121 protein-coding genes, 1 other RNA gene, 1 pseudogene and 1 riboswitch (1 of these 124 running past the window's edge) are annotated in these 115,343 nt (G+C 40.1%); of the genes and pseudogenes, 99 read left to right on the top strand and 24 right to left on the bottom strand.

Annotated features, from left to right (window positions below):
• The 6 genes from BN1609_RS05660 to BN1609_RS05635 form a co-directional block, all read left to right on the top strand.
• Nucleotides 1-920 carry the 3' portion of an inorganic phosphate transporter gene (locus BN1609_RS05660; protein WP_088810191.1) on the top strand. The gene continues 85 nt to the left of window position 1, outside the view, so the window shows 920 of its 1,005 coding nt (coding positions 86-1,005); its start codon lies beyond the left edge, outside the window; its stop codon occupies nucleotides 918-920.
• 44 nt (nucleotides 921-964) lie between these two features.
• On the top strand, nucleotides 965-2,164 hold the full coding sequence (locus tag BN1609_RS05655; RefSeq protein WP_088840619.1) for a multidrug effflux MFS transporter: 1,200 nt from the start codon (nucleotides 965-967) through the stop codon (nucleotides 2,162-2,164).
• Nucleotides 2,154-2,534 carry a VOC family protein gene (locus BN1609_RS05650; protein ID WP_088815716.1) on the top strand — a complete coding sequence of 127 codons (381 nt, stop codon included), beginning with the start codon at nucleotides 2,154-2,156 and terminating at the stop codon, nucleotides 2,532-2,534. Before BN1609_RS05655 ends, BN1609_RS05650 begins: the two co-directional genes overlap by 11 nt.
• A 17-nt stretch (nucleotides 2,535-2,551) precedes the next feature.
• Nucleotides 2,552-2,935 (top strand): DUF1149 family protein, encoded by a 384-nt coding sequence (locus tag BN1609_RS05645; protein WP_088840618.1) that lies wholly within the window; start codon nucleotides 2,552-2,554, stop codon nucleotides 2,933-2,935.
• Nucleotides 2,936-3,028: 93 nt separating this feature from the next.
• Nucleotides 3,029-3,256, top strand: coding sequence for a hypothetical protein (locus BN1609_RS05640; RefSeq protein ID WP_088810195.1), 228 nt, complete (start codon nucleotides 3,029-3,031; stop codon nucleotides 3,254-3,256).
• Between the two features lie 63 nt (nucleotides 3,257-3,319).
• Nucleotides 3,320-4,129 (top strand): ZIP family metal transporter, encoded by an 810-nt coding sequence (locus tag BN1609_RS05635; protein WP_088810196.1) that lies wholly within the window; start codon nucleotides 3,320-3,322, stop codon nucleotides 4,127-4,129.
• A 146-nt stretch (nucleotides 4,130-4,275) separates the two neighbouring features.
• Here BN1609_RS05635 and BN1609_RS05630 read toward each other — a convergent pair whose 3' ends face one another.
• On the bottom strand, nucleotides 4,276-5,526 hold the full coding sequence (locus BN1609_RS05630; RefSeq protein WP_088840617.1) for a condensation domain-containing protein: 1,251 nt from the start codon (nucleotides 5,524-5,526) through the stop codon (nucleotides 4,276-4,278).
• A 131-nt stretch (nucleotides 5,527-5,657) separates the two neighbouring features.
• Here BN1609_RS05630 and BN1609_RS05625 point away from each other — a divergent pair, with 131 nt between their 5' ends.
• From BN1609_RS05625 to BN1609_RS05610, 4 genes are all read left to right on the top strand, one after another.
• Nucleotides 5,658-6,020 carry a PadR family transcriptional regulator gene (locus BN1609_RS05625; RefSeq protein WP_088810198.1) on the top strand — a complete coding sequence of 121 codons (363 nt, stop codon included), beginning with the start codon at nucleotides 5,658-5,660 and terminating at the stop codon, nucleotides 6,018-6,020.
• Nucleotides 6,017-6,427 (top strand): permease prefix domain 1-containing protein, encoded by a 411-nt coding sequence (locus BN1609_RS05620; RefSeq protein ID WP_088810199.1) that lies wholly within the window; start codon nucleotides 6,017-6,019, stop codon nucleotides 6,425-6,427. The genes BN1609_RS05625 and BN1609_RS05620 overlap by 4 nt, the downstream gene beginning before the upstream one ends.
• On the top strand, nucleotides 6,427-7,215 hold the full coding sequence (locus tag BN1609_RS05615; protein WP_088840616.1) for a hypothetical protein: 789 nt from the start codon (nucleotides 6,427-6,429) through the stop codon (nucleotides 7,213-7,215). The genes BN1609_RS05620 and BN1609_RS05615 overlap by 1 nt, the downstream gene beginning before the upstream one ends.
• A gap of 138 nt (nucleotides 7,216-7,353) precedes the next feature.
• Nucleotides 7,354-7,878, top strand: coding sequence for a VanZ family protein (locus BN1609_RS05610; RefSeq protein ID WP_088840615.1), 525 nt, complete (start codon nucleotides 7,354-7,356; stop codon nucleotides 7,876-7,878).
• A gap of 200 nt (nucleotides 7,879-8,078) precedes the next feature.
• Here the strand turns inward: BN1609_RS05610 and BN1609_RS05605 are convergent, their stop codons facing one another.
• Nucleotides 8,079-10,091 carry a penicillin-binding transpeptidase domain-containing protein gene (locus BN1609_RS05605; protein ID WP_088825329.1) on the bottom strand — a complete coding sequence of 671 codons (2,013 nt, stop codon included), beginning with the start codon at nucleotides 10,089-10,091 and terminating at the stop codon, nucleotides 8,079-8,081.
• Nucleotides 10,092-10,198: 107 nt separating this feature from the next.
• Between BN1609_RS05605 and BN1609_RS05600 the strand changes: the two genes are divergently transcribed.
• The 7 genes from BN1609_RS05600 (at nucleotide 10,199) to mscL (ending at nucleotide 15,179) form a co-directional block, all read left to right on the top strand.
• Complete coding sequence (locus BN1609_RS05600; protein WP_088810203.1) at nucleotides 10,199-10,513, top strand: hypothetical protein; 315 nt, start codon at nucleotides 10,199-10,201, stop codon at nucleotides 10,511-10,513.
• A 150-nt stretch (nucleotides 10,514-10,663) separates the two neighbouring features.
• On the top strand, nucleotides 10,664-11,590 hold the full coding sequence (locus BN1609_RS05595) for an LCP family protein (protein WP_088840614.1): 927 nt from the start codon (nucleotides 10,664-10,666) through the stop codon (nucleotides 11,588-11,590).
• A gap of 9 nt (nucleotides 11,591-11,599) precedes the next feature.
• On the top strand, nucleotides 11,600-12,082 hold the full coding sequence (locus BN1609_RS05590) for an ATPase (RefSeq protein ID WP_088840613.1): 483 nt from the start codon (nucleotides 11,600-11,602) through the stop codon (nucleotides 12,080-12,082).
• 137 nt (nucleotides 12,083-12,219) lie between these two features.
• Nucleotides 12,220-12,924: a hypothetical protein gene (locus BN1609_RS05585; protein ID WP_244169936.1), complete on the top strand. Its 705-nt coding sequence runs from the start codon at nucleotides 12,220-12,222 to the stop codon at nucleotides 12,922-12,924.
• A 152-nt stretch (nucleotides 12,925-13,076) separates the two neighbouring features.
• The gene (locus BN1609_RS05580; RefSeq protein ID WP_088810210.1) at nucleotides 13,077-14,072 is read left to right on the top strand and encodes an NADP-dependent oxidoreductase; all 996 of its coding nucleotides are present in this window, start codon (nucleotides 13,077-13,079) and stop codon (nucleotides 14,070-14,072) included.
• A 32-nt stretch (nucleotides 14,073-14,104) separates the two neighbouring features.
• Entirely contained in the window at nucleotides 14,105-14,716 is a 612-nt protein-coding gene (locus BN1609_RS05575; protein ID WP_088840612.1) for a cyclase family protein, read from the top strand.
• A 67-nt stretch (nucleotides 14,717-14,783) separates the two neighbouring features.
• On the top strand, nucleotides 14,784-15,179 hold the full coding sequence (gene mscL, locus BN1609_RS05570; RefSeq protein ID WP_088810213.1) for a large-conductance mechanosensitive channel protein MscL: 396 nt from the start codon (nucleotides 14,784-14,786) through the stop codon (nucleotides 15,177-15,179).
• Between the two features lie 23 nt (nucleotides 15,180-15,202).
• Here mscL and BN1609_RS05565 read toward each other — a convergent pair whose 3' ends face one another.
• Genes BN1609_RS05565 through BN1609_RS05555 form a run of 3 tightly spaced genes read right to left on the bottom strand, consistent with a single transcriptional unit; the run spans nucleotide 15,203 to nucleotide 19,429 of the window.
• Nucleotides 15,203-17,353, bottom strand: coding sequence for a transglutaminase domain-containing protein (locus BN1609_RS05565; RefSeq protein WP_088840611.1), 2,151 nt, complete (start codon nucleotides 17,351-17,353; stop codon nucleotides 15,203-15,205).
• Nucleotides 17,353-18,480: a DUF58 domain-containing protein gene (locus BN1609_RS05560; RefSeq protein ID WP_088810216.1), complete on the bottom strand. Its 1,128-nt coding sequence runs from the start codon at nucleotides 18,478-18,480 to the stop codon at nucleotides 17,353-17,355. The genes BN1609_RS05565 and BN1609_RS05560 overlap by 1 nt, the downstream gene beginning before the upstream one ends.
• Nucleotides 18,473-19,429: a MoxR family ATPase gene (locus BN1609_RS05555; RefSeq protein ID WP_088810218.1), complete on the bottom strand. Its 957-nt coding sequence runs from the start codon at nucleotides 19,427-19,429 to the stop codon at nucleotides 18,473-18,475. Before BN1609_RS05555 ends, BN1609_RS05560 begins: the two co-directional genes overlap by 8 nt.
• A 178-nt stretch (nucleotides 19,430-19,607) precedes the next feature.
• On the opposite strand from BN1609_RS05555, the gene rlmN reads away from it, so the two are divergent.
• The 19 genes from rlmN to ssrA all read left to right on the top strand — a co-directional run bounded on the left by rlmN (nucleotide 19,608) and on the right by ssrA (nucleotide 35,905).
• Nucleotides 19,608-20,711 carry a 23S rRNA (adenine(2503)-C(2))-methyltransferase RlmN gene (rlmN, locus tag BN1609_RS05550; RefSeq protein WP_088810220.1) on the top strand — a complete coding sequence of 368 codons (1,104 nt, stop codon included), beginning with the start codon at nucleotides 19,608-19,610 and terminating at the stop codon, nucleotides 20,709-20,711.
• Nucleotides 20,712-21,073: 362 nt separating this feature from the next.
• Nucleotides 21,074-21,493, top strand: a complete 420-nt coding sequence (gene imm48 / locus BN1609_RS05545) for an Imm48 family immunity protein (RefSeq protein ID WP_088810222.1) — start codon at nucleotides 21,074-21,076, stop codon at nucleotides 21,491-21,493.
• A 41-nt stretch (nucleotides 21,494-21,534) separates the two neighbouring features.
• Nucleotides 21,535-21,891 carry a DUF488 domain-containing protein gene (locus tag BN1609_RS05540; RefSeq protein ID WP_088840610.1) on the top strand — a complete coding sequence of 119 codons (357 nt, stop codon included), beginning with the start codon at nucleotides 21,535-21,537 and terminating at the stop codon, nucleotides 21,889-21,891.
• Nucleotides 21,892-21,957: 66 nt separating this feature from the next.
• The gene (gene isdG, locus BN1609_RS05535) at nucleotides 21,958-22,323 is read left to right on the top strand and encodes a heme oxygenase IsdG (RefSeq protein ID WP_088840609.1); all 366 of its coding nucleotides are present in this window, start codon (nucleotides 21,958-21,960) and stop codon (nucleotides 22,321-22,323) included.
• Nucleotides 22,324-22,334: 11 nt separating this feature from the next.
• Nucleotides 22,335-22,889, top strand: a complete 555-nt coding sequence (locus BN1609_RS05530) for a nitroreductase (protein WP_088840608.1) — start codon at nucleotides 22,335-22,337, stop codon at nucleotides 22,887-22,889.
• Between the two features lie 17 nt (nucleotides 22,890-22,906).
• On the top strand, nucleotides 22,907-23,071 hold the full coding sequence (rpmF, locus tag BN1609_RS05525) for a 50S ribosomal protein L32 (RefSeq protein WP_088810228.1): 165 nt from the start codon (nucleotides 22,907-22,909) through the stop codon (nucleotides 23,069-23,071).
• Nucleotides 23,072-23,196: 125 nt separating this feature from the next.
• Complete coding sequence (locus BN1609_RS05520) at nucleotides 23,197-23,916, top strand: NUDIX hydrolase (protein WP_088810230.1); 720 nt, start codon at nucleotides 23,197-23,199, stop codon at nucleotides 23,914-23,916.
• 12 nt (nucleotides 23,917-23,928) lie between these two features.
• On the top strand, nucleotides 23,929-24,708 hold the full coding sequence (gene aroD, locus BN1609_RS05515) for a type I 3-dehydroquinate dehydratase (protein ID WP_088810232.1): 780 nt from the start codon (nucleotides 23,929-23,931) through the stop codon (nucleotides 24,706-24,708).
• A gap of 91 nt (nucleotides 24,709-24,799) precedes the next feature.
• Nucleotides 24,800-25,033, top strand: coding sequence for a preprotein translocase subunit SecG (gene secG, locus BN1609_RS05510; protein ID WP_088810233.1), 234 nt, complete (start codon nucleotides 24,800-24,802; stop codon nucleotides 25,031-25,033).
• A gap of 229 nt (nucleotides 25,034-25,262) precedes the next feature.
• The gene (locus tag BN1609_RS05505; RefSeq protein ID WP_088840607.1) at nucleotides 25,263-26,009 is read left to right on the top strand and encodes a carboxylesterase; all 747 of its coding nucleotides are present in this window, start codon (nucleotides 25,263-25,265) and stop codon (nucleotides 26,007-26,009) included.
• 20 nt (nucleotides 26,010-26,029) lie between these two features.
• Nucleotides 26,030-28,399, top strand: a complete 2,370-nt coding sequence (rnr, locus tag BN1609_RS05500; protein ID WP_088825338.1) for a ribonuclease R — start codon at nucleotides 26,030-26,032, stop codon at nucleotides 28,397-28,399.
• A gap of 15 nt (nucleotides 28,400-28,414) precedes the next feature.
• On the top strand, nucleotides 28,415-28,882 hold the full coding sequence (gene smpB / locus BN1609_RS05495) for an SsrA-binding protein SmpB (protein ID WP_088840606.1): 468 nt from the start codon (nucleotides 28,415-28,417) through the stop codon (nucleotides 28,880-28,882).
• 217 nt (nucleotides 28,883-29,099) lie between these two features.
• Entirely contained in the window at nucleotides 29,100-29,519 is a 420-nt protein-coding gene (locus tag BN1609_RS05490) for a PTS sugar transporter subunit IIA (RefSeq protein WP_088810239.1), read from the top strand.
• Entirely contained in the window at nucleotides 29,512-29,982 is a 471-nt protein-coding gene (locus BN1609_RS05485) for a PTS sugar transporter subunit IIB (RefSeq protein ID WP_088810241.1), read from the top strand. Before BN1609_RS05490 ends, BN1609_RS05485 begins: the two co-directional genes overlap by 8 nt.
• A gap of 21 nt (nucleotides 29,983-30,003) precedes the next feature.
• Nucleotides 30,004-30,756, top strand: a complete 753-nt coding sequence (locus BN1609_RS05480; protein ID WP_088810243.1) for a PTS sugar transporter subunit IIC — start codon at nucleotides 30,004-30,006, stop codon at nucleotides 30,754-30,756.
• 17 nt (nucleotides 30,757-30,773) lie between these two features.
• Nucleotides 30,774-31,595 carry a PTS system mannose/fructose/sorbose family transporter subunit IID gene (locus tag BN1609_RS05475; RefSeq protein ID WP_088810245.1) on the top strand — a complete coding sequence of 274 codons (822 nt, stop codon included), beginning with the start codon at nucleotides 30,774-30,776 and terminating at the stop codon, nucleotides 31,593-31,595.
• A 17-nt stretch (nucleotides 31,596-31,612) separates the two neighbouring features.
• Nucleotides 31,613-32,581 carry an SIS domain-containing protein gene (locus BN1609_RS05470; protein WP_088840605.1) on the top strand — a complete coding sequence of 323 codons (969 nt, stop codon included), beginning with the start codon at nucleotides 31,613-31,615 and terminating at the stop codon, nucleotides 32,579-32,581.
• Between the two features lie 179 nt (nucleotides 32,582-32,760).
• Nucleotides 32,761-35,469, top strand: a complete 2,709-nt coding sequence (locus BN1609_RS05465; RefSeq protein WP_088840604.1) for a sigma 54-interacting transcriptional regulator — start codon at nucleotides 32,761-32,763, stop codon at nucleotides 35,467-35,469.
• A gap of 70 nt (nucleotides 35,470-35,539) precedes the next feature.
• Nucleotides 35,540-35,905, top strand: a transfer-messenger RNA (tmRNA) gene (gene ssrA / locus BN1609_RS05460).
• Nucleotides 35,906-36,096: 191 nt separating this feature from the next.
• Here the strand turns inward: ssrA and BN1609_RS05455 are convergent.
• The 7 genes from BN1609_RS05455 to BN1609_RS13920 form a co-directional block, all read right to left on the bottom strand.
• Nucleotides 36,097-36,828 (bottom strand): hypothetical protein, encoded by a 732-nt coding sequence (locus tag BN1609_RS05455; RefSeq protein ID WP_088810250.1) that lies wholly within the window; start codon nucleotides 36,826-36,828, stop codon nucleotides 36,097-36,099.
• Nucleotides 36,829-37,444: 616 nt separating this feature from the next.
• Nucleotides 37,445-38,770: an APC family permease gene (locus tag BN1609_RS05450; protein WP_088810252.1), complete on the bottom strand. Its 1,326-nt coding sequence runs from the start codon at nucleotides 38,768-38,770 to the stop codon at nucleotides 37,445-37,447.
• A gap of 87 nt (nucleotides 38,771-38,857) precedes the next feature.
• On the bottom strand, nucleotides 38,858-39,823 hold the full coding sequence (locus tag BN1609_RS05445; RefSeq protein ID WP_088810254.1) for an L-threonine 3-dehydrogenase: 966 nt from the start codon (nucleotides 39,821-39,823) through the stop codon (nucleotides 38,858-38,860).
• Between the two features lie 147 nt (nucleotides 39,824-39,970).
• The gene (locus tag BN1609_RS05440; RefSeq protein WP_088840603.1) at nucleotides 39,971-41,161 is read right to left on the bottom strand and encodes a glycine C-acetyltransferase; all 1,191 of its coding nucleotides are present in this window, start codon (nucleotides 41,159-41,161) and stop codon (nucleotides 39,971-39,973) included.
• An 84-nt stretch (nucleotides 41,162-41,245) separates the two neighbouring features.
• On the bottom strand, nucleotides 41,246-43,354 hold the full coding sequence (locus tag BN1609_RS05435; protein WP_088840602.1) for a transcription antiterminator: 2,109 nt from the start codon (nucleotides 43,352-43,354) through the stop codon (nucleotides 41,246-41,248).
• A gap of 659 nt (nucleotides 43,355-44,013) precedes the next feature.
• Complete coding sequence (locus tag BN1609_RS05430; RefSeq protein ID WP_088810258.1) at nucleotides 44,014-44,418, bottom strand: VOC family protein; 405 nt, start codon at nucleotides 44,416-44,418, stop codon at nucleotides 44,014-44,016.
• Between the two features lie 58 nt (nucleotides 44,419-44,476).
• Complete coding sequence (locus BN1609_RS13920; protein ID WP_159457892.1) at nucleotides 44,477-44,644, bottom strand: hypothetical protein; 168 nt, start codon at nucleotides 44,642-44,644, stop codon at nucleotides 44,477-44,479.
• Nucleotides 44,645-44,944: 300 nt separating this feature from the next.
• On the opposite strand from BN1609_RS13920, the gene licT reads away from it, so the two are divergent.
• Nucleotides 44,945-45,787: a BglG family transcription antiterminator LicT gene (licT, locus tag BN1609_RS05425; RefSeq protein ID WP_088810260.1), complete on the top strand. Its 843-nt coding sequence runs from the start codon at nucleotides 44,945-44,947 to the stop codon at nucleotides 45,785-45,787.
• Between the two features lie 63 nt (nucleotides 45,788-45,850).
• Here the strand turns inward: licT and BN1609_RS05420 are convergent, their stop codons facing one another.
• On the bottom strand, nucleotides 45,851-46,174 hold the full coding sequence (locus tag BN1609_RS05420) for a DUF3116 family protein (protein ID WP_159457891.1): 324 nt from the start codon (nucleotides 46,172-46,174) through the stop codon (nucleotides 45,851-45,853).
• Nucleotides 46,175-46,524: 350 nt separating this feature from the next.
• Between BN1609_RS05420 and BN1609_RS05415 the strand changes: the two genes are divergently transcribed.
• From BN1609_RS05415 to BN1609_RS05330, 18 genes are all read left to right on the top strand, one after another.
• Nucleotides 46,525-53,121: a DNRLRE domain-containing protein gene (locus BN1609_RS05415; protein WP_088840601.1), complete on the top strand. Its 6,597-nt coding sequence runs from the start codon at nucleotides 46,525-46,527 to the stop codon at nucleotides 53,119-53,121.
• Between the two features lie 1,020 nt (nucleotides 53,122-54,141).
• The gene (locus tag BN1609_RS05405) at nucleotides 54,142-54,462 is read left to right on the top strand and encodes a hypothetical protein (RefSeq protein ID WP_088840599.1); all 321 of its coding nucleotides are present in this window, start codon (nucleotides 54,142-54,144) and stop codon (nucleotides 54,460-54,462) included.
• A 135-nt stretch (nucleotides 54,463-54,597) separates the two neighbouring features.
• Complete coding sequence (locus BN1609_RS05400; protein ID WP_088840598.1) at nucleotides 54,598-55,155, top strand: hypothetical protein; 558 nt, start codon at nucleotides 54,598-54,600, stop codon at nucleotides 55,153-55,155.
• Nucleotides 55,152-55,493 carry a hypothetical protein gene (locus BN1609_RS05395; protein ID WP_088840597.1) on the top strand — a complete coding sequence of 114 codons (342 nt, stop codon included), beginning with the start codon at nucleotides 55,152-55,154 and terminating at the stop codon, nucleotides 55,491-55,493. Before BN1609_RS05400 ends, BN1609_RS05395 begins: the two co-directional genes overlap by 4 nt.
• 189 nt (nucleotides 55,494-55,682) lie before the next feature.
• A complete protein-coding gene (locus BN1609_RS05390) occupies nucleotides 55,683-56,165 on the top strand; it encodes a hypothetical protein (protein WP_088840596.1) in 483 nt (160 codons plus the stop codon).
• Nucleotides 56,158-57,165, top strand: coding sequence for a hypothetical protein (locus BN1609_RS05385; RefSeq protein WP_088840595.1), 1,008 nt, complete (start codon nucleotides 56,158-56,160; stop codon nucleotides 57,163-57,165). The genes BN1609_RS05390 and BN1609_RS05385 overlap by 8 nt, the downstream gene beginning before the upstream one ends.
• Nucleotides 57,166-57,311: 146 nt before the next feature.
• The gene (locus BN1609_RS05380) at nucleotides 57,312-58,088 is read left to right on the top strand and encodes a Crp/Fnr family transcriptional regulator (RefSeq protein ID WP_244169934.1); all 777 of its coding nucleotides are present in this window, start codon (nucleotides 57,312-57,314) and stop codon (nucleotides 58,086-58,088) included.
• 77 nt (nucleotides 58,089-58,165) lie between these two features.
• Nucleotides 58,166-60,946, top strand: a complete 2,781-nt coding sequence (locus tag BN1609_RS05375) for an immunoglobulin-like domain-containing protein (RefSeq protein WP_159458325.1) — start codon at nucleotides 58,166-58,168, stop codon at nucleotides 60,944-60,946.
• A gap of 611 nt (nucleotides 60,947-61,557) precedes the next feature.
• Complete coding sequence (locus BN1609_RS05370) at nucleotides 61,558-62,280, top strand: Crp/Fnr family transcriptional regulator (protein ID WP_179946385.1); 723 nt, start codon at nucleotides 61,558-61,560, stop codon at nucleotides 62,278-62,280.
• 205 nt (nucleotides 62,281-62,485) lie between these two features.
• Nucleotides 62,486-62,983, top strand: coding sequence for a DUF4352 domain-containing protein (locus BN1609_RS05365; protein ID WP_088815624.1), 498 nt, complete (start codon nucleotides 62,486-62,488; stop codon nucleotides 62,981-62,983).
• 26 nt (nucleotides 62,984-63,009) lie between these two features.
• Nucleotides 63,010-64,296, top strand: a complete 1,287-nt coding sequence (locus tag BN1609_RS05360; RefSeq protein WP_088815623.1) for a nucleotide sugar dehydrogenase — start codon at nucleotides 63,010-63,012, stop codon at nucleotides 64,294-64,296.
• A gap of 15 nt (nucleotides 64,297-64,311) precedes the next feature.
• Nucleotides 64,312-64,629, top strand: a complete 318-nt coding sequence (locus BN1609_RS14075) for a YveK family protein (RefSeq protein WP_255377321.1) — start codon at nucleotides 64,312-64,314, stop codon at nucleotides 64,627-64,629.
• Nucleotides 64,617-65,039, top strand: coding sequence for a YveK family protein (locus tag BN1609_RS14070; protein ID WP_255377320.1), 423 nt, complete (start codon nucleotides 64,617-64,619; stop codon nucleotides 65,037-65,039). Before BN1609_RS14075 ends, BN1609_RS14070 begins: the two co-directional genes overlap by 13 nt.
• Before the next feature lie 6 nt (nucleotides 65,040-65,045).
• The gene (locus tag BN1609_RS05350) at nucleotides 65,046-65,723 is read left to right on the top strand and encodes a CpsD/CapB family tyrosine-protein kinase (RefSeq protein WP_088810290.1); all 678 of its coding nucleotides are present in this window, start codon (nucleotides 65,046-65,048) and stop codon (nucleotides 65,721-65,723) included.
• Between the two features lie 14 nt (nucleotides 65,724-65,737).
• Complete coding sequence (locus tag BN1609_RS05345) at nucleotides 65,738-66,391, top strand: sugar transferase (RefSeq protein ID WP_088810292.1); 654 nt, start codon at nucleotides 65,738-65,740, stop codon at nucleotides 66,389-66,391.
• 23 nt (nucleotides 66,392-66,414) lie between these two features.
• Nucleotides 66,415-67,149 carry a WecB/TagA/CpsF family glycosyltransferase gene (locus BN1609_RS05340; protein WP_088810294.1) on the top strand — a complete coding sequence of 245 codons (735 nt, stop codon included), beginning with the start codon at nucleotides 66,415-66,417 and terminating at the stop codon, nucleotides 67,147-67,149.
• Complete coding sequence (locus tag BN1609_RS05335; RefSeq protein ID WP_088815621.1) at nucleotides 67,149-67,658, top strand: DapH/DapD/GlmU-related protein; 510 nt, start codon at nucleotides 67,149-67,151, stop codon at nucleotides 67,656-67,658. The genes BN1609_RS05340 and BN1609_RS05335 overlap by 1 nt, the downstream gene beginning before the upstream one ends.
• Nucleotides 67,659-67,789: 131 nt before the next feature.
• The gene (locus tag BN1609_RS05330) at nucleotides 67,790-68,866 is read left to right on the top strand and encodes a glycosyltransferase (protein ID WP_088810297.1); all 1,077 of its coding nucleotides are present in this window, start codon (nucleotides 67,790-67,792) and stop codon (nucleotides 68,864-68,866) included.
• An 84-nt stretch (nucleotides 68,867-68,950) separates the two neighbouring features.
• Here BN1609_RS05330 and BN1609_RS05325 read toward each other — a convergent pair whose 3' ends face one another.
• From BN1609_RS05325 to BN1609_RS05315, 3 genes are all read right to left on the bottom strand, one after another.
• A complete protein-coding gene (locus BN1609_RS05325) occupies nucleotides 68,951-69,169 on the bottom strand; it encodes a helix-turn-helix transcriptional regulator (protein ID WP_088810299.1) in 219 nt (72 codons plus the stop codon).
• A gap of 9 nt (nucleotides 69,170-69,178) precedes the next feature.
• A complete protein-coding gene (locus BN1609_RS05320; protein WP_088810301.1) occupies nucleotides 69,179-69,658 on the bottom strand; it encodes a DUF2975 domain-containing protein in 480 nt (159 codons plus the stop codon).
• 69 nt (nucleotides 69,659-69,727) lie between these two features.
• On the bottom strand, nucleotides 69,728-70,039 hold the full coding sequence (locus BN1609_RS05315; protein ID WP_088825359.1) for an SdpI family protein: 312 nt from the start codon (nucleotides 70,037-70,039) through the stop codon (nucleotides 69,728-69,730).
• 101 nt (nucleotides 70,040-70,140) lie between these two features.
• On the opposite strand from BN1609_RS05315, the gene BN1609_RS05310 reads away from it, so the two are divergent.
• The 22 genes from BN1609_RS05310 to BN1609_RS05210 all read left to right on the top strand — a co-directional run bounded on the left by BN1609_RS05310 (nucleotide 70,141) and on the right by BN1609_RS05210 (nucleotide 88,085).
• Complete coding sequence (locus BN1609_RS05310; protein ID WP_088840593.1) at nucleotides 70,141-71,109, top strand: ABC transporter substrate-binding protein; 969 nt, start codon at nucleotides 70,141-70,143, stop codon at nucleotides 71,107-71,109.
• Entirely contained in the window at nucleotides 71,106-72,110 is a 1,005-nt protein-coding gene (locus BN1609_RS05305) for an iron ABC transporter permease (RefSeq protein WP_088840592.1), read from the top strand. Before BN1609_RS05310 ends, BN1609_RS05305 begins: the two co-directional genes overlap by 4 nt.
• Complete coding sequence (locus BN1609_RS05300; protein WP_088810308.1) at nucleotides 72,107-72,895, top strand: ABC transporter ATP-binding protein; 789 nt, start codon at nucleotides 72,107-72,109, stop codon at nucleotides 72,893-72,895. Before BN1609_RS05305 ends, BN1609_RS05300 begins: the two co-directional genes overlap by 4 nt.
• Before the next feature lie 160 nt (nucleotides 72,896-73,055).
• Nucleotides 73,056-74,228, top strand: a complete 1,173-nt coding sequence (rodA, locus tag BN1609_RS05295) for a rod shape-determining protein RodA (RefSeq protein ID WP_088810310.1) — start codon at nucleotides 73,056-73,058, stop codon at nucleotides 74,226-74,228.
• 60 nt (nucleotides 74,229-74,288) lie between these two features.
• The gene (locus BN1609_RS05290; protein ID WP_088840591.1) at nucleotides 74,289-74,687 is read left to right on the top strand and encodes a GFA family protein; all 399 of its coding nucleotides are present in this window, start codon (nucleotides 74,289-74,291) and stop codon (nucleotides 74,685-74,687) included.
• A 136-nt stretch (nucleotides 74,688-74,823) separates the two neighbouring features.
• Nucleotides 74,824-75,177 (top strand): arsenate reductase family protein, encoded by a 354-nt coding sequence (locus BN1609_RS05285; protein ID WP_088810388.1) that lies wholly within the window; start codon nucleotides 74,824-74,826, stop codon nucleotides 75,175-75,177.
• 36 nt (nucleotides 75,178-75,213) lie between these two features.
• Nucleotides 75,214-75,594: a glycine cleavage system protein GcvH gene (gcvH, locus tag BN1609_RS05280; RefSeq protein ID WP_088810314.1), complete on the top strand. Its 381-nt coding sequence runs from the start codon at nucleotides 75,214-75,216 to the stop codon at nucleotides 75,592-75,594.
• Between the two features lie 46 nt (nucleotides 75,595-75,640).
• Nucleotides 75,641-75,949 (top strand): thioredoxin family protein, encoded by a 309-nt coding sequence (locus tag BN1609_RS05275; protein WP_088825364.1) that lies wholly within the window; start codon nucleotides 75,641-75,643, stop codon nucleotides 75,947-75,949.
• Between the two features lie 121 nt (nucleotides 75,950-76,070).
• Nucleotides 76,071-76,949: a cation diffusion facilitator family transporter gene (locus BN1609_RS05270; protein ID WP_088810317.1), complete on the top strand. Its 879-nt coding sequence runs from the start codon at nucleotides 76,071-76,073 to the stop codon at nucleotides 76,947-76,949.
• A gap of 78 nt (nucleotides 76,950-77,027) precedes the next feature.
• Entirely contained in the window at nucleotides 77,028-77,720 is a 693-nt protein-coding gene (locus tag BN1609_RS05265) for a response regulator transcription factor (RefSeq protein WP_088810319.1), read from the top strand.
• Nucleotides 77,704-78,846, top strand: coding sequence for a cell wall metabolism sensor histidine kinase WalK (locus tag BN1609_RS05260; RefSeq protein ID WP_240310311.1), 1,143 nt, complete (start codon nucleotides 77,704-77,706; stop codon nucleotides 78,844-78,846). Before BN1609_RS05265 ends, BN1609_RS05260 begins: the two co-directional genes overlap by 17 nt.
• Nucleotides 78,847-78,952: 106 nt before the next feature.
• Entirely contained in the window at nucleotides 78,953-79,087 is a 135-nt protein-coding gene (locus BN1609_RS14065) for a hypothetical protein (protein ID WP_255377318.1), read from the top strand.
• Between the two features lie 67 nt (nucleotides 79,088-79,154).
• Nucleotides 79,155-79,260: riboswitch (SAM riboswitch) on the top strand.
• A 79-nt stretch (nucleotides 79,261-79,339) separates the two neighbouring features.
• Nucleotides 79,340-80,362 carry a methionine ABC transporter ATP-binding protein gene (locus tag BN1609_RS05255; RefSeq protein WP_088810323.1) on the top strand — a complete coding sequence of 341 codons (1,023 nt, stop codon included), beginning with the start codon at nucleotides 79,340-79,342 and terminating at the stop codon, nucleotides 80,360-80,362.
• Entirely contained in the window at nucleotides 80,359-81,024 is a 666-nt protein-coding gene (locus BN1609_RS05250; protein WP_088810325.1) for a methionine ABC transporter permease, read from the top strand. Before BN1609_RS05255 ends, BN1609_RS05250 begins: the two co-directional genes overlap by 4 nt.
• 17 nt (nucleotides 81,025-81,041) lie before the next feature.
• Nucleotides 81,042-81,875 carry a MetQ/NlpA family ABC transporter substrate-binding protein gene (locus tag BN1609_RS05245; protein ID WP_088810326.1) on the top strand — a complete coding sequence of 278 codons (834 nt, stop codon included), beginning with the start codon at nucleotides 81,042-81,044 and terminating at the stop codon, nucleotides 81,873-81,875.
• A gap of 208 nt (nucleotides 81,876-82,083) precedes the next feature.
• Complete coding sequence (locus BN1609_RS05240; RefSeq protein ID WP_088840590.1) at nucleotides 82,084-82,794, top strand: N-acetylmannosamine-6-phosphate 2-epimerase; 711 nt, start codon at nucleotides 82,084-82,086, stop codon at nucleotides 82,792-82,794.
• Between the two features lies 1 nt (nucleotide 82,795).
• Nucleotides 82,796-83,797 (top strand): Gfo/Idh/MocA family protein, encoded by a 1,002-nt coding sequence (locus BN1609_RS05235; RefSeq protein ID WP_088810330.1) that lies wholly within the window; start codon nucleotides 82,796-82,798, stop codon nucleotides 83,795-83,797.
• 29 nt (nucleotides 83,798-83,826) lie between these two features.
• Nucleotides 83,827-85,233 (top strand): PTS mannitol transporter subunit IICB, encoded by a 1,407-nt coding sequence (locus BN1609_RS05230; RefSeq protein WP_088810332.1) that lies wholly within the window; start codon nucleotides 83,827-83,829, stop codon nucleotides 85,231-85,233.
• A 60-nt stretch (nucleotides 85,234-85,293) separates the two neighbouring features.
• A complete protein-coding gene (locus tag BN1609_RS05225; RefSeq protein WP_088840589.1) occupies nucleotides 85,294-85,962 on the top strand; it encodes an HAD family phosphatase in 669 nt (222 codons plus the stop codon).
• Nucleotides 85,949-86,392, top strand: a complete 444-nt coding sequence (locus tag BN1609_RS05220; RefSeq protein ID WP_088810335.1) for a PTS sugar transporter subunit IIA — start codon at nucleotides 85,949-85,951, stop codon at nucleotides 86,390-86,392. Before BN1609_RS05225 ends, BN1609_RS05220 begins: the two co-directional genes overlap by 14 nt.
• A 5-nt stretch (nucleotides 86,393-86,397) precedes the next feature.
• On the top strand, nucleotides 86,398-87,279 hold the full coding sequence (locus BN1609_RS05215; RefSeq protein ID WP_088840645.1) for an ROK family protein: 882 nt from the start codon (nucleotides 86,398-86,400) through the stop codon (nucleotides 87,277-87,279).
• A complete protein-coding gene (locus BN1609_RS05210) occupies nucleotides 87,279-88,085 on the top strand; it encodes a MurR/RpiR family transcriptional regulator (protein ID WP_088810336.1) in 807 nt (268 codons plus the stop codon). Before BN1609_RS05215 ends, BN1609_RS05210 begins: the two co-directional genes overlap by 1 nt.
• 42 nt (nucleotides 88,086-88,127) lie before the next feature.
• Here the strand turns inward: BN1609_RS05210 and BN1609_RS05205 are convergent, their stop codons facing one another.
• The gene (locus tag BN1609_RS05205; RefSeq protein WP_088815608.1) at nucleotides 88,128-89,186 is read right to left on the bottom strand and encodes a hypothetical protein; all 1,059 of its coding nucleotides are present in this window, start codon (nucleotides 89,184-89,186) and stop codon (nucleotides 88,128-88,130) included.
• Between the two features lie 349 nt (nucleotides 89,187-89,535).
• Here BN1609_RS05205 and sufC point away from each other — a divergent pair, with 349 nt between their 5' ends.
• The 11 genes from sufC to BN1609_RS05150 all read left to right on the top strand — a co-directional run bounded on the left by sufC (nucleotide 89,536) and on the right by BN1609_RS05150 (nucleotide 102,286).
• On the top strand, nucleotides 89,536-90,321 hold the full coding sequence (gene sufC, locus BN1609_RS05200; RefSeq protein ID WP_088810338.1) for a Fe-S cluster assembly ATPase SufC: 786 nt from the start codon (nucleotides 89,536-89,538) through the stop codon (nucleotides 90,319-90,321).
• A 19-nt stretch (nucleotides 90,322-90,340) separates the two neighbouring features.
• Nucleotides 90,341-91,642: a Fe-S cluster assembly protein SufD gene (gene sufD, locus BN1609_RS05195; protein WP_088810339.1), complete on the top strand. Its 1,302-nt coding sequence runs from the start codon at nucleotides 90,341-90,343 to the stop codon at nucleotides 91,640-91,642.
• Nucleotides 91,643-92,869: a cysteine desulfurase gene (locus BN1609_RS05190; protein WP_088825366.1), complete on the top strand. Its 1,227-nt coding sequence runs from the start codon at nucleotides 91,643-91,645 to the stop codon at nucleotides 92,867-92,869.
• Entirely contained in the window at nucleotides 92,866-93,306 is a 441-nt protein-coding gene (gene sufU / locus BN1609_RS05185) for a Fe-S cluster assembly sulfur transfer protein SufU (RefSeq protein WP_088810341.1), read from the top strand. The genes BN1609_RS05190 and sufU overlap by 4 nt, the downstream gene beginning before the upstream one ends.
• 14 nt (nucleotides 93,307-93,320) lie before the next feature.
• On the top strand, nucleotides 93,321-94,715 hold the full coding sequence (gene sufB / locus BN1609_RS05180) for a Fe-S cluster assembly protein SufB (RefSeq protein ID WP_088810342.1): 1,395 nt from the start codon (nucleotides 93,321-93,323) through the stop codon (nucleotides 94,713-94,715).
• Nucleotides 94,716-94,881: 166 nt separating this feature from the next.
• A complete protein-coding gene (locus BN1609_RS05175; RefSeq protein WP_088840588.1) occupies nucleotides 94,882-96,993 on the top strand; it encodes a DUF262 domain-containing protein in 2,112 nt (703 codons plus the stop codon).
• A gap of 142 nt (nucleotides 96,994-97,135) precedes the next feature.
• The gene (locus BN1609_RS05170; RefSeq protein WP_088840587.1) at nucleotides 97,136-99,058 is read left to right on the top strand and encodes a glycosyl hydrolase family 28-related protein; all 1,923 of its coding nucleotides are present in this window, start codon (nucleotides 97,136-97,138) and stop codon (nucleotides 99,056-99,058) included.
• A gap of 114 nt (nucleotides 99,059-99,172) precedes the next feature.
• Nucleotides 99,173-99,931, top strand: coding sequence for a polysaccharide deacetylase family protein (locus BN1609_RS05165; RefSeq protein WP_088840586.1), 759 nt, complete (start codon nucleotides 99,173-99,175; stop codon nucleotides 99,929-99,931).
• The gene (locus tag BN1609_RS05160; RefSeq protein WP_088840585.1) at nucleotides 99,928-100,881 is read left to right on the top strand and encodes an ABC transporter substrate-binding protein; all 954 of its coding nucleotides are present in this window, start codon (nucleotides 99,928-99,930) and stop codon (nucleotides 100,879-100,881) included. The genes BN1609_RS05165 and BN1609_RS05160 overlap by 4 nt, the downstream gene beginning before the upstream one ends.
• A gap of 79 nt (nucleotides 100,882-100,960) precedes the next feature.
• Nucleotides 100,961-101,770 carry a Cof-type HAD-IIB family hydrolase gene (locus BN1609_RS05155; protein WP_088840584.1) on the top strand — a complete coding sequence of 270 codons (810 nt, stop codon included), beginning with the start codon at nucleotides 100,961-100,963 and terminating at the stop codon, nucleotides 101,768-101,770.
• Nucleotides 101,771-101,782: 12 nt separating this feature from the next.
• Nucleotides 101,783-102,286 (top strand): hypothetical protein, encoded by a 504-nt coding sequence (locus BN1609_RS05150; protein ID WP_088840583.1) that lies wholly within the window; start codon nucleotides 101,783-101,785, stop codon nucleotides 102,284-102,286.
• Nucleotides 102,287-102,293: 7 nt separating this feature from the next.
• On the opposite strand, the gene BN1609_RS05145 is transcribed toward BN1609_RS05150, so the two are convergent.
• The 3 genes from BN1609_RS05145 to BN1609_RS05135 form a co-directional block, all read right to left on the bottom strand.
• On the bottom strand, nucleotides 102,294-103,019 hold the full coding sequence (locus BN1609_RS05145; RefSeq protein WP_088840582.1) for an ABC transporter permease: 726 nt from the start codon (nucleotides 103,017-103,019) through the stop codon (nucleotides 102,294-102,296).
• Nucleotides 103,016-103,756 carry an ABC transporter ATP-binding protein gene (locus BN1609_RS05140; RefSeq protein WP_088815601.1) on the bottom strand — a complete coding sequence of 247 codons (741 nt, stop codon included), beginning with the start codon at nucleotides 103,754-103,756 and terminating at the stop codon, nucleotides 103,016-103,018. The genes BN1609_RS05145 and BN1609_RS05140 overlap by 4 nt, the downstream gene beginning before the upstream one ends.
• Nucleotides 103,757-103,840: 84 nt before the next feature.
• Complete coding sequence (locus tag BN1609_RS05135; protein ID WP_088810351.1) at nucleotides 103,841-104,479, bottom strand: lytic polysaccharide monooxygenase; 639 nt, start codon at nucleotides 104,477-104,479, stop codon at nucleotides 103,841-103,843.
• Between the two features lie 313 nt (nucleotides 104,480-104,792).
• On the opposite strand from BN1609_RS05135, the gene BN1609_RS05130 reads away from it, so the two are divergent.
• A complete protein-coding gene (locus tag BN1609_RS05130) occupies nucleotides 104,793-105,344 on the top strand; it encodes a bifunctional transcriptional activator/DNA repair enzyme AdaA (protein WP_088815600.1) in 552 nt (183 codons plus the stop codon).
• Nucleotides 105,341-105,823: a methylated-DNA--[protein]-cysteine S-methyltransferase gene (locus tag BN1609_RS05125; RefSeq protein WP_088810353.1), complete on the top strand. Its 483-nt coding sequence runs from the start codon at nucleotides 105,341-105,343 to the stop codon at nucleotides 105,821-105,823. Before BN1609_RS05130 ends, BN1609_RS05125 begins: the two co-directional genes overlap by 4 nt.
• Nucleotides 105,824-105,853: 30 nt before the next feature.
• Here BN1609_RS05125 and BN1609_RS05120 read toward each other — a convergent pair whose 3' ends face one another.
• Nucleotides 105,854-107,335 carry a lectin like domain-containing protein gene (locus BN1609_RS05120; protein WP_088840581.1) on the bottom strand — a complete coding sequence of 494 codons (1,482 nt, stop codon included), beginning with the start codon at nucleotides 107,333-107,335 and terminating at the stop codon, nucleotides 105,854-105,856.
• Between the two features lie 255 nt (nucleotides 107,336-107,590).
• Between BN1609_RS05120 and BN1609_RS05115 the strand changes: the two genes are divergently transcribed.
• Nucleotides 107,591-107,971, top strand: coding sequence for a VOC family protein (locus BN1609_RS05115; protein WP_088810355.1), 381 nt, complete (start codon nucleotides 107,591-107,593; stop codon nucleotides 107,969-107,971).
• Between the two features lie 37 nt (nucleotides 107,972-108,008).
• Here BN1609_RS05115 and BN1609_RS05110 read toward each other — a convergent pair whose 3' ends face one another.
• On the bottom strand, nucleotides 108,009-108,368 hold the full coding sequence (locus BN1609_RS05110) for a Lin0512 family protein (protein ID WP_088810356.1): 360 nt from the start codon (nucleotides 108,366-108,368) through the stop codon (nucleotides 108,009-108,011).
• 10 nt (nucleotides 108,369-108,378) lie between these two features.
• On the bottom strand, nucleotides 108,379-108,831 hold the full coding sequence (locus BN1609_RS05105) for a MarR family winged helix-turn-helix transcriptional regulator (protein ID WP_088810357.1): 453 nt from the start codon (nucleotides 108,829-108,831) through the stop codon (nucleotides 108,379-108,381).
• A gap of 148 nt (nucleotides 108,832-108,979) precedes the next feature.
• On the opposite strand from BN1609_RS05105, the gene BN1609_RS05100 reads away from it, so the two are divergent.
• Both BN1609_RS05100 and pgmB read left to right on the top strand, forming a co-directional pair.
• The gene (locus tag BN1609_RS05100) at nucleotides 108,980-109,411 is read left to right on the top strand and encodes a universal stress protein (protein WP_088810358.1); all 432 of its coding nucleotides are present in this window, start codon (nucleotides 108,980-108,982) and stop codon (nucleotides 109,409-109,411) included.
• Nucleotides 109,412-109,644: 233 nt separating this feature from the next.
• On the top strand, nucleotides 109,645-110,286 hold the full coding sequence (gene pgmB / locus BN1609_RS05095) for a beta-phosphoglucomutase (RefSeq protein WP_088815599.1): 642 nt from the start codon (nucleotides 109,645-109,647) through the stop codon (nucleotides 110,284-110,286).
• A 40-nt stretch (nucleotides 110,287-110,326) separates the two neighbouring features.
• On the opposite strand, the gene BN1609_RS05090 is transcribed toward pgmB, so the two are convergent.
• Nucleotides 110,327-111,643 (bottom strand): 6-phospho-beta-glucosidase, encoded by a 1,317-nt coding sequence (locus BN1609_RS05090; RefSeq protein ID WP_088810360.1) that lies wholly within the window; start codon nucleotides 111,641-111,643, stop codon nucleotides 110,327-110,329.
• 190 nt (nucleotides 111,644-111,833) lie between these two features.
• On the opposite strand from BN1609_RS05090, the gene BN1609_RS05085 reads away from it, so the two are divergent.
• From BN1609_RS05085 to BN1609_RS05060, 6 genes and pseudogenes are all read left to right on the top strand, one after another.
• Nucleotides 111,834-112,592, top strand: coding sequence for a MurR/RpiR family transcriptional regulator (locus tag BN1609_RS05085; protein WP_088840580.1), 759 nt, complete (start codon nucleotides 111,834-111,836; stop codon nucleotides 112,590-112,592).
• A gap of 159 nt (nucleotides 112,593-112,751) precedes the next feature.
• Nucleotides 112,752-113,147: a chorismate synthase gene (locus BN1609_RS05080; RefSeq protein WP_088815598.1), complete on the top strand. Its 396-nt coding sequence runs from the start codon at nucleotides 112,752-112,754 to the stop codon at nucleotides 113,145-113,147.
• Nucleotides 113,140-113,439, top strand: coding sequence for a WXG100 family type VII secretion target (locus tag BN1609_RS05075; RefSeq protein ID WP_088815597.1), 300 nt, complete (start codon nucleotides 113,140-113,142; stop codon nucleotides 113,437-113,439). Before BN1609_RS05080 ends, BN1609_RS05075 begins: the two co-directional genes overlap by 8 nt.
• A complete protein-coding gene (locus BN1609_RS05070; RefSeq protein WP_088840579.1) occupies nucleotides 113,436-114,128 on the top strand; it encodes a DUF5081 family protein in 693 nt (230 codons plus the stop codon). Before BN1609_RS05075 ends, BN1609_RS05070 begins: the two co-directional genes overlap by 4 nt.
• The gene (locus BN1609_RS05065; RefSeq protein WP_088840578.1) at nucleotides 114,129-114,476 is read left to right on the top strand and encodes a hypothetical protein; all 348 of its coding nucleotides are present in this window, start codon (nucleotides 114,129-114,131) and stop codon (nucleotides 114,474-114,476) included.
• Nucleotides 114,473-115,343 (top strand): annotated as a pseudogene (locus tag BN1609_RS05060) (hypothetical protein); the annotation flags it as partial. The gene BN1609_RS05065 and the pseudogene BN1609_RS05060, both read left to right, overlap by 4 nt.

Below are 115,343 nucleotides of genomic sequence, written 5' to 3'. Positions count from 1 at the left end.
ACGCTGTTGCGACGTGTATTTCAACGCGAGCTTTGAAGCCGCGCGTCGCGATTTCAATGGCCGCTGTGATGAATTTTTTAGGGGCAATTTCTTTTACAGGTGTGGCAGAAAGTTTGACGAAAAGTATTGTGGATCCTTTCGCATTGCAGCACGGGGAATTTGTTGTTTTGTGCGGGTTAATTGCGGCCGTCATTTGGAATTTGCTTACTTGGCTAATTGGTATGCCGAGCAGTTCCTCTCACGCACTAATTGGGGCGATTGCGGGCGCTTCAATTGCATCGGCAGGATTTAGCGTTATTAATTTTGGCGGTTTTACGACAATTATTATTGCGCTCATCATTTCGCCAATTATTGGTTTTTCGGTCGGCTATTTGATTTATTCGGCGTTTAAATGGATTTTCAGAAACCGGAAGCGCGCGAAAACAAATCAGCGTTTTAAAGTCGCGCAAATTTTTACAGCGGCCATTCAGGCGTATGCCCACGGGACGAATGATGCGCAAAAAACGATGGGAGTCATTACACTTGCTCTTATTGCAGGAGGGCTCCTAAAAGAAACGGCGGGCGTTCCGTTTTGGGTTCAACTGTCCTGTGCGCTAGCGATGGCGATTGGCTCGTCAGTTGGTGGTTTTCGGATTATCAAAACCGTCGGCACGAAAATCATGCGTATTGAGCCTGTGACAGGCGTGGCAGCCGATATAAGCTCGCTTTCCGTTATCATGACAGCAACGCTCACGCACCTTCCCGTTAGCACGACGCAAGTTATCGATAGCTCGATTATGGGCGTCGGCACCGCGAATCACAAGAAAGAAGTGAACTGGCGGACGGGCAAAAACATGCTTGTTACATGGGTGATTACGCTTCCTATTGCAGGGGTACTCGCAGCGCTCGTTTACTGGGTGGCGGCTTTTCTTTTCTTATAAAAGGGAGTGTCTGCCATATTTTTGATGGACTTAAAGGAGATTCTATGCAGAAAAAAGACAAAATTGTTTTTTCATTAGTGATTATTTTAGGCTTGCTTTCCGCGTTTGGCCCGCTGTCGCTCGACATGTACTTGCCAGCGCTACCAGACATTGCAAACGACATGGGGATTGCAGCATCTATGGCACAGCTTAGCTTGACGGCCTGCATGATTGGACTTGCAACCGGCCAGCTCGTCATCGGCGCGCTTAGTGATGCTGTCGGTCGCCGAAAACCACTTCTCATTGGCGTATTTACATACTTTATCATTTCCTTTCTTTGTATTTTTACAGGCAATATCATTTTATTTATCCTACTCCGTTTTATCCAAGGATTTGCTGGTGGGGCTGGAAGTGTGCTGTCCCGGGCAATTGCGCGCGACTATTACGAAGGGAAAAATTTAACGCGGTTTTTCAGCTTTTTAATGTTAATTAATGGGCTTGGCCCGATTTTAGCACCGATAATTGGGAGCGGCATGCTGCTTGTGACAGACTGGCATGGGATTTTTATATTATTAACTGTAATCGGACTTGTCCTTTTCGTGTTATCGTTTTTCATGATTAAGGAATCGCTACCGCAAGCAGAACGCGAACAGGGCGGGCTAAAAGGAACGTTAGTGACGTTTGGCAAATTAATTCGCAGCGCTGATTTCATGCAGTTTGCCTTACCACAAGGCCTTTTAACGGGCATGATGTTTGCCTATATTGCGGCCTCGCCATTCGTTTTACAAAGTATTTATGGTTTATCGCCGCAAATGTTCAGCTTATGCTTCGCTTTAAACGGATTAGGTCTTGTTATCGCTTCCCAATTAGCGGGAATGTTCAGCATGCGGTATACTGAAGTTAGCGTTTACAAATTCGGCATCACACTCGCTGTTTTGGCTAGTCTAGCCTTGCTATTTTTACTCGCTTTTTTAGCCCCCGTAATGGTTGTTATTGTCGTGTTGTTCCTTGCAATCTCAAGCGTTGGGATCATTAACACGGTCGGAACCTCGCTCGCAATGCAAAGCCAAACAAAAAATGCAGGGAGTGCATCCGCGCTAATCGGTCTAATGGGTTTCCTTTTCGGCGGGATTGTTTCACCACTTGTAGGGCTTGGTAGTGGGAAAACAGGCCTTCCAATGGGACTTGTTATGCTAGGTTGCGCGCTCGCAGCCGTCTTCGTTTTCCTATTTTATCAGAAGGGACGAATCAAACATGAAAATTGAACACGTTGCAATTTGGGTGAAAGATTTAGAAGTTATGCGCCAATTTTATGAAAAATACTTCGAGGCCACTTCATCTGAAAAATACGTCAATGAAACGAAAGGCTTCGCATCTTATTTTCTGACAATGGCGTCTGATTGCCGAATCGAACTGATGACCCGTCGCGATATTGTTTCAGAAAAAGAAGGGGAACAATTTGGCTACGCGCATCTAGCCATCTCACTAGGCAGCAAGGAAAAGGTCGATCAATTTACCGAGATTTTTCAAAACGACGGATTTAAAATTGCAGGCCTGGCCCGAACAACAGGAGATGGTTACTATGAAAGTGTGATTTTGGATCCAGAAGGAAATACGATTGAATTAACGATATAAATTTCGAGGTGAAGAAAATGGAAATTAAAACAAATCCAATTGTTGTTGAAAAGTATAATTTTGAAACGAACGTGACAGAACAGACTAGCGGAGAAAACCAAATTAATGTGCAGCTAAATGAAGTTGAACCAGTTGGCGATGATAAATCGATTTTAGAAGCAGGTAAGATGTTTAAAATTGATGTGCCCTTTATATTAACACTCGACCGCTTCAAAATTGATGGACATATTAGCCGGATTATTCAAATTGTCGACTTTTTTGGTGCGGCAGAAGAGCTTGAAAAGCATTTAATGGCGGAACTTTCTGCGCCTTTAGTTGACTACATTAAACGCTTAACGTATGAAGTGACTGAAATCGCCTTTGATGAACCAGGCTTCCAACTTAATTTTGAATCGAACTGAGCCCGAGCAGGGGTTCAGTTTTTTTAGGAATTGGACTTGAATGTTAAACGTATTTTCGCTATGATGAAGGAAAGACAAGAACGGAGGGATAGTATGACAGAGAACGAAGAGCAAAAATTGTTTGATAAAGAAAAAGTCAAAGAAATTTCTGAAAAAGTCGGAGGAGCAGCAACAGATGCTGCTGGAAAAGCTGGCGAAGTTCTTGGAGATGCTGCCAAAATCGCAGTTTACGGGTCGCTTGAAGCGGCAAAAGTAATCGGTAAAACAAGTGGTTCCTTTCTAAAAGGCGTGAAACGTGGTTTTCAGAAAGATAAAGAATAAACAAGTCATTGTGAGGTTTGGGAAATCCTAAACCTCATCGATTTTATTTAGGGAGTTTTTTGTGTGATAGCTTATTTTTCAAGTTTAAATCCTGTCTTATTAGCTCTTTTAGCAGGTTTATTTACATGGGGGTGTACGGCGCTCGGAGCCGCACTCGTTTTTTTCTTTAAAGATCTTAATCAAAAAATGACAAATGTTATGCTCGGTTTTGCTGCTGGTGTCATGCTTGCTGCAAGTTTTTGGTCACTTTTAAGCCCTGCGATTGAACAAAGTGCGGATATGGGACGGTTTTCATTTGTTCCAGCGCTTGTCGGTTTTGTTTTAGGTGGCGTATTTTTAAGATTAGTTGACCGCATCATTCCGCATCTCCATCTAGGCTTTCCAGAAACGAGTAAAGAGGGTCCGAAAACAAAACTGCGTAAAAGCATTTTGCTCGTTTTATCGATAACGATACACAATATTCCAGAAGGAGCGGCAGTGGGAGTCGCTTTTGGAGCCGTTTTAGTCGGTGACACAGAAACTTTTGTTACGGCTGTTGTATTAGCTTTAGGAATAGGAATTCAAAATTTCCCAGAAGGAGCAGCTGTGTCTATTCCACTGCGCGGTGAAGGTTTAAGTCGCGCTAAAAGTTTCTGGTATGGACAACTTTCTGCTGTAGTGGAACCAATTTTCGCTGTTATCGGCGCATTGTTAGTCGTTTTTGTGACGCCAATTTTGCCATACGCGTTAGCTTTCGCTGCTGGAGCAATGATTTTTGTTGTGATTGAAGAATTAATTCCAGAGTCGCAAGTGGAAGGTTCAACGGATTTAGCCACTGCAGCAACAATGGCTGGCTTTGCGGTGATGATGGTTTTAGACGTTGCACTCGGATAAAAAAGTTTAAATTAATACTTTTAAAGAAAAATATGGTATACTTAATGATAGTGAACTTGTTCACAAACTATATAGATAGTTTTTTTGGAAACTTTGCTTTCCAATAACTATAAAAACACGAAAAAGCTCCCACTTTTCGTGTTTTTTTATTTGTGTGGCAAAACTGCCTTTAGCTCCTCTAAAATGGCCAATTGGAAACGATAATCTTCTTCAGTGCCGTGCAAGTTTGTCGAAAGTGACAGTTCACCGCGAAAAGTTGTAACCGCAACTTGGAAATAAGGCGCAAATTTGAGTGAACCCGAAATAAAAACGTCAGAAACCGTGATACCCCCAAAATCAAGCAATTTATCATCTATAATTCCCATATTGGTTAAACTCGTTTGTGGAATATTGTACCGCTTTTGCACTTGTTTTTTAAACACACGGTAGGGGAGAAACTTATAAATAAGTTCGAGTAGGTAAAATTTATGGAGTGGTTGCAAATCGCTTTTTTTCGCTTTGAAAATTTCTTTTTTCTTGAGTAAAGTAGTTTCCAAGCTTTCAAAATCGCTACCGCGAAATGAAAAAGTTAAATTGGCCGTTAAATTTGTGATGTCAGGCGTTTTTTTGGTAAACTTTCGCAAATCAATTGGGCAGTCGATGTCAAGTTCTGCGGTGTGCAACTTGTTGTGCAAGGCGATGCTAAACGCGGTGACTAGACAGTCGTTTATTGTCACCCCGTGGTTTTTGGCGTAGGCTTTTAACCAAGAAAATGATTCGTTTGAAACTTTAACGCGTAAAATATATGGGTGCGAATCGTCACCTTTTAGCGGGTAATTTGGATTTTTTGAAGGGCTTGGAGTGATTTTATCTGTTAAAAAATGCCATTTTTGAGCAAGCGAGAAGTTTTGAAAAACTTGATTCAAACTTCTGGACGGGGCTTCTTTTTTTATGGTGAAATCTGGATTTTGAACTAGTTTTGTGTAAAATTCGGCGAGTAAATATAAAAGCTGTTTAAAGCCGGCGCCGTCAGCGAGCATATGATTTAAAATGATGACAAGATTATCTTTTTGTGAAGTACGAATGACCGTCACCCGAATTTGTGGGCCCGTTAAAATATTTAATTTTTTAGTTAGTGCCTGTTGAATGACGGGGTTAGAGTCTTCTGTTTCGATAAGCGAAATGAAATTTTGGGCAGAGAAATCAGCTTCCACCCACTTGGCGCTAGTTTTAGTCTGTTGAAACTTACAAAATAAATGTGGCAATTTATTCCCCAATAAGCGGATTGTTTTTTCAAGAAGCATCAAATCTAGGTGCCCCTCCACTTCTAAATAAGCATGTAAATGATGATCATTTTTATGGTTTTCGCTTGAAATAAGATGTTTAATATCGGAACTTTCCGCTTTGTAATGTGGCATAAATGATTCCCCCTTGTTTGCCAATTTTCCCATTATAGCAAGGCTTTAAACGTTTTTTATAAAATTACTTTGACACATAGAGTAATTCATGTTAAACTAAGTTTATCAAATTAACTCTATGTGATAGAGTAATGCGTGGTAGAGTAATTTTGGAGGTGTTCAAAATACGAAGCGACATTTTGCGTGGCCACGTGGATTCGATTATTTTACGTATATTAATGGATGGTGATTCTTACGGTTATGAAATCTCAAAAGAAATTAGTGACCGAACGCGTGAGAAATTTCAAATTAAAGAAGCCACTTTATACGCAGTTTTTCAAAGGCTGGAGAAAAAGGGGTTCATCAAAAGTTATTATGGCGATCGAAGCCACGGCGGAAAAAGAAAGTATTACACAATTACAGCTCGTGGAAAAATGTATTTAGACGAAATGATAGTGGAATGGAAAGAAATCAAGGAAATTATGGCAGTATTTTTGGAGGAGAGTGCAAATTGAGAAGAATTTATGAGTTTGTAGACAAGATTTTTGATGACGTACCGAACAGCGACCGAGCTTTACAAGTAAAAGAAGAGATTTTACTAGACATGGAAGAAAAAGTATATGATTTAATGGAGCAAGGAAAATCGCAAGAAGATGCCATCAACAAAGTATTAGTGGATTTTGGCGATATTGATGAAATCAAAGCAGAACTTAAAATCGGCGGCAGTAAAAAGCTAGCTTATGCAAGACTGAACTTAGATTTCGCCATTTGGGGAAGCATTTTATTCATCGCATTATTTATCTTTATTAACGTTTACTATACGCCAAACACAATTTGGTTTGTATACCCGACATTTGGCATTTTATGGTGGCCGCTATCGATGTTTTATTACTGGCACCGTAAGAAGGAGGAATTAAAATAATGGACAAAAGCACAAGAGGCTTCTTATTTATAAGTTGCTGCTTTATCATCGGTTTTCTGATTTTGCTAAATTTTCTAGTATTTCCGGGAGAAAACTGGTCAATTTATACAGCCGTTTTACTACTTTCACCAGCATATTTCTTTTTAGCAGACGGAAGCAAGCATTTGAGAAGCTATTCGCTCGTCACGAGTGTACTCATCATTGCCGTTTTAGCACTAACAAACTACTTTGAATCACCCGAATATGCTTGGATTTTATTCGCGATTCCTGCGATTCTCGCGTGGCCAATCATTATTTTTGGAGGAAAATATAGCGCCAAATTTGGTTACTCCTTCCTAATGAGTACGCTACTCGTCTTATGTTACATTGGCTTAAACATTTATTTCGAGCCGCGGTTCCCGTTTAGCATCTTCACCACTTTCGCGATTTACTGGTGGCCGCTATCTGTCGCACTCGCAAGATTCCCGCGTGCCTTTTCAGTTATTGGAACGATTTGGCTAACATTATTTTTTATCGTAACCAATTTTGTGACAACCGATGTGATTTGGTGTGTCTATCCTGTTTTCGCCGTATTATTTTGGCCACTATCGATGTTTTTCGCGCGCCACATCTTTACCTATTCCATTTTATGCACGATGTTAGTTAGCGCGTTCTTCATTGTTGTGAATTGGCTAACTACGCCAGAAATAATTTGGGCTATTTATCCCATTTTTGCAGTCATCTGGTGGCCGCTATCGATATACTTCTTTGTATATCGGCGCCGAAATGTGAAACAGAAATTTTCATAAGCTACCTAAGAACCGTCCTTTTGGATGGTTTTTATTTTGAAATATCGTGATAAATGAAAAAAACGTTTTTTTTTCATTTTCTTCTAATCTTTGAGTGATATACTCAAACGGTAACTATCATGAGAAAGTGAGAAAATTATGTTTAAAAATAAAAAAATTTGGATTGGGATTAGTTTTTTATGTGCGCTCTTTATTATGGCTATTTTATTTAAATCATCATCTGAAACTTACGAACAACAAACGCTTATTCCTTTTTTAGATCAGATTCTAGCAGGGCGACCGTTTGAAAATATTTTATCGCATATTTCATTTACATATGCGGGATCAGAAGTAAGTATTGCTGTAAAAGGCTACAGTGGATTCATTGAGTTTTTCCTTCGAAAAGGGGCTCACTTCTTTACTTATTTTATTATGGGAGGGGCTTTATTTCTCGGCGTGCGCGGCGTGACAAAGCAAAACAAATGGGCTTTTCCAGCTGGTCTCATTATTCCGCTCATTTTTGCCTCAACTGATGAGTACCATCAATATTTAACAGGCGGGCGAACACCGCTTTTGCAAGATGTAATGCTTGATTTTGTAGGGGCAACAATTGGAGTTGTGACCACCTTTTTTGTATTAAAACAATTGGAACATAAACGAAATTTAAAGAAAGAGGCCAACTAAGTTGACCTCACAAACTCTAAATTTAAGTAAAACAAAACGCAATCACACCATACCTGGACTGAGGACAAATGGTAAGATTTTAGGCAAAGCCGAGTACCGCACCGGAGCGTATTTGTATACGTGAGGAGTGGAACGCAGGTTTTAACGACGAAGATTGCCGTTTGTCCTCAGTCCAGAGGCCAACTAAGTTGGCCTCTTTTTTAATACATAGATTCGATGACAGGTTTTAATTTATCGATGACCAAACTGCTGCCACCACGACCTTTAACATCTTCTATCATGCCCAGGATTAAATAGTTGGGATTTTCTGCGTCGAAGGCATATAAAAAGCCGTTTTCAAGGCCATCTTCGCCTTGTTTTTGTTTTAATTCGGCTGTGCCCGTTTTAGCAGCAATTTTATGACTGGAATTTAATTTGTGGGCGGTGCCATTTGGATCCGATACTGTTTTAATAAGCGCATCTTTTACAAGATTTGCCGATTCTGCTTTGATGGCTTGTTTAGATTCAGCTTGTTTTGCATCGCTGGCTAATTTTGGATAGACCATTTTACCGCCATTCGCAATGGCCGTGTAGGCGACCGCTTGTTGAACAGGACTCATGAGCAATTCGCCTTGCCCGTATGAGGTGTCGGCTAATAAAATGTCGGAGTTTAATCCATCATTTGAAATTTGTGCGGGCTCCATTGAAAACGGTAAATCGAATTCTTGGTCAAAATCAAACTTTTTGAGACCAGTCGTCAAGCGATCCTTGCCAATTTCAAGGCCTTCTTGCGCAAAATAAATGTTGTCCGAATAGACGAGGGCGTCTGTCATGTTGACCGATGGCTTTTCATGAACGCGTGTCACAAAATAATTGCCCCATGAAGCGTCTTTTTGCCACTTAAGGCCATCAATTTGGCGTGTTTTATCTGGTGTTGTGACACCTAAGTCTAAGCCGATTCCCGCCGTAATCGTTTTAAACGTAGAACCGGGAGCGTAACGTGTCGCATAGCGCGCTAAAAACGGCGTGCGCTTGTCTTCGCTATATTTTTTGTAGTCGCTAGCGGAAATTCCAGCTGCCATTTTGTTTGCATCATATGAAGGTGTGCTAACGAGCGCTAATAAATCGCCACTTTGAGGGTTAATCATCGTGACCGCGCCAGCTTCATTTCCAAGGCTATCAAACGCTTTTTTCTGAATATCAGCGTCGATTGTTAGGTGAACGGGTTCACCGTCTTTACGTGCTACTTTTTGCAGTGTAGATTCTTGTTTGGTGCGGTCGTTAATAATTTTAATTTCGCCACCGTTTTTACCGCGGAGCTTTTTATCATAATAGCGTTCAAGACCCGTTTTTCCAATGATATCGCCAACATTTAACTGCGGATTTTTCTCAATATCTTCGGCGCTTACTTCACCGACGTAACCAATTAGATGGGCAGTCGCTTGGTTTAGCGGATAAGTTCGGAGCTCTTTTTGGGCATAGGCAAGGCCGGTTGATTCGGGTAAGTTGCCACTCAAAATGGTCTTGATGGGAACGAAACTATCAGCTTTAACCCATTTTTGTTCCAAAGCGTGGTTAATCTCTTCTGCTGGAACGTCAAGTTTTTGGCTAATGGCCATGATATTTTGCGTTTTTTCATCGCCTTCCCCAAGCTTTTCAGGGACCACACCTGCTTCATTGAAGTTGCCGATTGTCGCCAGTTTTTTCTGATTTCGGTCGAGAATATCGCCGCGTTTCGCTTCATCTGTCACAAGTCTAACTTTGTCATCTTTCACCATTCCAGGAAAAACAAGAGCGGGCACCCAGTCCACTTTCCATTCCTCATCTTCCTTAGAAATAGTCGATTTATAACTTTGGGTTTTGAGTTTTCCGAGGCTTGTTTGCATGTTTAAATCATAGGTCAAGTCATAAGTACGACTGTTCTCGCCTGGTGTAACTTGCAAGTTGTCCACTTGAACATCTTTGACCCCAAGACCACCAAAAACCGTGGTGTACTTTGTTTCCAAATCTTTTTTTGTGAAGTCTACGGCTTTTAATGATTTGGAAGTTACATATGTATCAAGCTTCGCATAGTTTTCCCGCGCAATTTGATTGGTGAACGCCACTGCCGCGTCTTTCGCTTTTTTATCCGCTGATTTATTTAACACGATAAAAAATGTGATTCCTCCGGCAATAAGTAACACGGCAAGAGCCGAAATGCCAATTATCCACCATTTCTTTCTACTAGTATTCATTTTTTTATCACCTCTATGAAAATTATTTTACATTTTATTCTTGCTCATGTCATACTTTTTTCTTATTTTATTGATAAATTGGAAGAATAAGAAAGGATGATGACTTTATGGAAGAACAAAATCAGATTACGTACTCTACAAAAACGCCGCAAAACAAATGGAAGATAGCGACGATTATTATTAGTGTATGTTCCATTATTGTAATTGCAATTTTAAGTTATATGCTCGTAACAACAAATACAGGAAATGATATGAACGGAACAATGCAACAACAAAATGGTGGTCCAGGCAACTTTGGTCAACAAAATGGAACGAGCCAAGAAGGCATGACACCGCCTGATGCGAATTCTGGTGCGACGCAAGACGGAGGAAGTTCAGACTCAGGAAATTCGAGTGATAGTAGTGATTCGTCCACATTTTAATAATTTTAATATAGCAGAATTGTGCATGAAAAAAGTAGTATTTTCCTAATCTTTAACAATTCTTATATGTTTTCAGTCTCTTTTTTTGATAATTTATTGTAAGATAAGGGTATCAAAGGATACTTGGAGTTAAAAATAGAGGTGAAAAATATGGCAAGACATGCTGAGCATAAGAAAGTTAGGAAAGGTCGCGTTTTTGGCACAATTCTGCTTTTGCTAGTTTTAGTACTATTAGTTTTTGGAGTTGTAGGCTTTTTTCAATATAAATCCAGCTTAAAAGAAGCGGAAGCAGACAATGCGTTAAAGGAATTTACATTTAATGGTGAGAAGCCTTCTGGTGATAGTGTAAACATTCTATTTATCGGTAGTGACTCGCGAGGTGAGGATCAAGGTCGTTCAGATTCACTAATGATTGCGCATTATGACAAAAAGAAGAAAGAGCCTAAAATTGTTTCGCTTATGCGCGATACATATGTAGATATTCCAGGACATGGCAAAAATAAAATCAATGCGGCTTATTCCTACGGTGGGCCAGAACTTGTGCGTCAAACGGTTAAGGAAAACTTCGGAATTGATTGCAATTACTACGTTGTGACAAGTTTTGAAAGCTTCCCGAAAGTCATTGATACGCTTTCGCCAGATGGGATTGAAATTGACGCGGAAAAAGATATGTCACAAAATATTGACGCTAACATAAAAGCCGGCAAGCAAAAAATGGACGGTCATACACTCCTTCAATATGCTCGCTTTAGAAAAGATGAAGAGGGCGATTTTGGACGGGTAAGACGCCAACAACAAGTGCTTGCGGCTGTGAAAGATCAGGCGATTACGGCAACGAGCGTGTTTAAATTACCGAGCGTGCTCGGCACTGTGCAAGGCTACACTACAACGGATTTACCGACTTCTCTTGTGCTTAAAACGGGGCTGGACTTCGCACTTGGCAGAACGTCTGACTTGGAGACACTCACAGTTCCTGTGAAGGGCACTTGGGAAAATCAGCGCATTTCGGGCGCTGGGGCGGTGCTGCGAATTGATATTGCGAAAAACGCAGCCGCGATTCAAGATTTCATCAAATAGGAGGTTATCATGAAACCTGAAATTGTCAAACAAGGGGATAAATTGATTTTTCGTGCGGTGCAAACAATTGATGCGCCGATGACTTCTTGCTTTGAGCTAGTATCTACGACGGAAGGTCTCGGAAAATGGTTTGCTGAACTCGAAATGGGGCAGCTTTCAGCGGACGGCTATTTGCTTTTTAAAATGACGGAAACCGAAAAAATTGAAATGCCTATTTTAGAATTCGAGGAAAATGTGGCGCTTGGTTTTGCTTGGGATAACGATGCGGTCTACTTTCGTTTTGCCCCGTTAAGCGAAAATGAAACGCAGCTTATTTTCACCGAAGAAATCGTGCAAGTAACCGATCATACGCCGCGCGACTTGGCTGGCTGGACAATCTGTCTTGATGCGTTCAAAAAAGCGCTTGAAGGTGAAGAATTTACGTTTGATAAAGCCTATTCTGACGTTTTGTATGAAGAATATCGAAAAAAATTAGTGGAGTGGCTTAATTAAGTCGCTTCACTCTTTTTTATTCCCAATCGTTCTCTTCCTATTAGGCGTGTTTATTTTGCAAAGTCCTGCAAAAAATTTAAAAAAGTATTTAAGTTCATGTATAATGGGTAAAGACAACATGAAAGGGAGTGGAAATTTTGAAAAAATGGAACTGGACTAGGATATTAGCCATTTTCGTACTTGTAACTTTATTAGTGTCAATTGTCTACGCTACGGTTAACTTAATTTTAACACCAGCCGACGCTTATCTTGGCGAAGGAGAAAAAACGCGCGGAGATTACACATTAATGATTTTACAATGTATTCTTGGTGTTGTCGTGCTCTTTTTACCATCTATGTTAAGTAAAAGAATGAAGTTCGAAATACCTGATGCGATGTATATTGTCTTTATAATTTTCCTTTATTGCGCTATTTATTTAGGTGAGGTACAAAGTTTTTATTACTTAATTCCAAATTGGGACACGATTTTACACACGTTTAGTGGTGCGATGCTCGGGGGACTTGGTTTTTCTATCGTCAACTTGCTAAACAATAACGAAAATGTTTCGTTAAACATGAGCCCGTTTTTCGTGGCACTGTTCGCGCTTAGTTTTGCAGTATTCCTTGGTGTTTTATGGGAATTCTATGAGTTCGGAGCCGATTCATTAGGCATGAACATGCAAAAAACAATGCTTGAAAATGGGACGCCGCTTGAAGGACATGCTGCAGTTGCGGATACAATGGGTGACCTATTTGTAGACTTCTTAGGTGCGCTCGTCATTTCGATAATTGGCTATATTTCGATACGCAAGAAAAAAGGCTGGATGTCGAAATTTGAATTTAAAAAAGTAGTCAAAAAATAACGGTTAGATGGCAAATGGTGAACTTCAAAATCTCTGAAGTTTACCATTTGCCTATTTTATAATGGGCACCTTTTTATCCGCTTTGCGAAGGATTTTGTTTAGAAATCTTGTTCACGTGGTAGTGATGCAAATAACGAGGGAAGGTGACCAAAATGAAACAAATCGTATTAAAAGCTAGACCTACAGGCAAACTGAGCGCAGATTTATTTGAGACAAAAGAAGTTCGTTTAAATGGCCTGCATGACGGGGAGTTACACTTGCAACTTGTTTACCTTTCTGTTGACCCCTATTTGCGCGGCAGAATGAATGCGGACTCGTCGAATATGCCACCATTTAAAATTGGGCAGCCTATGAAAAGCAGCGGCGTTTTGCGTGTGGTTCGCTCCGCTAGTCGCGATTTTGCGGAAGGCGATTTTGTGGTGGGGCAAGTTCCGTGGCAAGAGGAAGTCATTCTTTCTGAGGGGAAAGTGCGCAAAATTGATACGAGCGTTATTTCGGCGAAAGCGTATCTAGGCGTAATAGGAATGACTGGGCTAACGGCTTATTTTGGCTTACTCGATATTGGACAGCCAGAGAAAGATGAAACGGTTGTTGTGAGTGCGGCGGCGGGGGCAGTTGGGTCTACGGTCGGTCAAATTGCTCAAATTAAGGGCGCTCACGTAATTGGTATTACCGGTACGGACGATAAAGCGCGCTATTTAGTCAAAGAGATTGGGTTTAATGCGGCGGTGAATTATCGTGATCCGAATTTTGCCGAAAACTTGAAGCGGGCGTGTCCGAACGGAATTGATGTTTATTTTGAGAATGTTGGCGGCGAAATTAGTGACACTGTCTGGCCGCTCCTCAACAATTTTGCGCGTATTCCGGTGTGTGGTACGATTTCGAATTACAACTTGCCGGCAGAAGAAGATGTGGGGCCTCGCATTCAGCGCTATTTGATTCAAGCGAATGCGCGTATGCAAGCTTTTTCCGTGACAAATTATCAGGCGGATTATAAAGAGGCGACGAAACAGCTTGTTAAGTGGCTTGAGGAAGGGAAACTCACGCATAAGGAAACAGTTTTAAAAGGCTTTGACCAAATTGTTCCGGCATTTCTTTCATTATTTGAAGGGAAAAATATCGGGAAAATCATTGTGGAAATGGCCTAGCACTTGCTGGGCTTATTTTTAAGGAGGAAATTATGGCTTACGTTGATTTATCGCATACAATTGGGGGGCGCTCGCCTGTTTATCCGGGGGACAGTGCGACAAACATTGTGCAAACTCGTTTTTTTGAAAAAGATGGTTATGTGATTCATGAAGTGGAAACGAATTTGCATGTTGGAACGCATGTTGATATGCCGATGCACCTTGTGCCAGATGCTCGTTTTGCGGCGTCTTTTCCGGTCGAAGCATTTACTGGGAAGGCCGTCTTATTTGATGTGCGCGGGCTGTCAGAAATTGACTGGCAGACTCAATTTGAGTGCGTGAAACCGGGCGACATCGTTTTGTTTTACACGGGATTTGATGCTTATTACGGCGAAGAAAAATATTATACGCAGCATCCGATTTTAACGGAAAATTTGGCGAAGATGCTTGTGGAAAAGCAAATCAAGATGGTCGGAATCGACACCCCCTCGCCTGATTTTGCCCCGTTTATCGTGCATCAAACGCTACTTGCGGCAGGCATTTTTATTTTGGAGAACCTAACAAATTTACACGCCTTACTTTCAGCTCCCGAAGTCGAATTGCATGCGGTCCCGCTCAAAATTGAGGCTGAGGCAAGTATCGTTCGCGCGTACGCAAAAATCTAGTTTTAATCCAAATATATGACAAACCTAAAAATTGATAGTATGCTTTTTAAGAAGGGGGGATGTCAACATGAAGAAATTCGCACAGGAATTTAAAGATTTTGCACTGAAAGGAAATGTGCTCGATTTGGCAGTCGGTGTTGTAATCGGGGCTGCATTCGGAAAAATTGTGGCTTCGCTTGTCGACAACATTATTATGCCACTTGTTGGGATGATTTTAGGCGGTGTCAGCTTTGAAGACTTGCACGTTGTTGTAGGCTCTGCGGACTTAAAATACGGGTTGTTCATTCAATCTGTTGTTGATTTTGTCATCATCGCGCTCTCACTATTTATTTTTATCAAAGTCCTGATTGGTCTCTCGAAGCGTCGCGGCGAAGAAGAGGCAGAAGCACCAGTAGAAATTACCAAATCGGAAGAATATTTAAAAGAAATTCGCGATTTGTTGCAAAATAAGAAAGAGGTTTAACTTACATAAACGAGGTCACTCCTTTAGGAGTGACCTCGTTTTTTAGATTGAATTACATGAATCACACGTTCAAAGTCTTTTTTCGCTACTGGCGTATTTTGGTTGCCGTAAAGCCAATTTTCATAGGTTGTTGTTAGTTCTTGGAAGCCGTCAAGTTTTGCGCGTGCTGCAAAGGCAGATAATGTTTCGCTCGGTTCGCGAATGTATCCGTAATTTTTAAGCAGGTGTAGCAATTTGAGGTAGCTCGTTTCGAAAGTCCATTTTTCTTTTTGAATAGCACGCTTAAACCAGAAAAGCTGAATTTGTTTGCGGAAGATGAAAATCATCAAGGCAATCAAAACGGTTGTGCCAAAAATGCTCCAGAAAATCAGTCGCGGGTTGATGGCTGTTTTTTCAGTAGAAGTCGTATCTTTTTTTGTTTGAGTTTGTCCCGTATCCGTTCCTTGCTCGGCGTTTTTACGTTGTTCAGTGGTTTCTTCTTGAGCGCCTTTTTGCGTGTCCTCAGAACTACTTGGTGCGTCGCTTGTCACTTGACGCTCTTCAGTTGAATCAATGAATTCTTCTGGGTTTTGGAAAGTTGCTGTCGGTTCAAATGGTACCCAGCCTGTTCCCGGGAAATAGACTTCTGGCCAAGAATGGGCGTTATTATTTTTGACGGAATAGAGCGTTTTATTGTTTTCGCTACGAATTTCATCACCAGAAGTAAACCCTTTTGAAAAACGTGCTGGAATGCCGAGCGTACGTAGCATAACGACCATTGAGGTAGAAAAATTATCACAGTAACCGACTTTCGTTTCAAACAAAAACTGATCGACATAATCCGCATCTTGCGGTGTTGTTTTGGCATCTTCCGTACTGTATCTGAATCCACCTGTGAAACTTAAATAGTTTTCAATTGCTTTCACTTGGTCATACGTTGTGTCCGCATTTTTTGTTACTTTTTCCGCTAGATTGCCCACACGTTTTGGCAATTCAGTTGGAAGTTGCGTATAAGCCGCCAAAAATTGGTCGGAAAGCTCGTTGAATTTCGCCGCTTTCATCAATTTTAGATCGTAAACGGGCTCAGCCACGCTCATCGAATAGCTCCTAATTTTCGCCGCAGGAGTCACTTTTTCGGTACTATCGGAAAGGGCAAAAGTCACTTCTTTACTGTTAAAAAAGGAATGTGTTCCATATGTGTAGACGAGATAATCGTTCGCGTTATCAAATTGGACGTCGAGCGTACTTTCCTTTGATTGATACTTGTCCGCTAACGCTAACGGGAAAGCTTCGGCGTCTTTGAAGTTTTCTACGTCAGTACGATTAGAAGTTGCCCAACCACGTCCAGTGTAGGCGCGTTTCGTCTCCACGCGGTAATAATGTTCTTTTTCAGCCCATACTTGGAAAACTTGCGAATGATCAGGCTTTAAAGCGCCGCCAAGTTCGGAGTCGTCCTCACTATAGCCGACCGTACGTGTTGTATTCATACCAAGTGATTCGCGAATATAGGGAACCGGATCATTAAAAACCGGTTTTTGCTGTGGGAACAGCAAGGCGCTACCTAAAAATACCCCTAAAAGTGCAATAAGGGCCACGTGATAAAATATCGGACGCTTTTTGTCTGTCAATCCGCTTAATCGATTCGGCGTCTCCAGTCGTTTGGACAGCGCAAAATGAAGCAGCAAGAAGCCAATAATGACGGTTCGCACTAAAGCCATTTGACCGGCGTATTCAGTAAATGTGTTGACGACGGCGATGTAGGCCACGGTTAACGCAAGCACGCTCATAATCCGCTGTTTTTTCAAAAGTGTAAAGCTTGTAATGTAGTTAAGAAGCCAAATGGCGACAAAGAAAATGAGTGTGATGAACGCCATGCTAATATCGTAGGCGTTGAAAGCAAATAGGTCGCGGAAGCCAGACTGAATAATTTGCACGAACGTGCTTAAAAAGCCGAGTTCAAATGGATGTCCGTCATTGAAGTAAATCCCCATCAAGAAGTAAATGAGCAAAAGATGGAGCGGTAAGGTCGCATAAAAGCGCCAGCCGAGGAAAAACATGCCAAGTGAAAGCGCGACGTAAATAATCATGTAGAGCGGGTTGGTTAAATTTGTAAGGAAAATGAACGGATAAACCCATTCTGAAATGAGCAAGATGGACAAAATGTAGAGGATAATCGTCAGCAACTTTGCACGCATCACACGCCACCCCCCGACTCAAGCGAATCTTTCCGCAAGTAAATAGCGTTTTGGGAGAGCTCTTGTTTGTCTAAAATGGAGATTAGCGTCATTCGCCAATTGGACTTACTTGCCACCTGAAGTAGCGCATTTGAAATGACCGGCGCAAAAATAAACGCGTCCTTCTGCCATTTTAGTAGCGCCTGCAATTCTTGCATTAAAACCGCTTCATCAAGCGGCTCCAATTCAGCAAACACATGGGACATCTCAGCGATGCGATTTTTATCACGGCTAAAGTCAAACGAACGGCCATTTTCGCCTAAGATGGTGATGCGCACTTCAGCGCCGTCTTCGAGCATTTTACGCGAAAAAGAATAAGCCGCACGTAAGGCGTGTTCAAAATTTTCATGGACGCTACCGAAAAAAATAATTTGCATTTTATGCGCGCTACTATTTTCAAATTCACGTGTCATCATCGTGTTTGTTTTGGCCGTACTTTTCCAGTCAATCCATGTCATTCTGTCACCGGGAATGAATTCGCGCAAACTGTGAAGAGAGTCGTTCTTATGCAAAGTCCAGTACGGCGCGTTTGCATCTCGGTCAGGATTCGCCGCACCAAGTTTTTGCAAAATATTCGGAAAGTAAGTTGGATAAATCGTCACATGCTCTTCCTCACCAATTTGCGAGCTCCGTTCAATTAAACCAAATGCGTCACTTGTTTCAGCCGTGATGGTCGAAAAAGTGTGACGTCCTCGTGTTGCACGAAATGGTTTAATGGCGACTTCAACATTTTTTTTGAAAAAAGGATAGAGGGTTTGTTGGCGCGCATGATGGGCACCAAAAGAAGCTGGTATTTTTTGTTCAATAAGCAAATAGCCAACCGGAAATCGACTTTTACGACTAAAATGAAGCTTCATTTGCACAAAATCCCCGTCAAAATATTCCTTTTTTGGAAAAACACGATGAACGTGCCAATTTTTAAGACGATACACCGCCGAAAAAATTAAAAAGAGCATGACAATTGAAAAGAAATATGTTAAAAACCAGCTCGCTGTATCACCTTGAAATAAAGTGTATGTAATAAGCGCCGCATAGAGGAGGAGAAGCATCAACCACCTAGAAAAAAGCAGCAGCCTAGTTCTAAGCATGAGAAGACCTCTTTTCAACTGGAATTGGAACGGAATTTAGCACATCTTGAATGACATCAGCTTGCTTGACAGCTTGATAAGTCGCTTCAGGCGTGAGTAACAACCGATGTTCAAAAACAAATGGCGCCAAATATTTAATATCATCAGGCATGACAAATTCGCGTCCTTTAAGAAAGGCATAACTTTTAGCTGCCATCATCATCGCAATCGTTCCACGCGGACTAACGCCAAGCGAAACCGCAAAATGGGCACGAGTCGCATGGACCAAATCCACAATATATTGCTTCAATTCCGTACTAATTTGTGTCGCTTGACTTGCTTTTTTTAAACTTAAAAGATCGGTTAAATGAATCACTGCTTCCGCTTCCAGCAGAGTGTCCTCGCTTTGTTTCTCAGAAAGAAGCGCAAGTTCTTCCTCCGCGCTTGGGTAGCCCATTTCAATTTTCAAAAGAAAACGGTCGAGCTGTGCTTCAGGTAGCGTATACGTTCCTTCATATTCAATCGGATTTTGTGTGGCCATAACAAAAAACGGGTCAGCAAGTGGTCTTGTAACCCCATCAACCGTAACGCTTTTTTCAGCCATGCCTTCTAATAGGGCGGCTTGCGTTCTAGGCGCGGTGCGATTAATTTCATCAGCTAAAATGATGTTCCCCGTAATCGGTCCCGGACGAAATTCAAATTCGCGTGTTTCGGGATTAAATACGGAAATACCTGTCACGTCAGAAGGCAACAAATCAGGCGTAAACTGGATGCGCTTGAAATTCACATCTACTGATTTAGCAAGCGTGCGCACAAGCATTGTTTTTCCAACGCCTGGAACATCTTCAATTAAAACATGCCCGCCAGCAAAAAGTGCCGTTAAACTTAATTCAATAACGTGGCGTTTTCCCACGATAACTTTTTCAACTTCGGAAATAATTTGCTCAATTTGATTAAATGGTGAAGTCATTACAAAGGCCCCCATTTCATTTTTACTAATAAAATAAGTATATGCTACTATGATATTGATGTAAAAGAATTTTAATTTAATTTTTTCTAAAGATTTTTTTAAACAGAATAGGTGTTGCTTGTACGCTTAAAAACCTTTAAAATGGTATAGAAGAAAATGAATGAGAAGAGGCTGAATAATGACGAAGAAATCCATTTACGGATTAACGTTTGATGATTTAACGGAATGGTTTTTAGACAAAGGACAAAAGAAATTCAGAGCGACACAAGTGTGGGAATGGCTTTATCGTAAACGTGTAGGCTCATTTGATGAAATGACGAATGTCCCGAAAGAAAGCATTGAAATTTTGAAAGAAAACTTTGTCTTAAATAATCTAGAAGAACAAATTGTGCAAAAATCAAATGATGGCACAATCAAATATTTATTTAAATTAGAAGATGGCAACTTAATTGAAACGGTGCTTATGAGTCATGAATACGGCTTATCGGTCTGTGTTACGACACAAGTCGGCTGTAATATCGGCTGTACGTTTTGTGCAAGCGGACTTTTAAAGAAGCAACGCGACCTAGACGCAGGGGAAATCGTATCGCAAATTATGAATGTGCAGCGCTACTTAGACGAGCGTGATAATGACGCCCGCGTAAGTCATGTCGTCGTGATGGGAATCGGCGAACCGTTCGATAACTACGACAATGTCATGAGCTTTTTGCGCGTTGTGAATCACGACAAAGGGCTTGCAATTGGCGCGCGCCACATCACCGTTTCAACCAGTGGACTCGCACCGCGCATTAAAGATTTCGCAAACGAGGACTTCCAAGTCAACCTGGCCGTTTCCTTACATGCACCGAACAACGATATTCGGACGAAAATCATGCGAATTAATCGGACGTTCTCGATTGAAACGCTCATGGAAGCAATCGAATATTATATCGAGAAAACCAATCGCAGGGTAACCTACGAGTATATTATGTTGCGTGATGTCAATGACTCCAGACAAGAAGCGCAAGAACTCGCCAATTTACTCAAAAACCATAAAAAGCTCGCCTATGTCAATTTAATCCCGTACAACCCAGTCGATGAGCACAATCAATACGAACGAAGCAAAAAAGAAGACGTCCTCGCTTTCTATGACGTCCTGAAAAAGAACGGCATTAATTGCGTTATCCGCCGTGAACACGGCACCGATATTGATGCTGCATGCGGTCAACTTCGCAGCAAACAAATTAAACGCGTCGGCATTCGCGAACGTATGCGCGAGAAAAAGGCGCTTGAAAACCAATAAATAAGATTACCACCCTTTAAAAGTTGAATTTTGAAGGGTGGTTTTGTTTTGGAGATGCTGCTTCTGGCTTTGTGAACAGTTTAGGCAGTATTTTTGGCGCGATAGCTTTCTATTTTAATGAAGGAGAGAAACTTTAATAGCTTTGTTTTTAGACACTTATACTGGCTATAGGAAGTCTATTTTATTGGACATGTTAACGAGGCAGAAGAAGAGTATCGAGCGAGAGTTCAAACTGAAATCGAAAACATAACCTGTCCACGTCTTGAATTAGTTTTTGACCAGAAAAATTAACTCTTGAAAGCTGCTGATAAAGTGTTATAATGGATATATTTCAAAAGCAAGTTAATAAGGGAGTGCCAAAAGTGGAAGTAACTTTTTTTGAAGCAGCGAGGAATTGTGCAAGTAAGGTTGCTGAGGTTATTAAATTTGATAAAAATGATGCGTTTGAAGCTAAAGTTGTGACATCTTATTTATTTGGGATGCTTACGATGCTTGGCTCGGAGATGGATGCCGATGGAAGTGAAATTCAGGCGAGCTTAGTCGCGGCGTTAGTTCATAATTTTCATTTTAGCGAGCAAGAAGCAGCTAAATTATCGAGTCACGCGATTCACTGTACAGAGAAAGCAAAACACCCAACGCAGTTTACGGTGATTGGACGCGGTTTAGAGGGTTACGTTGATTACTACAAAACGGGTGAATATAAAGAAATTCAAGAAGATGTTTCAAGCATCTTTGACATCGTGCGAGAGTGTCAACGAGAAAATATACAACAAGCTAGGTGAGGCAATCATCTAGCTTTTTTTGTTTAAAAGGAGCAGGTTTTATGCTGAAATTAAAACGGCTTTATGAACCAGCGGAAACAGAAGATGGTTACCGCATTTTAGTTGACCGACTATGGCCGAGAGGGGTTTCAAAGGAAAAGGCGAAACTAGATGAGTGGGCGAGAAATATGGCGCCGTCAAATGAAATCCGGACAGACTTTCATCATCAGAAGATGGATTTTCAAGCGTTTAAGGAAGGCTATTTGGCGGAGCTTTCAGGGAATCAATTCCGGATGGCTTTTTTAGACAAAGTGAGAAAAGAACTTGAAAAAGGAAATGTGACTTTTTTATTTGCGGCGAAAAGTGAAGAGGAGAACCATGAGCGGGTGCTTTTAGAATGGGTTTTTGAAAATCTATAATTGACAATGAGAATCATTATCACTATAATCGAAGTAATGAATCGGCAAATTATAGGAGGAAAATGGATGATTATTGTTACTAACACAATTAAAGTGGAAAAAGGCTACGGGGATCAAGTGATTAAGCAATTTACTGGAGCTGATGGTTCTGGACACCCAACAAAAGATATTGCAGAAGTAGAAGGCTTTTTAGGTTTTGAATTGTGGAAGACGCATCTACCAGAGAGCGATTTTGAAGAGGTTGTGGTGACAAGTAAATGGGTGAGTGAAGCGGCGCAAAAAGCGTGGGTTAAAAGTGATGCATTCAAAAAAGCGCATGGTCGAACAAAAGATTCGCGCGAACAAAAACGTGACCGTAAAGGCATTTTAGGTAATGAGGTTGTCCAATATGAAGTTGTCCACATCCAAGAACCAGCCGCTCAAGTAGAATAGGAGGGCTCGGTATGGGCAAAGTAGCGGAAACCATTCGTGCGCGCCGTTCCATTAAGCAAACAATTGAGGAACCAATTTCAAAACAATTTGTGCACAGTCTGATTGAAACGGCTTCCTTTGCACCGTTCCACAGCAAGCTTGAACCGTGGGAAGTTTATGTGGTGGAAAGTCCAGCGCAGAAGGAAAAATATGTAGAGGCTGTCGTACGGGCGACTTGTGAAAAACCAGAAGAGGCCCATAAAATTCGCGAAAGTACGATTAAAAAGATTGGAAAAGCACCAATAACACTCATTATTACGTCAAAAATCACGAGTGATGCGAAGAAAGACTTTGAAGCCATTGCAGCGACAAGTGCATTTATTCAAAATCTACAACTACTCGGTTGGGAAGAAAATATTGGCATGATTTGGCGAACGAATAAGTACATTTTCAACCCAACGTTTCAAGAGGTGTTAGGGATAAAACCAGACGAAAAAATCATTGGAACGCTACATTTAACTAAATTTGTTGAGGTTCCAAAGGCGAAAGCAAGGCGAGAACTAGCATCTTATGTGCATGAATTGTAATTTAGGAGGTGATGAATGTGGCTGTACCTGCTAGAAGAACGTCGAAAGCGAAGAAAAATAAACGACGGACGCATAAAGGTTTAAGCGTACCAGGTTTGACTAAGAATCCTACGACAGGTGAATATCAAATGTCCCACCGGATTGCGCCGGACGGTACGTATAAAAATAAGCAAGTCTTATAAGAGTTCCCATTTTTGCGAAAAAGACGTTTTTTTCTTCGCAAAGATGGGTATTTTTTTTGTGTACGGCATGCTAAAATGGATTTTATAGGAATAGGACAATTCATGTAGAAATGAGGCCAATTGGAATGACAGATAATTTTGTGAAGCAAGAAGAGGCGCTGGAATCCTATGATGCAAAAAAATTTCGGACGCCAGATGGCTATACGAGCGATATTTTACTTTTTACGGTACAGGAGAGCAAATTGCATGTGCTTTTAATTGAAAGAAGCCGTTTGAATGCGGAAGGAAAGCCTAATATTGAAGGCGGAAAATGGGCGTTCCCGGGTGGATTTGTTGATCCGAATGAAGATGCGCATCAAGCGGGCATTCGCGAATTGGAAGAAGAAACGGGTTTAACCGATATTCCACTTACGGCGTTCGGTGTTTATGATAAACCTGGACGCGACCCGCGCGGTTGGATTATTACGCGTGCACATTATGCTTTTGTTCCGAAAGAAGCCCTTTTAAAACGAACTGCTCTAGATGATGCGGCAAACGTGGCGCTCGTTTCGGTAGACGAAGCATTCAAATTACCGCTTGCGTTTGATCATTTGGATATTTTGCGTGATGCCACTCATAAAATCAATCAGGAAATGCTTCTTTCCACGAAGGTCAGCGATTTTTTACCTGAATTTTTTACATCAGAGGAGTTGTATGAAGCTCTTCAGGGGTGTACTTTGAAAGATGCGATGCCGTCTTTTGAGGAATTTAATCATTATATTGAGCTTTTGCCTTTTCTTGAGCAAAGCGAAGATGGAAAATACTTTTTTAGCTCGGAAGCGAATGCGCATAGTATTTTCTTTTAAGGGGGATGCACGATGAACCTTGTAACAATAAATGATGTTGTAATTGGCGAAGGGACGCCCAAAATTTGCGTTTCTCTAATGGGGAAGACGATTGCAGATTTAAAACGCGAAGTGGCGCTTATTAATGAGTTTGACGTGGATATCATTGAATGGCGCGCAGACTATTTTGGTAAGGTGCATGACCTTGAAACGGTCAAATGGGCTCTCCGCGAAATTCGACCTCTTATCAAAACAAAACCGCTTCTTTTTACTTTTAGAACAAAAGGAGAGGGCGGCGAACTGGAAATGAAAGACGATTTCTATTTCGAGTTAAACCGTGTGATGGTGCGTACCGGCGAAGTGGACTTGCTCGATGTGGAACTATTTCATGATGAAACCGCTGTGGCAGAATTAGTAAGTCATGCACATGCGTCAAATGTGAAAGTGCTAATGAGTAGCCATGACTTTGAAAAAACGCCCCCAAGATCAGAAATCCTAGCTCGTTTTGCGCGCATGGAAGCCTTACAAGCTGACATTACAAAAATTGCCGTCATGCCTGAAAACGGAGCCGATGCACTTGTTCTACTAGATGCGATGAATACGCTGAAAAATGAAGCCACAAAACCGTTTGTTGCTATTTCAATGGGAACGCTCGGCGTCATTTCGCGCCTATCTGGCGGCTTTTTCGGTTCAGCGATTACGTATGGAAGCATCGGAAAAGCTTCTGCGCCTGGACAAGTTCCTGTTCAAAATTTACGGCTAATTTTAGATGCTTTAGAAGCGAAATCAAGCGAGGCATTCACAGAATTGTAACAAACAAATTTAGCTACATCTATTGTACGGCGCGCCGTATTATGGTAAGATTATCTTTAGTCAAAATGGACGGTTTTTAGGAGGAAAAAGAATGAGTACATTTTTAACAGCTACGCTAGTTGTTGTGTCTATACTGCTCGTTATCGTAATTATTCTTCAACCAGGTAAAAGCAATGGCCTTTCAGGCGCCATTTCTGGTGGAGCAGAGCAATTATTCGGCAAACAAAAAGCACGTGGCCTTGAATTATATTTGCACCGCGCAACAATCGTATTATCCATCATTTTCTTTGCAATACTCATTGCATTAGGCTTTTTCATTAATTAAGCCCATGATGATAAACCACCTACAACCGTGGGTGGTTTTTGTTTGGGTTCATACAACATATCAGCAACTGTCTAATATAGCGCCTCCTTTTTTTAGCGACGTCCCCCTTCATATTGCGAATACATATCCCATACATTTCAAGTCTCCTCACAAAATTTTTTAATTGCTTGAAACCGTAATTTCACGTACACTAGAGTAGAATCAAAAGTTGCGTGAGGAGCGTTTTAAAATGAAATTTACACCACCAAAACCTTTTTTATTTGAAACAGGGAAAAGAGCGGTTTTGTTACTTCATGGGTTTACGGGAAGTTCGGCGGATGTGCGAATGTTGGGGCGGTTTTTGCAAGACCATCATTATACGTGTTATGCGCCGCAATATAAAGGGCACGGCGTGTCGCCGGATTTGTTGCTTCAGACGGAACCAAGTGATTGGTGGCAAGATGTATTAGATGCTTATGCGCATTTAGAGGAACTAGGCTACAAGGAAATTGCGGTTGCTGGGCTGTCACTAGGCGCATTATTTTCTTTAAAACTCGGATTTTCAAAACCTGTGAAAGGGATTGTTTCGATGAGTGCGCCGACGAAAATGGATAGTTCATCGCCGATTATTTCGGGGTATATGGATTATGTACGGAATTATAAGCGGCTTGAGGGCAAGACTCCAGAAGAAATTGATGCGGAAATGGTGCATTACGAAGGGGCATCGATGAGTCAAATTGCCAAATTGAAAGACGAAATTAATGCGGTGGCGAGTGAAATCGATATGATTTATGCACCGATTTTCGTTGTCCAAGGCAAACTTGATGATATGGTGGACGTGGACGGTGCCCAGTGGATTTATGATACAGTCGAATCTGCGGATAAATCGCTTAAGTGGTATGAAAATTCTGGTCACGTCATTACGATAGATAAGGAACGAAAAGAGTTACAAAACGATATTTTAAAGTTTTTAGACCGTTTAGATTGGCAAGAATAAATAGTAAGGAGGGATGAATGATGGAAGAACATCAAATGGAGGCGCACATATTAGACGTTTTGCGCGCACAAAAGGATCAAACTTTTTCATTAGATGATTTAGAAGCGGCAACAGGCTTAGCTGACGCAGATGCGTTTAAAGAAATGGTGAAAGCACTCGTTCGCTTGGAAGATAAAGGGGACATTATTCGGACGAAAAAAAATCGGTATGCGCTACCTGAAAAGATGGATTATATTAAGGGGACTTTCCGGGCGCACGAACGCGGATTTGGTTTCGTTTTACCAGAAGAGAAAGACTTGGACGATATTTTTATCCCCCCGACAGAAGTCAATGACGCAATGAATGGCGACTTAGTGCTCGCGAACATTACGAAACGAAAAGGCGACAACTTGGCCGAAGGTACTATCAGTAAAATTGTGGAGCGAAAAACAACGCAATTAGTTGGTACATACATGGAGGATTTAGTTGGCGACGGAATTGTTATTCCGGACGATAAACGTGTATTTGGTGAAGTGCATGTTGACTTGGCGGATGGCTTAAAACCGGTTGACGGACATAAAGTCATTGTCGAGCTCACGCAGTACGCACATTCGCATAACCGGGCGCGTGGTGTTGTGAAAATGATTATTGGGCATAAAAACGATCCAGGCGTTGATATTTTATCGATTATTCATAAACATGGAATTGAAATGACTTTTTCAGACGCGGTCATGAAAGAAGCGAATGCGGCAGACGATGTTGTGAATCCTGATGAAATTGGTTCGCGGCGTGACTTGCGCGATGAAGTCATCATCACAATTGATGGAGCCGATGCGAAGGATTTAGATGACGCGGTTACTGTTTCAAAACTTGAAAATGGGAACTTTAAACTTGGCGTGCATATTGCAGACGTCACACATTACGTGAAGGAAGGTTCTGAACTTGATAAGGAAGCGGCTCTTAGGGCCACGAGTGTTTACTTAGTAGACCGTGTGATTCCGATGTTGCCCCACCGCCTATCAAACGGGATTTGTTCTTTAAACCCGAAAGTGGACCGGTTTACGATGAGCTGTGAAATGGAAATCGATGAAACTGGGCACGTGGTCAGCCATGAGATTTTTGAAAGTATCATCAAAACGACGGAGCGGATGACGTACACGGACGTGAATGCGATTTTAGTGGATGAAGATGCCGAACTGCGCGAAAAATACGCGCATATTGTACCGATGCTAGAAGACATGTTTGCGCTCTCGAAACATCTCCACGAAAAGCGAGAAGCACGAGGAGCCATTGACTTTGATGCAAAAGAAGCGCGGGTTTTTGTGGACGAAAAGGGGCACCCAGAGAAGGTTGTCTTGCGAGAAAGGTCGGCAGGTGAACGCCTGATTGAGGAATTTATGTTGGCGGCAAACGAAACTGTTGCGGAACATTTCCACTGGATGGACGTGCCGTTCATTTATCGTATCCACGAAGATCCAAAAGAGGATAAGCTGGCGCGTTTCTTTGAGTTCATTACGAATTTCGGCTTGGTCGTGAAAGGCACCTCCAATCAAGTCCATCCGGCAGCATTGCAACAAGTTTTGGATGAGGTGAAAGGCAAACCAGAAGAAATGGTCATTTCAACGGTGATGCTACGCTCGATGCAGCAAGCGAAATACGATACGGTTTCAGCAGGCCACTTCGGTCTTGCTACCGATTTTTATACGCACTTCACATCGCCCATTCGCCGTTACCCGGATTTAATGGTCCACCGCCTAATTCGGCAGTACTTCATAAATGGTGACGTATCAGAAGAAACGCTCGCAAAACGTGCAGAAGAGCTACCTGAAATTGCGGATCATTCTTCTAAAATGGAGCGCCGCGCAATTGAAGCCGAACGTGAAACAGACGAGCTTAAGAAAACAGAGTTTATGGTAGACAAAGTTGGCGAGAAATTTATCGGCATCATTAGTTCGGTTACGAATTTTGGCTTATTTGTTGAACTGGAAAACACGATTGAAGGCTTAGTCCATGTGAGCGCGATGAAAGGTGATTATTACCAGTTCCACCAAAACATTTTAGCCATGATTGGCGAGCGTACTGGGCTAGTTTACCGAATCGGGGACGAGGTCGAAGTAGAAGTAACAAAAGTCGACGTTGACGCACGCGAAATTGACTTCACATTAATTAGTGGGGGCAAAGAGGGTGGCAAAGCGAAATTCCAAAAACAAAAACCGGTAAATAAAACCCGCGCTTTTAAAGAAAAAGGAAATCGTAATCAGAAGCGGCGTAAGCCTCATTCGAATAAAGAGGAGAAGCAATCTGACGGCGATTGGTATACGAAACCGAAGAAGAAAAAGAAAAAAGCATTCTATGAGAGTGTGGCCAAAAAAGGCCAGCCTAAAAATAGTAAGAAGAAAAAACGCCGTTAAGGAAGGAGGATAAAGATGCCAAAAGGTGAAGGAAAGCTTATCGCGCAAAACAAAAAGGCGCGTCACGATTTTGCAATCGAAGAAACTTTTGAAGCGGGCATTGTCCTCCAAGGTACGGAAATCAAGTCTGTGCGAGGTGCTCGCGTGAATTTGAAGGACGCTTATGCGCGCGTGTATAAAGGTGAAGTTTTTTTACACAACATGCATATTAGTCCTTATGAACAAGGAAATCGTTATAACCACGACCCGCTTAGAACGCGAAAGCTTTTGCTGCATAAAAAGCAAATCAGTCGTCTAATTGGGGAAACGAAGGAAGCCGGATATTCGATAGTCCCGCTTAAAATGTACTTGAAAGATGGCTACGCGAAAGTTTTAATTGGCGTCGCTAAAGGGAAGAAAAAGTACGATAAGCGCGAAGATTTAAAACGAAAAGAGGCCAAACGAGATATTGAAAGGGCGTTTAAAGAGCGCCAAAAAATGTAATGAATGTGATGTATGAATTTTGTGAATAAAGAAGGACGTAGGCTTGGATTAGTTAATAATCCAAGCTTTTTTTTGTGGGGAAAATGAAATAACACAATTTATCCAGCGCGAAGTTGTGTTATTTGAAAGGGATAAAGCATGTAGTAGAGCCGTTTGTGAGCTGTAACAATTGTTTGGCACGATTATTGCAACTGTAAAAAAAGAAGGGAGGTTAGTTATGAATAGAATTATTTTAGTCAGCCATGGCAAACTTGCGCTTGGAATGAAAGATACACTTGATATGATTATTGGCGAAAAGAATGAGGTTATTGCGTTTGCAGCTTACTCAGATGATGAACCGTTTGAAGAGAAAATCAGAGAAAAAGTTCATGCAGAATATCAGCAAAAAAGTATCATCATTGTTACCGACATTTTAGGTGGAAGCGTAAATAATGAAATGTTAAAACTTATGCAAACATTTCCGAATATTCACTTGCTTGCTGGGATGAATTTACCATTAATTATCGAACTCGCTACATATCCAAACGCTTTTTCTAAACTAGAAATGGCGGAAGTAGTCGCGGCAAGTAAAGCGGCCATTGTTGACTGTCAGGCATTATTAAAAGCTACTCGGAAAGGAGGCGAAGGATTTGATTAAGTTTTCAAGGATTGATCATCGTTTATTACATGGACAAGTGATCTTTTCATGGAGTAAAGCAATGAATATTACGCGAATTATTGTAATTGATAATGCGACAGCAAAAGACGATTTTAAAAAAATGTCTTTGAATCTTTCTAAACCGCCAGATATTACTTTAAATATTTTTTCAGTAGCAGAAGCACTTCAAAAAGTTGAGCAAATTGAGGCTCTAGAGGACCAGATTATGCTTATTTTCGGCGGGACAAAAGATGCGTTAGCGTTTTCTAAAGGGTATCCGAAAATACAAGAAATTAATTATGGTGGAATTGCGAATAAAGAGGGTTCGAAAGCATTTAGTAACGCAATTTATCTAACAGAAGAAGAGGTTACTGAGAGTAAAGAAATGGCGGATGCAGGGATACGACTTTATATGCAACAAGTACCGACTTCGAAATTGGAAGAATTAAACCCTAAATTATAACAGCAGAAGGGAGAGTTTGAGATGTTACTTAAATCCATTCTTTTAGGGCTTGTCGGCGTCATTGGGATTCTCGATTCAAGATTACTTGGGCGATTGAATTTAGAAAGGCCACTCGTGATGAGCACACTGACAGGCATTGTTTTGGGAGATATGACAAAAGGGCTTATGATTGGAGCGGCCTTAGAATTAATCTCGCTTGGATTAGTAAATGTAGGGGCAGCAGCTCCGCCAGATATGACGCTTGGTTCTGTCATTGCTACTGCGTTTGCCGTTCTATCAAATACAGACGCACAGACCGCATTAACAATTGCAATACCAATTGCTGTGCTTGGGCAAATGCTAGGTATCTTTTTACGAACGTTACTTTCACAATTCAGTCATACGGCAGATAAACATATTGAAGCAGGAGAATTTAATAAGGCGAAGCGAATCCATATTTTATGGGGGACCGTGCTTTATTCTCTGATGTATTTCGTGCCGATTTTTTTGGCCATTTATTTTGGAACCGATTTAGTGAAGATGATTGTAGATAGTATTCCAACTTGGTTAACAGATGGCTTAACACTAGCAAGTAAAATATTGCCTGCTTATGGTTTTGCATTACTTCTTACGACGATGCTCACGAAAAAGATGCTGCCATTTCTACTTGCGGGCTTTTTCATAACAGCGTATTCAGGTTTAAGTTTAACAGGTGTTGCCATTTTTGCTTGCTTAATTGCCTTTGTATTTGCCGATATCAAATTTAAAAAAGAGAAGAAAGTCGATACTTTATAAGCTAGGGAGGGAATTTTATGACTGCTACAAAAGAGGAACTTACGAACCAGAAAAAATATTGGCAATTTTTTTGGCGCTCCTGGATGATTCAAACTTCTTGGAATTATGAACGGCAGATGAATATGGGCTTCATGTTTGGTATGGCACCAATTTTGGATGCGATTTATGATAAACCAGAAGAAATAGATCTGAAAAAAGAAGCTTACAGACGCCATATGATTTTCTTTAATTGTACACCGCAAACCTCTTCTTTTGTGATGGGGCTTGCCTCTTCGATGGAAGAACAATATTACCAAGACCGTGATAGTTTTGATCCAGAAACCATTACTGCTGTGAAAACGAGTTTGATGGGTCCACTTTCAGGTATTGGAGATTCTTTCTTTCAGGGAACAATCCGCGTGCTTGCTTTCGGGATCGGAATTACATTGGCTCAGCAAGGAAATATTTTAGGTCCAATTTTAGCTATTTTAATTTCGTTTATACCTGCTTTTTTAGTGACATATTATGGTGGGAAAATCGGTTACACGGCAGGAAACAAATATTTATCCAAGCTGTACAACGAAGGCTTGATGGACAAGGTGATGTATATTTCAACAGTAGTAGGGCTGATGGTTATCGGTTCTATGGTTGCCAGTATGATTGGAATTACAACACCAATTACATTTGGAAAAGCGTTTAATTTACAAGAAGTTTTAGACAATATTGTGCCAGGAATTATTCCGCTCGGTTTAACCTTCTTTATGTACTGGTTACTACAAAAGAAGGTCAAAACAGGATGGATTCTCTTGATTTCTATTGCTGGGGGTATCATTCTCAGCGTGCTTGGAATATTTCAATAAAAATGGAGGAATGAATAATGAATAGTCAAACAATCATTAAAAATATTTTAAAAAAAGCAACAGAGGTTAAAAGTGTTATATTTGTAGGGTGTGGAGCGTCTAAAGCAGACCTTTACCCCGCTAAATATTTTTTGGAAGAAAATACTGAAAACCTGCGTGTAAGTTTGTATACTGCAAATGAATTTAACTTTGCGACACCAAAAGCTTGTAATGAAACAGCTATCGTAATCACTGCATCGCTTGGTGGAGCAACGCCAGAAACGGTGGAAGCCACAACAAGAGCGCGTAAGCAAGGGGCGCATGTTATTTCACTTACACATATAGAAAATTCAGCCATTACAAAAGATGCCGAATATGTTATTGTTCACGGATTTGAAGCAAACTATGCAGCCAAACAAGAGAAAATGACATATGCTCTAGAATTAGCTTTAGAAATTTTGCATCAAACGGAAGGATATGCACATTATGATGCCCTGACGGATAGCATAAGCCAATTACCAGCATTCACCGAAGAAGCTGTGAAAAGCTTAGAACCGCAAGCGAATATTTTTGCTGAGAATTACAAAGATGAAAAAGTCATTTATTTTATGTCTAGTGGGGCAACACATGAAGTGGCTTATGCAACTTCTATTTGTTTAATGATGGAAATGCAATGGATTCATTCAGGCACTTTCCATGATGGTGAATTTTTCCATGGACCATTTGAAATCGTTGATAAAGATGTGCCATTCGTGCTCTTTATGAATGATGGGAAAACAAGGACAATGGATTCTAGGGCACTAACATTTTTAAATCGTTTTGATGCTAAAACAACTGTACTCGATTCATGCGATTTTGGTCTAGGAAACATTGCAGCTGGTGAAGTCATTGATTATGTAAATCCAATGCTATTAACAGCAGTCATGCGTGTCTATGCTGAAAAATTAGCTGAAAAGCGAAATCATCCGCTAACAAAAAGAAGATATATGTGGAAATTAGAATATTAATAAAATAGCCAAGTCCATGTCTCGAAAATATGGGCTTGGCTTCAATCAATGATGAGTAATGTTTTTGCGTGTTAGACTCATTTTGTGCAGGTTAATGGTTTTTTCTACACTTTCAAAATAATGAAAAACTGCTAAGCTAGAAGGAGAATAACGAGTGATTTTTAACGAGGTGGTTTGTGATGACAGCGAATTTATTAGAATACCTTGCTTCCTTAACAGCGAAGTTATCAAAAGAAAATAGCCATTTATTTACGGCGAGTGCTATTTCTGAAAGCACAGGATTTAGTCGTAGTACAGTAAGTCGCTATTTAAATGAGGGAGTGAAGGAAGGGGTAGTATTAAAAATTAGAGAACGTCCTGTTTTGTTTGTGGATAAGATGAGTTTCAGCAATCATTTTTTTACGCCTACCCAAATCATTTTTGATTCTGTAGAAGAACTACTCAATCCGGAGAAAAAAGATGCACTGGCCAAAATTATTGGGGCGAACGCCAGCTTAAAAGAACAAATTGAGCAAATTAAAACAGCTTCTCTTTATCCAAATAATGGGCTTCCAATTATGTTAGCAGGTCCTAGTGGTTCAGGGAAAACTTTTTTAGCTAGACAGATATACGAATATTGTCTAGAAGAAGGTTTACTTCCTAAGAAAGCACCGTTTGTTTCGCTTAATTGCGCGCAGTACTACCATAATCCTGAACTGCTGTCTAGTTTGTTATTTGGTCATGTAGAAGGGGCCTTTACAGGAGCAGATCATGATAAAGAAGGTCTGCTTGCACATGCAAATGAAGGAGTCTTATTTTTAGACGAAGTTCACCGGCTAACAGAAGAGGGGCAGGAAAAATTATTTACATTTATGGACCAAGGCCTCTATTCACCAATCGGAAGTAGTAATGTTGAAAAAAAAGCGACTGTTCGCTTGATTTTTGCAACAACTGAAACTATTCACTCGACCTTCCTGCCTACATTTGTGCGGCGTTTACCTGTTATTGTGAATATTCCGGGTTTTGGCGAACGTACTTGGCAAGAGAAGCTACACTTGATTCATCATTTTTTTATGGAAGAAAGTAAGATTTTAAAACACACAATAGAAGTTTCGAGTCAAGTCATGGGTTATTTACTTTCCAGTCAGTTTGAGGGGAATGTGGGGCGTCTTCGGAATATCATTAAATATGCAGCGGGCAATGGTTATACAAAGCTTGAACGTTCGGAAGTCATACAAGTCAATATACAAGTCTTACTAGCAGATGCACAGACCAACTTCCAAACCACTTTTCCGCGTAAAAATATCGAAAAACAAATTTACGATTACACAAAACCATTTTCCTATCCTAAAGCTGATCGCCTTTTAAAAAGCATTCAGATGGTATATGAAGATTTCGTTCTACAATTTGATAAGGAAACTGATTTTTATATCGTGGAGATGACTAAAAATGTAAATTTGCTACTAGATAAACTCTATTTTGAAAGTAATCTCGACACGGATCAAGCTTCTTTTTCGAGCTTAACCTATCATTTGCGTTCTATTTTTAAATATATGGAAGAAAATTATCGTTTTGAACAAGATGGAAATAAAATATTATCTATGGCGTATTTACTTTATCACAAGGAATCTAGAGCTTTTCTAGCTAATCATCCACTTTGGAATAGTCAAAGGAACCGAATCTTACAGTTTTTGCAAGAAAACTTGAATGAGGCATTTTGGCTGGCAAAACAAGTACTAACCTTGCTTGGCGAGCGAATGGACCAAAAAATTTTAACCGAAGATATTGTTTTTATTTCGTTTTATTTTCACGGAACACATATTCAAAGTTTGTCTTCAAATATGAGGGCTGTCATCTTAGCACATGGATACTCAACAGCGAGTAGCATGGCAAATATTGTCAACCGTATTTTACAAAAAAATATCTTTCAAGCCATTGATATGCCAATTGATACAACGATTACAGATATCGAGACCAGACTTTTAGAATATCTGAATACTGAAATTTCAACAACAAATGGTTTAATTTTACTTGTTGATATGGGGTCGTTAAGTGAACTTGCTAAACGACTAGAAAACAAAAGCAGAGGACCTATTTTGTTAATGGATTATGTGTCGACGCCTATTGCGCTTGAAGTAGGACAAGATTTAATTGCAGGCAAACCGATTGATAAAGTGGGAGAGTCGATTCATCAAAAAAAACTGAATCGCGAACTGCTTTTTCCAAGTGTGAAAAAGAAAAAAGCGATTCTTACATGCTGCTACACTGGAATGGGAAGCGCCATACAAATTCAGGAGATTTTGCAAAAGAGTTTACAGAATACACCTTCGAAGCTAGAAATTATCCCATATGATTATAAAAAATTGAGTCAAAATAAGAAAGAAGAGCTTCCGTTTCAGTTGTACGACGTTTTAGCTATTGTAGGCACTGAAAATCCTGGAATTTTGTCTGTTCCTTATATTGGCCTTAATAAATTAATTAGTGGTACGCATATTACGGAGTTTATCCGTCTACTAAAACAACATTTTGAGTTAGATGAAGAAGAACTTCGAAAAGATTTAATTTTTAATTTCTCACTTAAAAAAATCATTCAAAATATGACTGTTCTGGATGCCGAAAAGGTACTACAAAACGTTGAGCGGTCTGTTGAATTCATGGAAGCCAAACTCGACATAATACTTGATAATAACAAGAAATTTTTGCTGTATGTGCATATGTGCTGCATGATTGAACGGATTTTGCGAAAAGAAAAAGTAGATGAACAAACGGATATTGAGGCTTTTTTAGAAAAAAACGAAAAAATGATACAGGTGATTGGTCTGGCAATATCCAATTTAGAAAAAGAATATCATATTGAAATCCCGCTGTTAGAAATCCGTTTGATAGCTGATATTGTGAACACGATTTAAGAGAACAGCCCCTTAAAAAGCTTGTGTTTAGAAAGACATTTCTGTATACTAATGTTAGTGATTTTAAACTGGGGCTGTTACGGATTCGACAGGGATAGTTCGAGCTCGGATGGCGCGTCGAGGGGTCGTCCTCGTTAACAACGCAAAAGCCAATAATAACTGGCAAAGAAAAACAAAACCTAGCTTTCGCTGCGTAATAGTAGCTTAAGCTGATCCTCCGTGCATCGCCCATGTGCTACGGTCAGGGTCTTACTCTAAGTGGGATACGTTTAAAGGCTTCCGTTTGTAGTCTTTAAAAAGAGATTAATCAAGCTAGCTGAAAGGAAGCCGGTTTCGAGGCCGATATTCAAGCGAAATTCTAATATCGAGACTACACGCGTAGAAGTTCGAGTGCCGATATTTCTGGACGCGGGTTCGACTCCCGCCAGCTCCATAAGAAGAAATTGATGAAAAGTGTTGTAAATGGATTTTTGAAGCCATTTACAACACTTTTTATTTTTGAACAAAAGGGTAAAGATCTGCTTTTTGAAAACTTCTGCCACTATTATCTCAAATGTTATTCAATCGCATAAAAAAACACCAATAAAAATTTATTGATGCGAAATTAGAGCTGAAATTGTTTATTGACTAGTCTTCCCAGCCACAAAGTGAGTAGCCACTCGCGATAGCTTCACTTTTACTCATTGAAACTACAGAGTTAGCACTATTTAGACCGCGGCATGATGAATCGTAATGAAACTTCTTTCCTGATTGTGGTGCGACAAAAACAGTTGCTACTGTTTCAGAGGCTTTAGGAGTTGGTGCCGCTTGCTTTGGTTGGGTATTCGGTGCTTGATTGTTATCATCGGTTTGATTTGTTTCTTTTTTTGGAACAGTTGGATTTTCCTCTGCTCGTTTTTTAGCTTCATCTGCTTTTTTCTTGGCAGCTTCCGCTTTTTGCTCGATTTTTAGTTGAACAGCATCAATACGATCTGAAAACTTTGAGACAGTTAAAAATTCATTGTTATCAATAAATTTCTTTGCCTTATCTAAGTCTGCAGTATTTAGTGATTTTTCAGCAGAATCAAGCAATTTATTTGCCTCATTTTCTGCTTTTTCGATTTCCTCTTTTTCATATACACTAAGTTTCTCTTGAATTTCTTCTTTTTCGGACTCAACCGAACTTAATTGGTCTTCTGCAGCAGATAAGTCATCATTAAGAGCGTCAATCTTTTTATCTTGTGCTTTAATCTTCGCTTCGAGCTTTTGGTAATCTTCCTTCGCAACAGTGTCATCATTAGAGCAGCTCCCAATTAATCCCAGCCCTAAAACAATAATAAGTGCCCAAAACCACCATCTTTTATGTATCGGTTTTTTCAAAGTAGCTTTCTCCCCTTTTGTAATAAAATTTAAGTCTTCTTTATTTAAAAAGCAAAATGCTTCAGCTCTTTTTGAATGAAAATCGATAATTAATCGGAAAATATATATATACTTATATTATACAATATAAAATTATGTGTGCCAATTGATAATAAAAAGGACTATCGTTTGCCAAGAAGGCTAATTCCTATACTTCCTTTTCTTTGTTTTTCTGCGTTTCCGTTTCGAACTACGCTGGAAAAGCTCTTGAAAAAATTCTCCAATTATATCAACAATAAGCCAAATGAAGAATTCAATTATCCATTCAAAAATAATCATTTTATCCTCCCAGTTTTTAGTTGAATTATGGTGTAAAACATACTAATTTTTTAAAAATAGCGCATAATTGTGTATATTTAAAGAAAAAGATAAAAAATGAGTATCTGGTGCAGGTTCTCATTTTTTAAACAAAAAGCGATTGGGTAAAGGGGCCCAATCGCTTTTCCAGTGATAGCGTGATAATCCGTTATTTCTTCTTGCTTTTTCGTTCATCGAGTTCGGAAATGACTATAACGATAATGATGAGGGTGCTTAGGGCTGCCCAGACAATCGTAGACATTTTGTTCACTCCTCAAACTTAGTCTTCGGTCATGTGGCCTTTGCTCTTCTTATAAAAGTAAATGGGTAGGCCGATTGCTGTAAGAAGAAGCCCGATACCAGCATTTATTGGTTGCGTGAATAAAGTATTGAGCACGATAAACAGTCCGCCAACAATCGCGATAATTGGAATGATGGGGTAAAGCGGTACTTTATACGGGCGTGCCATATCTGGTTCTCGTTTCCGCAAAATGAAGACAGCGATAAATACGAGGGTGTAGAAAATCCAAATAACAAAAATTAACATATCTGTTAATTGATTGAACTGTCCAGAGAAAATCATGATGATGGAAATGATTAAAACAACAATTCCGCTGTTGTAAGGAACAGCCGTTTTACCTAGTTTTGCAAACCAACTGCTGAATGGAAGTTGGTTGCGGATAGCCATCGCATAAGGGATACGAATGCCCGTCATTGTGTAGCCGTTAATCGTACCGAACACGGAAATTAAAATTCCAATCGTAATCAGTTTTCCGCCAATAGAGCCAAAGATGATATTGGCTACGTCAGCTGCCGGAGTTGCAGTCGCTGCTAGGGCTGTTGCAGGCATAACCATTAAGTAGGCAATATTAATTAGTAAGTACACGGCCATAACAACCGTTAAGCCTAAAACAATTGCTTTTGGCAAATCTTTTTTAGGGTTTTTCATTTCGCCGGCAATATTACCGACGTGAATCCATCCGTCATAAGCGAACATGGTAGCAACTAAACCAGAACCTAGACTTGTTAGGAAAGGGTGGTCTTCCACGCTCATTGGAAATAGTCTAAATGCGACATCTCCTTGATGAAATAAGCCGAAAATAATAATAAGTGCTAAAGGTAACAGCTTACATACAGTTGTAACAGCTTGAAGTGAACCAGCTACTTTGGCCCCTAAAAAGTTCATACACATGATAAATATAGCCGCCGCAATTGCAACAGGAATAATAATTGCGTCACTTGTACCAAAAAGGTTGGCTACTTGAGTTGCAAAAATAATAGAAAGCGCCGCAATGTTTGCCGGGAAATAAATGACAGTTTGCGCCCAGCCAAGCATGTAGGAAGCTAGTTTACCATAGGTCTTTCTTAAATAAACAATCATACCGCCTGTTTCAGGGATTGCAGCGGATAATTCAGCGGCTGTCAAGCCACCGCAGATCGTAATGACGCCACCAAGAATCCATGCAAGCAATCCTAGACCGGCAGTTCCCGTAGCAGAAAACACGGCTTCAGGCTTAAAAAATACGCCAGAACCGATAACTGTACCGATAACGACAGTAAGTGCCGTGAAAAAGCCAATTTCTTTTTTTAATTTCTGATTTTCCATATTTTTCTCCCTACTGTTTGTGAATCTGAAAAAATAACCTCACAAACATTTTTAGTTATTCTAAAAAGTTGTTTAGAGCGGAATATCTCACTTTGTTACACTATCATTTTCTAATTTTTCTGCAAGCTTTTCAAGCATATCTTTCGTCATTCGGTCTAAATCGAACTTTGGATCAAAGTCCCATTCATTTTTTGCACAGCTAGCATCTAGCGAATCAGGCCAAGAATCAGCAATACTTTGGCGGACTGGGTCAACGTCGTAGTTCATTTTAAATTCAGGAATCACCTTGCGAATCGAAGCGGCAATTTGTTCTGGATCAAAACTCATCGCGGTGATATTAAAGGCGTTACGGTGAACTAGGCGCGACGGATCAGCTTCAAGCAATTTCACAATCGCATCAATGGCATCTGGCATATACATCATGTCCATGTAAGTGCCTTTCCCAATGAACGACGTATAACTTTTTTTCTTGAGCGCTTCGTAATAAATATCGACCGCATAGTCCGTGGTTCCACCGCCAGGAAGTGTCGTGTAGGAAATTAATCCAGGGAAACGAACGCCACGAGTGTCGACACCGAACTTGGAGTAGTAGTAGTCGCACAATAATTCACCGGCCACTTTTGTTACGCCGTACATGGTCGTCGGACGTTGTAGAGTGTCTTGCGGTGTATTCACAGCAGGCGTACCGGGGCCAAATGAGCCGATGGAGCTAGGCGTGAAAAATTTTAAATTTAGTTCGCGTGCCACTTCAAGCGCGTTGACGAGGCCGCCCATGTTTAAATTCCAAGCAAGTTGCGGTTTCGCTTCCGCTACAGCAGATAAAAGTGCCGCTAAATGAATGAGTGTATCCACATCGTATTTTTTTGCAAGTTCGAGCATGCTTGCTTGGTTGGTGACGTCCAGAATTTCAAAGATACCTTCATTACAAACGGGGCTATCAATGCGGCGGATATCAGTTGCGATGACATTTTCTTCGCCGTAGTCATGACGTAAACGCATCGTAAGTTCAGAACCAATTTGACCTAAGCAACCAGTAATTAGAATTTTTTTCATTGTAAAAACCTCCGGACAAATTATTTTGAAAGATAAATCATTTTGATGATATAATGATAGTGTTAATAATTTTTTATAGGCGGGACTAAGCGCATTTTGGACGATGTAATGCTTAGCCTCGCTTTTTTATTGCAAGGAAATTGTAATTTATGAAATAACGTTTAGTTCTCTACCTACTTTTGCATAAACTTTAAGTACTTCATCTAGCATTTCTTTTGTATGTGCCGCAGTTGGCATGTTGCGAACACGACCAGTGCCTTTTGGAACGGTAGGGAAGACAATGGATTTTGCATAAACGCCTTCTTCAAGCAAGCGACGAGAGAACTTTTGCGTTAAGTTTTCGTCACCGATAATGCAAGGGGTAATAGGCGTTTCAGAATGCCCGATATCAAAGCTTAAATCTTTTAAGCCAGCTTTTAAATATTTGCCGTTATTCCAAAGCTTTTCAATGGTTTCAGGCTCATTTTCCATAATGTTGATGGCTTCGATACATGCAGCAGCCGATGATGGTGTGAGAGATGTCGAAAACAAGAATGGTCTTGCACGCACTTTTAGCCAGTCAATTAGTTGTTTTGAACCGGCAACGTATCCGCCCACCACACCAATCGCTTTGGACAGTGTCCCGATTTGAAAATCAATTTTATCCGAAAGACCGAAATGTTTCACTGTTCCTGCACCGTTTCCCATGACACCAGAACCATGAGCGTCATCCACGTAGGTGATTAAGCCAAATTCTTCGGCAATCTCAACGATTTCAGGGAGTTTGGCGACATCGCCGTCCATTGAGAATACGCCATCGCAAATGTACATTACTTTTTCATATTGACCGCTTTCGGTTGCTTCTTTGGCAAGCTCGCGCAAATGATCCATATCTTGATGGCGGGCACGAATGACTTTAGCTCCGGATAGGCGACAACCGTCGATAATGGATGCGTGATTCAGCTCATCTGAAATGATGGCATCTTTTTTGGTCATAACGGCGGAAATGGCGCCCATGTTGCAGTTGAAACCAGATTGGAAAGCAATTGCTGCTTCGGTATGTTTGAACTCTGCGATGCGTTTTTCAAGTTCATCGTGAATGGTCATTGTGCCGTTAATTGTGCGGACAGCACCAGCGCCGACGCCGTATTCTTTTGTCGCTTCGATGGCTTTTTCTTTTAGGCGCGCATCATTTGAAAAACCAAGATAGTTGTTGGAAGATAAATTAATAAGTTCTTTATCATGGATTTTAACTTTTGCGCCATTCGGGCCTTGAATGGAATCAATTTCATTGTATAAACCTTGTTCACGTAATGCAGCAAGCTGTGGTGTTAGAAAATCATTTAAAACTTTGGACATTTTCATGATTCCTCCTCTTTTTTTTATATTAACATGCCTATTTGCCGAATAAGGTTGGCACGGATAAACATGATAATGACAATTTTAGAATGGAAAACCTAAATTTTCCGTACGATACGTATTTTTATGTTCTAAAAATTCTTCTAAATACGTTGAAAATAGTGATGCGATTTTTTCCTTATCACCGGATTCTGCAAGCAAAATCGCGGCATCATCTTCCGTCAAAACGGTCAACAAGTAAGTTGTAATTTCAAGCAGTTCGGCATTAAGTTCGTAAGGTAGCATAAAAATCATCACAGTAGATATGGCGGACTTTAAGCCGTCCTCAATCTGGAAATCGAGCGAATGCTTTAGTGTGAAAACATGGGTTGAAGCTGTTTTCACGTTATCATTTACAAGAAAGTAGGCAGAATTTGCGCCGCCAGAAATGACTTTTTGCTTCGCCTCGAGGGAGCTCAATTTCTTAAAGATTTTTTCGGGTGAAAGGTCAGGTTCTTTGTTCGCGATGGACTGACTGAACGAACGCAAGTTATCCTCTTTGTTTCGCGTCATGTCACTGCCTTGTTCGATGTAAAGGGACTCCAAGAAGGAAATAATCAGCCCGTAAAATTGATGCATATTTTTCAAGCTGGCAAGCGTTTCAGGTAGCTTTTTTGAGTTGTCTTGAAGACTCGGAAAGTCGACATAATTGCCTTTTGCGCCCACGATTTTTTCAAGTTTATGTTTGAGTTCTTTAATTTCAGCATCAGAAATGAAGATGCTAATTCGTTCGTAGTCCATTTTGAAATCGGTTAAATCCGTTGTGGAAAGGACAATATCATATTTATGTAAATCGGTTTCTTTCACGAGTTCAAGTGGTGTCACAAACTTAATTTTTTGTAGTTTTGGCAGACGCTTGCGAAATCTGGCGCGGAGCCATGTGCTAACGCCATTACTTCTAGAGGTCACAATTAGTGCGCTGTAGGGTCTTAAATTCTCGGATTGGATGATCGCCGCTTCGAAATGGAGCACGATGAAACCTGTTTCTTCTTCAGGTAGCTTTTTAAACGGATAAAGCTCGGATGCGACGCGTTGTACAATGTTAAACAAGTCACCAAACTCACTTTTAATCAAAGGTAAAAGCGGGTTGCTTAGTGGCATTTTTTTCTTTAAGCGGATAAGTGAATATTGAATGTGTTCCGTTAAGCCTTTTAGCAGGGTCATTTGGGACAGCGGCAGTTCGATTTCTCTTGCGACGCGGGAAATGAGTTTTTTTGCGATTCGAATGGCTTGTACTTTTTCGTTGCGATAAAAAACATCTTCGCCATGACGAATTTCTGCTTCGAGAACTTGCATGGTTAACTCGGTAATCTCTGCTTCTGGAATGGTTTGTTCAGGTAAGCAGTCTTTTAAAATGCGTTCAGCGATATCGTATTCGGGATAATCTTGTAGAAATATATGATTGTCGCTTTTTTTAGAAATGATTTTCCCTTTTGAAATTTGCTTCACTGTAATCAGAAGGTAGATGAGCAAATCAACAAGTGAATCATTGTCGACTTCATAAGAGAGTTTTTTCATCCAGCGTGTTAAGGTTCGGTCAGCTAATTCAAGCAATTGGAAGTCGATAAAATGGCTTAAAAATTCATCATTATTTTGAGTCGGAACGCCGTCTAACGTATCCACAAAATATTGATAAAGTTTCAGCTTCGGCATGGTCATTAGTAAGAGTTCGCGCAACAATTCGCGCTTTTCAATGACAGAAGCATCTAAATGGACACCGATGCCGCGCTTTCGCTCGATGCGAATTTTTCCGTCCCACTCTTCTTCAATTTTTGTGAGATCACTTCCGACAGTTGCAACGGTAACCGAAAGTTCACTAGCCAGCGCAATAAGTTTGACAGGCTCGTTCGTCGTTAAAAGCACACGCAAAATAAATTGCTGTCTTTCAAGCGGCGTAAATTCATTTCCGATTAAATCAAGCAAAGTAGAACGAACATGTTCCCGGTCATGAAGCGAGCCGCTAACGGATAATTTACTACCTTTCCGAATGAGCGAAAGCCCAAAGCTTTCAAGGGTTTGCTTGACTTCATCCAAATCACGGCGCACAGTTCGTTCGCTGACATCAAGGTCATTTGCAAGCTGCTGAATCGAAATGTCACCTTTTTCAGGAAGTATTTTTTCTAAAATAATGCGAGATCTAGCAGATAGGTACATATATTTTCTTCCTTTCGCAGAACTTCATTCGCAGTTTCTTTCAAAGGGTAAATAAATGTAACCCGATAAAACGCTTTTTGAATAAAACGGAAATTTTATTCGCGCTTCTGGAATAATTTACCTTACACCTTTATCCTATGACTCCGCTTACAGATAAGCAATATAAACAAATCTCTAATTTGTCCAGTTTTTTTTACCAAAGTTTGGACAAAGTTTTATCAAATGTTGAAAATGAAGCTCAAAAGGATTTAAAATTCATTCAAAGAGGAAGGATTTTCAATTTTGTGAATTTGTTATCAAATCCAAATTAGTTAATGAGCAAACTATTTTAGTATGCCTGTAAAATCTTTCTATCTAACTAGCATAACAGGTGCAGACGCATATTTAAAGCTTGAAAATATACATCAATTAAATTTTTCGGAGCATTCAGTAACCCTCCGGCTTTAGTTCAAGAGGACTGTAATCGCTTTCGTTACATGCGTTTAAAAGATTGAAATAAAAGTGTGAGAATAACGAGCTCATCTGTAAGGCTGCTATAAATTGAAAGCAAGGGGAAAAATGGTTTTCGTGATCCATTATGGAAAGTTATCCCTTAAAATGGCATGCAACAGAAATGATTAATAATAAAAAAAACGTCCGAGCATGGCTCGGACGTTTTTTTACTGTGGATTCATTTCCATATGGAAAAGTTCGAAAATGTGACCATTGATATCGTAAAAGCTTTTCGAATACATGCCTTGTTCGTCCATGAGATATCCCTTTTTAGCCCCAGCATTGACAGCTTTTTCGTAAAGTTCATCCACTTCAGCCCGTGTGTCAAATGTAAGTGCGTTGATGACAGCCGTTGTTTTTCTGTAATCAGGAAGTTCTGACGCAGGCAGGAACTGTTTGAAGAATGGTTCCACTAGTAACATAACGAAAGTCGTTTCGTTCAGAATCATGCAAGTCGCGTTTTCATCGGTAAAATCCGCATTAAATTTGAAACCTAGTTCCGTGTAAAAAGCAATGGATTCATTTAAATCCTTCACAGGTAAATTAATGAAAGTCATTTTTACATTTGGCATTCTCTTTTCCTCCTAAAAAAGCACCTAGCGTATTGCCGGGTGCTTTGATTTATTTTGCTCAATCTAAAATTCTCCGATGGAATTGTTGCTTTTGTTCCGTGGCTGGCTTATTGTTTACATGGTTTTTTTCAGCAAACTGATGGTGGGAATTTTCTTTTGGCAAGGCATCACTCATTTTGGGTGCTTTCTTCGCTGTCCGAACTGAATTCGTTTTAATATCTGCCATTCTGGAAATCCTCCTTTTCAAAGCGCTTTGATTACTCATTTTCCCGATTTCCCTGTTTCAAAACGTTACGTTTTAAAGTATAATGAGTTACAAATGCAACTAAAATTTAAAACACTCAATATAATGTAGACAAATTGCAAATAGGTATTGCAAACGTTTTCTTTATATACTATAATAAAACAAGAATTGTAGGATTGTTACTGTTCGGCAGGCAAAACCTGAATTAATTCGAAGACTATTGTTTTTTTGTAGTTTTGGAATTAGTTTGGGTTTTTTCTTTTGAAAGGATGGTTAAGACAAATGGAGATCATAAAAATCTTAAACAATAATGTTGTCGTTGCCGAAGACGGAGAGGCCAAGGAAATTGTTGTTATGGGGCGTGGATTAGCTTTTCAAAAGAAAGTCGGAGATGAAGTTGACGAGACGAAAATTGAAAAGACCTTTGTAATGGAGTCACATGAGCTTTCCGAAAAGCTTTCTGAATTACTAAGCGAAATATCCGCCAAACATTTGCGAGTCGCTGATGACATCGTACAGTATGCAAAGGAAAAACTAGGCGCCGAACTTAGCGCCAACATTTACTTGACACTTACCGATCACATTAATTTTGCGCTGTCCCGCTATAAACAAGGCATTAACCTGAAAAACGCATTACTTTGGGAAATCAAACGCTTTTATCAACCCGAATACCAAGTTGGTTTAAAAGCACTTGGCATTATCCAAGAAGAGTTCGGTTATTTGCTAGATGAAGATGAAGCCGGCTTCATCGCACTGCATATCGTGAACGCACGCCAAGACGGCCAACAAATGACCACCACAGTCACAATGACGCAAATTGTTCAAGATATTTTAAACATCGTAACGTATCATTACGGTATGGTCTTAGATGAAACCTCACTCAATTACACACGTTTTGTGACGCACCTTCAATATTTTGCTCAAAGAATGCTGCTGGACGAAGTCGTAGATTCTGGCGATGATTTTCTGTTTGAACAAGTCCAAATCAAATATCCAGAAGCATTTAAATGCACCCAAAAAATTGATGCCTATTTAAAAAATACCCATCATGCCTCCTTAACGCGTGATGAACAAGTTTATTTAACGATTCATATTTATCGCGTAACAGAACGCAACTCCCTTTAACTCATATGTAATGCATTACATAAAAAAAAGCAGCGATTAAACACCGCCGCCTGACGCAGAATGCTAGTCAAAAATAAGTGGACTCTTACTTTTGATAGGAATAACCTTACAATTGTTTGGTATATTTCGACTAGCGTTCTTTTTGATATGTAACATTAAGTTACGCCCTTTTGTAGTAATGTGATAGCTTGTATTTGTCTGTCCATATGCTCGAAGTACATACCCGTATTCTTCCAGTTTATACAATACTTCAAGAATATGATTTTTGTTTAAATCTGTTTCGCGCTCTATTTTTGGTAATTCTTGTTGCAAATAATCCATCTCCAGACAATGAGAATCTAGGAAATGTAAAATTTTAAAAATCTGCACGTAAACATAGCCGTTCATTTTGTCACCCCATTAAAGTCTATGACTACCTCAACTTCTCTATCCCGTACGTCTTTTAATCAACGAAAGTAAAATTACAATCCTTTCAATTGTAGTATACAACACTTGAGGATATAAAACTAATTATATAATTTGCAGATTTGTATAAGATGAAAGAAAACATTTTATGTAAAAAAAGACATCTTTTCGAAAAGAAAGTATAAAATGTTATATGGTTGTGAAATTTAGTATAAGAAAAAGGGATAATTACATTGACAAAAGACAAATGAATTGTTACGTTTGTGTTACGTGAACGAGTGGGAGGCGCTTGCGAAAAAGGGTTTTTAAAAATAGAAAAAAGGGGTTTGAACATGAAGAAAACATGGAAAAAGGGACTGCTCAGTTTAATGTCGGCAAGTCTTGTTTTGTCGCTTATTCCACCATACACAGGATTTGCTGAGGAGGATGTAGCGAGTAAGGATGACACAAATAAGACAGAACAAAAGCCAACAGAAGTAAAAGATGAAAGAACGGAAACAGAAATTGTATATGACAATCATGACGGAAGTTTTACAAAGCAAATTTTTTCAGAACCTGTTCATGTAGAAGTTGACGGAGAGATGGAACGTGTCGATCCAGATTTGGAAAACGATACGGTAACGGAGAAGATTACTCCGAAGCAAACACAAATAAACATTGAATTTTTTGAAAACATGGAGAATGGAGTTTATCAAAAATTAACGCAAAGTGGTGCAGAAGTGACATTTGCGCTGAAATCCGCTAGACAAGGTGAGACAGAAATTTTAATCGAAAATCAAAAGGCAACTTTTGAAGACAATGAGGTTACATATAAAAAGGTGCTTCCGGATACTGATTTAAGACATTTTACATTTAATCAGTCAGTAAAGGAAGACCTCGTTTTACATGAAAAAAATGAGCTCGATACGTATGTATACCAAATTGAAACAAAACTACATGTCAAGCAAGCGGAAAATGGCGATATCGTCTTTGAAAATAAAACAGGCGACACCATTTATACATTACCGAAACCAGTTATGGCAGATTCGAATATTGGCGAGGAATCGGGTGAAGCTGTTACATCAGAAGCGGCACATTTCGAATTAAAGCCACTTACGAAAACGGTTTATGAATTGCAATTGAAGGTAGATACAGAATGGCTTAATGATCCAGAGCGGGTATATCCTGTTTATATTGATCCTTCTGTTCGAATTGATGATATTTATAATGCGAATATTAATTCTGCAAGCACAACAGAAAATAACATTGGGAGTAAACTATGGGATTCTGGTCAGAATGCCTATACACTGAAACTCGGAAAGTGGGATAATTCAACAGGAAATAACGCTGCTTTCTTAAAAATGGATACTTCTACATTAAACAAAGCATCCATTTCAAAAGCCACTTTAAAGCTTTATAATATTTGGCACATGTCGCCGACTTTAAAAAATGATATTTGGTATTATGAAGCCAATGCTAACTGGTCTCCGTGGCAAGTTACATGGGCAAACCAACCAAGTGGAACACGCCTAGGGAGCGTAGATGTTGGTCGTGGACAATGGGCGAGCTTAGATGTGACGAGTACGGTTCAAGCATGGGCAAGTGGAGTACGACCAAATTACGGTTTTCGCCTAGGGACAAATATTGACCAAAATTACTGGAAGAAAATAGTTGCAAGTGAAAATAATACAAACTATCCTTACTTGGAAGTGACGTATACCTATGCCCAGCCCGAGAAACCAACTGTAAAGACATATTCGAACGGGGTTGGCACGGGTACAGGTTACATGGATTTATCTTGGAAGGCAGTTCCAGGTGCGACAAGTTACAATATTGTTATTTCTAATGGTTATAACTATGAATATTTTAACACTGGGAGTTCGGCAACAACTTGGAGCACAAAAGATAAGAAAATTTTCCCGACTGCTGCCGAAATTGCAGACGGTGAATTTTATTTTCACCATGATGGGAAAGGAACCGAATTTGCTCTTGATCCGCGGGAATTATATGAGAACGGCTATTTAGCAGGAAGTGGCTTTGGACTACGCAATTTAACGCGCTATTTATTCCGTGTGCAGGCAGTTTATCCAGGCGGTGAAAGCCCAAACTCCGATTTGGTTTTTGCCTACATGCCGATTGAAAAGCCAAAAGCGCCTGTTGCGAAAGCTTATTCCAATTTGGCACATAAGGAAACGGGGTATGTCGAGTTAAATTGGGAGCCAAGCCCGATGGCGGATGGATATAAAGTCCTTGCCTACAACGGAAAAACGTACGAACAATATGATGTAGGCACGGCGACAAAATGGACAACGCAAAATAAAGGGATTTGGCCGACAAACGCAGAAATTGCAGATGGCAAGTTTGCACTTCATAAAGACGGAAGTGGTGCAGAACTTGCAAGAGACCCTTCGCCAGTCTACCGAAATACAGGCGGCATTTACGGGGAACGGAAAAATTATTGGTTCCGCGTAATTGCTTATCAAAAGGCGGGCAACAATGCGGAAAGTGCGCAATCTGATCCTGCTACGCCAGTCATTCCAGAGGCTGTGAATAAACAGCTTGGTATGGCGGATTACTGGACGAGCGTACCTGTACGCGGCGGGGAAGTTAATGCGACAAATGGGAATTTCTTGTTCCATGAAACGGATTTCGAACTCGCAGGACGCGGACCAAGCATTAATGTGGACCGAACGTTTAATAGTCAAGACGAGGCAATTGGGATTTTTGGGAAAGGTTGGACAAGTACGTTAGAGGAAAAACTTGTAGAAGAAGCGAATGGCGATATTATTTGGGTTGAATCGGACAAGAAAATCCATCGTTTTACTAAAAAAGGGGATTCTTATACGGCGCCATCTGGTATTTATTCGGAAGTTTCTAAAACGGCGGACGGCTTTTTGAAAGTGGAAGAAGATAAATCTGAAACACGTTTTCTTCCAGATGGTCGTTTAGTTTCTGAGAAAGATACGAAAGGGAATCAGCTGACATATGTGTATGCAGATGGCAAGCTTGCGAGTTTACGTGATGCGTCTGGTCGGACGGTGACGCTCACTTATGACGGCGATTTAGTGACGAAACTTGTTGGTCCTTTGGGGCGGACGATTAGTTATACGTATAATGGGAATCAGGAGCTTGTAAGTTCCTCTACGGCGCGTGGTAAAGTCTACCGATACGGCTATAAAGATGGGTTGCTAACGGCGATTTATGATCCGAAACATACGGATGCTAAACCTTATGAAACGACATTTGTTTATGAGGATGAAAAGCTGACGGAGATTACGGATCCGGTCGGGAAAAAGACGACGCTTTCTTATGATAAGGAAAAACATCAAACGACTTTAACAAATGAGAAAAAGAAAAAAACGATTTATGAGTATAACGATGCAGGAAATCCGAAAAAGGAAATTGTGGATGCGGATGGATTGAAGCTGACAACAACCTACACGTATGAATCAAATAATTTAACAAAAGAAGTAAATCCAAAAGGGCAGGAAGAAACGTATACGTATGATGCAGATGGAAATGTGACGCAGATGACGGATGCTTATGGTACGGAATCTTATACGTATAATGATAACAATGATGTGACGAGTGCAACGGATACGGAAGGCCGTAAGACGACGGTGGCGTATGACGGAGCGGATGCGGTGTCGGAAACATTGGCGACGGAAGCACAAGTCTCTTCTGTTACTCAATACGATAGTTACGGAAATCCGATTCGCGGTAGCGGAGAGCTCTCTTCTGGCGGAAATTTAGTTCAAAATAGTGGGTTTGAAAAAGGAACGAGTCTTTCGAACTGGACACTCATACAATCGAATGCAAAGGGTGGCATTACATTTGATAACACGCAAATGGCACCTGGTGCGCTTGGTGGCAGTGGTTCAGTGAAGGTGACTAGCGAGGCGCTTACAACGGATAAAGGCTATTCGGCGGCAACACAGCGCGTTGATGTGGATCCAGAAACAACGTATACATTTAGTGCATGGACTAAAACATCGGGAATGACAAACGCGGATGGTCTTTTGATTGCTAGATTACAAGATGCGAATGCGAAAGATGTAACGGATGGAAGTGTCTGGCAGTCGAATCGTCCAACTTCGATTAAAAATAATAGCGGCTGGGTAAAACGCCAACTGACATTTAAAACATCAAAAAATACGCGTCAAGTGTTGCTTTACCTAGACAACGAGCAAGCTGCACCAAATAAAGGAAAAGGCACGATTTGGTATGATAATGTTCAACTCGAAAAAGGTAGCGTAGCATCTAGCTACAATCCAGTCGTAAACAACAGTTTTGAAGACCATAATGGTACGCTTCCAGCAGGATGGGCTCGTACGGGAAATACAGCTTTATCCCAAGCTAAAGTGGTTGATAATGAAAGCTTTAGTGGCGACAGCGCGGTTTATTTTGAACGGAAGGCGACGAGCGAAGCGCATACACACATGCTTCAAGATGTCGCTATCAATCAAAAAGAAGCAAAGGCACTCACGTTAACCGCATTATCTAAGTCAGAAAATGCCAAAGTAAACGGCGCGACTACAGTGATGTCCAATGATTATTCCATTTGCGGGACGATTTATTATCAAGATGGAACGGCTTCCTATGTACAAGGGCAATTCCCGCTCGGTACAAACGACTGGAACCGAAGCGCTGTAGTTATAAAACCTGCAAAACCAATTCAATCCATTAAAATCTACACATTATTCCGTAATGGCTTAACTGGAAAAGCTTGGTTTGACGATGTTCGCGTCATAGAAGGCGAAGTGCTCACACGCGAAGAGTATGATGCATCAGGCAACTACGTGACGGCAAGTTACGACGAAGAAGGCCGTAAAATTAGCTTTACCTATGATGCATACGGCAACAAAACTTCAGAAACGGACGAAAAAGGCAACAAAAAAACGCTCACCTACGATGCCGACAACGCTCTAACGAACACAACACTCGCAAACGGCACATCAGTCGCGTACAAATATGACGACAACGGCAACACCACAGAGAAAAATGTTACCGCTTCTGGAAAAACGCAAAAGAATAGTTATGCCTACGACGTAGACAACAAGATTACAGCGTTCACCGATGCACTTGGGCGGACAATTCAGTACGAATATGATGCAAGCGGCAATGAGACAAAGGCTATCATGCCAAATGGGCGCGTAACCGAAAGTACGTACGATTCAGCGGACCGCACGAACGGCATCAATTGGAACAACGAACCAGCGTTTAAATTCCAGTACGATCCAAACGGCAACCAAACAAAAGTCACCGACGAAATTAATGGTATCGTCACGGACAAAACATACGACGATGCAGACCGTATCACAAAAGTGGCCGAACGCGGCGGTCAAATCAGCTATTCCTACAAAGACAAGCCAACACAAGACAACAAAGGCAAAACCGACAAAGTGGCCGACGTTTCCATTAGCCACGGCGACTATACCGCCAAAACAAGCTACACGTACAACGATTTAGACCAAAATACCCGCGTGAACGACGGCAGTAAAAACGCCTATTTTGAGTTCGATGAGTTCGGCAACATTGGCCTATACACAGCAGGTAACGGCACAGCCGCAAACTATGTGTATGATAGCACCCAAAAAGTAACGAATGTGGCAATTGGCGATGCAGAAGGCGACCTCATTTTAGACGAGAGCTATACGTACGATGCAGCAAGCAACCGTACAAGTATCGACAACAAAAAAAGTGGAAAAACTACCTATGAATACGATGCTGTTAATCAATTGACGAAAGAAAGCTTGCCAGACGGCACCGTCAAATCCTACACGTATGATGGTTTTGGAAACCGCACGCAAGTTCAAATAACTGGTTCAGAATCGAAGACCACTGCCGCCACGTTCAATGACGGCAACCAGCTTGTGCAATTTGGTAGCGATAGACTGACTTATGATACGAATGGCAACCGAACGAGTGACGGAAAATTCAATTATACGTGGGACACAGGCGACCGTTTAATCAGCATTACAAAAAAAGATGAAAATAGTCCATTTGTCCGTTATACTTATGATGATGACAACCGCCGTCTTTCCAAAACAGTGGACGGTGTGACAACCAATTATCATTATGATGGTGACAGCATCGATGTGCTGTATGAAACGGATAGCGCAGGAAAAGTGCTCCGCCAATATGTCTATTCCGACAGCAATATCCGCCTAGCCATGAAAATGAATGGCAAAACACTGTACTATCACTACAATGCACATGGTGACGTCATTGCCATGACCGATGAAAACGGCAAAGTGGTCGCGGAATACGCCTACGATGCATGGGGCGTTGTTCTTAAAAACACAGCCACAACAACCGAGACAAAAGCCAATCCATATCTATATGCAGGTTATACGTATGACAAAGAAATCAAACAGTATTACTTGATGGCGCGCTACTATGAGCCAGAACAAGGCGTGTTCACCGCCTACGATCCAGACCCAGGCGACGAAGACGACCCACAGACGATGAATGGGTATAATTATGCGAATAATAATCCTGTGATGATGATTGATCCAGATGGAAATATTGCATGGTGGGCTGTAGCCGCTGCGGCAGGATCAGCTTATGAGGTAGGTAAATATTTGTATAAGAATAGGAACAAAGGCTATTCTGCTAAAGGTGTATTTGGCGCTGCAGTAAAAGGTGGATTAAATGGTGTTTGGAAGACAGGAGTTGGACGAGTTTTTGGGCTTGGTGGAATGACTAGAGTGGGAATGAAAATTATAAAGAAGAAAAAATTATATAAATCAGTTTGGACAAATGCTAAAAGTTTATACAGAAATCCAGGGAAGCATTTGAAAAGAACTTTAATCAATAAAAATGTTACTAAAAAAAGCAAAAGAAACTATTCAAGATTAAGAAGCCGTATTAATAATGATAAATTGAACCGTTTTTACAAAAAGAAAAAATTTTACAAAGGCAAAGCTGTTAAAAAGAGAAGGAAGTGATTAGAATTACCTTTTTGACGAAAATAATGATAAGTTTGTTGTGTACAGTGGTCACCTTATATAGTGGCTATATATATAGAGTTATCGGAGAGGGGAAACTAGGTATTTCCAAATGGAGTTATAGGACTTTTTCCGCTCTTAGTTTCCTGTCATTTCTCTATTTATCTGTCATGTCTTTTATATTTTTTGTTACTTGGGATGTGCGAGACGATAAAATACTCTATCAATCCGTGATATTCGTGATTCTAACGATATTATTAAACCTTCTGTTTTTTAAGAAGCCGAAAAGTAAACTGTTATTAGTGATTTCGATATTATGGTGTCTGGGCATTGTTTTCTATGCTGTGTATGTATTCAATGTGAAATTTTTGCTAGAAGGAATTTTTGAATTTAAATTTGGGAGTATAAATATTGAATTGGCTTTATTGTGTATGATGGTGGTTTTAGCTTCAGCTTATTTGATAAAGTTAAATACTGATGTATCACGTTGGATGGTAAAAGTATTGTTTGTCATCAATTTGGGTACTCTCGTATGTGGTTTGACTTTGTCATTTGCAGTATTATTTGTTAAAGAAAATCGAATTTGGTTACCGCTATTTAGTTTGTTGATAACAATTCTATTTTTACTTTTAGTTTATCGAATAAAAAATAAAAAAATTTTTATAATGGTAACCACTTGGAATTTAATAATGAGTGTGTATTTTTTGTCTTTAATTTTTGTATCTTTTGACAACTAATTCATTAAAAACGACTTCTCTGAATGATAATAAGGGTTGATTCGCATAAAAACCATTATAATTAAACATTTTTTATTTCAAAAATCAAATTCCTGGTGCACCTGCTAAATCCACTCATGCATCGGGAATTTGAAACAAGTTATTGAAAAGGCAAAACTATAGAATTTTCCATCAAGATAAAGGAAGTGTTGATAGATATGGGAGGTATAGTAATAACAGGGATGTAACTTTAATTGAATATCATAGTATCGATATTCAAAAAAATTAAATCAAATTCCACTTAGTGTATCCAGATTTTAATAAGAAAATAGAGCTAATTTTTAATAAAGTTTGTGGTTTTTATTTTGTAAATGGGTATGAAACAAGCCGATATTCTACAGAAGATTATGAATACGGAGAGAAAAGGGAATTATTATCAGTAGTATATGATAATTCAAAGGAACAAAAATTAATAATTAAATCCAGAGATACTTTTTATAATGGTTTTGATGCTAACTTTAATTTTACTTTAGAATTTATGGAGGGGCTTTTGCTAATTGAAGCCGATGAAATAAAAGTTGATGGCGAAGAATACAATAATCTACTTGAGCATATCGAATTGTAGAGTTCTTTTGGTGCCTAGGAAGTTGTCCTGAAAGGTATAGCTAGAACAACCTAGGCACATGCTAACACGCATCTGTACGTGCTGCAAGGAAACAAATAATATTGCTTAGCGCGTTACTATGAGTCAGAATAAGATTTGTTTATCACCACACCTCAGACAATGAATGGGTACGATTATGGTCAAAATAATCCCGTAATGCATGTGGACCCTGATGGACATAGGATTTGGCTAGCAATAAATGCCGGTTTTGCAGCTTATGATGGCTATAAAGCTTATAAAAAGACGAAGAGTTGGAAAAAAGCTGGAATTGCAGCAGGTAAAGGTGCGCTTGGTGGTGCATTAAATAAAGGCTATCGAGCAGCTCGTTCTTACTATTTCAAGAGAAAAGCGAAGAAACAAGGTCCTTTTGTACCAACAGAATATTGGACACGAAATGCACTTAAGATGGGAAGCCCAAATTCGAGAATTTTGCATCATAAATTGAAGAATGGAGTAAAAGAAAAGTCAACTGTTATTTATGATAAATATGGGCGCCAGAAATATCGAGTAGATTATAATAATCATGGTAGAAGAGATCATACAAAGCCCCATTTGCATGTAGTCAAGTATAGTGCAAATATCCACGAGGAAAATTTAAAGGTCGTGAAACAAGATTTAATATCTATAGAAAATAGTGGGAGGGAGAAGCCGTGACAATATGGAAAAAATTAAATACTATAACAGCTGAAAATTCTTTGTTTGTAGAGGAAAATTTAAATACAATTACAAAATTTACGTACTATACAGAAGACGGGGAAGTGGTATTAATAGCTTCTTTCAATAGAAAAAATGATAGTATTGAAGTAAAGTTTTTAGGTGTAGAGGATTTAAAAGTAAACGCTGATTCAAGTGATCAATATTTTTATGATATAGGAATTGATACAATTTCTGATTCACAACTAGAAAATATTAACTATTATGTTGAGGACTATGAATCTCAATCCATTAGATTTTATTGCAGGGAAATTGAAGTTATGGGATCGGTTGGATAAATAATGCCCAGCTTAGAAGCTAATACGAGTAACTATATCTAATGAACGTAGCTATCTTTTTCAGACAAGAAAAAGTAGATTCTAATTTAAAAGTTGTAGTCCATTATGCGTACTTTTACTCAAAGTTTTAGATGCACTTGTTATCTCATGCATCTAAAACTTCAGATTAACAATTAAAAAGGGGAAGTTATGAAAAAATATCCGCACATTCATTTGTCATTTGCACATGTTTTTACAGCTGATGAGTATTACCGGGTTTATTTTTACGAAAATACACTTGTTTTTGTAAAACTAGGCGGGCAGTTTCATCATGAAAATTTACTTGAACAGGCAGGGCTTTTTGGCGCCATTTTATTCTATATTCCGTACAAAATAGCTAGAAGGCGACAGGAAAAACGAGAGGCTCATGTGGATGCTGTTTTAGTGAAAAAAGGAATGAAAGCTTTACTTAGCGAACGGAAAAGTTTTCAGTTGAAGCAATCTGAAATCAACAAAATTATTTTCCGAACAAATTGGAAGACGCAAATTTTTTCAAACTACGACAAGCACTTACTACTTTTAAAAAATGATGGAACTTGCCTAAAGGCAGCCATTTCATTTGGGCAATCGAAGAATTATGTTATCGGGAAATTGATGAAAAACGGCTATTTAGTGGAGGAAGAAGATGAATAAAGAGGAGTTTTTGGAATACCAACCAATTCAAAATCAAGGTTTTGTAGGAGATATTTCGTTTGAAGACTGGGAATACGGGCAGGACGTTTTTAGCGATATGCAAAAAATCGTTGCCAGTGACGCGGCAACCATAATTTTTCCAGAAAAAAGAAGTGTAAAACAATTTTTGCGAGAGGAAAATATTCCTTTTAAAGTGCATATGGCAGAAGTTTATTTACACTCGCCAAGCCCTTTTCATGTGGTTAAAATCCTTGAAGAGTATTGCGTTTACGGCTTTTGTAAATATATGACACTATTTTTAGGTAACCCATGTGAATTTCGTTTAGAGCAATTTGGGAAAAAAGGAGGATGGGACATTGGCCGATATTTAAACGGCCATTCAGTTGGACTAACGTTACTTGAAAATGAGCCAACACTCTATGTGTCCGCCCAAGATGAACAGGACTGCGAAAACTTCATTCAGCTAATCGAACAACGTTTAGATGATAAAATCGTTCCGTTTATGGACTATAAGGAAACTAATTTAGGCGGCATTTTAGTCCCGCCGGCATTTTTAAAAGAGTTTAATTTGCCGGTTGAAAAATTTCGTATTTCTGCGCGGCTTTTAAATAGCCCCAATGCAGGAAATGATGATGCGCTCCCTCAATTGTTTGCAGGCGATAATCTTCAAATGATTGCGATTGCTAGTTCGTACGATGACACATTGGATGAGTTGGGAATTGATTATCATTTGGATAATAGAATGTTACTTTCGGAACCTATAGCGGCTGAAAGACGTGAAGCAACAATTAATCAGCTGCATAAAGAAAGCTTTTTAGAGCGGGTTTATCTTTTTTATGGGAATAATCCGGATGTTAAAGTAAGGAAAAATCAAACGAATTCTTTTTTGAAAAAATTGTTTTCATATAAATCGTTTTTGGATTTTAATTTAGAAGAAGGCGGGAAAGCCGTTATTCTTTTGTTTGATGGTGAACTTGCGGTTATGTTTGAAAATGTATAAAAAGGAGTCTAACCTCACCTTGAAAGTGGGGTTTTTTTGTTTCTTTCGGGTTTTCGTAACAGAAAGTACACAAAAAAAGAATAAAAAGTTACAAAATTGACCACTTTTTCAGTCGCAACCTGATATGATATTAAGTGAAAATAGGCTTGTTTGCAGCATATATTGACTTTTTCTATATAAAAAAAGAAGATGGAAAGAAGGGAAAAAGTCAAAAAAATACACCAAAGGAAGGAACGGGGCATATGTCTTCAGAGATAAAGGAGTTTTATTCTAATGAAACTGTAGAGTTGGAGTTTAGTCATGAAAACTTGATTGAATTGCTTATTCATTCACCGCGAGTTAGTTGCGAGTATCGGAAGCTCAGAAAAAGAAATATAGTCAATCCGATTGCAAACAACGAAGTGTATTTTTTATCGTCAGGCATAATGGTTTTAACAAAAACAGATTTTCCCATTAATATTAGAAAAGCTAGTGAATTTGTTGGGTTAGAGAGAATCATTTTACAAGAGGACGGTATAAGTGAATACAGGGCAATTGTAGATTGTGAAGTTATCGTTTTTCAAGTTGGAGAAGTTTTGATGGAATTGTTTAGCCATCAGGAAGGTTGGTTATTTTTAGCAGTAGAAATGCAGAAACAAATTAAGTTTCTAACGAATCGGTATTTACTAATGCAGGAAGATAGTTTTTCAAGGTTAAAAGCAACCTTTTTTGATTTGGCTTCAAGATTTGGAACAAAGCAAGATGAAACCTACATACTACCAAAACAATTTAATAAAAAATTTATTGCAGAATATGCTGGCCTCAGCCCTAGTTCAGTCAAAAATGTAGAAGTTAGTTTGAAATCAGAGGGATTTATTGAAATTGCAGACAAATTTTATATTGTCAACTTAGAAAAATACTGCTCAAAAAATGTGTTTTCTTAGGGGGATATAAATGGCTGATGTAAGCAAATTGATTGATTCGAGTTGAGTCAATCAGAAATAAAAAATAGGGAGGAAAAATGTTAATGGTAGTAAAGGGATTTTTAAAAAGAAGTGGGAAAATTGTTTTAGCGACGGTGTTAATTGGGAGCTCGTTAATTGCTTTTTCGCCTGTTTCAGCGTTTGCTGATGAAGCAGTAGCGAATAGAGTGGCATTGACAGCAATACCGGCTGATGCAACTGAGGTAGCGACATTTGGGGAATTAAGAGCAGCGCTACTAGATGCAAATGTTACAAATATCAAGCTTACAGCAGATATTAAAGTAACTTCAAGCTTTAACTTTTCTTCACAAAAGAATTTGTATGGTGACGGGCATACGATCGACATGAACAACTACCGAATTGGAATTTCCAAAACTAAATTACTGAATCGTGTTGAAGGGATAACGATTACAAATCAAAACATCTATCCGCTATTTTGGTCCGAAAGTTCTGAAGTAACTGTGACGTATAAAGACGTCAACTCTTCAGGGGCGCAATTTATTTATAATGCGCATGGAACAACCATTTTGGAGGGGAAAATTACGGCAAATTCTACGAGGGAAGAAGTATATCAAGGGGATAAACTTCTTGTTAAATCAGGAGCGACTGTTAATTTCACTTCCCAAACGAGTTCTCCAGCATTACGAGTATACGATAGCGTAAATCAAGAGGCAAATTCTGATTTTAAAGTGACTTCAAAAGATATTTCGCTTTACGGACATGACAGCGATACAAAAATCATCGTTGCTGGAAACATGGTATTAAAATCCACAGATGAACAAGCGATTTATACAGCATGGTCAAATGCCGAAATGACGGTTGTAACAGGTGGTAAATTTCAGGCTACATCAGGGGAATTAACTGAAGAAGGAATTTCACTTACAAATGGAAACTTAACTGTACAGACAGGTGCAGACTTTGTTGTAACCTCTCCGGGTAGGCAAGGGACCGTACAAACAAGTGGTAAATTAGTATTTGAGAATGGTTCTAACTTTCTAATCACAAATACAAATGCTGTAGGGTCTGTTTTTGCCAACTATTCTAGAAGTTCGACAAATATCAACATTAATTCCGATAACGGATTATCAACTTGGGATGCGGGATTAATTAATAGTGCAAAACCGACTCATAATTACTATGATTTTAAAACAGCAACTTTTGATTTGTCTGGATGGGATCGAAGTAATCTTAACCAGAAGAATTTGACTTCGAACAGCTCGGACTTCAAGGCGCAATTTGTCAGTAAGACAACCGCTAAAATTAGTGGTGGTAGTTATGCTTTAACAAATATCGCAGCAACGACTATTGACAGACTGACAACGGATTCTACAAATATATCAGGCACAGCAGAGCCAAATGCAACTATTGAAATTAGAGTAAACGGTGAAGTAATTGGAACAGGAAACTCTGACTCAGAAGGAAAATATAATCTTGTAATTCCTAGACAAGTTATTGGAACTGAAGTTACAGTAGAGGCTGTGGCAAAAGGTAAAACATCTAGTACTTCAACAAATGTTCAGCAAGGTAGAGTGTTAGCAGAAACAACCATTGATGATGTGACAAATAAATCTACAGTTGTTTCTGGAACAGCAGAACCAAATGCAACTATTGAAGCAAAAGTAGGCGCGGAAGTAATTGCTACAGGAACAGTTAATGCGGATGGACAATATAGTTTAACTATTCCAGCGCAAAAAGTAGGCGTTGTTGTTACGGTAACCGCTATGGTTGACTGGCTTACATCTTCTGCATCTACAACAGTAACGAAAGAAACAGAAGGGACGATAACCATTACAGATCCTTTCTATATTGGTTATGATGAGGCTATTAAATCCACAGTTAGTGGTGATGTAGCGAAAGTGTATCTTCAAGTTGATGGTACAGACTACAAAGCCATTTCAGCTGAAGGAAGTTTTGAATACTTGGTCGAACATGAAATTACAAGTTTGTCACAAGAAGTATACCTTGTGGCAGTAGATGAGTCAGGCAAAGAGTTATCTCGTGCAAAAGTAGAGCTTAAAGATGGTGATTTATTAAGGGGCTCTGTTTCAGCTGATGCATTTATTGTTGGAGTGAGCAATTATGTAGCGGGTACTTACGAAGGTTCAATCGCAAAAGTGGCGCTTGTTGTTAATGGAATGGTTTATCCAGCGGTAGGTGTAGTCGGAGAAGATACTTTCCAATATTATGCAAAAGATAAAATTACAAGTCTCACTGATAATGTGGAGGTACTCGGCTATAATCCAGAAGGGAAATTAATTTACAGGACAGCTGTTTTAATAAACGGTCCCGGTAGCATTCAAGGGACAATCACAGCAGATTCTAGTGATTACATTATGATAACAGATTCCTATATTAGGGGAACTTTCACAGGAGGAGTTAAATATATTTCGCTTGTTGTGAACAATATGGAATATGCAAAAGTGGGAGTAATTGATAGCATAAACTGGCAATACTATGCAAAAGACAAAATTACAAGCCCAAATGATACTGTCGTTATAAGAGCATATAATGCGGCGGGGGCGCTCGTTGATGAGGAAAGAATCAATGTTTTACAAGAACCAAGAAAAGAAACAACGATTACTCCAGATGCTTTTACACTAAAAATTGATAGCTATGTGAAGGGGAAATTTACTGGAGATGTAAAATATGTTGCACTCAAAGTTGGCGACAAAACATATAGTAAAATTGGTGTCATGGATGATTCTAACTGGAGATATTATGCGAAAGATAAGATTCTAAGTACAGATGACCAAGTTACTATTATAGGTTACGGTTTGATGGGGGAAATAATCGTACAAAATGATGTGGAAGTAGAATAAAAATTAGTAAGAGAAGCATAAATTGTACAGGATTTATGCTTCTTTTTATCTGTAATTTGCTTTATATACACATCCGATGTGATTATGGACATTTGTAACGAATTTGTGAACTCAAGAAATTTCGAATAATCAAAAACCGGATTATTCGTAGAGGATTTTACGAAAAAAATAAAAAGGCACAAATTTCCGTGCAAAGCAAGAAAATACGCCGAAAGATCAAGGTTGAAAAAACAATTAGAAGCGGTTTTTAGCAGATGATTTTCAATATAAATATTGCTTTTTAGTAATTAGTAGATAAGAAAACTTGTAACAGAAAATACACAAAAAACAAAGGTTAATCGATAAAAATAGCTTTTTTTCTGATTTTAAACTGATATGATAATTAGTGAATTAAGAATTGCTAAAAGAAGTACTCGATTTTAGGAAAAGTATTAGCTTAGTTTTGAGTATGTTAATTCAGAAAGGATTTGAGTTGTACGATTTTCATTTAGGTAGCTTTGTTAAAGTAAGAACATGTCGATTAAAGCACTTTCACTAATAGATGATAACGTTCAAGTTACTGAAAAAAAACGAAAATTCTGAAAAGTGTTCTGGTTAGGAGGGTGAGAAAAATGCTTACTGAGATTAAAGAACTGTACTCCAATGATGCTGTAGAATCAAATTTTAATCAACAAAATTTGATGAAATTGCTCATTCAATCTCCACAAGTGAAACATGAATATCGGAAAATGAAGAAGAACCATGTGATTAATCCAATAAAGAGCAATGAAATTTATTTTTTAACATCAGGGATTATAGTTTCACAACATCAGGATTTCCCCATTAGTTTACAGCAGACAAATGAGTTTATTGGGTTGGATACTATTATTTTGCAAGGGGATTACGTCGATAATTATCGACCAATTATAGATTGTGAGGTAATTGTCTTTCAAAAGTCTGAAGTACTACTGGAATTGTTAAGTCATCAAGAAGGTTGGCTCTTCCTAGCATTAGAAATGCAAAAGCAGAATAATGTTTTAACGAATCGATATCTATTAATGAACGAAAATAGCTTTTCAAGACTTTCAGCTACTTTTTTTGAATTAGCTTCAAAATTTGGTGTTAAGCAAGATGATGCTTATATTCTTCCAAAGTATTTTAGCAAAAAATTCATTTCGGAATACGCAGGTCTAAGTCCCAGTTCTTTAAAGAAAATGGAAAGCCTTTTAAAAGAGGAAGGGATAGTAGACTTTGTAGACAAAATTTACATTGTTTATTTAGAGAGATATGCGAACTCCGAAAAAGCGATTTACAACCCAAAGGTTTTACAAAAGTGGTTGGAAAAAGAACAGTAGAATGCAGTTGCGTAAGCAGTTTTTTTATTTTAGTTATGAGTTTTAAATGTTTTGTGCAAGTGGGCTACTAATCAAATAGTTGCCGCTTGCAAACAATCTATCAAAATTTTTGATGGATTCTACAAGTCACTAGAGTATTTGGATGATGAAGTTTTCATCACTCGTTTTAGGAAATAATTTAGAATTGAAGGAGTTAATTTAAACTATGAAAAAAGTTTTACTAGCAGTTTTATCAGGCACATGTGCGTTATCTTTGGTAGCTTGTAGTGCACCTGCAAAAGATGAAGGTAAGGAAAATAACAAACAAGAGTCAGTGGAAAAGAAAGCTTCTGCAACTTATCCAGTGAAAACAGTAGATAATGTAGAAATGAAAATTGAAAGTATTGAAACAACAGAGAACGGTAAGGGCGATAAAAATATTGTTCAAATCAATATGAACTTTAAAAATGAAAATGCTACGCCGTGGGGTGTTGGTGGTAGCGAATTTATTATAAAAGACGGCGATAAAACTTACACAGTTATTCCTGATGCAAATAATATCGGAACAGATATCGAAGCGAATAAATCGGTTAGTGGTGCAATAAATTTTGAATTGCCAAAAAGTGTGAAATCAGGCGATTTATCCTATAAACCAGTTACTTTTGGCAAAGAAAAGCCTAAAGTACTTGCAACTTGGGAAATTTCCATTCCAGACAACAAATGAGATTAAATCTATGAGGAGATGATCGTTTGAAAATCGCAGTAATTGGTCTTGGCTATATTGGTTTGCCCACCGCGATAATGTTTGCTAATCACGGACAAGAAGTGGTTGGAGTAGATGTTAAAAAAGAAGCTGTTGATATGTTAAATGAAGGGCGTCTTCACCTTGAAGAACCAGGGCTTCAAGAAGAGCTAGATAAGGCATTATTATCCAAGCGTTTTAAGGCTAAGCTGGAACCAGAGGCAGCAGATGTTTTCATCATTTCAGTTCCAACACCGAATATTCCTGATGAATATCTTTCTTGTGATTTAACACATGTGAAAGACGCGGTAAATAATATTCTTCCTTTTCTTGAAAAAGGAAATGTGGTTATTTTAGAATCTACAATTGCCCCGCGTACAACAGAAGATGTAGTAAAGCCGATGCTAGAGGAGGCTGGATTCATTGTTGGTGCAGATGTGTTTTTAGTTCACTGCCCAGAACGTGTTTTACCAGGGAAAATTATTCATGAATTGGTATATAACAATCGTATTATTGGTGGGCTTACACCTGCTTGCATAGAAGCAGGAAAACACGTGTATGGTTTGTTTGTTCAAGGGGAACTTATCGAGGCTACAGCAGGTGCTGCGGAGCTCTCGAAACTCATGGAAAACACGTATCGTGATGTGAATATTGCTCTTGCTAATGAACTTGCAAAAATTGGTGATGCACTTCAAATAGATGCGCTTGAAGTTATTCAAATGGCGAATAAGCACCCGCGTGTTAATCTACATTCACCAGGTCCAGGCGTCGGAGGGCATTGCTTAGCGGTGGATCCATACTTTATTGTAGCGGCAACACCTGAAAACACACCACTTATTCAAAAGGCGCGCGAAATTAATAATCAGATGCCGCACTTTATTTTAGAAAAAGTGAAAGAGTTTATGAACTTAATTGACGGTCGAAAAATAGTCGTATGTGGAGTCACTTATAAAGGTGATGTGGACGATATTCGTGAAAGTCCAGCTATTGAAATTGTTCAATTATTAAAAGATGAAACCGATTTTGAAATGACTATTTTTGATCCACATGTGCATAAGCCGTGGATTGAACCAAACTTTGAGGAAGCTATTTCAGGAGCTGATTTAATGCTTGTTTTAGCCGATCATAGTGAGTTTAGAATGATAGTAGCTGAACAGCTTGACGGAATGAATCAGAAAAATATTTTTGATACGAAAAACATCATTTCAGAGATGGCTGATGCAAGGGTTTATAACATGGGAAGCTTATATAAGATGAAAAGGGATAATAAAAAGTTAGTTTCAATTGTTGAATAAAGACAGGAGGAAACAATGGAAGATACATTAAGCCTAAAGCAGCTATGGGACCTTTTGAAAAAAAATAAGTGGCAAATTTTTATTAGTACTTGCGTATGCACACTTTTGATGACAGGCTACCTTTACTTTTTAGCAATCCCAGTCTATAAGAGCGAAACAGAAATATTAATTAATCAATCAGTTCCGGAGAACTCACTTGTAGAGTCGAAAGACGTTCAGGCAAACTTGCAACTTGTAAATACGTATGCCTCGATTATAACGAGTCCACGTATTTTATCAGAGGTTTCTCAAAAAATGGACGGAAAATATTCGGAAAAAAATTGGAACAAATGATTACAGTTAACAGCACGGCGGAGTCACAAGTTATTCAAATTAATGTCGAAGGAGAAAATGCAAAAGATAACGTCAAAATTGCAAATGCGACAGTTCAAATTGTCAATAAGGAAATCCCTGAAATAATGAATATTGACAATACTTATATTTTGTCACCTGCCGTTTACGATTCAGACGCTGCTCCTATAAAACCGCATAAGAGTTTATTAATTGCTATTTCAGCTGCTGTTGGAATGATTATTGGTGTCATTATTATGTTTGTCCGCAATCTCTTTGATCGTTCTATTAAAACAACTGAAGATGTAGAGCAAATTTTGGAGCTTTCAGTTTTAACTGTTATCACTGAAATGAAAGAAGAAGATTTACGAGAACGAAGCAATACTAGAAATAGACGCAAGAGGAAAGGATAATGTCTGATGCACAATAATCAAATGAACAGAAGAAAATTGATTGTTGAAACAAATCCTAATTCGCCGATTACGGAACAATTTAAAACTCTTCGTACGGGTATTCATTTTTCATCTGTAGATAAAGAATATAAGTCGATTTTAGTTACTTCTCCGGAACCTGAAAGTGGAAAATCTACCATATCTGCTAACCTAGCTATTTGTTATGCGAAGCAAGGAAGTAAAACGCTTTTAATTGATGCAGATATGCGGAAACCAACGGGACATAAAACGTTTGGAATTAGATTTAATATTGGCTTATCGGACTTGTTAACGGATAACGAAATCCAGCCAGAGAATGTTTTTCATGAAACTGAAATTGAAAATTTAATGATTTTAACGAGCGGAACGATACCGCCGAACCCAAATGAATTACTAGCTTCTAAAAAAATGGGGCAATTATTAGCAAGTTTTGCTGAGGAATTCGATCAAATTATTATTGATACGCCTCCAATTTTAGCTTCATCAGACGCGTTAGTTTTAACCCCTTATGTAGATGGCGCAATTCTTGTTCTTCGTAGTGACAAAACGCTTAAAGAACATGCGAAATTGGCGGTACAACAGCTTAAAAACACCCAAGTATCAATTATTGGATCGGTCTTAAATTATGTGAAAAGCAACAAGAATAATTATTACTATTATAGTTAATGAAAGGAATCGAGATGGAGTCAATTAAAACAGTGGCAAAGCCCACTACAAAAACAACTATGAGATTTTATCCAATTGCCAAGCGAGTTATAGATTTTCTTGGTGCAAGCTGCGGTCTGTTTCTGTTAACACCACTCTTTATTTTATTATTTATCCTCATTAAACTAAGCGATTTAAGAGCACCTGTTTTTTTTAAGCAAGAACGTATTGGTAAAGATGGTAATCGCTTCATGATGTATAAATTTCGTACGATGATTCCGAATGCCGAAGAAAAATTAGCCGAGTTACTTGAACATAACGAGGTTGAAGGCGCGATGTTTAAAATGAAACATGATCCGCGAATCACTAAATTAGGAAGATTTTTACGTAAAACAAGCATTGATGAATTACCACAATTAGTAAATGTTTTAAAAGGCGACATGTCTTTAGTTGGACCACGTCCGCCGCTTGAACGAGAGGTTGAGGAGTATTCAAAAAGGGATTTAGGACGTTTAGCGATCACGCCAGGTTGTACAGGATTATGGCAGGTCAGTGGACGTAATGATGTTAGCTTTTCTGAAATGGTGAATTTAGATTTGCACTACATTCAACATGTCAGTTTTTCACTAGATATGAAGATTTTGCTGAAAACGGTACGCGTGATTTTTGTGCCGAATAGTGCTTATTAATTCAAGAGGAGAAGCAGAAATTTATGACTCGTATGTTTTTATTAGGAAGCTACGTGGATGCTCTAACAATGCAAGAAACTTTGGATAAAATTGAAGAGATTGTCCACGAAAAAAGACCAGTGCAGCATGTTGTTATTAATGCCAGTAAAATTAATTTAATGGCGGAAAATAGCGAACTTGCAAAAATTATAAATGATTCGCCGCTTATCAATGCAGACGGACAGTCAATTGTCTGGGCGGCAAACTTTTTAGGAAAACATATACCTGAAAGAGTTACGGGTATCGATTTATTTGAAAAATTAGTTGAGAAAAGCGCAGAAAAGGGATACCGAGTTTTTTACTTTGGTGCAACCGAAGAAGTGGTGCAAAACGTTGTGCGGATTCATCAAGAGAAGTTTCCAGCACTACAAATTGCGGGGTGCCGAAATGGTTATTTTGATGATGCTGAGTCGGAACAAATTGCGCTTGATATTCAAAAATCACAAGCAGATATTGTATTTGTTGCTTTTTCCAGTCCAAAAAAAGAATTTTGGATTCGGGAGCATATTGATACGATGAAGGCTCCTTTTGTTATGGGCGTGGGAGGAAGTTTTGACGTTATTTCGGGTTTGACAAAGCGGGCACCGGAGTGGATGCAGAAAACTGGCTTGGAATGGTTTTACCGTTTTGCTCAGGAACCGCGTCGCATGTTTAAGCGTTATTTTGTGGGAAATTTAAGCTTCATGAAGAAAGTGCTGAAAGAAAGGCGGCATAAGTAATGCTTGCAATTGTATTTTCAATACTTAACTGCCTTCCGATGCCTAATCGACTTGCAGCTGGACGCTTATTGCGCAAGCTTAAGAACAAAGTTGCTAAATCGCTATTTGGAAGTTGTGCAGAAAATAGTAACTTACGACCAAATTTAAAATTAAGATATACGAAAAATATTCATATTGGAACGCGTTCATCAATTGGTGATAACTCGCGAATCATTGCTGCGGCACCAGTTTATATTGGTGATGATGTTTTAATGGCACCTGAAGTAGTCATTTTAACGGAAACGCATTGTATTGACGGGACGCAGAAAATTCTAGATAGTGGAACAGAAAAAAAATCTGTTTCTATCGGCAATGATGTTTGGATTGGCACTCGTGTCACGATTTTAGCGGGTGCAGAAATTCCGAATGGTTGTGTTGTAGCCGCTGGGGCAGTGGTTCCGGCGAAGAAATATCCACCATATAGTATTATTGGCGGAGTTCCGGCGAGAGTGATTCGTGAAGAGAGATAAAAAGGGAGTGAGGCACATTGAAAGTGATTCGAAAAATCGATGTGCCTTCTTGTTAGTGTGCAGTTTTCTAAAATTTAAAATAAAAAAGATTACTAAGTTGTTGCAAAAATATTTTGAAAAGGAAATTAGACATGAAAATACTTGTTATCGCCAACATGTTTCCATCTAAAGAATACCCGTCATACGGCATTTTTGTGAAAAATCATGTGCATATACTTGAAAATGCATCAAGTGAAATTGATACGGTTACAATGAATAAAGAGTTAAACAAGTGGAAAAAGCTTTGGAATTATATTGTTTTTTACTTCCGTATTTTCTTTACTTTATTGTTTAAAAAATATGATGTAGTTTACTTGCATTACGCTTCTCATAGTGCGATTCCCATTTTATGTGCGAAAGCTTTAAACCGTAAAATTAATCTTACTGTGAATGTTCATGGTAGTGATGTGTTTCCGGAAACCCGGATTCAAGAACGGTTGCAATCATGGGTGGCAAGGCTATTAAAACAGGCGAATCATGTTGTTGTGCCGTCTGATTATTTCAAACAAGTGGTTATAAAACGATACAAAATTGTATCTAGTGATATTTTGATTTCGCCGTCTGGTGGAGTGAATCGCACGCTTTTTGCACCTCAAAAAATAGATAAGGACGCGGACGTTTGTTGTGTTGGCTACGTGGGACGTATTGATATTGATAAAGGATGGGACGATGCTCTTCGAGGTTTTGCGCAATTTAAGCGCGTATCGAATCGGCCTGTGCGGCTTATTATGGTGGGGAATGGTAAGGAAAACGAGCAAAAAGAAGCGCTTATTCAGGAGCTCGGGCTTCAAGATGATGTGCGTTGCTATACTTTACTGCCGCAAGAGGACTTGGCCGCACTTTATAACGAAATGGATGTTTTTGTATTTCCTAGTCGGAGAAAAGGGGAGAGCTTGGGACTTGTTGGCATCGAAGCGATGGCGTGTGGAGTTCCGGTGATTGGTAGTCGTATTGCGGGAATTCAAGGGTATTTGATTGAGGGAGAAAACGGTTATTTCACGGAGGTTGGTAGTGCTAGTTCGATTGCTGAAAAATTGGTGCAATTTAGTTCAATCAGTGAAGCAGAAAAACAGGTATTGAAGCGCAATGCCTTTCATTCTGCGACAGCATATGATCAACAACTGGTTCAAGAGGAAATGGTGAAATTGTTGCCAATCCTAGCGAATTAACGGTCAGGCGGATGACAAAGGTAATCTTTGCTATCCGCCTGATTTTTTATTTCGTGTAAGTTCATAATTTGCTACAGTTACCTGCTAAAGTGTTTCGTCGTCTTTTTGATACTCTAAAATGTCGCCGGGTTGGCAGTCGAGTGCTTTACATATAGCTTCTAAGGTTGAGAAGCGGACGGCTTTTGCTTTGCCGTTTTTTAGAATGGATAAATTTGCCATTGTAATGCCGACTTTTTCGGATAGTTCTGTAACGGACATTTTTCGTTTGGCGAGCATAACATCTACATTTATAATAATGGCCATAAAATCACCTCATATCGTTAAATCATTTTCAGATTTGATGGAAATCGCGTTTTGTAGTAGCTTCTCAAGAACAGCCGAAAAAATGGCGATAATAAATGCGGCGAAAATGACCACGATTCCGATGAAAATAATTCCGGGCGCATCTGTGATGTTGGCTGCCATGTAGAATAGTGGTAAGGTGAGTAAATATAGGCCACTAATTAGGAAAGCAGAAAACTTGATTTTAGTTAGATTTTTAACTGCAAGGGTTGAAAAAGCCTTGTTTTTATCAATTAAAAGTAGCAGTTTGAATGCTTGAACTACGGCAATGAAAAATGGAATGGCACTCAAATAAATGCTGATGAAAGCCATATAAACAAAAATTTGATTGTTTGGAAAGGTCTGAAGTGCCCCGATAATCAGGCGAGGCAGACCGACAAATGCAAGCGCCAATACCGGAATACAGAGAACAATAATGACGAGCTTTAAAAGTAAAGTTTCTCTTTTCATACTAAATACCTCACTACTTTTAGGATTAGTTTTAGTATAAAATAAAATTTGTTGTTTTTCAACAAAAAATTATTGTTTTATTTTACGTTCGGTTAATAAAATGGATAGGCCTAATAAAATTAAAAGGATGACGAAAAACAAGCTACTGCGTATGAAAAATTGGATGGGGACAAAACTTAGTGCAACGTAAAGGAAAAATGTGGCGGTACCGAGTATTAGCCAAAGCTTGCCTAAGTAGCGATGCGCTCGTTTGAAGGCTTCTGGTGATTTTAAACTCGCTTTTGTCCGGTAGCTGAGGGCTTGGTTTTGATTGGTTGGGGTGAAAAAATAAAAATAGGCGCCTAAACCGATGAGTAGCAAGGGGACTACAAAGTCTAACATGTGATCGCTCCGTTCTTAATGAAAATGATTCTCAATTAACCTTTGAATTAAAAGGGATTTTCTAGTACAATAAATATACCAGAAAACACGGGGAGGAAACTATGAAAAAGGCATATTTTGGACTGGTTTTTATCGCGATTTTATTTCTTTCTGCTTGTTCGGGGGCTCCTGAGTCGGCGGAAAAAGAGACTCCTAGCGAGGCGAAAGCGGAAAAAGCAGTTTTAACGATACATGATATGGCGGGGCGGACTGTCACGTTTGATACATTACCGAAGCGAATTATTACGCTCACAAATTCAGATATGAACATTGTTTATGCGCTTGGCGGGAAAGTGGTTGGGCGGCAAACGCAAGATGCGAGTGGTGTGGAACCGGACGAAGCGAAAAGCGCTACGGAAGTTGGGAATACACATGATTTAAATTTGGAAAAAATTGCGGCGCTTGCGCCTGATGTGATTGTGGCGAGTTCGGAGCAAAATTTGAAGGATGTACCAGCGCTTGAGGCAATTGGGGCGAAGGTTATTTTGACGGGCGCGAATTCGGTTGATGAAATTAAAACGCAAACGGAAGTGCTGGGGAAATTGCTTTCTGCGGAGGCGAAAGCGAAGGAATTGAATCAGATGCTAACCGAGAAGGAAGAGGCAATTCAAACGGCGCAAGCGGGGAAGAGTGTCCGGGCGCTTATGATTTTAGGGGCACCGGGAAGCAATTATGCGGCTTTGCCGACATCGCTTAGCGGAGATACTTTGCGAATTGCTGGCGGAATTAATGTTGCGGAAAACTTAAAGGGCGTGGAGAATTTTCCACAGTACGCGGCACTTAATATTGAAAAAATTGTTGCGGAAGATCCGGAAGTGATTTTCTTAATGATTCACGGTGGGGATGAAAAAGAAACGGAAGCGGCTTTTCGAAAAGAAATGGAACAAAATGACGCTTGGAATTCGACTACGGCGGTAAAAAACGGCCACGTCATGGTGCTCCCGGCTGATTTGTTTGGAACGAATCCGGGTGTCCGAATTGACGAGGCGCTTGATTATATGACTCAGAAATTAAATCAGGTGGCGAAATGAGTGCGGCGCATGATCCTAGACGAAGACGCCGTTTGATTTCGCTTGCGGTTGTTCTAGTCCTTCTAATTGTGGTTTTCTTTTACGGTTTGACGACTGGTTCGGTGGGTCTTTCGTATTCGCAAGTTTGGCATGTTTTAACGGGTGACGGCGACACGCTTTCCAACCAGCTCGTATGGAATTTACGCTTGCCACGAATGCTAATTGCCTTTTTAGTTGGGGGGGCGCTTGCGATTTCAGGCTGCCTACTTCAAGGCGTTATGCGAAATCCGCTTGCTGATCCAGGCGTTATCGGTGTATCGGCGGGCGGAGGCCTTGTTGCCATCATCTTGACAATCGTTTTCCCTACCTTATCGGGTTTCGTCCCGCTTGGTGCATTTTTAGGCGCATTTGGAACAGCCCTTTTAATCTACATCGTGGCTTGGGATAAAGGGGTTTCACCGCTGCGCGTGATTCTATCTGGTGTGGCGATTAATGCGTTTATTACGGCGATGACCTCTGGCATTATGGTGCTTTACTCGAATCGTGTGCAGAGTGTGATTTCATGGATGACGGGCACACTTTCGGGGAAAAGTTGGTATCACTTGGAGATGATATTTCCCTACATGGTGGTCGGATTTATCCTTAGCATTTTTGCCATCCGCTCATCCAATGTGCTCATGCTCGGCGACGACGCGGCGAAATTGTTAGGCTATGCGGTTGAAAAGCATCGTTTCTTCATTATCATGTTGGCGGCATTTTTGAGCGGCGTGGCAGTCAGTGTGGCGGGCCTAATTGGCTTTGTCGGCCTAGTTGTCCCACACATTTTTAGATTGATTATTGGGAATGATTATAAATATTTACTGCCGATGTCGGCGCTAGGCGGTGCCGTTTTGGTGGGCTTTGCGGATACGGCGGCGCGAAGCTGGTTTGGCTCGATTGAGCTCCCAGTGGGGATTTTACTTGCGATGATTGGCGCGCCGTTCTTCCTCATTCTATTACAGAGAGGGCGTGTCACTTCATGAAAATAGACATTGAAAACCTTTCTTTTTCGAGAAAAAAGGATTTTGCGATTCGCGATTTGTCGCTGCAAATTGAAGAAGGAAAAATAACGACGCTTGTTGGACCGAATGGGTCGGGAAAATCGACTATCCTTCGACTAATGATGCGCCTTCTCGAACCTAAAAGCGGCTGTGTCATGCTTGATGGAACTGATTTGGCGTCGATTAGCGCGAAAAAATTGGCGAAGGAAATGACGATGCTTTCGCAGGCACCAGACGGCCTTTTAGATGTGGTGGTGCACGATTTAATTGCCTACGGGCGGATGCCGCATAAGGCGTGGCTGAGTACTGGGCTTACTACGGAAGATGAAACGGTAATTCGTTGGGCGCTTCAGGTATGCAATTTGGAGCACCTCGCTTATCGGCCGCTTCACACGTTGTCAGGCGGCGAGCGGCAGCGAGCGTGGCTTGGTATGGCTTTGGCGCAAAAGACGCCAATTTTATTGTTAGATGAGCCGACGACATATCTTGATATCGCGCATCAATTGGAACTTTTAGATTTGCTTACGAAATTAAATCGCGAGTACGGAATGACGATAGTGCTTGTTTTGCATGATTTGAATCAAGCTGCACTTTATAGTGATCAAATTTTTGCTTGTACAGATGGTGCGATTGCTAAAACTGGTACGCCTCATGAGGTGTTTACGACGGCACTTTTGGAAGAAATTTTTCACATAAAAGCAGATGTTTCAGAAGTTGGTGATAAACTATCGATTCGGCCGGTTTCGTCTACGCGTTTCTCATCATAATTTTAGATTAGAATTTCGTGAAAAAGCTTCCTATCTGTTAAAAACTTGATATAATGAAGAGAGAAATTTTATGTTATAATATATAAATTGGGTTTTACGGGAGTGTTTGGGGGCAAAGTAAGGGATTGTTTTGTTAACCAACCAGTTAGGAGCGTAAAGAATGAACCAGCAAAATAAAATGGCAGGGCGAATTGACTACGGTATTATTTTAACTTTAATGTTGCTCTGCTTAATTAGTTTAATATCGATTTATAGTGCGCAGATTACGAATGAGCAGTATGATACGAACTTTGTGATGAAGCAAATCGTTTGGTACGCGGTGACAACATTTGCGATTGTTGTGATGATGCAACTTGATTATGATAGGCTGACAAAATGGGCGTATTATTATTATGCGCTTGGTATTTTCCTGCTTGTGTTTGTGCTTGTTTTTGGTAAAGAAGTAAAAGGTGCGAAAAGTTGGATTATCATTCCATTTTTGGGAAGCTTACAGCCGTCGGAAGTTGTTAAAGTTATTATTATTATCGTTTTAGCGAAGGTTATTATGGATCATAACAACAAGTTTAAGGTACATACGATTAAGTATGATTTTTGGTTGATTGTGAAGATAGGACTTTTTGCAGCGGTCCCGCTAGTGCTTATTATGATGCAACCGGATTTAGGGACGACACTTGTTTTTATTGCGATTATTGCAGGAATGATTCTCGTTTCGGGGATTAGTTGGAAGATTATCGTACCACTGTATGGTGGGATTATCGCGCTTGGAACAGCTGCGATTTGGATGGTTATTTATCATCAAAATTGGCTCGTTAAGATTGGCTTTAAGCCATACCAATTTGATCGTATTACAACATGGATTAATCCAGAAACTGATCCGCAAGGTGGCGGTTATCAAGTGCTGCGTGCGATGACGGCCATTGGTTCTGGGCAGATTACCGGGAACGGCGCGGGATATGATGCGATTGCGATTCCAGAAAACCATAATGATTTTATTTTTACGATTATCGGTGGTGACTATGGTTTTGTAGGCGCCAGCATTTTACTTGCGCTATATTTCCTGCTCATTTATCAAATTATTCGGGTGGCACTTGATATTAATGTTCCTTACTATTCTTATATTTGTACGGGTGTTGTCATGATGATTATGTTCCACGTTCTTGAAAATGTTGGAATGAATATCGGTTTACTGCCTATTACAGGGATTCCGTTACCATTTATAAGTTACGGAGGAAGTGCACTACTCGGAAATATGATGGCAATAGGTCTCATTTTATCCATTCGTTTTAACTATCAAAAATCGATGTTTGAAATCGAAAGTAAGATGGTAAATTAAGCTGAATCATTTAGATTCAGCTTTTTTCTTAAATATATATAGTAAAAAGGAGCGGTTTTGATGGGGGAATTAGATGGGAGATGTCTTTGTGGGGCTGTGAATGTGTCAGTGAATTCTAAGGATCATGACATTCATGCGTGTCATTGCGAAATGTGTCGGAAATGGACAGCTGGACCGTTTTTGAGCATTAGTGGTGGTTTGGACGTGATTTTTTCGGGGGAGGAAAATATGACGCGCTTTTCTTCGTCGAAACTTGGTGAACGTGGGTTTTGCAAGACTTGCGGTTCGACTTTGTTTTGGCATAATGTGAAATCAGGCGAGTATTTTATGAACTCGGAACTTTTTGTTTTGGAGGACTTTAGGCTTGTAAGTGAGATTTATATTGACTGTAAGCCGGATTATTATAGCTTTAGCGAGGACACGAAAAAGTGGACGGAAGAAGAGGTACTAAAAAGTTAAGGGGATTTCTCTGTATGCGCTTTCTTTTTTGCGCTGCTTTTAGCCAAAAGTTGTGTTGGACTTGCTTTTTTATTTGTGCTTTTGGGGAAAATGGACTATGATAGAAGTAGATTTAGGTGGGAAGGGAGTAGCGATTGTGATAGATTTTTATTGGTACCCGAAGTGTTCGACATGCAGAAAAGCAAAGGCTTGGATTGAGGAAAACAAGGTGGAGGTTAACCAAATTGATTTAATCGAAAATCCGCCGACAGCGAATGAATTAAAAGCGCTGTTTGAAAAAAGTGGTTTGCCGCTTCGCCGTTTCTTTAATACAAGTGGAATCAAATACCGTGAACTCGGTTTGAAAGATAAGTTAGATGAGATGTCTGAAGAGGAAGCGTTCAAATTGCTTGCTTCTGATGGAAAATTAATTAAGCGTCCGCTTACGACGGACGGGAATAAGGTAACACTCGGCTTTAAAGAAGAAGAATTTGAAGCTGCTTGGAAATAAAATTGCGCTGTTTTATTAAAAGGAGGAGTTTTTAAAATGAGTTTACCAAAAGATTTATTGTATACGGAAGAACATGAATGGGTGAAACAAGACGGTGATACGTATATCATTGGCATTACAGACTTTGCGCAAGATCAATTGGGCGATATTGTTTTTGTTGAATTGCCAGAAGTTGGCGATAAAATAGAGCAAGGTGACTCTATTGGAAGTATTGAGTCTGTTAAAACGGTTTCTGATTTTTATGCACCGGTAACGGGGGAAGTTGTAGAGGTTAACGAAGGCTTAGAAGATGAACCAGAACTTTTAAACAGTGATACATATGAAAAAGGTTGGATTTTGAAAGTGAAAAATGTATCTGCTGAACAAATTGATGCGCTATTATCAAGCGAAGATTATGAAAAAGTGATTGAGGATTAAATTTTCGAGCCAACCTTGTATGAGGTTGGCTTTTTAGGAGGTAAATATGATTCAGTTTGATAAGAACGACTTGGCGCGCTTTTTGGAGGAAAAGAAAAGTGGCTTTTTTTATTTTTATACGCCTTTATGTGGTTCTTGCGGGCTTGCTGGGCAGATGATTGAGCTTGCGGAAAAAAGTGCGGGTATCGAAACGTATGCGTTAGATTTAAATCTTTCGAAAGAATATGCGCCATGCTTTGAAATTGAAGCGGTACCGGTTTTAGTGCGGATTGAACGTGGTGAATTTGTGGATAAAACGTATACTTTGCATAGTGTTGTCCCAGTTTTTAACTTTTTAGAAAGTTTCCTAGAGTAAAAAAAGTTTCATCTCTGATATAGAACTGGTTAACACTAAAAAGGTTGCTGTAGACCCATTTAACTTCGATATGATACACTTATTCAGGTGTTTGATAAGTGAGTGTTTGGGGGCAGATAAGATGAGTCACAATAATTTAACAATTTTATCCGTTATAAGTAATTTTATTATTGTTGTTTTAAAATTAATCGTTGGTTTTTTGACGGGATCGGTGGCTGTTATTTCGGAGGCGGTCCATTCATCGATGGATCTTTTTGCTTCTGTCATTACATTTTTCTCAATTCGGATTGCGGGGAGACCTGCTGATGATGACCATCCGTATGGGCACGGCAAAGCGGAAAATATTGCGGGTACAATTGAAACGCTGCTAATTTTTGTTGCGGGGATTTGGATTATTATAGAATCGATTAATAAATTTACGAATCCGCATGAAATTCGTCTTCCTGCGCTCGGAATTGCTGTAATGCTTTTCGGTGCAGCGGTAAATATGATTATTTCTCGGGTGATTAAACGCGCGGCTGATAAGGCGAATTCTGTAGCAATGAAATCAAACGCGCTACATCTTTATACGGACGTTTTTACATCGCTTGGTATTGCAGGAAGTCTGCTACTCGTTTATTTGACTGGCTGGACTTGGCTCGATCCAACGATTGCGATTATAACCGCAATTTACATTATGTATGAGGCTTGGAAGTTGCTCAAAGAATCGTTTCCACCACTTATGGACCAACGTTTGAATAAAAAAGAGGAAGAAGAAATCAAACGTATTATTTTAGCTCACAAAGAGGATTTTATTGAGTTTCATGATTTTCGTTCGCGAAGAGCGGGTGCGGAGGAGTACATTGATTTTCATCTTGTTGTGTCGAGTGAGATGACGGTGACGGAGGCTCATGCGCTTTGTGACACGATTGAACGGGAAATTGGTGAGTTTTATTCGAAGGCACAGGTGTTGATTCATTTGGAACCGGAGGAAGAGCGACAAATGTTTAATATTTATTAAAGAAATCTCAACTGATTTCTTTTTTTTTCGTTGTGATGGTACAATGAGGGTAATAAAAATGAGAAGAGGTAAGGGACGATGACATCTATTTTAATTGCAGATGATGATAAGGAAATTGTCGACTTGGTCAAGCTTTACCTGCAAAATGAAGGATATGATATCCATCAGGCTTATGACGGGGCTGAGGTTTGGAGTTTGGTGAATAAAATTGATTTTTCACTGATTATATTAGATATTATGATGCCGGAAATGGACGGCTTAGAAGTTTGTCGTATGATGCGCAGTGAGGGGATTTTAACGCCAATTTTAATGTTGAGTGCGAAAGCGGAGGACAACGATAAAATTATGGGGCTTTTAACAGGTGCGGATGATTATATGATTAAACCGTTTAATCCGCTCGAACTTTCTGTGCGCGTGAAGGCGATTTTAAGGCGGATTCAAAATATGCAGTCGGTTGCAGCGGACGAAACGAATAATTTAGTCATTGGTCCAATTGAAATTAATCGGGATCAGCATATTGTGACGGTTAACCAAAAGGAACTTCATTTGACGACGTCGGAGTTTGATATTTTACATTTACTTGCGAGTGAACCAGGCCGGGTTTTTAGTTCAGAATATATCTTTGAAAAAATTTGGCAGGAGCAGGCATTTGGCGCGAGTAAAACGGTCATGGTGCATATTAGTAACTTACGCGATAAATTGCGGGAAGCGCTAGACGGGGAGAACGTGATTAAAACGATTTGGGGAGTAGGGTATAAAATTGAAATTTAAACAAATGATTGAGCGGCTCGCGCATGTAATGGGTCCTTGGCAAGTTGCTTTTTTTGCGATAATTTCATGGCTTCTAGCGGGCGTTGCTCTCCAGACGATTTTTTTGTGGGTGCAGTCGATTCGCGATGAGTCGGTGGTGCTTCGTGGTTTAAGCGATTCATTTATGGATTTATTTGGACGAGGAAAGTATAACAATGTGGTGGAGTCGCCGGTGGTTCTTTTGGCGAAATATATCATTACGCTCATCATGGCGTTACTTATTTTCTATATTTTTTACCGGTTAATGCGTCAACGGAAACTAAAGAAGCAACTGCGCACAATTAACTATGCGCTCGGGCTTGACCGTCCAGTTGATACGAAGAGTCTTGTTCCAGAAATTCGCGAGCTGGAAATGAACATTGAGAAAATGCGCTCACGTCAAGAAAATTTAATGAAACAGGAGCAAGAAGCGCAGCAAGCGAAAAACGATTTAATCACGAATGTATCACATGATTTAAGGACGCCACTCACTTCAATTTTAGGCTATTTAAGTTATATTCACGATGATCGTTACCGTGATGAAGTCGAACTCAAATACTATACCGAGCTCGTTTATGATAAAGCAAAGCACTTGCATAAGCTTATCGATGATTTATTTTCTTATACACGCTTAGAAAGTGCTGAATATACGCTGGAAAATGATCGGTTAGATATGGTCGAGCTGCTCCGCCAACTTGTCGCAGAATTTGATGGGCTTGCACGTGATAAGGGCATGGAAATCATTGAAACTTATGAGGCGGACAATTTAGTTGTGAGCGGTGACGGCAATCAGATTATGCGCCTCTTTGAAAACTTGTTTTCAAATGCCCTTAGATACGGGGAAGGCAATCAACATATCGATTTAGTTGCCCGAAAAGAAGAAGACTTTGCGGTGATTGATGTCATTAATTATGGTGAGGAAATTCCCGCGCTTGATTTGCCACATTTGTTCGACCGCTTTTATAAAGTCGATAAAAATCGTACGACGACAGGCACGGGTCTTGGCCTTGCGATTGCAAAATCAATCGTGGAACGCCACGGCGGCCTTGTGATGGCGACAAGTAAACATCATAAGACAACATTTACCGTGAAATTACCATTAATTTAAACGAGCAATTTCAAGCTCATATTGATTCAATCTTTAGCTTTTCTTTCCCATTTCTTTCCCGCGTTTTTAGCTTAAGGAAGTAAAATTTAAGCTAGGAGGGGAAAAAATGACAAAGAAAAGCTTTTTTATTATGTCGATTGCTATTTTAACGGTCATTGCTGTCTTTTATTATACTTATCAAACGAGCCCCGGATTATCCGAAAGCATTTCCTCGATACATAAATCTGAAATTTACTGTTGACAAAACAGCGTTCTAAATGTAATATGAAAAAACAGGACGCGTTTCAAGCGCGCCAATTATAATTTAATTCTTATCCAGAGTGGTGGAGGGATATGCCCGACGAAGCCCAGCAACCTAAGTAAACACTTAAGGTGCTAATTCATACAGAACAGATTGGTTCTGAAAGATGAGAAGAAAGTCGTACAACGCTAAATTCGTGCCTTTCTGCTCATGCAGGAAGGCTTTTTACATTGAGAGAAAAAGGTGAAGCGAATGATAACACTCCAAAATGTGGTAAAAGATTATGCGACAAGAAAAAATAAAGTGCGGGCGGTCGATGACGTTAGCTTGGAAATTGCAGAAGGCGAGATTTTCGGTGTCATCGGTTACTCTGGCGCGGGGAAAAGTAGTCTGATTCGACTGTTCAATGGTTTGGAACTTCCAACAGCAGGACAAGTTGACGTAAACGGCAAGGTAGTAAGCCAAATCCGCGGGAGAGAACTTCGGAAGGCTCGGCAAAAAATTGGGATGATTTTTCAGCATTTCAATTTGCTATGGTCGCGAACCGTTTTTGACAACATTGCGTTCCCACTAGAAATTGCAGGCGTACGCGGACAAAAACGAAAAAATCGTGTGAACGAACTTATCCGTTTAGTCGGACTTGAGGGTAAAGAAGATGCTTACCCGTCGGAACTGAGCGGTGGACAAAAACAGCGCGTTGGAATTGCGAGGGCACTGGCTAACGACCCAACTGTACTACTTTGTGATGAAGCGACAAGCGCACTTGATCCGCAAACGACTGATGAAGTCTTAGAGCTCCTACTAGATATTAACAAGCGTTTAAATTTGACGATTATCGTTATTACACATGAAATGCACGTTATTCGTAAAATTTGTAACCGAGTTGCCGTTATGGAAGCTGGGAAAGTGGTTGAGTTAGGCGACGTTTTAGACGTTTTCAAACATCCGAAACAGCCTGTGACGAAGCGGTTCATTGAACAAGTCACAGAATCAGATGAAACGGAAGAATTAATTCACCTACTGCTTGAAAACTATTCGGAAGGCAAGCTCGTTAAACTGCTCTTCATGAGTGAAAATGCGACAAGGCCGGTCATTTCGGAAGTCGCAAAACAACATGATGTGTCGCTAAACGTGCTTCACGGAAGCTTAACGCAAACGCAAAACGGCGCTTACGGGACGCTTTACGTGCAAATTGAAGGTAGCGACGCGGAAATTGAAAATACGATTCAGCATTTACGCGACTTGAAGATTGAAACAGAGGTGATTGAAGGATGAAGGAACTCTTCCCAGACGTTGACTGGCAACTGATGTGGGGCTACACGCAAGAAACGCTCTACATGACACTTTATTCTTTAGTTGCTGTTTTCATACTTGGTATTTTACTCGGCTTATTGCTCTTTTTAACGAATCGAAATGAAGGAATGCCTGCCAAAATTTTATATTGGATTACAGCAATACTCGTAAACGTATTCCGATCGATTCCATTCATTATCCTAATCGTGCTACTTTTACCAATGACAAAAACGCTCGTTGGAACGATTATTGGACCAAAAGCCGCACTACCCGCTTTAATTATTTCTGCTGCACCATTCTATGCCCGCATGGTAGAAATTGCTTTTAGAGAAGTAGATAAAGGTGTAATTGAGGCAGCTAAAGCGATGGGCGCAAATCTTTTCACCATCATCGGTAAAGTTTTAATTCCGGAAGCTTTGCCAGCTATCGTTTCAGGTATTACCGTCACAGCGATTTCGCTTGTTGGTTTTACGGCGATGGCAGGTGTAATCGGAGCAGGCGGACTTGGAAACGCCGCATACTTAGAAGGTTTCCAGCGAAATCAACCTGATGTCACGATAGTTGCGACAATTATCATTTTAATCATCGTATTCATCTTCCAAATCATCGGCGATTTACTCACGAAGGCAGTCGATAAAAGATAAAAAAAGGAGAGTTTAACATGAAAAAAATCTTTGGTGCAATTTTTGTTTTTAGCTTAGTTTTAGTTTTAGCCGCTTGCGGCAGTGGTTCTTCTGATAAAAAGTCATCTAGTTCTGATGGTAAGGAGTTAATCGTTGGTGCTTCCAACACGCCTCATGCGCAAATTTTGGAGCAAGCGAAGCCAATTTTGAAGAAAGAAGGAATTGAGCTTAAAATCGTCAAGTATACCGACTACGTAATGCCAAATAAAGCACTCGATGAAGGTGAACTTGATGCCAATTATTTCCAACATAAACCTTACTTAGAACTTGAAGAAAAAGAAAAAGGTTATAAATTTGCTGATGTTGGTGCAATTCATATTGAGCCAATGGGCATTTATTCCAAAAAAGTAAAAGACTTAAAAGATTTAAAAGACGGCGCGCAAATTTTACTTTCTAACAGTCAATCTGACTGGCCACGTGTTATCGGCATTTTTGTTGATGAAGGCTTGTTGACGTTAAAAGATGGCGTAAAAGCGCAAGATGCAACATTTGATGATATTAAAGACAATCCGAAAAACTTGAAATTCAAATATGATTTAGATCCAGCTTACTTGATGACTGCGTATAACAATGAGGAAGGCGATGCGGTTGCAATCAACTCAAACTTTGTAGTTGACCAAGGCTTAAACCCTACAAAAGATGCGATTGCAATTGAAAGCAAAGATTCGCCTTATGCAAATATCGTGGTAACACAAGAAAAAAATAAAGACAACAAAAACGTGAAAAAACTTGTTGAAGTTCTCCACTCAAAAGAAATCCAAGATTGGATTACAAAAGAATGGGACGGCGCTGTAGTTCCTGTTGATAAATAAACGTTAAAAGGCATTGCCAATTTGGCAATGCCTTTTTTATAAAAAATTTAAAATTTTTTTAGCCCAACTAGGGCCATTCTTTTTAAAGTGAAATGAAAATTATTTTCGTTTTATGATATTGATAAAATTATTTTTCTATAGTATATTCTATTTGAAAGCGCATACTTTATATAAAAAGAAGCAGAAGACCGAGAAGGAGGAGAATACCATGATGAATGATTTTTTACAACAAGTTAAAGGAGGATTGATTGTTTCCTGTCAAGCTCTAAAAGGAGAGCCCCTTTATAGCTCATATATCATGTCAAAAATGGCACAAGCCGCGTTAGAAGGTGGAGCAGTAGGGATTCGAGCAAACACAGTATCAGACATTAAAGCGATTCAGAAAGAAGTAGACTTACCAATTATCGGTATTTTTAAACAAGATTATCCAAATTCTGAAGTTTTTATTACACCAACTTTAAAAGAAGCACGCGCGATTTGTGAACTCGGCGTAGCAGTTCTTGCCCTAGATGCAACCACGCGAAAACGCCCACAAAGCGAACCCCTTAAAGACATCATTCAGGTGGTTAAAAGGGAGTTTCCAGACGTACTTATTATGGGCGATACCGCAAGCTTGCAAGATGTTGCTTTTGCAGAACAAGCAGGTGTAGACATCATTGGGACTACGCTGCATGGCTATACGCAAGAAACAGCAGGCTGTAACATTAGCCACAATGAATTTGCCTATTTAAAAAGCGTCTTGTCGCATACCCAATTGCCTGTTATCGCAGAAGGGAAGATAGACACGCCAGAAAAAGCGGAAAAAGTGCTCGAACTTGGCGCAAGAGCAGTCGTTGTCGGCGGGGCCATCACGCGTCCAAAAGAAATTACAGAACGATTCATTGCATCCATTAAACAAGTAAAAGGAGAGGAAGTTTAAAATGGAACAAAAAGTAAAAGTTGCCGTAATCGGGATTGGTCAAATGGGAAGTTATCACGCGGAAATTTACCAGAAGTTACCACAAGTCGAATTGGTTGCCATCTGCGAGTATAACGATGAGAAACGCGCTGAAGCTGAAAAGAAATTCAACTGCAAAGGCTACAAAGAATACCGCGATTTATTAGAAAACCCGGAAATTGATGCAGTGAGTATCGTCCTACCAGATAACATGCACCGGGAATGTGTTGAATTAGCAGTTAAAAACAACAAACATATTTTGCTTGAGAAGCCAATTGCAAAAGAACTCGAAGACGGGGAAGCCATTTATGAAATTACGAAAGATTACGATAAAGTATTTACAGTTGGTTTCTTACTAAGATTTGATCCACGCTTCAATATGGTCAAGCAGCGCCTAGATAGCGGGGAACTAGGCGATATTATCCATCTTTATTGTCGCCGTAACAGTCCGATAACGGGACCTAAACGTTACATAGGTGCATCTGACCTTAGTATGCATGTTATGATTCATGACATTGACTATATTAACTGGTATATGAATGCTAATCCGGTCAAAGTTTTTGCCAAAAGTCGTAGTGTGCTTTTAAAAGAAAGTGGTATGAATGATGTTATTTATGCGATTGTCACGTATGAAAATGGCGCCATTGCGTGTCTAGAAGCCTGTTGGGTGTTGCCAGAAAACTCGCCAACGATTATTGATGATAAATTAGAGTTAGTTGGGACAAAAGGAGTTGCTTACATCGATTCTTGTGATCAAGGTGTGAAATTTGTAAGCGGTGAAGGTGTTTCCTATCCTGATTCAAGACATTGGTACTACACGAACGGAGAAGTTAGCGGCGATTTGGCAGAGGAAGTCATGGCTTTTGTAAACAATGTTGTTAGCGGTACAAAATCCATTATTACACCAAAAGAAGCGCTTGACTCACTGCGCGTAGTAGATGCAATCGAAAGGTCTATCAAAGAAGGAAAAGAAGTAGAACTTTAAGAAAGGTACGTTTGGAAAGGGGGATTTAAATGTCCATTCATATGAAAGTTCAAAAGTTTGGAAGTAAGCTGAGCGGCATGGTGATTCCGAATCTCGGGGCATTTATGGCTTGGGGGATTTTAACCGCTATCGGCGTTGCAACCGGAAGTGAAATGCTCAAAAGCTTTATCGCACCAATGCTTAATTTCTTGCTACCATTACTCATTGCTTTCGCAGGTGGTCGTGCTGTTCATGGCTACCGTGGTGGTGTTATCGCAACTGTAGCAACGATGGGAGCAATTATTAGTTCAGATATTACAATGTTCATTGGCGCAATGATTATGGGACCACTTTCAGCTTGGATTCTCAAAAAATTTGATGAAAAAATTGACGGGAAAATTCCAACCGGTTTTGAACTATTAATCAATAACTTTTCAATTGGAATTATCGGAGCCGCTCTTGCTTTATTTGCATACGTGGCGGTGGCGCCAGCCGTAGCAAGCGTGACAACAGTTTTAGCAGAAGGTGTGGATTACCTTATCAACTATCACCTCTTGCCACTAACCGCACTCATTATCGAGCCGGCCAAAATATTATTCTTAAACAACGCCATCGGTCAAGGTATATTAAGTCCACTCGCAACCTTACAATTAGCCGAAACAGGAAAATCAGTCTTATATCTACTGGAGTCTAATCCAGGACCAGGTTTAGGCATTTTACTAGGCTATATGTTTTTTGGAAAAGGGAGTTCGCGAGCATCGTCTTACGGGGCAAGTGTCATCCACTTCTTCGGCGGGATTCACGAAATTTATTTCCCGTTCGTCCTAATGAATCCCGTTCTTATCCTGCCGCTCATTTTAGGTGGCATGACGGGGACTTTCATTTTAACGATGACAAATGCTGGCCTTGTTGGTGTCGCTTCGCCTGGAAGTATCATCACCATCATGATGATGGCAGCGCCTGGTGACCATATTAAAATCATTATTGCGGTTCTAGCGGCGGCGCTTGTCACATTCTTAACTGCTATTCCGTTCATCAAACGCGCGAAAAACAGTGAAGAAGCCTTGCAAGAAGCAGCTGTGCAAATGGAAAGCTTGAAAGGTAAAAAAAGCAGTATTTCATCCGTGTTTGCCGAAAAAGAACCAGCAAGTTTTGATTTTAGTAAGGTGAAAAGGATCGCTTATGCATGTGATGCCGGCTTGGGTTCTAGCGCAATGGGAGCCTCTGTTCTACAGAAAAAAGTGAAAAATGCAGGTTTAGATGACATCAAAGTATTCCATATTGCGGTAAATGAATTGCCGACAGAGTGTGATATCATCGTGACACATAAATCACTGATGGAACGAGTGCGCGAGAAACAGCCGGGCGTTTATTATGTGGAAATAGTGGACTACTTGAACGCGCCAGAATATGCGGAACTCATTCAAAACTTAGTAGATAGTCGCAAAGAAAAATAACTGATTTGGGAGGAAAATACATTTTCCTTCCAAATTTTATCTGTTTCTAGGAGGGAAATTATGCTAAAAGCGGTCATTATGGATTTTGACGGGGTAATCGTTGATACAGAAGTAATCTGGTATGAGATTTTTCAAGAATGGTTCAAAAAAGAGCTCGATTATGATGTATCTGTTGAGGAATTTTTAATTTGTGTAGGCGCAAATGATCAAGCGTTCTTTCAAAAACTTGCAAATGAAAAAAATATAACGGTAAATCAAGAGGTATTCGCCAAAGAAACAAGCGCGCTTTTTTTGGAAAGAAGTAAAGCATTGCCGGCTAAAGAAGGGGTGGTTGCTTTTATTGAAGCGGTGAAAGAGTACGGCTTGAAATTGGCTTTAGCTACATCATCTAAGCGGGCCAAGCCGACTTCGCATTTGACGCGTTTGGGCTTAATCGATTATTTTGATGTCATTGTTACGGCGGAGGATGTGGAGCGAATTAAGCCGGCGCCTGACTTGTTTTTAGAGGCGGCTAGGCAGCTCGCGGTTGAACCTGGCGAGGCGGTTATCATTGAGGATTCGAAAAATGGACTTATTGCGGGAAATCAGGCGGGTATGCCGGTCATTGTTGTGCCAAATGAGGTGACCAAATACAGTGATTTAACTCCCCATTATCAAATCATTGATTCTTTAGCACAATTACATGTAGGTCAGTTGAAAAAAGAGGTGGATAAAATTGTTAATGGATAATGTAAAGCTTGAGGATATTGAAATTGGTGTTTCGGCAGAAAACTTTGAAGAGGCAATCCGAAAATCTGCTGAAAAACTTTTAGCAAGAGGCGCCATTGAAGCTTCGTACGTCGAAGCAATGATTCGTTCAATGCACGAAAACGGACCTTATATTGTGATTGCCAAAAATGTCGCTCTCGCACATGCTAGGCCGGAATTTGGGGTGAATAAAGCAGGACTCACTTTTTCTACAATGAAAGAAGGGGTTGTGTTTGGCAGTGAAATGTTTGATCCGGTAAAACTTGTGATCACGCTTGCGGCAACGAGTGCGGACGATCATTTGGAGCTGCTCGGGGAACTTGCGGAGGTGCTTATGGAGGAAGAGCGTGTTTTGCGGTTAATTGATGCCAAAACGGAAGCGGCCTTTTATGAGGTGCTTACAGAGGGGTGACGATTGTGGCGGAATATTTGTGTATGGATATTGGTGGTACGGCTATTAAGTTTGCGAAGTTTAGTGAGTCGGGTGAGCGTCTTACGCCGGTTCAAATGGTGCAAACGAGACTGACGAAGACGGAAAATTTTATTATGGAAGCTGTGCTAGACATTGTGGCTAAAAATAAGGTCGGGATTTCGGGCGTTGCGGTTTCGTCTGCAGGCGTTGTGGATACGGAGCGCGGCGAAATTAGTTATGCGGGCTACACGATTCCGGGGTATACGGGGACGAAAATAAAAGAGCGAATTGAAGAGGCGCATCAATTGTCATGCCAAGTTGAAAATGATGTGAATTGTGCGGCGCTTGGTGAGTTTTATTTAGGGGGCGCTAAAAATTTCAAGTCCGTTTTATGTTTGACGATTGGCACGGGTATTGGCGGCGCCTTTTTAGCAGACGGCAAATTGCTTCGCGGCGCTTCAAATCGTGCTCTCGAAATTGGATATATGGGCGTTAATGGCAAGCATTTCCAAGAACTTGCGGCAACAAGCGAACTCATTCGGCAAGCGAGTTTGGTAACGGGTGAGGTTAATTTGACGGGGAAATCAATTATGAAACGCGCGCTAAACGGCGATAGTGAAATTCAAAAGATTGTCGATGTTTGGATTTGCAATCTGGCAGCGGGTCTTGTAAATTTAATTTATGTTTTAAATCCTGAAGTTATCATTTTAGGCGGTGGCATTATGGAACAAAAAACATATTTTAAACCTCGAATTGAAACGGCCGTTTTAGACCAGTTAGTGTCTGATTCATTTAACACGGCAAAAATCGAGTTTGCAACGCTTGGGAATGAAGCGGGCATGGTCGGGGCGCTTTACCATTTTTTAAGTAGAGAAGGTCGTGTGTGATGAATATTTTGCAGAAAATCCAGCAAATGTATAATGTTTTACCTTTAAAAGAGCGGAAAATTGCTAAATATATTTTGGAGGAAAGCAACTCGATTAAAAATATTACGATTACGAATTTGTCGAAGAAAACGGGAGCGTCAAGCGCGACAATTACACGTTTTTGTAAGCGGCTTGGCTGTGAAAGTTTTGTTGATTTGAAAATAAAAATCAACACGGCAACAACAGATTTGCCACCAGCGGGTTATGAAGATATTTTTGAAGATGTGTATTCGTTTTATCATAAAGTGATTGACAATACAGTGAAAATGATTGATAAAGCTGAAATTCGCAAAGTCGTTAATTTAATTCGTGAAGCTGGACGTGTCTATATTTGTGGCTTAGGCAGCTCCGGACTTACGGCCATCGAAATGTCGCAACGCTTCATTCGCATGGGATTAAACGCAACAGGTCTCAATGAGTCACACATGATGATTATTACGGGCGCGATTACGAAGCCTTCCGATATTGTAATCGGGATTTCAAATTCTGGCAACACGAGCGAACTCATTAGCACGCTAAAAAAAGCAAAAGAAAACGGCAGCAAGATCATTACGTTCACGAGTTTTGAAAAAAATGAAATGGTCGAGCTTAGCGACATTAACATTCCAGTCTACAACAGCCTTTTTGTGAGCAACCAATATTTTGTCAATAGTCAGTTTTCGCTTATGTATGTGATGGACATTATTTCCCTTATGCTACTCGAAGACCATAAAATGCATGAAAATATGGAAAAAACAATCCATACCGTCAACAAAGAGTTCTATTAAAAAAAACGCGCTTTCGTAAAATCGAAAGCGCGTTTTTTAGTGCTATTTATTATTTTCAATTTGCAAATACGATTTTAATCCATCTGAGATGACTTTATCAAGCTCTTTCTTTGTGACGATTTCATCGCTTGACGGAATGGCAGGTACTTTTTCGTATGGTAACCAATTTAATTCAGTCGTTATATTAAAATGATCATTGTTCGCTTTGTTTTCATAATCCGTGTCGAGCGTTAGTTTGCTAATCCCATAGTCCGAGTCGGGTACAAGTTTCATACGAATGTCTAGTTTGCGATTTTTGTCAGCATTTAGCTTTTTAAAATAAGCGCGCACGCTATTTTGATAGTTTTGCCATTCTTTTTTTGCAGTGATTGTCGACTCATCGTTTTGTCCCGAGAGAAGGTTTACAATGGCGTTGTTTTTATCCCAAGCTGTAAGTAGCTTATCGGATAAGGTGACGAAATCTTCTTTATGGATAGAAATTTCAACCGTACCATCTTCATTTGTTTTAAAGCGGTCATCATCCAGTTGGTTCATAAATTCATATAAAGCAATACCGGTTTCTTTTTCCAACTCATTGATTTGTTTCGCTTGTTTTTGAACCGTTTTTTTATCAATTGGTTGGTTGGAAATATTTTGTAGAGCAGAGTAAAAATCAAGATATTTTCCTTGCAAATCTTCATTTTTATCCAAAACAGTGTGATAGACTTGTTTAGACGTTTGGCCTAGCGCATCTTCAATATTTGGGTCGATTGTGTAGAAAATATCAACTGGAATATAAATGAGTCCGTTACGGTTATTTTGGAGCGACTGAACATGCAGTGAATAATTGCTCCAGTGCACATTGGCGTCCATTCCAGAAGTTTGAAGCATTGTATCAGCAGAAATTTTTAAGTCTACTTCTGTTGTATTTAAGTCGTTTATCCCAAGCTTCTCCGTGTAGTTGGAAGATACTTCATTAACTTTGACCTTGGTATCTATTGTAAATTGTTTATTTGCACTTAGTTTTTTCATGGCATTTGTAAAGTCTGACTTGGGAGAGCTGCACCCTTGTAACGAGAGAAATAGCAATAGTAGGCCGATACCTATTATTACTTTTTTCATAAAAAATCTCCTCCGATGAATAATATTACAGAATTAAAGTATTGTTTCAAAAATATTACGTTAGCTTAACGATAACATATCACACCCTATTAGACAACCTCTTTTTTCTGATGAAATTGAAATTTTGTGTAGGTAGAATGAATTTTCGACTAAAAGATAAGGAATAAATTCTCAAATAAGAAGTAAAAAATGATAATTTAAACCGAGGTGGAAAAATTGCCTTGTTCATAGTAAAATGAAGGATAGAAGATAAATTGTGCAGTTTTTTATAGTTGTAATCAAATTAGAATTATACTAAACTAGGACTATGCGAGATTGCATGTAAAACAAACTGGGGAGGGTATTTTGAATGTCAACACTTAAGATTGAAGATTTATACGTTGAAATAGAAGGAAAAGAAATTTTAAAAGGTGTTAACCTTGAAATTTCAACTGGAGAAATTCATGCCATAATGGGGCCAAACGGTACAGGGAAGTCGACACTTTCGGCTGCGATTATGGGGCATCCTAAATATGAAGTAACAAAAGGACGTATTACGCTAGACGGAGAAGATGTGCTCGAAATGGAAGTCGATGAGCGCGCACGTGCTGGTCTGTTTTTAGCGATGCAATACCCAAGTGAAATTAGCGGCGTTACAAATGCTGAATTTATTCGCACAGCGATTAACAGCAGACGTGAAGAAGGAAAAGAAATTCCACTTATGCAGTTTATTCGTAAACTAGATGAGAAGATGGAACTTTTAGATATGGACGAAGAAATGGCTGAACGCTATTTAAATGAAGGATTTTCTGGCGGTGAAAAGAAACGCAATGAAATTCTCCAACTCCTTATGATTGAACCTGAAATTGCGATTTTAGATGAGATTGACTCGGGCCTTGATATTGATGCACTTAAAGTCGTTTCAAAAGGCGTCAATGCAATGCGCGGCGAAGGTTTTGGCTGCCTGATTATCACGCATTATCAGCGTTTACTAAACTATATCGAGCCTGATTTTGTGCATGTAATGATGCAAGGAAAAGTCGTGAAAGAAGGCGGCGCTGAACTTGCTAAACGTTTAGAAGCAGAGGGTTATGATTGGATTAAGCAAGAGCTTGGCATTGAATTCGAAGAGGAAGAAGACGTAGTCGAAAAATAAGGAAAGTGGGGTTAAAATCATGACAGAAAATGTAATTGTAAAGGATGATTTTATCCGCGCCTTTTCTGAACATGCTAGCGAACCAGCTTTTTTAACCGAAAGTCGCTTGGCAGCTTGGAAATTAGCAAGTGAACTTGACTTGCCATTTGTGGATAAAACGAAGATTGAACGCTGGAATTTTACGGAGTTTGATACGTTTGAAGGAGCTAGTACGGGGCTTTCAAACGAAGCTTTAGCTGAAAAGGTAACCAACTTGGTTGATTTAAATAAAGCGGATGCGAACTATTATGTGCAAGTGGATGCGCGTCCGGCAAGATTACAACTTAGCAAGGAGCTGCAAGAACAAGGCGTTATTTTAACGGACATTGTGACGGCAGCCAAAGAACACCCAGATCTTTTTAAACAATATTTTATGAACGAAGCGGTTCAAGTAGACGAACATAAGTTGACGGCGTTTCATGCGGCACTTGTGAATGGCGGTGTATTTTTATACGTGCCGAAGAACGTGGAAATCAGTGAGCCAATTCAAACGATTTTTGTGCAACAAGATGCGAAAAAACCGCTCGTTAATCACGTTTTAGTTGTGGCGGACGACAATAGTTCGGTGACTTACGTGGAAAACTATGTTTCGCTTGACGCGGAAGGCACTGGAATTGCAAATATTGTGGAGGAAGTCATCGCGAATCGCAATGCGCGAATTACATTTGGTGCGGTAGACAACCTTTCAAAAGGCGTTACGACGTATATGAATCGTCGCGGTCATATTGGTGCGGATTCAACCATTGAATGGGCACTTGGTCTAATGAATGACGGCGACACCATCAATGAAAATATCACGAATTTAATGGGTGATGGCTCAACTGGCGATGTGAAGACGGTGACGGTTGGTCGTTTCAAGCAGACCCAAAACGTGACGACAAGAGTGACTCATTACGGGAAAGCCTCCACTGGGACTATTTTATCCCACGGTGTCATGAAAGATAAGGCGACGACGATTTTTAACGGTATTGGACATATTAAGCACGGCGCTTCGAAGTCTGATGCGCAGCAAGAGTCGCGTGTTCTGATGCTGAGTAAAGGTGCGCGTGGTGACGCGAATCCGATTCTCCTAATTGATGAGAATGACGTTGTCGCGGGGCACGCTGCTTCGGTTGGTCGTGTTGACCCAGTTCAACTGTTCTATTTGATGAGCCGCGGCATTTCGAAGCAGGAAGCGGAGCGCCTTGTAATTCACGGGTTCCTTGATCCTGTTGTGAAACAATTGCCAATTGAAGGCGTGAAAGTGATGCTGAAGGAAGTTATCGAAGGGAAAGTGCGCTAAATGAAAGATTTCGCCAAAATTCGTTCTGACTTTAAAATTCTTGAGCAGGAAGTGAATGGGAAACCGCTTGTTTACTTTGATAATGCGGCGACTGCGCAAAAGCCGAAACAGGTTATTGACGCGCTCACGCATTATTATGAAGCAGACAATGCGAACGTTCATCGCGGTGTGCATACGCTTGCTGGCCGGGCAACGGATGCTTACGAGGGTGCGCGTGAGAAAGTGCGGGCATTCATTGGGGCGAGCCATGTGCAGGAAATTATTTTTACGCGTGGTACGACGACGGCACTTAATTTGGTAGCGGATAGCTACGGGGCGGCGAATGTTTCTAGCGGGGACGAGATTGTTATTTCACACCTTGAACACCACAGCAACTTCATTCCGTGGCAGCAGCTTGCAAAGCGCACAGGTGCGACACTGAAATTTATCGAACTCGAACAAGATGGAACCATTTCTGTTGAAAAAGCGGCTTCCGTGATTGGCGCTAAAACGAAAATTGTCGCCTTGGCGCATGTTTCAAACGTGCTCGGTACGGTGACGCCGATTTCTGAAATCGCTCAAATCGCGCATCGCCACGGGGCAGTCATCGTGGTTGACGGGGCGCAAGCCGTTCCGCACATGGCCGTCGATGTAGGTGCGCTCGATGTGGATTTCTATGCGTTCTCAGGGCATAAAATGATGGCGCCAACTGGAACCGGCGTTTTATACGGAAAAAAAGCACTTTTAGAAAAAATGGCGCCGACTGAGTTTGGTGGCGAAATGATTGATTTCGTTGAACTGTATGATTCGACGTGGAAAGAGTTGCCGTGGAAATTTGAAGCCGGCACACCAACGATTGGCGGACAAATTGCGCTTGGTGCGGCGGTGGATTATTTGACAGAAATCGGCATGGATGCGGTTCATGCATATGAGCAGGAGCTTGTCAGCTATGCGCTCACCGAAATGCAAAAAATTTCTGGCATTACCATTTACGGCTCGCTAGATGCGCATAAGCGCGCAGGTCTTGTGACGTTCAATTTGGACGGCGTTCATCCACACGACCTTGCCACAGTCCTTGACGAAGAAGGTATCGCCGTTCGGGCCGGGCACCACTGTGCGCAACCACTCATGAAATGGCTTGGCGTGAACTCAACGGCTCGCGCAAGTTTCTATATTTATAACACAAAAGAAGAAATTGATCTTTTCATTCAAGGATTAAAGTTAACGAAGGAGTATTTTGGCTTATGAGCAGTCGCAAATTAGACGGTCTATACAGACAAGTGATTATGGATCACTACAAGAACCCTCGGAATAAAGGGGAGTTAGCCGGGTCAAACGTCACAATAGACTTAAACAACCCGACATGTGGTGATGAAATTCATTTGCACTTGAAAATAGATGACAATAAAATTACAGCTGCCAGCTTTACGGGAAGTGGATGTTCCATTTCGATGGCAAGTGCTTCCATGATGACAGAAAGTGTCATTGGGCATACGGAAGACGAAGCGCTTGAAATGTCTCACCAGTTTTCCGAAATGGTCCAAGGACACGAACATGAAGCGATAGATGAATTTGGTGACGTGGAAGCCCTAGCAGGCGTCGCAAAATTTCCAGCACGAATTAAATGTGCGACCCTAGCATGGAAAGCCATGGAGCGGGCCATTCACGAAAGCGAAAATCGTTAAAGGAGGAACTTAATATGACTGAAATTCCAGATATTGGCGAATACCAATACGGATTCCATGATAAAGATACGTCCGTTTTCCGTACAGAACGCGGTTTAACGGAAGATGTTGTACGTGAAATTTCCAAAATTAAAGAAGAGCCCGAATGGATGCTCGACTTCCGTTTGAAATCGCTCGAACAGTTTTACAAAATGCCGATGCCAACTTGGGGCGGAGACCTTTCAGAACTAGACTTCGAGGACATCACGTATTACGTGAAACCTTCCGAACAAACCGTTCAATCTTGGGACGAGGTTCCAGAAGAAATTAAACGTACATTCGACAAACTTGGCATTCCAGAAGCCGAACAGAAATATTTGGCAGGTGCATCCGCACAGTATGAATCCGAAGTTGTTTACCACAATATGAAAAAAGATTTGGAAGAACTCGGCATCGTCTTTAAAGATACTGATACCGCGCTAAAAGAAAACGAAGACATCTTCAAGGAATACTTCGCGAAAGTCATTCCACCATCTGACAATAAATTTGCTGCATTAAACTCCGCCGTTTGGTCGGGAGGTTCGTTCATCTATGTACCACCTGGCGTTAAAATCGACACGCCACTACAAGCCTACTTCCGAATTAATTCCCCGAACATGGGACAATTCGAGCGGACGCTTATAATCGTCGACGAAAACGCAAGCGTCAACTACGTGGAAGGCTGTACAGCCCCCGTTTATACGACCAACTCGCTTCACTCAGCCGTTGTTGAAATCGTCGTAAAACCAGGTGCTTATTGCCGTTACACTACCATTCAAAACTGGGCAAATAACGTCTACAACCTCGTAACGAAACGGACGTTTGTTGAAGAAAATGGCACGATGGAATGGATTGATGGCAACATCGGTTCCAAGCTGACAATGAAATACCCGTCTTGTTACCTTAGAGGAGAAGGCGCACGTGGTATGACACTTTCCATCGCCATCGCCGGTCGTGGCCAACGCCAAGATGCCGGTGCAAAAATGATGCACATGGCACCAAACACATCGAGCACAATCGTTTCAAAATCCATCTCGAAACACGGTGGTAATGTAACGTATCGCGGCATCGTCCATTTCGGCCGTAACGCGGACGGCGCTCGTTCAAACATCGAATGTGACACGCTCATCATGGACAACGCATCGACATCCGATACGATTCCATACAACGAAATTTTAAACAATAATATTTCCCTTGAGCACGAAGCAAAAGTATCCAAAGTATCCGAAGAACAACTTTTCTATCTCATGAGCCGCGGCGTTTCAGAAGTCGAAGCAACCGAAATGATCGTCATGGGCTTCATCGAACCATTCACAAAAGAACTGCCAATGGAATACGCAGTTGAAATGAACCGTTTGATTAAGTTTGAGATGGAAGGATCGATTGGTTAAGGTAATATTGAAACGGAAATGAAGCGACTTTCGCTTTATTTCCGTTTTTTTTCATAGATAGAATTCTTATTTCACTTGAAATATACTTCATGCTATACTTTTATCATATAGACAATTAAACAACAGCTTCGCGAAACCTAGCGAAAGCGGAGGAGGACATGAAAATATGGAAGGTAATGTAAGGCATCTGACAGAATATTTGCGCGGTGCCTCAAAACTGATAATTCCAGTATATCAGCGGAATTATGATTGGAAGATAGAAAACTGCAAACGGCTCATGGAAGATTTAATGATGTTAGAGAAAGAACATAGACAGACGCATTTTTTTGGAAGTATGGTCGTAAAACCGGGAAATTTATCACAGGAAATTATTGTTATCGACGGGCAACAGCGACTTACAACCATATCACTGCTTCTTTTGGCGTTGAAAAACTGGATGGAAGCACACCAATTGACAGGGGAACGGGTGAACCCGGCCAATATTGAAAATGCATTTTTGATGGACGCGTTCAGTCGCGATGTAGATAAATATAAATTGATACCGAATTCTAGAGATTTTCATACATATAAAAAGTTATTTGGTGACGAAAAATTCTTTGTGAAGCATTCAAATTTAACGATAAACTATGAATATTTTTATCATGAGCTGGAAAAGGAAAGCATTTCTCTCGACGAACTTATGAATGCGATAGAAAAATTACAAGTGATGATTGTCAATTTGAATTCACCAGATGATGACCCGCAACTCATTTTTGAAAGTTTAAATTCAACAGGTGTGGACTTGACCGATGCCGATAAAATTCGGAATTTTCTTTTGATGAATGAAAAGCAAGAACTGCAATTGGCGCATTTCCAAAATTACTGGGAACCAATTGAAGAGCGGACACAATTTCAGCTAAGCTCGTTTTTTCGAGACTACTTAACCGTTAAAAATAGCAAATATCCGAATATCTCGAAGGTATATGAAACGTTTACGGAATTTTATAGTAGCAAATTTAATAATAAGGCGGTCTTTTTCGATGAGCTTTCAGAATATTCGCTAGCCTATCAGCAAATTTTGGAAGGCAACACGGAAAACAAAGAAATCAATGCCATTTTGAGACGCTTCAATGAATTGCAATCAACCGTTGTACGCCCGTTCCTAATGGCGGTTCTTTATGATTACAACCAAAATGACTTGCAAGATTTTGAAGTTGTCGATGTTTTCACCATTTTAGAAAACTACATCGCAAGAAGAATGATTGCTAAAATACCGTCTAATTCTCTTAACAAAGTTATTGAAACTTTGTACCGCGACTTAAAACGGTTGAGAGCAGAGTCAAATGACACGCCCACGCTAAAAGATTTATTTAGTTACCTAATTTTAACCAAAACGAGTACTGCAAAAATTCCGGACGATTTCGTTATCAACGACCATTTACGCGCAAATGATTTTTACAATATGAACGCTGCTTTTAGAACTTATTTTTTTGAGCGGTTGGAAAATTTTGGGCATGCCGAAGAACTGCAGATTTATGAAGGCGTTAGCGCGCGAAAATATTCGATTGAGCACATTATGCCGCGGCGGCTGACGCTCGCATGGCAACAAGAGTTGGGGCAAGATTACAAGCAAATCCACGAAATGTACTTAAACAGGCTCGGAAATTTAACACTGACGGGCTATAACTCAAAATACAGCAACAAATCTTTTTTGGAAAAACAAAATATGGAAAAAGGATTTAAAGAGAGCCATTTCGTCAATCTAAATAAACTTCCCGCTCACGCTGAAAATTGGGGCGAGGAAGAAATCAATCAACGAACAGAAGAACTAATTGAAATCGCGCTTAAAATTTGGACGTACCCGCAAACAGAATTTTTGCCAACCATTCCAGAAAATGAAATGATCGTTTATAACGGCGAACAAACTTTCACTGGTTATAAAATAAAAGGCTATCGTTTCAAGGATGACGACTATCAATTTGTGACAACATGGAAAGAGTTCTATGTCCATTTCGTAAAAGAGTTAACGGAAATATCCAGCATGCCCATTATCGAGCTAATGAAAGCAGAAGGCCAAACTGGTTTAGAGTCAATGTTTTCAGGCGAAGCAACGGTAACAAATAGCGAGGTAATGTCTGGCGTATATGTGTATATTGATCTTTCGAACTCACGAAAGATGAACTATATTAAGGAACTGATGGATTTATATAATTTGGAGTACAGTACTTTGTTAGTGGATGCAATTAAGTACGAAGGCAAAAATGTTGAGGATAGAAAGTTAAGTAATGTAAGTTATTAAATTGAAAATCCCCGCTGCGGAATGTGGCGGGGATTTTCATTTTTAGATGAGTGTATACCTTTCTTGAGAGAATGTTGAACATGTGCTAAATTTTAGGTGCTAATAGAAATATTAGCAAATTTGAATAAAGGAGAGGATTAAAATGACTTATGCAACTATTGTCGATGACATTATTGATATCCGTGATTATAATGTTGCGCTAGATGGTGTGACGGATGACTCAGCAGGAATTAATAGAGCTTTTGAAGAAGCTGCGAGACGTGGTGGGGCGAGTGTTTATTTTCCAAAAGCAAAAGGAATTGCTATTAAATCTCCAATTATTGTTCAAACAACAGCGATTAAAATTTTAACAGAAACATCATATAAAACAAGAATTACAGCATTAACGGGATTTGAAGGAGCGGCGTTACTTTATTTTAAGCAATCTACCGCAGATCCGAATACAATATTTAATACAGGGATAAATATTGATGGAGGGATTGATATTAATTGTAATAACGCGAATGCTGACGGTATTTTAGTGGAAAACGGATATGACAAAGTTTCGTTTCGCAATGTCAGCATTATGAACCTTCATTACAATCATAGTGGATTTAATTTTGTAACAGAGCCTAATAAATTAGGGCAAACTATTTTGCTAGAAAATAGTACCGTTACCCGTGTGAAAAAAGAAACGGCACTAAAGGAAAGCCATGTAAGCGAGAATGACTTGCTTGGAAAAGCTTGTTACTACTTTAAGAAATATCAGGAAATTAATTTAATTGGCTGCAAGGGGTTTGCTAATCATCCCAATGATACGATTGAACCTAATATACCTCGAATTGGAACTGCATTTGAATATGAAGATTGTCGAGGTGTGAATATGGTAGGCTGTTCGGCTGCATTTGCTAATACGGCAATTTCATTTAAAGCTGTTACTAGAGAGGCAATCGGATTAACTGTTTCCGCTCAAACGAATGAACGGATTACAGGGAATGCACTTATCACAGAAGGAAGCGGTAACCTTAAATGTAAAGAAATTATGGTGTTGCCGATTCGCGGGGAAGCTGCTATGAATGACGGAGGTTCAGGAGAGTTTCATTTGAAAAATACGATAATGTCAACCATTTATAGCTTAACTCAAAAAGTAGCTTTGGAAGAAATGGCTATACAAAATTTAGTTATTTCTGATGATATGACAAAAGTATCGATGGTAGAGAACAATAATAGTGTTCTTGGCGTTTCAAGTTATCCAGATTATATTTTTAAAATCCGTGATGCGGCTCAAATTGAGGGGAATTTAAATCCAAAACTAGCTTTAAAAAGTGATAAACAAAAATATCGGATGGCTTTGGAGGATTCTACCAACGCACTGAATTTGGATAGACATACGGAAGGTACGGCTTGGAAAACACACTTGTCAATCAATTCAGTAGAAACAAAGCTTAATAATGAGAATATTACTTTGACAGCGGACGGCATTATGCGAATTAAACGTGCAACTAATCCCGATTTAACTTTAGAAAGCAATAGGCAGCAGTATCGCATGATGCTAATGGATGATGCTGAGAAGTTTAAATTGGAAAAATTAAATGAGGAGAGCGGAGGGCGATGGGACGAGTATTTGTCTGTTGCGCCAAATGATACAACGCTTACTAATGCCGAACTTGTTTTAAATGGACATGTTCAAGCGAAGGAAGGTATCGCTATAAATGCCGACCAAGCGAAGGAAAAAGGGGTAGTCTTAGAAGGTGAGGATCATAAATATCGCTTATCTGTCTCAAAAGATGGCTTAAATGTTGAACAGCAAGTCCCAATAGGTGACCAATTATTTAGCTGGAAACCAATTTTTGAGCTCAATGATAAAAATATAAAAATTATTAATCAGACTGTTAAAACAACTGATTTTAATTTACAAAGTGTTGATGGCGAATATTTAGCACGTCTACTTTCAAATCCAGCGAATAGCTATACGGGACTAGCAATTCGTTACCGCGCAGATGGACAATCGGGATTTGCTCAAGTGCAGGTTGGGCAGAGAGATTCAGCAGGGCTCGGGAAACGTGCTTTGTATATTCCAAACTAAACGCTCCTATAAAATATAAGCGTTAAAATTCACATCACGCATTTACAAACCCCTTTCATTCCGCTAAAATGAAAGGGGTTCTTGTGAGTGTTTTCACGAAAGGGAGAGGGGAAAATGAGTTTTCATGTTTTAATGTATCACGAACTGCGCGAGCGGGGAGCAATTGGGGAGAGCGCGCCTTCGGTGGTTGAAGTGGCGACAAATTGTGATGCCGCACTTCCAAAAATGCTTTTTGCTTATGTGGATGACTTCGAAAAGCAAATGGATATGTTGCAAAGCGGGGGATTTAATGTAATTTCGATGCAGGATGTTCGGGATTTTTATGAAAAAGGTAAAACTTTGCCTGAAAATGCCGTACTAATTACATTTGATGATGCATTCCAATCCGTTTTACGGTACGCTTACCCGGTGTTTAAAAAACGTGGTTTACACGCGACTTTATTTGTTGTGCGTGGCTGGCTAGCTAAAACCGCCAAGCGCTTTAATCCAGAAAAATCAGTGGTTATGAGTGTGAGCGAGGTGAACGAAATGCGTGACGTGTTCACGTTTGCCAACCATACGACCGATTTGCATGATCAAGATGGTGCGAAAAGCACATTTCAAACGGCGACGACAGCCGAACTTTTGGCGGATTTAAAAACGTGTGCGGAATTTGTCGATGAGCCGGATATTTTCGCGTACCCATTTGGGGCTTACGGCGAGGCTGATTTGGAACGCCTGCAACAAGCAGGAATTAAACTAGCTTTTACGACAAAACCAGGGCGAAATGAGCGCGAAACGCCTCCACTCGAACTTCACCGCCAAGTTGTTGCACTCGGCATGACAGCGGAAGAATTGAAACAAATTTTACATAAGGATGGTAAGGAAAATTGAAAAAATGGCTTGGAATTTTAATGTTGCTTTTAGTTGGTGTAGTGGTTGTAGGGTGTTCAAATTCGGAACCAGAAAAGGTTGCGGAGACAAAAACGGAAACGACGAACAAACCGTTGCGTTTTGGGACGCTGCCAGCAGAATCTGCTATTCCGATTATTTTAGCCAAAGAAAAAGGCTTTTTTGAGGAAGAAAAAGTGAATGTGGAGATTACCCCGTTTAATGCGCCGAACGACCGCAATGTCGCGGCTCAAGCTGGGAAAATCGACGGTATGATTGGCGATGTGATGACGGCACTTTCGATGCGTGACGGTGGTATGGATTTCACGATTACGTCCGATATTAACGAAGATTTCAAATTGCTCTCCTCGCCTGATTCAGGGATTACGGATATCAAACAGCTTGATGGCAAGGAAGTTTCGCTCGTGCCGAAGTTTTTACTAGAATACATCATGGACGAAATGGCGGCGGAAAATGATATTAGCTACAAAATCGTACAAATTCCGTCGATTTCTGCGCGATATGAAGCGCTTTTGAATAATCAAGTGGATTCTGTGATTTTTACAGAACCTCAAGCCACTCTTCTTGAAAAAAATGGCGCCCATGTTCTCGGAAGCTCCGCAGAATACGGGATTAAAGGTGGCACAATTAGTTTTGCAAGCGATGTTGTGAAATCCCGCGAAGCGGATATTTCTGCGTTTTACCGGGCGTATAACAAAGGTGTTGCGTATATGAATGAGCATGATGCGGCTGATTACGCGGACATTTTAAAAACGTATAAATTCCCAGATGCGATGACAAGTTACTTAGAAAATAAAGAAGAAGACTATACAAAAGCTCAAAAAGTCAGCAAAAAACAATTTGATAGCATTGAAAAATGGACGAAAGAAAAAGAAATGATTCAAAAGGATTATTCTTATGACGAAATGACCGATTTTTCGATGTTGGATTGACTTAAAACCGCAAGTTCATCTTGCGGTTTTTATGGACTTCGCTATAATTAAAGGTAAAGGTTTGGAAAGGGAGAAAGTTGTGGAGAAATACTTGATTTGTACCGATTTAGATGGTACGTTGCTTGGGAAAAATCATAAGGTGCCGAGAAAAACACGGCGACTTTTGAGGAAATTAATAAAAGAAGGCCATTATTTTTCGGTGGCAACTGGGCGGATGTTTCATGCGGCGAATGAATTTGCGAAAAATATTCATGAAGAAGCATTTGTAATCGCTTCAAATGGCTCAATTGCGGCGAACAAAGATGGGATTTTCCACCACGTGAAAACGGATAATGATGCGCTTACAAAAATTTACGAGATTTGCCAGGCTGAAAAGGTAAGGGCGTTCTTTTTTTCGACGGATACGGTGTTCTATATTGGTGAAGTCCCGTCCCATTTTAAACAAGAAGATGATAAAGAGCGCGTTCAGGCGGTGAAACATGTTTCGGTGAATGAGCGAGATGTATTCGAGCGGTTTGTCGATGAGATGGTGAACGGTTTAATTGTAGAGGAGCAGGATTTTTCGCGGATTCAGGAGTTGCGTACGGAGCTTGAAGTGCTCCCAAATGTGCACTTTTTGTCCTCTCATATGAACAATATTGAGATTTTGCCGGAGCAAATTGATAAGGCGGTGGCCGTGCGGAATTTGGCTGAGCGCCTTTCTGTGAAGCAAGAAAATGTGATTGCTTTTGGTGATGGTGAAAATGATTTAGGGATGATTGAATTTGCTGGAATCGGTGTCGCGATGGGGAATGCGAACAATGAATTGAAAGAAAAAGCTGATTTTGTGACGGAAACGAATGAAAGAGAAGGCATTTATAAGTTTTTAAAGCAGAGAAAATTACGATAAGGGGTTATTTTTATGAGCATTGAGGCAAAAATGAATATTGCTATCCTGCTTACCATTTTTTCTTTTATTGGTGGTATACTGTCACTAAATATACAAACTGAGCCTTACTGGAAGGTATTATTAGCAATAAGTGCCATTATTTTTGTCAGTATGATTATTGTGATTATCATTTTAAATAAGCAAGCAAATAAATCAATTGAAGCTTGTACAATTCCGATAGAAGCCACATTGAAATGGTTTGAAACAGGAAGTGGTAAATCTATCATGCTGTTTTTAGTGTTAGAAATGGAACATAAAGGGCGAGTTATCCGAAAAGGTTACTCCCAAAGAGGCGGAGTGGGCGTTGTCGAGTTAACGCAGTTCTTTATTCAACATCCAGTTGGCTCCAAAATAAAGATTTTAACAAACGGTAAGAATTTTTCAGCCGTTAAAATTGCTGAGATTAATCTTTTTGTGACAGATACAGGGGAAAAACTAATTTTAAAAAGAGCTGCAAATAAAAAAACGTTCATTTGAACGTTTTTTATTTGATTAGCCTTTTTCCTAATAAATCGGTCAATTTAAATAAGAAAAAACCGAGAAATGCAAGGGCTAAAATACCGCAAAACATGTCAGGATAGTCAATTACCGACCACGCATTCATAATGTAGTAACCAAGTCCATATGTAGTTGCATAATTTTCCGCAAAAAAGAGTGAGGCGAGCGAAATGCCGATAGCGATGCGAAGCCCGCTAATGATGTGCGGTGAAATGGCTGGTAAAAGTAGGTGCTTAAACCTCATAAAAGGCCTAGCTTGGAAGGAAAACATGATTTTCTCCCAGTTTGGGTCCATTTGTTTCACGCCATCACGCGCGGATAAAATAATTTGAAAAATGATAATCCAGATGACGAGCGTGATTTTTGATAAATCGCCAAGCCCATATAAAATCATGAATACGGGTAAAAAGGCAACCTTTGGGATAGGATAGATGTAATAAAGTATCGGCGAGAGCCATTTGTCGGCCAGCTGGTTCGCGCCAATGAAAATGCCGAGTGGAATTCCGATGAGAAGTGAAACAAGAATGGCGACGACAATTCTGTACAGGCTCATTAGCGTATGCGGAATCAGTTCGGGGATTTTTTCGAAAAATAAGACGCACGTTGCAAGCGGCGCTGGTATGACGGGGCTACTAATAAAAAGGTAAAGCAACTCCCAAATGAGTAGCAAGCCTAAAATGCCGATGAGGCTGTTTGCGATTTTGATTTTCATTTCGCTACCTCATTTCCGAGCGCGGAACGAATTGTTCGGCACATGTCATAGAATTCTTTTCGCATACGGAGCTCGCTTTGTCCAAAAAAAGGGTTGGCGATTTCTTGTTTAATGTTGCCTGTGCCCATGACGATGATTTTCTGGCCGAGAAAAACGGCCTCTTCAATGGAGTGGGTGACCTGAACCATTGTGGTGGCGCGTTTTTGCTGGATTTCTAGCAGCCTATTTTGCAAACTTTCCTTCGTCATCGCGTCAAGCGCGCTCGTGGCCTCATCGAGCAATAAAATTTTCGGATTAAGCGCGAGGCTTCTCCCAATTGCGGTGCGCTGTTTTTGCCCACCACTAAGTTCTGGCGGATATTTATTTTGGCACGCCTCAAGGCCAAGTTCCGCTAAAAGTGTTTGCGTGCGGTCATTTATTTCGGCCTTAGATTGTTTTTTGATTTTTAAACCTAAAGCGATGTTTTCAAAAACAGTTTTCCAAGGAAATAACGCGTAATCTTGTAGGATTATCCCAGTTTCATCAGGAAAACCGATTTTTTGTTCCCCGAAAAAGCGAATTTCGCCTTCTGTTGGTGCGACAAAACCCGCCATTGCGTGGAGAAGTGTTGTTTTCCCGCAGCCAGATGGTCCAATAATGGCGCAAGTTGATTTTTCAGGCACTTCAAGCGAAATCTTATTTAAGGCGATAGTTTCTTGATATTTACATGTTACGTTTTTCACTTGTATGGCGTTCATTCGTTTACTCCTCTCCTAAAATCATTATAAACGAAGCCGTAACACAAGAAAAGAGCAGGAAATTTTCCCGCTCTCATTTTTTGTTTAAAACTGGATAGAAGTCGGTACAAATTGTAACGGGGAACTGCCCGATGTCCCGTTGTTCGATAAATTCACGTCAACCACTTGATAAAAGGCATTCCCAGTGTCTGCAATTTCCCACACGCCAAGAAGGACGTAATAGCCTGAACGATCAGTTGGGAGATTTACCGTTTGAGTGACTTTTGTCGTTGGAATCGTATTGCCGGCATCAATTGTTTGCAGATGCTCAAGCGATGCCCGTGTAATCGGCTCATTTGGATTCCAATCTTTTTTCGTCATATAATATTTCCATTCAGAAGTACGGTGCAGCGCCGTTAGCGTCCATTCAATTGTATTTGCGCCACCGGTTAAGTTTACTTTACTCCATCTCGAATCGGTTTGCACATCCATGTCGCTAAATTTCCCCCCGCCAGCAATTTGGCCATCGGCTGGTCCGCCAGTTGGGAAGTTTCCCGTTGCTTCCACACTTTGCGGCTCATATTGAATTGGCCCCGCATTTTGATTTACGCCAAGTTTCGCTAAATAAGCGCGACTCTCAGGCTTCGAAATGTACCCGTGTGCGGATACGCCAACCGTTGCCCCCGAAACAGTTAGCGCAATAGCCCCTAAAAATACAGCCGACTTTCCAAAAAAATTCTTCATCTCTATTCCTCCTTTTTGGTACACATAAATAACATGCGCCCGCTTTTCTTTTCCCTAGCCCATCAAAGATAATCACGAAAATCAAAAAATGAGAGCTTCTTCCTGTAAACTAGACCATTCAAACGAGGAGTTTTCTGAAAAACCTCATGAAAAAAACTTTTTGGGAAGAAAATAGCTAGTCAAATTTTCATAGAAAGGGGAAAACCATACAATGACGAACGTTTAGCAAGCAATGTTTCAATTCTTGCTTTTTCATTCCTGAAACCGTTATTTTATGCCCGATTGCGTTATAATAAAAGTGGAGGTGGGCACGATGCAAAAACCAACGAAAAAAGAATGGACGGCTATTACCACTTGCGATGCTAATTTTGATGGCGTATTCTATTATGCTGTTCAAACGACAGGCATTTTTTGTCGGCCGTCTTGCAAATCAAAAGCGCCAAATTATGAGAATGTGGTCATTTTCAAATCAAGTGGTGCCGCGATAAAAGCGGGTTTTAGGCCATGCAAAAGATGTAAATCAGGCGGCGAGCGCGTGCCAGATGCCGAATGGGTGATGGACATTAAACGCTTTGTGGCGAGTAATTTAGCGGAATCGCTTTCGCTCGAACAAATTGCTGCTGCTTGCCACGGTAGTGAAAGTCATTTGCATCGCACGTTTAAAAAGGTGACGGGCGAAACGATTCATCATTATGTTATCCGCAAAAAGCTAATTTTAGCGCAGGAAATGCTGCGAAAGGAAAACTTGGAAATCAAACAAATTGCGCGCGCTGTCGGTTTTAATAACGCCGCACAATTTGCCACTCTTTTTAAGAAACAAATGGGCATGACGCCATCCAAATACCGAAATGAGGTGCTGAAATGATTTATGATTTTATTGACGATGTAGGTTTATATGTTGCGAAAACGAAACGCGGTGTTTGCTTTATTGGCGCCGACTACGACGAATTGATCGCGTTTTATGAAAAGAAGTACAAAAATGAGGAATTTAGGCGTTCTGCAGAATTTTCAAGGGAAGCGGAGGACTTAAAAGCCTATTTTAACGGCGAAAAAATATCTTTTGACTGGCCTTTAGATTTTTCTGTTGGCGATTTTACAGAAAGCGTGTTTAAAGCTTTGCGCGAAATCCCGTACGGTGTGACTTCTTCCTACTCAGAAATTGCCACACAAATTGGCAACCCAAAAGCAGTTAGAGCAGTAGGGCGAGCAATCGGCTCCAACCCGATTTTAATCGCCATCCCGTGTCACCGAGTCATCGGCAAGTCCGGTAAACTAACGGGTTACCGAGGCGGATTACCATTAAAAGAACAGCTACTAAAACTAGAAAATCGCCAAAGAAGTTAGTTTCTTTGGCGATTTTTAGGAGTTAATGGCTCATAAATTTTTCGTATAAACATTGGTATAAAACTTATAAGCTACATTACTTGACCAGTTACTCGGTGTGGAAGCCTCCCGCCAAGACATGCTTGCTTGATTTGTGGAGGTGGAATAAAAACTTGTTCCAGATTTCACAGAATCACGCGGATAATTTACTTCTTCGTGTTTAAACATTGGGATTGGCATTTTTGAAACGCCGTTTGGTAACGAGAATTTAATTACAATCGCATACTTATCTGTACTTGTGATAGGGATAGATTCATTTAATTTAATCGTTTCATAACCAGCGTCCGTTTTTACCCCTCTTGCAACTAGTTTTAGGTTGGAAAAGGATTTATCAGAGCTGTTTGGATTAATATAAATTTCGTAAGGTGTGTCGTATTGTGTGGTATTAATTGCAATTGCTTCAATGCTTTCTTTTGAATCTTTTGGAGCATCAAAGATATTAGCAATATACGTATTCGCTGTTGCAGGATATGTGGATAAAGAAGCAAATGGTGCCATGGCATACATATTATCGTAGTTTTGGACGGTTTCCATTTGTTTCGCACCGTACATAGCAGAAGTTAGTATATATGCATCTTCATAAGACACATAGTAGTAGCCTTTATCACCCCAAGTTGATCCCCAACTATTTTTCACGATGAAAGCGCCGTCATTTTGGGGCTGGTACGCCAATCGGAAATTTTCTTTGCTGTATGTGTCATCATACCCAACAATGAGAGAAGAATGTGAAATGGTTGTATAGTTATCTTTCGGTACATACATCGCATTTGTTGTTGGATTCATATATGTGTTTCTGTAAGCAGAGCTTGCAGTCCATTGATATGTAAGACCACCATTTTTCACAAGATGCTCCTTTATTTTTTTCACTTTTTGTGCTTGCTCAGTCTCGCTTGCTGTTATTGGGAGCTTCACAATATTATTCATTCCTTGCTGATGAGCAACTGGTTTTTTAGATAAAACGTTTAAAGAAGGTAGATAGGTAGCATATTGATCAAATGGCATTTCACTTTCAAGGACAGGTAATTCCCAATTCATGCCTTCATAAAATACATTGTATTCTTGGGCACCAGTATTTAAAAATCGATTATATGCTTTAGGATTATTTCCATCTACGCCATCTGCATCTCTTGCCGAGTAGTAATCAGCATAGAGCTCGGAAAAATCATACGTCGTTCCAGTCTGCTTTAACAAAGCTGTTTCAATAGATGCATTTGAAGAGAATGACCAACAAATATTTCTAGATTGTTGATTTTTAACTGGTGTATCTAACCCGTTTATACGCGGGTCATACTTAGTCGGCAAAGGGGTTATACGAAGCAATTGCTTTGGTTTAGGCTGCTCATAAATTGGTGTTGGGTCTGGTGTTGCCCCCGCCGGATACTCCTTTGCATCAACTTGATTTCCAGGTAAGAATAAGAAGAAACTTGCTAAAATAAAACTGATTCCCGCTAACAAACATAACAATTTTTTCATTTTAAATCCTCCTTTTTTAGTTGAAAATATAAGCTGTTTTTTTATCCTTTCTTTTTATCCTTTCTTTTTATTCTATTTAAAAGATAAAAATCATCTAAATAGTCTCCCGCTTCATTATACTATATAGAGTAAAATTCTGAAAGTTGTTCTCGAGGTGATAAGTATACAAAAGTATATTCTTGGAAAAAGATATGAAATTTGCCGCTTGCTACTCTATCATGTAAAATAAAATCAAAACCTGAAAGGGGCAAAAGGATGATAAAAAAACTAGGTCAAGTCATGGTATATATTGAAAATCAAGAAGAGGTTGCACGCTTTTGGACGGAGCAAGTAGGTTTTATTATTCGCGCACGTAACAAGGAAACGGATGCGGAGAAATGGATTGAAATTGCGCCAGATGAAGAAACAGCCACAACCATTGTATTGCAAGATAAAATTGCTGTCGCGAAAATGAGCCCCGATATGAATTTAGGTACACCTTCTTTACTTTTTTATACGGATGAACTAGATGCGACTTACGCTACATTCAAAGAAAACGGCGTTCCCGTCGGAGAATTAGTAGATACGCCACTCGGACGCGTCTTTAATTTCCATGACCCAGAACAAAATTATTTCGCTATTTTAGAAGATAAATAGCAAAAAGCCAGCGATTTTACCCGCTGGCTTTTATTTTTCAATATCCAGTTTCAACAGAAGCATTCACAATATACATGAAATCATTTTTATCTGCTTTATCCTCTAAAAAAATGCCGCTAGTCGTTATCATGCCGCCGTCCATCACTGACACATGAACCGTGCCGTAAGGAATCAGAGCCTTAATTGCGGCGAAATCGACGCTTTCTTTATCAATCGGCACAGCGAGCTTCACGTGCACGACCATATTATTCAAATCCGCATCAGGCAGGAGCGCTTGAATACCCGGCATCGAATTATGGTAAATCGCATGCCGCACAGCTCTCACAGCCGCTTTTGTCACATCTTGACCGTGTACATCAACCCCAAAACCTGTTTGGATAAAAAGTAGTTTTTCCATATTCTCACTCCTAAAAATGTTGAATAAAATCGGCACCAGCGCGGTGTTTGGCGAACTCTTTTAAGACGGCCGTAAAAACCTTCCCCTCAGGATCACCAGCTGCTTTAAAAGCTTCCGCTAATTGCTTCCGCTGTATTTTATCCAGTTCGTGTGTCAATCTAATGCCATTTGACGTTAAAAATAGTGCCCGTTTGCGCTTGTCGTGCTCCCCGATGCCAACATGAATCAAGCCCTTTTCGCGCAGCTCAGCAATTGGTTTTTGTAAAGCTTGTTTGGAAATTTCTAAAATTGTAATCATTTCACCAGTCGTAATACCAGGCATACGAGCAATGAAAAACAAAATTCGGTGGTGTAAACGCGTTAAATCATGCTTATTGATAAGATCATCAGCAGAATTTGTAAACGATTTATACCCAAAATAAAATAATGCAATTTGTTGGTTCAATCTTGTTTCAATATCCATATTTTGACCCCTTTTTTCAATTTCCCTTACATCATTATACCCTTTTTTAGAAAAACAAGAAATTTATTTTTTATCAAAAGAGTGTTTAGTTTTTCGGTTACGGGTAAAGTGAAGTAGATAATGCTTCTTAAAGAAGGAGAGGAAAACAATGGAAAATTATAAACGAATATTAGTCGGAGTTGACGGTTCTGACCAAGCTGATCATGCTTTTAAAAAAGCGCTTGAACTTGCTGGGAAATACGATGCCACACTTGGAATTGCGAGCGTAGTAGACTTACGATCATTTTCTCCTAATATTTCTTATGACGGCTCACTCGAAGAAAGAGCGATGCAAGCAGCGAAAGCTCGAATTGCTGGTTACCGCGAAGAAGCCGAAAAAGCAGGTTTGCAGGAAATCGCGACCTACGTGGAGAGCGGCAATCCGAAAACTATTCTCGCCAAAGAATTGCCAGAAGAATTTGAAGCCGATCTTATTGTCGTTGGCGCAACCGGACTAAATCGCGTTGAAAAAATTGTGCTAGGCAGCATCTCCAGCTACATTTTAGGTCATGCATCAGTTGACACATTAATTGCTCGCTAATGAGCTAAACTGATGACAAACGACAATCTTCGGAGTTCTTGCCGGCGTTCCGCTCCGTTTGCCATCAGTCTGATTGTGCGCGCTACATTTTATTTGGCTTATTTCTACAGGTTGGAAGGATAACTACAATGTTATCCTTCTTTTGTTAGCGATAACAAAAAGTAATGCTTGAAATGAAAGCGTTTCACAGTTATTATCATAATGAGGCCATAAATACTGAGAGGAGTTTTTTCATGATAAAAGGCGTTATTTTTGATTTAGATGGTGTCATCACCGACACAGCCGAGTATCATTACCAAGCATGGAAAGCACTTGGCGACAAAATCGGCATCGAAATCAATCGCACGTTTAATGAACAACTAAAAGGTGTAAGCAGACAAGATTCACTCGAAAGAATTTTAACATTTGGAGGAAAAGAAGCGGCGTTTAGTGTAGCCGAAAAAGAAGATTTAATGGCATGGAAAAATGATTTTTATGTCAGCTTAATTCAAAACATTACGCCCGATGACGTTTTGCCTGGCGTCCTTCCATTTTTGGAAAGATTAAATGAAAACGGCATCAAAAAAGCGATAGCTTCCGCATCAAAAAATGCGACAGCCATTTTAACTTCCTTACATATTTTAGAAGAATTTGACTATGTAGTTGACGCCAGCCTAATTGCGCGCTCGAAACCAGATCCAGAAGTTTTCCTCGAGGCAATAAAAGGATTAAATCTGACAGCAACAGAATGCATTGGCATTGAAGACGCAGAAGCAGGTGTTGCAGCGATTCAAAATGCTGGCATGACAGCCGTTTCGATTGGAACAGACAAAAGCCTTCAAAAAGCAGAAATCAATTTACAATCGACAGAAGAATTAAGTCAATTAGCACTATAAGCAAAAAACAGAATGAGCGAGTCATTCTGTTTTTTCATGTTTATTTATTAAAGTTTGGCAAATACTCTTTATGCGCTTCTAAAAGTTCGTCAAGTAAAACGCGTGCTTCGCTATCACTTGGAGTAAGTGGATTGATGGTCATCGCAAGAAGTGCTTTGTCATAATCTCCAGTTACTGCCGCTTCAGCTGTTAAGCGTTCAAACGTTTTAATTTCTTGAATGATTCCATTGATAGCGATTGGTAAATGGCCGCTTGCTAGAGGAATCGGACCTTGACGAGTGATTACGCAATTTGTTTCCACCGCAGAATCAGGGTCAATATCTAAAATCGCACCATTGTTGCGTGTATTGACAATTTGAATATCGCGTTTATCATTGTAAATTGAGTTGATTAAATTACATGCTGCTTCACTGTAATAAGCGCCGCCGCGTTGTTCAAGTTGTTTTGGCTTTTCAGCGAGCTCTTCTTGTTTATAAAGCTCAAATAATTCGGATTCTACTTTTTTCACGACTTCTGCACGTGTACCGTGTTCGGCATAAGCTTTTGCTTGATCTTCTAATTGTTGTTTTGTTTGCCAGTAGTAGCGCAAGTAATCAATTGGAATCATATTTAACGTACGAAGGAAAGTTTTATCCCAACCTGTCGCATTAATATTTTTAAGCTTAGAACCTTGCTCTTCTTCTGTCATTTTGAAAACAACATCACGTGTAACGTCTTTTCCGTTATGATAAACAGTTTTCGCAAAGACCATGTGATTTAATCCAACGAATTCTACGTAGATTTCAGAAGGATCCACACCAAGAGTTTCTGCGATATTTCGTTCAATCCCAATTGGTCCGTTACACAGCCCCACCACTTTTTTCTGGTTGCTGTAGCGAAGAACAGCTTCTGTAACCATTCCAGCAGGGTTGGCAAAATTAATCAACCAAGCGTCAGGACATAAACGTTCCATGTCGCGACAAATATCTAAAATAACAGGAATGGTACGAAGTCCTTTAAACATTCCACCAGGACCATTTGTTTCTTGACCAACTACGCCGTGCGAGTTTGGAATACGCTCATCTTTAACACGCGCATCAAGCAAGCCGACACGTAATTGCGTTGTAACGAAATCAGCGTCTTTTAATGCTTCCTCACGGTCAAGTGTTAAATGTATGTCAATGTTAGCGCCAGCTTTTTTTACCATACGTTTCGCAAGATTTCCAACGATTTCCAGTTTTTCGCGACCAGCTTCCACATCGACTAGCCAAATTTCACGTACAGGAAGTTCATCTTGACGTTTAATGAAACCCTCAATTAGTTCAGGCGTATAGCTTGAGCCGCCACCAATAGTTGCAATTTTAATACCATTTGCCATTTTTAATTCCTCCAATATTATAAGAATCTGTGAACGCTTTCTTATTTCCACTTACAGTATAGAAAGATTAACGGTAAATTACCAGCTTTTTGCAACAATTGGGTAGCCATTTTCCAAAAAGGAATTTGTCACATTTGAGTAACGAGGTGTTACATGATAAAATGAAGAAAAATCATGTTGGAGGCTTAAAATGCTTTTTTTAGACCAATCTATCGAACTAAATGATACAGAACTCGATATTTATAACTATATAACGTCACATCTCGACACAGTCGTTTACATGCGCATTCGCGACTTGGCAGATGCGACACATGTCAGCACAACGACCATTTTGCGCTTTTGCCGCCGTTTCAAATGCAACGGCTTTTCCGAATTCCGCGTCAAACTGCAGCTTTACGCCGAAGAACAAAAACGCACACGCATCGACATGTCAGATGAAACGACCTACATTGACTTTTTACAACGAACCGCTTCCCCTGAGTTTAAAGGTCAAGTTGCACGTGCGGCGTCGGTCCTGCGCGATTCGGAGCTAGTCCTTTTTGCTGGCATCGGTTCATCTGGTATTATCGCCGAATACGGCGCACTTTATTTCTCGTCACTGTTCACACTCGCCTTGCATATCGAAGACCCACTCAATCACCCTTTCTACCACCTTTCCAGCAAACTTTCCGATAAGATTTGTCTTGTTGCCATTTCGGTAGAAGGAGAAAACGAAGACATCATTCGCTATATTCATGAATTAAAGTTGCAAAAATGCAAAATTGTTTCCATCACAAACAGCGCCAAATCAACCATCGCCAGACTTTCCGATGCAAACATTTCCTACTACATCAACAAAGAAATGTACCAAGATGCAAACATCACATCCCAACTCCCAGCACTCTACACAATCGAATGCGTTGCCCGTGAAATTAGAACACAATTGGATAAGGAAGATAAACCAAGCTGAGGTGAAGTCACCTCAGCTTGGTTTGTGTGCGAAAAGTACATAAAGTCGTCACAATTTCATTTCGAAACCATGGTATACTAAAAAGAGTAATAAACATATATAGCTGCGGTTACGTTGGCGGCTATTCAAACATTTTTCTTTTAAACTGAGGTGAAGTAAATGGGACTATTTGGTATGGGGAAAACTGAAACCGAGAAAAAACGGGATGACTACGATAAATTACATGATCTGTTAAAAGATGCGATTAAAGAACATGATCAACAGATGGACGAAGCGGAAAGCATTTTCCGGAGTTATAAAAGTAGCGTGCCGAATTTATCTAACAGTAAAATTCCGTCGAATGAGTTTGATACCAAGCGGGAGAAGCTGACGGCAAAACTAGTCAATTTCATGGACAAGGAACAAGAGAAGCGTGCGAGTTTAGTTCGGGCGAAAGAGCGCGCGTATGATCAATATGTGCATTATAAGGCACAGGCTATTCGCGAGGACGCTGCGGAAAAAGAGAAGAAGGAAAAAGAACGAAAAGAACGGGAGGCGCGACTAGAAAATGGCTAATGTGAAAATCAACGCAGACAAAGTAGCGGAAGCGAAAGCGCAGGCTAAAATCGTGGAAACGTCTCTGAGCGCCACACACAAGCAGTGTCAATCACTCATCTCGTATGTGAACGGCGCGAAATGGGACGGCAAGACACGCGATGCATTTTTGACCTATTTGGAATTAATTGAAAAGTACCATGCGGAAGTGAAGACGCAGTATAAAAAGCAGCGCAAAGCGCTCAACAAGTTACAAGACTATGTGGCAGATTATGAGGAACAAGCCATCGTGCGCGAGGTGAAACGCTTATGAGCACAGATACGTTTCAAACCGAAGAATTATTTTTACTGATTTCAGCTTTTGGTGGCGACACCCTCTTTGGTTTGCCAGACCGGCAGGTGTTTCAACTTCGCGGCGAAGAAGGATTTCAGCGCGCGTATGAACGCTTACTCGATAAACAAATTCTGGATGAAACGGGCGCCATGACCGATGGCGGGGCTATTGTGGTGGACGCGCTTTCGCGTTACCAGGCGTGCCCGTCATTTGTTCGTCTGAATCAGTTTATGTTCGGCTTTTCAGCAGAGGATACGGAGAATGCCTATCTGTTAGTCGAAGTAGAGGCGGGGAAAAGCTATCGTTTTGAGGTGCTTGATAAAGTTCTGATACTTCAACTTTTAACGAATCATTTCCCGCTCTTACAACGTGACACGCCGAATGTGGAGCAGACATTCCTCACACGGCCTCTTACTTTAGACGAAAGAAAAAGGGTGTCAGCCTGTGAACCGGACGAGCGTTTTATCAGTATGGAATATTTCCATGTGGAAGAGACGCCGATGGAAGAAGAAAATCCCGCGTTTTACCAGCAATATTTTGTGGTGGCGTGGCAAGACAAACTGGTCGCTATTGATGTTGTGCGCGACGACTACAAGCAAGTGAGCGGTTACTGGCTTTGGAATGAGCTTTGCCGCGAGCTGCAATTCCCTGTAAAGGAGGCGTTATAGATGGCCCAACTAACAATGGGTGGAGCGGGTGCGTCAAGTACGATTGAAATCAATCCTGATGAGATGACGCATATCGCCAAAGAACTGCTCGCGATGGCCAATGAATTTGAGTCGGTCATCCAACCCGCGGTGACGAAGTTAAAGAGTACGAAATATGTCACAGCGGGCGAAGCAAAGAAAGCGATGGCTAAAGTCGATGAAGCAAACGAACGGGTGATGGAATTAAAAGACCACTACGAGCGGTCCTCTTCGCTAGTGTTTGATATCTTAAACACGATGGTACAAGCGGATCAAGAGGTGGCAGAGAAAGTCATTGCGGCGCTTCAAATAGGAGGAACCGACGCATGAAAGACATCCAGTACATAGAAGCCGATTTCGAACGCACCCACACAAGTATCGGCGGCCTTATCGGGAAAGGCGCATGGGGCAAAGGCACCATCGACCAACTAAAAAAAGTATCCAAAAATCTGGAAGAAGCCGAAGACGACATTGCCCGCTACGACACAGACGGCGTGATTTCCTTTCAACATACAAGCCGAACATCCAAGTATCAGGAGATTTTCGAGGATTTTGACGTCCTTTACCGTTTTTCCGACCAAATCGGGGACATCGTAAACAACACGATCGACCACCCGTTTTATGAAAAGCTAGATGACTTTGTGGCAGGCATGCGCGACTTAGATGCGACCACGTTCACAACGGAAAACCGAATTGGAGCCACCACGACAACCACACAGTTTGAAAACAGCTATACGCAAAAACAAGTAGAGGTCCCAAAAAGTAAAGTGAGCCTCGAGGATTTATTCAGCGGAGACACCTTTTACGCCGACCAAATGAAGCTTCAGTATGATGCATGGAAACAGACGAACAAAGGAGAAGACGTCAGCCAGCAAGATTTTCAAGCCGCGATGTTAAATTCCCGAGCCTTCGCCTACACGTCCATTAAAGACGAACAACAGAAGACAGAATTTTGGACACTCGTGGTCGCCACTATCGTCATCGTGGGTGTTTCCGCATTTTGCCCGCTCGCAGGTGTAGCTTTAAGTGCCGCTTACGGTACGCTTGAAATAAGCGCGGCGAAGACAGGCAAAGACTGGATGACTGGCCGCGAACTGGATGCCACCGAACGCGCCCAGCGCGGCGCTTTTGCGGTTTTGGATGTCATTCCAGGCGTCAAAGCCCTAACCGGCGGTGTACAAATGATGCGCTCAGGAA

It is taken from the genome of Listeria sp. ILCC797 (genome assembly GCF_900186185.1).
GTDB classification, from domain to species: Bacteria; Bacillota; Bacilli; order Lactobacillales; family Listeriaceae; genus Listeria; species Listeria goaensis.
The sequence above is the reverse complement of the archived record's forward strand: the minus strand, read 5'-3'. Positions and strand labels throughout refer to the sequence as shown.

Coding starts and splice junctions, on each gene's coding strand:
- BN1609_RS05655 (WP_088840619.1), top strand. CDS start 965: ATGCAGAAAAAAGACAAAATTGTTTTTTCATTAGTGATTATTTTAGGC.
- BN1609_RS05650 (WP_088815716.1), top strand. CDS start 2,154: ATGAAAATTGAACACGTTGCAATTTGGGTGAAAGATTTAGAAGTTATG.
- BN1609_RS05645 (WP_088840618.1), top strand. CDS start 2,552: ATGGAAATTAAAACAAATCCAATTGTTGTTGAAAAGTATAATTTTGAA.
- BN1609_RS05640 (WP_088810195.1), top strand. CDS start 3,029: ATGACAGAGAACGAAGAGCAAAAATTGTTTGATAAAGAAAAAGTCAAA.
- BN1609_RS05630 (WP_088840617.1), bottom strand. CDS start 5,526: ATGCCACATTACAAAGCGGAAAGTTCCGATATTAAACATCTTATTTCA.
- BN1609_RS05625 (WP_088810198.1), top strand. CDS start 5,658: ATGCGTGGTAGAGTAATTTTGGAGGTGTTCAAAATACGAAGCGACATT.
- BN1609_RS05615 (WP_088840616.1), top strand. CDS start 6,427: ATGGACAAAAGCACAAGAGGCTTCTTATTTATAAGTTGCTGCTTTATC.
- BN1609_RS05610 (WP_088840615.1), top strand. CDS start 7,354: ATGTTTAAAAATAAAAAAATTTGGATTGGGATTAGTTTTTTATGTGCG.
- BN1609_RS05605 (WP_088825329.1), bottom strand. CDS start 10,091: ATGAATACTAGTAGAAAGAAATGGTGGATAATTGGCATTTCGGCTCTT.
- BN1609_RS05600 (WP_088810203.1), top strand. CDS start 10,199: ATGGAAGAACAAAATCAGATTACGTACTCTACAAAAACGCCGCAAAAC.
- BN1609_RS05595 (WP_088840614.1), top strand. CDS start 10,664: ATGGCAAGACATGCTGAGCATAAGAAAGTTAGGAAAGGTCGCGTTTTT.
- BN1609_RS05590 (WP_088840613.1), top strand. CDS start 11,600: ATGAAACCTGAAATTGTCAAACAAGGGGATAAATTGATTTTTCGTGCG.
- BN1609_RS05580 (WP_088810210.1), top strand. CDS start 13,077: ATGAAACAAATCGTATTAAAAGCTAGACCTACAGGCAAACTGAGCGCA.
- BN1609_RS05575 (WP_088840612.1), top strand. CDS start 14,105: ATGGCTTACGTTGATTTATCGCATACAATTGGGGGGCGCTCGCCTGTT.
- mscL (WP_088810213.1), top strand. CDS start 14,784: ATGAAGAAATTCGCACAGGAATTTAAAGATTTTGCACTGAAAGGAAAT.
- BN1609_RS05565 (WP_088840611.1), bottom strand. CDS start 17,353: ATGCGTGCAAAGTTGCTGACGATTATCCTCTACATTTTGTCCATCTTG.
- BN1609_RS05560 (WP_088810216.1), bottom strand. CDS start 18,480: ATGCTTAGAACTAGGCTGCTGCTTTTTTCTAGGTGGTTGATGCTTCTC.
- BN1609_RS05555 (WP_088810218.1), bottom strand. CDS start 19,429: ATGACTTCACCATTTAATCAAATTGAGCAAATTATTTCCGAAGTTGAA.
- rlmN (WP_088810220.1), top strand. CDS start 19,608: ATGACGAAGAAATCCATTTACGGATTAACGTTTGATGATTTAACGGAA.
- BN1609_RS05540 (WP_088840610.1), top strand. CDS start 21,535: ATGCTGAAATTAAAACGGCTTTATGAACCAGCGGAAACAGAAGATGGT.
- isdG (WP_088840609.1), top strand. CDS start 21,958: ATGATTATTGTTACTAACACAATTAAAGTGGAAAAAGGCTACGGGGAT.
- BN1609_RS05530 (WP_088840608.1), top strand. CDS start 22,335: ATGGGCAAAGTAGCGGAAACCATTCGTGCGCGCCGTTCCATTAAGCAA.
- BN1609_RS05520 (WP_088810230.1), top strand. CDS start 23,197: ATGACAGATAATTTTGTGAAGCAAGAAGAGGCGCTGGAATCCTATGAT.
- aroD (WP_088810232.1), top strand. CDS start 23,929: ATGAACCTTGTAACAATAAATGATGTTGTAATTGGCGAAGGGACGCCC.
- secG (WP_088810233.1), top strand. CDS start 24,800: ATGAGTACATTTTTAACAGCTACGCTAGTTGTTGTGTCTATACTGCTC.
- BN1609_RS05505 (WP_088840607.1), top strand. CDS start 25,263: ATGAAATTTACACCACCAAAACCTTTTTTATTTGAAACAGGGAAAAGA.
- rnr (WP_088825338.1), top strand. CDS start 26,030: ATGGAAGAACATCAAATGGAGGCGCACATATTAGACGTTTTGCGCGCA.
- smpB (WP_088840606.1), top strand. CDS start 28,415: ATGCCAAAAGGTGAAGGAAAGCTTATCGCGCAAAACAAAAAGGCGCGT.
- BN1609_RS05490 (WP_088810239.1), top strand. CDS start 29,100: ATGAATAGAATTATTTTAGTCAGCCATGGCAAACTTGCGCTTGGAATG.
- BN1609_RS05480 (WP_088810243.1), top strand. CDS start 30,004: ATGTTACTTAAATCCATTCTTTTAGGGCTTGTCGGCGTCATTGGGATT.
- BN1609_RS05475 (WP_088810245.1), top strand. CDS start 30,774: ATGACTGCTACAAAAGAGGAACTTACGAACCAGAAAAAATATTGGCAA.
- BN1609_RS05470 (WP_088840605.1), top strand. CDS start 31,613: ATGAATAGTCAAACAATCATTAAAAATATTTTAAAAAAAGCAACAGAG.
- BN1609_RS05465 (WP_088840604.1), top strand. CDS start 32,761: ATGACAGCGAATTTATTAGAATACCTTGCTTCCTTAACAGCGAAGTTA.
- BN1609_RS05450 (WP_088810252.1), bottom strand. CDS start 38,770: ATGGAAAATCAGAAATTAAAAAAAGAAATTGGCTTTTTCACGGCACTT.
- BN1609_RS05445 (WP_088810254.1), bottom strand. CDS start 39,823: ATGAAAAAAATTCTAATTACTGGTTGCTTAGGTCAAATTGGTTCTGAA.
- BN1609_RS05440 (WP_088840603.1), bottom strand. CDS start 41,161: ATGTCCAAAGTTTTAAATGATTTTCTAACACCACAGCTTGCTGCATTA.
- BN1609_RS05435 (WP_088840602.1), bottom strand. CDS start 43,354: ATGTACCTATCTGCTAGATCTCGCATTATTTTAGAAAAAATACTTCCT.
- BN1609_RS05430 (WP_088810258.1), bottom strand. CDS start 44,418: ATGCCAAATGTAAAAATGACTTTCATTAATTTACCTGTGAAGGATTTA.
- BN1609_RS13920 (WP_159457892.1), bottom strand. CDS start 44,644: ATGGCAGATATTAAAACGAATTCAGTTCGGACAGCGAAGAAAGCACCC.
- licT (WP_088810260.1), top strand. CDS start 44,945: ATGGAGATCATAAAAATCTTAAACAATAATGTTGTCGTTGCCGAAGAC.
- BN1609_RS05420 (WP_159457891.1), bottom strand. CDS start 46,174: ATGAACGGCTATGTTTACGTGCAGATTTTTAAAATTTTACATTTCCTA.
- BN1609_RS05415 (WP_088840601.1), top strand. CDS start 46,525: ATGAAGAAAACATGGAAAAAGGGACTGCTCAGTTTAATGTCGGCAAGT.
- BN1609_RS05390 (WP_088840596.1), top strand. CDS start 55,683: ATGAAAAAATATCCGCACATTCATTTGTCATTTGCACATGTTTTTACA.
- BN1609_RS05385 (WP_088840595.1), top strand. CDS start 56,158: ATGAATAAAGAGGAGTTTTTGGAATACCAACCAATTCAAAATCAAGGT.
- BN1609_RS05375 (WP_159458325.1), top strand. CDS start 58,166: ATGTTAATGGTAGTAAAGGGATTTTTAAAAAGAAGTGGGAAAATTGTT.
- BN1609_RS05370 (WP_179946385.1), top strand. CDS start 61,558: ATGCTTACTGAGATTAAAGAACTGTACTCCAATGATGCTGTAGAATCA.
- BN1609_RS05365 (WP_088815624.1), top strand. CDS start 62,486: ATGAAAAAAGTTTTACTAGCAGTTTTATCAGGCACATGTGCGTTATCT.
- BN1609_RS14075 (WP_255377321.1), top strand. CDS start 64,312: ATGGAAGATACATTAAGCCTAAAGCAGCTATGGGACCTTTTGAAAAAA.
- BN1609_RS05350 (WP_088810290.1), top strand. CDS start 65,046: ATGCACAATAATCAAATGAACAGAAGAAAATTGATTGTTGAAACAAAT.
- BN1609_RS05345 (WP_088810292.1), top strand. CDS start 65,738: ATGGAGTCAATTAAAACAGTGGCAAAGCCCACTACAAAAACAACTATG.
- BN1609_RS05340 (WP_088810294.1), top strand. CDS start 66,415: ATGACTCGTATGTTTTTATTAGGAAGCTACGTGGATGCTCTAACAATG.
- BN1609_RS05335 (WP_088815621.1), top strand. CDS start 67,149: ATGCTTGCAATTGTATTTTCAATACTTAACTGCCTTCCGATGCCTAAT.
- BN1609_RS05330 (WP_088810297.1), top strand. CDS start 67,790: ATGAAAATACTTGTTATCGCCAACATGTTTCCATCTAAAGAATACCCG.
- BN1609_RS05325 (WP_088810299.1), bottom strand. CDS start 69,169: ATGGCCATTATTATAAATGTAGATGTTATGCTCGCCAAACGAAAAATG.
- BN1609_RS05320 (WP_088810301.1), bottom strand. CDS start 69,658: ATGAAAAGAGAAACTTTACTTTTAAAGCTCGTCATTATTGTTCTCTGT.
- BN1609_RS05315 (WP_088825359.1), bottom strand. CDS start 70,039: ATGTTAGACTTTGTAGTCCCCTTGCTACTCATCGGTTTAGGCGCCTAT.
- BN1609_RS05310 (WP_088840593.1), top strand. CDS start 70,141: ATGAAAAAGGCATATTTTGGACTGGTTTTTATCGCGATTTTATTTCTT.
- BN1609_RS05305 (WP_088840592.1), top strand. CDS start 71,106: ATGAGTGCGGCGCATGATCCTAGACGAAGACGCCGTTTGATTTCGCTT.
- BN1609_RS05300 (WP_088810308.1), top strand. CDS start 72,107: ATGAAAATAGACATTGAAAACCTTTCTTTTTCGAGAAAAAAGGATTTT.
- rodA (WP_088810310.1), top strand. CDS start 73,056: ATGAACCAGCAAAATAAAATGGCAGGGCGAATTGACTACGGTATTATT.
- BN1609_RS05290 (WP_088840591.1), top strand. CDS start 74,289: ATGGGGGAATTAGATGGGAGATGTCTTTGTGGGGCTGTGAATGTGTCA.
- gcvH (WP_088810314.1), top strand. CDS start 75,214: ATGAGTTTACCAAAAGATTTATTGTATACGGAAGAACATGAATGGGTG.
- BN1609_RS05275 (WP_088825364.1), top strand. CDS start 75,641: ATGATTCAGTTTGATAAGAACGACTTGGCGCGCTTTTTGGAGGAAAAG.
- BN1609_RS05270 (WP_088810317.1), top strand. CDS start 76,071: ATGAGTCACAATAATTTAACAATTTTATCCGTTATAAGTAATTTTATT.
- BN1609_RS05265 (WP_088810319.1), top strand. CDS start 77,028: ATGACATCTATTTTAATTGCAGATGATGATAAGGAAATTGTCGACTTG.
- BN1609_RS14065 (WP_255377318.1), top strand. CDS start 78,953: ATGACAAAGAAAAGCTTTTTTATTATGTCGATTGCTATTTTAACGGTC.
- BN1609_RS05255 (WP_088810323.1), top strand. CDS start 79,340: ATGATAACACTCCAAAATGTGGTAAAAGATTATGCGACAAGAAAAAAT.
- BN1609_RS05250 (WP_088810325.1), top strand. CDS start 80,359: ATGAAGGAACTCTTCCCAGACGTTGACTGGCAACTGATGTGGGGCTAC.
- BN1609_RS05245 (WP_088810326.1), top strand. CDS start 81,042: ATGAAAAAAATCTTTGGTGCAATTTTTGTTTTTAGCTTAGTTTTAGTT.
- BN1609_RS05240 (WP_088840590.1), top strand. CDS start 82,084: ATGATGAATGATTTTTTACAACAAGTTAAAGGAGGATTGATTGTTTCC.
- BN1609_RS05235 (WP_088810330.1), top strand. CDS start 82,796: ATGGAACAAAAAGTAAAAGTTGCCGTAATCGGGATTGGTCAAATGGGA.
- BN1609_RS05230 (WP_088810332.1), top strand. CDS start 83,827: ATGTCCATTCATATGAAAGTTCAAAAGTTTGGAAGTAAGCTGAGCGGC.
- BN1609_RS05225 (WP_088840589.1), top strand. CDS start 85,294: ATGCTAAAAGCGGTCATTATGGATTTTGACGGGGTAATCGTTGATACA.
- BN1609_RS05210 (WP_088810336.1), top strand. CDS start 87,279: ATGAATATTTTGCAGAAAATCCAGCAAATGTATAATGTTTTACCTTTA.
- BN1609_RS05205 (WP_088815608.1), bottom strand. CDS start 89,186: ATGAAAAAAGTAATAATAGGTATCGGCCTACTATTGCTATTTCTCTCG.
- sufC (WP_088810338.1), top strand. CDS start 89,536: ATGTCAACACTTAAGATTGAAGATTTATACGTTGAAATAGAAGGAAAA.
- sufD (WP_088810339.1), top strand. CDS start 90,341: ATGACAGAAAATGTAATTGTAAAGGATGATTTTATCCGCGCCTTTTCT.
- BN1609_RS05190 (WP_088825366.1), top strand. CDS start 91,643: ATGAAAGATTTCGCCAAAATTCGTTCTGACTTTAAAATTCTTGAGCAG.
- sufU (WP_088810341.1), top strand. CDS start 92,866: ATGAGCAGTCGCAAATTAGACGGTCTATACAGACAAGTGATTATGGAT.
- sufB (WP_088810342.1), top strand. CDS start 93,321: ATGACTGAAATTCCAGATATTGGCGAATACCAATACGGATTCCATGAT.
- BN1609_RS05175 (WP_088840588.1), top strand. CDS start 94,882: ATGGAAGGTAATGTAAGGCATCTGACAGAATATTTGCGCGGTGCCTCA.
- BN1609_RS05170 (WP_088840587.1), top strand. CDS start 97,136: ATGACTTATGCAACTATTGTCGATGACATTATTGATATCCGTGATTAT.
- BN1609_RS05165 (WP_088840586.1), top strand. CDS start 99,173: ATGAGTTTTCATGTTTTAATGTATCACGAACTGCGCGAGCGGGGAGCA.
- BN1609_RS05150 (WP_088840583.1), top strand. CDS start 101,783: ATGAGCATTGAGGCAAAAATGAATATTGCTATCCTGCTTACCATTTTT.
- BN1609_RS05145 (WP_088840582.1), bottom strand. CDS start 103,019: ATGAAAATCAAAATCGCAAACAGCCTCATCGGCATTTTAGGCTTGCTA.
- BN1609_RS05140 (WP_088815601.1), bottom strand. CDS start 103,756: ATGAACGCCATACAAGTGAAAAACGTAACATGTAAATATCAAGAAACT.
- BN1609_RS05135 (WP_088810351.1), bottom strand. CDS start 104,479: ATGAAGAATTTTTTTGGAAAGTCGGCTGTATTTTTAGGGGCTATTGCG.
- BN1609_RS05130 (WP_088815600.1), top strand. CDS start 104,793: ATGCAAAAACCAACGAAAAAAGAATGGACGGCTATTACCACTTGCGAT.
- BN1609_RS05125 (WP_088810353.1), top strand. CDS start 105,341: ATGATTTATGATTTTATTGACGATGTAGGTTTATATGTTGCGAAAACG.
- BN1609_RS05120 (WP_088840581.1), bottom strand. CDS start 107,335: ATGAAAAAATTGTTATGTTTGTTAGCGGGAATCAGTTTTATTTTAGCA.
- BN1609_RS05115 (WP_088810355.1), top strand. CDS start 107,591: ATGATAAAAAAACTAGGTCAAGTCATGGTATATATTGAAAATCAAGAA.
- BN1609_RS05110 (WP_088810356.1), bottom strand. CDS start 108,368: ATGGAAAAACTACTTTTTATCCAAACAGGTTTTGGGGTTGATGTACAC.
- BN1609_RS05105 (WP_088810357.1), bottom strand. CDS start 108,831: ATGGATATTGAAACAAGATTGAACCAACAAATTGCATTATTTTATTTT.
- BN1609_RS05100 (WP_088810358.1), top strand. CDS start 108,980: ATGGAAAATTATAAACGAATATTAGTCGGAGTTGACGGTTCTGACCAA.
- pgmB (WP_088815599.1), top strand. CDS start 109,645: ATGATAAAAGGCGTTATTTTTGATTTAGATGGTGTCATCACCGACACA.
- BN1609_RS05090 (WP_088810360.1), bottom strand. CDS start 111,643: ATGGCAAATGGTATTAAAATTGCAACTATTGGTGGCGGCTCAAGCTAT.
- BN1609_RS05085 (WP_088840580.1), top strand. CDS start 111,834: ATGCTTTTTTTAGACCAATCTATCGAACTAAATGATACAGAACTCGAT.
- BN1609_RS05080 (WP_088815598.1), top strand. CDS start 112,752: ATGGGACTATTTGGTATGGGGAAAACTGAAACCGAGAAAAAACGGGAT.
- BN1609_RS05075 (WP_088815597.1), top strand. CDS start 113,140: ATGGCTAATGTGAAAATCAACGCAGACAAAGTAGCGGAAGCGAAAGCG.
- BN1609_RS05070 (WP_088840579.1), top strand. CDS start 113,436: ATGAGCACAGATACGTTTCAAACCGAAGAATTATTTTTACTGATTTCA.
- BN1609_RS05065 (WP_088840578.1), top strand. CDS start 114,129: ATGGCCCAACTAACAATGGGTGGAGCGGGTGCGTCAAGTACGATTGAA.